This is a genomic window from Maridesulfovibrio salinus, assembly GCF_055394525.1.
This window is the reverse complement of the sequence record NZ_AP042461.1, coordinates 4,191,543-4,306,885: the sequence shown is the minus strand read 5'-3', so window position 1 is coordinate 4,306,885 and position 115,343 is coordinate 4,191,543. Positions and strand designations below refer to the sequence as shown.

At 49.1% G+C, this 115,343-nt stretch carries 95 protein-coding genes and 2 tRNA genes (2 of these 97 cut by a window edge); 31 read left to right on the top strand and 66 right to left on the bottom strand.

From position 1 onward, the window contains the following. From leuS to ACZ5PW_RS19610, 15 genes are all read right to left on the bottom strand, one after another. Positions 1-747, bottom strand: partial view of a leucine--tRNA ligase gene (leuS, locus tag ACZ5PW_RS19680; RefSeq protein ID WP_464556717.1) — the 5' portion only. It extends 1,749 nt beyond the left edge of the window; 747 of the gene's 2,496 nt are visible here — the first part of the coding sequence; the start codon lies at positions 745-747; the stop codon falls past the left edge of the window. Positions 748-1,105: 358 nt separating this feature from the next. Next, positions 1,106-1,567, bottom strand: a complete 462-nt coding sequence (nusB, locus tag ACZ5PW_RS19675; protein ID WP_464556716.1) for a transcription antitermination factor NusB — start codon at positions 1,565-1,567, stop codon at positions 1,106-1,108. Positions 1,568-1,750: 183 nt separating this feature from the next. Further along, positions 1,751-2,221: a 6,7-dimethyl-8-ribityllumazine synthase gene (ribH, locus tag ACZ5PW_RS19670; protein ID WP_464556715.1), complete on the bottom strand. Its 471-nt coding sequence runs from the start codon at positions 2,219-2,221 to the stop codon at positions 1,751-1,753. 15 nt (positions 2,222-2,236) lie between these two features. Then, on the bottom strand, positions 2,237-3,454 hold the full coding sequence (locus tag ACZ5PW_RS19665) for a bifunctional 3,4-dihydroxy-2-butanone-4-phosphate synthase/GTP cyclohydrolase II (RefSeq protein WP_464556714.1): 1,218 nt from the start codon (positions 3,452-3,454) through the stop codon (positions 2,237-2,239). 280 nt (positions 3,455-3,734) lie between these two features. Beyond that, positions 3,735-4,391 carry a riboflavin synthase gene (locus ACZ5PW_RS19660; RefSeq protein WP_464556713.1) on the bottom strand — a complete coding sequence of 219 codons (657 nt, stop codon included), beginning with the start codon at positions 4,389-4,391 and terminating at the stop codon, positions 3,735-3,737. Positions 4,392-4,394: 3 nt separating this feature from the next. Beyond that, positions 4,395-5,537, bottom strand: a complete 1,143-nt coding sequence (ribD, locus tag ACZ5PW_RS19655; RefSeq protein WP_464556712.1) for a bifunctional diaminohydroxyphosphoribosylaminopyrimidine deaminase/5-amino-6-(5-phosphoribosylamino)uracil reductase RibD — start codon at positions 5,535-5,537, stop codon at positions 4,395-4,397. Beyond that, entirely contained in the window at positions 5,512-5,967 is a 456-nt protein-coding gene (locus ACZ5PW_RS19650) for a deoxycytidylate deaminase (protein WP_464556711.1), read from the bottom strand. Before ACZ5PW_RS19650 ends, ribD begins: the two co-directional genes overlap by 26 nt. A 267-nt stretch (positions 5,968-6,234) precedes the next feature. Then, on the bottom strand, positions 6,235-7,473 hold the full coding sequence (glyA, locus tag ACZ5PW_RS19645; protein ID WP_464556710.1) for a serine hydroxymethyltransferase: 1,239 nt from the start codon (positions 7,471-7,473) through the stop codon (positions 6,235-6,237). 416 nt (positions 7,474-7,889) lie between these two features. Then, positions 7,890-9,128 (bottom strand): beta-ketoacyl-ACP synthase II, encoded by a 1,239-nt coding sequence (fabF, locus tag ACZ5PW_RS19640; RefSeq protein ID WP_464556709.1) that lies wholly within the window; start codon positions 9,126-9,128, stop codon positions 7,890-7,892. 122 nt (positions 9,129-9,250) lie between these two features. Continuing rightward, positions 9,251-9,481 (bottom strand): acyl carrier protein, encoded by a 231-nt coding sequence (locus tag ACZ5PW_RS19635; RefSeq protein WP_464556708.1) that lies wholly within the window; start codon positions 9,479-9,481, stop codon positions 9,251-9,253. A gap of 37 nt (positions 9,482-9,518) precedes the next feature. Beyond that, positions 9,519-10,262, bottom strand: a complete 744-nt coding sequence (fabG, locus tag ACZ5PW_RS19630; protein ID WP_464556707.1) for a 3-oxoacyl-[acyl-carrier-protein] reductase — start codon at positions 10,260-10,262, stop codon at positions 9,519-9,521. Positions 10,263-10,451: 189 nt separating this feature from the next. Further along, positions 10,452-11,438 carry a beta-ketoacyl-ACP synthase III gene (locus tag ACZ5PW_RS19625; RefSeq protein ID WP_464556706.1) on the bottom strand — a complete coding sequence of 329 codons (987 nt, stop codon included), beginning with the start codon at positions 11,436-11,438 and terminating at the stop codon, positions 10,452-10,454. Positions 11,439-11,530: 92 nt separating this feature from the next. Further along, positions 11,531-12,556 (bottom strand): phosphate acyltransferase PlsX, encoded by a 1,026-nt coding sequence (plsX, locus tag ACZ5PW_RS19620; RefSeq protein WP_464556705.1) that lies wholly within the window; start codon positions 12,554-12,556, stop codon positions 11,531-11,533. Then, positions 12,549-12,728 carry a 50S ribosomal protein L32 gene (gene rpmF, locus ACZ5PW_RS19615; RefSeq protein WP_464556704.1) on the bottom strand — a complete coding sequence of 60 codons (180 nt, stop codon included), beginning with the start codon at positions 12,726-12,728 and terminating at the stop codon, positions 12,549-12,551. Before rpmF ends, plsX begins: the two co-directional genes overlap by 8 nt. A 52-nt stretch (positions 12,729-12,780) precedes the next feature. Continuing rightward, positions 12,781-13,299, bottom strand: a complete 519-nt coding sequence (locus ACZ5PW_RS19610; RefSeq protein WP_464556703.1) for a YceD family protein — start codon at positions 13,297-13,299, stop codon at positions 12,781-12,783. A gap of 185 nt (positions 13,300-13,484) precedes the next feature. On the opposite strand from ACZ5PW_RS19610, the gene rpmB reads away from it, so the two are divergent. Next, entirely contained in the window at positions 13,485-13,697 is a 213-nt protein-coding gene (gene rpmB / locus ACZ5PW_RS19605; RefSeq protein WP_464556702.1) for a 50S ribosomal protein L28, read from the top strand. A gap of 82 nt (positions 13,698-13,779) precedes the next feature. Here rpmB and ACZ5PW_RS19600 read toward each other — a convergent pair whose 3' ends face one another. The 3 genes from ACZ5PW_RS19600 to ACZ5PW_RS19590 all read right to left on the bottom strand — a co-directional run bounded on the left by ACZ5PW_RS19600 (position 13,780) and on the right by ACZ5PW_RS19590 (position 17,033). Next, entirely contained in the window at positions 13,780-14,142 is a 363-nt protein-coding gene (locus ACZ5PW_RS19600) for a SpoIIAA family protein (RefSeq protein WP_464556701.1), read from the bottom strand. A gap of 130 nt (positions 14,143-14,272) precedes the next feature. Next, positions 14,273-15,262: a TAXI family TRAP transporter solute-binding subunit gene (locus ACZ5PW_RS19595; RefSeq protein ID WP_464556700.1), complete on the bottom strand. Its 990-nt coding sequence runs from the start codon at positions 15,260-15,262 to the stop codon at positions 14,273-14,275. Positions 15,263-15,362: 100 nt separating this feature from the next. After that, a complete protein-coding gene (locus ACZ5PW_RS19590; RefSeq protein WP_464556699.1) occupies positions 15,363-17,033 on the bottom strand; it encodes a gamma-glutamyltransferase family protein in 1,671 nt (556 codons plus the stop codon). A gap of 193 nt (positions 17,034-17,226) precedes the next feature. Here ACZ5PW_RS19590 and ACZ5PW_RS19585 point away from each other — a divergent pair, with 193 nt between their 5' ends. After that, positions 17,227-17,979, top strand: coding sequence for a substrate-binding periplasmic protein (locus ACZ5PW_RS19585; protein ID WP_464556698.1), 753 nt, complete (start codon positions 17,227-17,229; stop codon positions 17,977-17,979). A gap of 155 nt (positions 17,980-18,134) precedes the next feature. Here the strand turns inward: ACZ5PW_RS19585 and gltX are convergent, their stop codons facing one another. From gltX to mraZ, 31 genes are all read right to left on the bottom strand, one after another. Continuing rightward, complete coding sequence (gene gltX / locus ACZ5PW_RS19580) at positions 18,135-19,529, bottom strand: glutamate--tRNA ligase (protein ID WP_464556697.1); 1,395 nt, start codon at positions 19,527-19,529, stop codon at positions 18,135-18,137. A gap of 145 nt (positions 19,530-19,674) precedes the next feature. Next, on the bottom strand, positions 19,675-19,899 hold the full coding sequence (locus ACZ5PW_RS19575) for a NifU family protein (RefSeq protein ID WP_432737977.1): 225 nt from the start codon (positions 19,897-19,899) through the stop codon (positions 19,675-19,677). A gap of 78 nt (positions 19,900-19,977) precedes the next feature. Beyond that, positions 19,978-21,033 carry an HDOD domain-containing protein gene (locus tag ACZ5PW_RS19570; RefSeq protein WP_464556696.1) on the bottom strand — a complete coding sequence of 352 codons (1,056 nt, stop codon included), beginning with the start codon at positions 21,031-21,033 and terminating at the stop codon, positions 19,978-19,980. A 141-nt stretch (positions 21,034-21,174) separates the two neighbouring features. Next, positions 21,175-22,029 carry a glycine betaine ABC transporter substrate-binding protein gene (locus tag ACZ5PW_RS19565; RefSeq protein ID WP_464556695.1) on the bottom strand — a complete coding sequence of 285 codons (855 nt, stop codon included), beginning with the start codon at positions 22,027-22,029 and terminating at the stop codon, positions 21,175-21,177. Positions 22,030-22,124: 95 nt separating this feature from the next. Next, a complete protein-coding gene (locus ACZ5PW_RS19560; protein ID WP_464556694.1) occupies positions 22,125-22,976 on the bottom strand; it encodes a glycine betaine ABC transporter substrate-binding protein in 852 nt (283 codons plus the stop codon). Positions 22,977-23,007: 31 nt separating this feature from the next. Then, positions 23,008-23,841 (bottom strand): ABC transporter permease, encoded by an 834-nt coding sequence (locus ACZ5PW_RS19555; RefSeq protein ID WP_464556693.1) that lies wholly within the window; start codon positions 23,839-23,841, stop codon positions 23,008-23,010. Positions 23,842-23,843: 2 nt separating this feature from the next. Next, entirely contained in the window at positions 23,844-25,034 is a 1,191-nt protein-coding gene (locus tag ACZ5PW_RS19550; RefSeq protein WP_464556692.1) for a quaternary amine ABC transporter ATP-binding protein, read from the bottom strand. A gap of 690 nt (positions 25,035-25,724) precedes the next feature. Continuing rightward, positions 25,725-27,143: a sigma-54-dependent transcriptional regulator gene (locus ACZ5PW_RS19545; protein WP_464556691.1), complete on the bottom strand. Its 1,419-nt coding sequence runs from the start codon at positions 27,141-27,143 to the stop codon at positions 25,725-25,727. Between the two features lie 4 nt (positions 27,144-27,147). Next, entirely contained in the window at positions 27,148-28,884 is a 1,737-nt protein-coding gene (locus ACZ5PW_RS19540) for a two-component system sensor histidine kinase NtrB (protein WP_464556690.1), read from the bottom strand. A 21-nt stretch (positions 28,885-28,905) separates the two neighbouring features. Further along, positions 28,906-29,757, bottom strand: a complete 852-nt coding sequence (locus ACZ5PW_RS19535) for a DUF4405 domain-containing protein (RefSeq protein WP_464556689.1) — start codon at positions 29,755-29,757, stop codon at positions 28,906-28,908. Positions 29,758-29,909: 152 nt separating this feature from the next. Continuing rightward, the gene (locus tag ACZ5PW_RS19530; RefSeq protein WP_464556688.1) at positions 29,910-30,383 is read right to left on the bottom strand and encodes a Spy/CpxP family protein refolding chaperone; all 474 of its coding nucleotides are present in this window, start codon (positions 30,381-30,383) and stop codon (positions 29,910-29,912) included. A gap of 389 nt (positions 30,384-30,772) precedes the next feature. Beyond that, a complete protein-coding gene (locus ACZ5PW_RS19525) occupies positions 30,773-31,258 on the bottom strand; it encodes a Spy/CpxP family protein refolding chaperone (protein ID WP_464556687.1) in 486 nt (161 codons plus the stop codon). Positions 31,259-31,462: 204 nt separating this feature from the next. Next, the gene (locus ACZ5PW_RS19520) at positions 31,463-32,125 is read right to left on the bottom strand and encodes an ABC transporter ATP-binding protein (protein WP_464556686.1); all 663 of its coding nucleotides are present in this window, start codon (positions 32,123-32,125) and stop codon (positions 31,463-31,465) included. Positions 32,126-32,133: 8 nt separating this feature from the next. After that, positions 32,134-33,294 (bottom strand): ABC transporter permease, encoded by a 1,161-nt coding sequence (locus ACZ5PW_RS19515; RefSeq protein WP_464556685.1) that lies wholly within the window; start codon positions 33,292-33,294, stop codon positions 32,134-32,136. A 12-nt stretch (positions 33,295-33,306) separates the two neighbouring features. Further along, complete coding sequence (locus ACZ5PW_RS19510; protein ID WP_464556684.1) at positions 33,307-33,720, bottom strand: DUF2318 domain-containing protein; 414 nt, start codon at positions 33,718-33,720, stop codon at positions 33,307-33,309. 285 nt (positions 33,721-34,005) lie between these two features. Continuing rightward, positions 34,006-35,694 (bottom strand): radical SAM protein, encoded by a 1,689-nt coding sequence (locus ACZ5PW_RS19505; protein ID WP_464556683.1) that lies wholly within the window; start codon positions 35,692-35,694, stop codon positions 34,006-34,008. Between the two features lie 63 nt (positions 35,695-35,757). After that, a complete protein-coding gene (gene ftsZ / locus ACZ5PW_RS19500) occupies positions 35,758-37,068 on the bottom strand; it encodes a cell division protein FtsZ (protein ID WP_464560461.1) in 1,311 nt (436 codons plus the stop codon). Positions 37,069-37,233: 165 nt separating this feature from the next. Beyond that, positions 37,234-38,463 (bottom strand): cell division protein FtsA, encoded by a 1,230-nt coding sequence (ftsA, locus tag ACZ5PW_RS19495; protein ID WP_464556682.1) that lies wholly within the window; start codon positions 38,461-38,463, stop codon positions 37,234-37,236. Between the two features lie 43 nt (positions 38,464-38,506). Continuing rightward, a complete protein-coding gene (locus ACZ5PW_RS19490) occupies positions 38,507-39,376 on the bottom strand; it encodes a cell division protein FtsQ/DivIB (RefSeq protein WP_464556681.1) in 870 nt (289 codons plus the stop codon). Further along, positions 39,367-40,245, bottom strand: a complete 879-nt coding sequence (murB, locus tag ACZ5PW_RS19485; protein ID WP_464556680.1) for a UDP-N-acetylmuramate dehydrogenase — start codon at positions 40,243-40,245, stop codon at positions 39,367-39,369. Before murB ends, ACZ5PW_RS19490 begins: the two co-directional genes overlap by 10 nt. Before the next feature lie 5 nt (positions 40,246-40,250). Continuing rightward, positions 40,251-41,669, bottom strand: coding sequence for a UDP-N-acetylmuramate--L-alanine ligase (murC, locus tag ACZ5PW_RS19480; RefSeq protein WP_464560459.1), 1,419 nt, complete (start codon positions 41,667-41,669; stop codon positions 40,251-40,253). 53 nt (positions 41,670-41,722) lie between these two features. Then, positions 41,723-42,805, bottom strand: a complete 1,083-nt coding sequence (gene murG / locus ACZ5PW_RS19475; RefSeq protein WP_464560457.1) for an undecaprenyldiphospho-muramoylpentapeptide beta-N-acetylglucosaminyltransferase — start codon at positions 42,803-42,805, stop codon at positions 41,723-41,725. Further along, entirely contained in the window at positions 42,805-43,920 is a 1,116-nt protein-coding gene (ftsW, locus tag ACZ5PW_RS19470; protein ID WP_464556679.1) for a putative lipid II flippase FtsW, read from the bottom strand. The genes murG and ftsW overlap by 1 nt, the downstream gene beginning before the upstream one ends. Continuing rightward, the gene (gene murD, locus ACZ5PW_RS19465) at positions 43,917-45,221 is read right to left on the bottom strand and encodes a UDP-N-acetylmuramoyl-L-alanine--D-glutamate ligase (protein ID WP_464556678.1); all 1,305 of its coding nucleotides are present in this window, start codon (positions 45,219-45,221) and stop codon (positions 43,917-43,919) included. Before murD ends, ftsW begins: the two co-directional genes overlap by 4 nt. Positions 45,222-45,226: 5 nt before the next feature. Then, a complete protein-coding gene (gene mraY / locus ACZ5PW_RS19460) occupies positions 45,227-46,306 on the bottom strand; it encodes a phospho-N-acetylmuramoyl-pentapeptide-transferase (protein ID WP_464556677.1) in 1,080 nt (359 codons plus the stop codon). Continuing rightward, complete coding sequence (locus tag ACZ5PW_RS19455; protein WP_464556676.1) at positions 46,303-47,694, bottom strand: UDP-N-acetylmuramoyl-tripeptide--D-alanyl-D-alanine ligase; 1,392 nt, start codon at positions 47,692-47,694, stop codon at positions 46,303-46,305. Before ACZ5PW_RS19455 ends, mraY begins: the two co-directional genes overlap by 4 nt. Then, entirely contained in the window at positions 47,691-49,151 is a 1,461-nt protein-coding gene (locus tag ACZ5PW_RS19450; protein ID WP_464556675.1) for a UDP-N-acetylmuramoyl-L-alanyl-D-glutamate--2,6-diaminopimelate ligase, read from the bottom strand. Before ACZ5PW_RS19450 ends, ACZ5PW_RS19455 begins: the two co-directional genes overlap by 4 nt. 13 nt (positions 49,152-49,164) lie before the next feature. After that, the gene (locus ACZ5PW_RS19445) at positions 49,165-51,114 is read right to left on the bottom strand and encodes a penicillin-binding transpeptidase domain-containing protein (RefSeq protein WP_464556674.1); all 1,950 of its coding nucleotides are present in this window, start codon (positions 51,112-51,114) and stop codon (positions 49,165-49,167) included. A gap of 24 nt (positions 51,115-51,138) precedes the next feature. After that, positions 51,139-51,429 carry a hypothetical protein gene (locus tag ACZ5PW_RS19440; RefSeq protein ID WP_464556673.1) on the bottom strand — a complete coding sequence of 97 codons (291 nt, stop codon included), beginning with the start codon at positions 51,427-51,429 and terminating at the stop codon, positions 51,139-51,141. Positions 51,430-51,436: 7 nt separating this feature from the next. Beyond that, entirely contained in the window at positions 51,437-52,411 is a 975-nt protein-coding gene (gene rsmH, locus ACZ5PW_RS19435) for a 16S rRNA (cytosine(1402)-N(4))-methyltransferase RsmH (RefSeq protein WP_464556672.1), read from the bottom strand. Positions 52,412-52,549: 138 nt separating this feature from the next. After that, complete coding sequence (mraZ, locus tag ACZ5PW_RS19430) at positions 52,550-52,999, bottom strand: division/cell wall cluster transcriptional repressor MraZ (RefSeq protein WP_464556671.1); 450 nt, start codon at positions 52,997-52,999, stop codon at positions 52,550-52,552. 427 nt (positions 53,000-53,426) lie between these two features. On the opposite strand from mraZ, the gene ACZ5PW_RS19425 reads away from it, so the two are divergent. Continuing rightward, positions 53,427-54,437, top strand: a complete 1,011-nt coding sequence (locus ACZ5PW_RS19425) for an HD-GYP domain-containing protein (protein ID WP_464556670.1) — start codon at positions 53,427-53,429, stop codon at positions 54,435-54,437. A 2-nt stretch (positions 54,438-54,439) separates the two neighbouring features. On the opposite strand, the gene ACZ5PW_RS19420 is transcribed toward ACZ5PW_RS19425, so the two are convergent. Next, positions 54,440-56,014 (bottom strand): SidJ-related pseudokinase, encoded by a 1,575-nt coding sequence (locus tag ACZ5PW_RS19420; RefSeq protein WP_464556669.1) that lies wholly within the window; start codon positions 56,012-56,014, stop codon positions 54,440-54,442. A 219-nt stretch (positions 56,015-56,233) separates the two neighbouring features. Between ACZ5PW_RS19420 and ACZ5PW_RS19415 the strand changes: the two genes are divergently transcribed. The 6 genes from ACZ5PW_RS19415 (at position 56,234) to ACZ5PW_RS19390 (ending at position 61,692) form a co-directional block, all read left to right on the top strand. Next, positions 56,234-57,511 (top strand): double-cubane-cluster-containing anaerobic reductase, encoded by a 1,278-nt coding sequence (locus tag ACZ5PW_RS19415; RefSeq protein WP_464556668.1) that lies wholly within the window; start codon positions 56,234-56,236, stop codon positions 57,509-57,511. 218 nt (positions 57,512-57,729) lie between these two features. Then, positions 57,730-58,482 carry an acyl-CoA dehydratase activase gene (locus tag ACZ5PW_RS19410; protein WP_464556667.1) on the top strand — a complete coding sequence of 251 codons (753 nt, stop codon included), beginning with the start codon at positions 57,730-57,732 and terminating at the stop codon, positions 58,480-58,482. Between the two features lie 120 nt (positions 58,483-58,602). Beyond that, complete coding sequence (locus tag ACZ5PW_RS19405; RefSeq protein WP_464556666.1) at positions 58,603-60,111, top strand: 30S ribosomal protein S1; 1,509 nt, start codon at positions 58,603-58,605, stop codon at positions 60,109-60,111. A gap of 149 nt (positions 60,112-60,260) precedes the next feature. After that, positions 60,261-60,386, top strand: a complete 126-nt coding sequence (locus tag ACZ5PW_RS19400) for a hypothetical protein (RefSeq protein ID WP_464556665.1) — start codon at positions 60,261-60,263, stop codon at positions 60,384-60,386. A 58-nt stretch (positions 60,387-60,444) separates the two neighbouring features. Continuing rightward, complete coding sequence (locus ACZ5PW_RS19395) at positions 60,445-61,167, top strand: sulfite exporter TauE/SafE family protein (RefSeq protein WP_464556664.1); 723 nt, start codon at positions 60,445-60,447, stop codon at positions 61,165-61,167. Between the two features lie 30 nt (positions 61,168-61,197). Continuing rightward, complete coding sequence (locus ACZ5PW_RS19390) at positions 61,198-61,692, top strand: FxsA family protein (protein WP_464556663.1); 495 nt, start codon at positions 61,198-61,200, stop codon at positions 61,690-61,692. Between the two features lie 231 nt (positions 61,693-61,923). Here the strand turns inward: ACZ5PW_RS19390 and ACZ5PW_RS19385 are convergent, their stop codons facing one another. The 4 genes from ACZ5PW_RS19385 to rlmD form a co-directional block, all read right to left on the bottom strand. Next, positions 61,924-62,409 (bottom strand): CBS domain-containing protein, encoded by a 486-nt coding sequence (locus tag ACZ5PW_RS19385; RefSeq protein ID WP_464556662.1) that lies wholly within the window; start codon positions 62,407-62,409, stop codon positions 61,924-61,926. 103 nt (positions 62,410-62,512) lie between these two features. Further along, entirely contained in the window at positions 62,513-63,757 is a 1,245-nt protein-coding gene (locus ACZ5PW_RS19380; protein WP_464556661.1) for an HD domain-containing protein, read from the bottom strand. A gap of 22 nt (positions 63,758-63,779) precedes the next feature. After that, positions 63,780-67,697: a class I adenylate cyclase gene (locus ACZ5PW_RS19375; RefSeq protein WP_464556660.1), complete on the bottom strand. Its 3,918-nt coding sequence runs from the start codon at positions 67,695-67,697 to the stop codon at positions 63,780-63,782. A 112-nt stretch (positions 67,698-67,809) separates the two neighbouring features. Further along, a complete protein-coding gene (gene rlmD / locus ACZ5PW_RS19370; protein ID WP_464556659.1) occupies positions 67,810-69,204 on the bottom strand; it encodes a 23S rRNA (uracil(1939)-C(5))-methyltransferase RlmD in 1,395 nt (464 codons plus the stop codon). Between the two features lie 38 nt (positions 69,205-69,242). Between rlmD and ACZ5PW_RS19365 the strand changes: the two genes are divergently transcribed. Both ACZ5PW_RS19365 and ACZ5PW_RS19360 read left to right on the top strand, forming a co-directional pair. Then, a complete protein-coding gene (locus ACZ5PW_RS19365; RefSeq protein WP_464556658.1) occupies positions 69,243-69,551 on the top strand; it encodes a hypothetical protein in 309 nt (102 codons plus the stop codon). A gap of 78 nt (positions 69,552-69,629) precedes the next feature. Then, positions 69,630-70,355 carry a septal ring lytic transglycosylase RlpA family protein gene (locus tag ACZ5PW_RS19360; protein ID WP_464556657.1) on the top strand — a complete coding sequence of 242 codons (726 nt, stop codon included), beginning with the start codon at positions 69,630-69,632 and terminating at the stop codon, positions 70,353-70,355. A 179-nt stretch (positions 70,356-70,534) separates the two neighbouring features. Here the strand turns inward: ACZ5PW_RS19360 and pbpC are convergent, their stop codons facing one another. Together pbpC and ACZ5PW_RS19350 are read right to left on the bottom strand one after the other, a co-directional pair. Then, a complete protein-coding gene (pbpC, locus tag ACZ5PW_RS19355; RefSeq protein WP_464556656.1) occupies positions 70,535-72,742 on the bottom strand; it encodes a penicillin-binding protein 1C in 2,208 nt (735 codons plus the stop codon). Between the two features lie 252 nt (positions 72,743-72,994). Next, positions 72,995-78,391, bottom strand: coding sequence for an alpha-2-macroglobulin family protein (locus ACZ5PW_RS19350; RefSeq protein WP_464556655.1), 5,397 nt, complete (start codon positions 78,389-78,391; stop codon positions 72,995-72,997). Between the two features lie 213 nt (positions 78,392-78,604). On the opposite strand from ACZ5PW_RS19350, the gene ACZ5PW_RS19345 reads away from it, so the two are divergent. Beyond that, positions 78,605-79,015, top strand: a complete 411-nt coding sequence (locus ACZ5PW_RS19345) for a hypothetical protein (protein WP_464556654.1) — start codon at positions 78,605-78,607, stop codon at positions 79,013-79,015. Between the two features lie 9 nt (positions 79,016-79,024). Here the strand turns inward: ACZ5PW_RS19345 and ACZ5PW_RS19340 are convergent, their stop codons facing one another. The 6 genes from ACZ5PW_RS19340 to ACZ5PW_RS19315 form a co-directional block, all read right to left on the bottom strand. After that, positions 79,025-81,442 (bottom strand): cache domain-containing protein, encoded by a 2,418-nt coding sequence (locus tag ACZ5PW_RS19340; RefSeq protein WP_464556653.1) that lies wholly within the window; start codon positions 81,440-81,442, stop codon positions 79,025-79,027. A 219-nt stretch (positions 81,443-81,661) separates the two neighbouring features. Then, positions 81,662-81,738 (bottom strand) — tRNA-Arg (locus tag ACZ5PW_RS19335). 183 nt (positions 81,739-81,921) lie between these two features. Next, a tRNA-Arg gene (locus tag ACZ5PW_RS19330) sits at positions 81,922-81,998 on the bottom strand. A gap of 129 nt (positions 81,999-82,127) precedes the next feature. After that, positions 82,128-82,538, bottom strand: coding sequence for a hypothetical protein (locus ACZ5PW_RS19325; protein WP_464556652.1), 411 nt, complete (start codon positions 82,536-82,538; stop codon positions 82,128-82,130). After that, a complete protein-coding gene (locus ACZ5PW_RS19320; RefSeq protein WP_464556651.1) occupies positions 82,538-84,685 on the bottom strand; it encodes an MFS transporter in 2,148 nt (715 codons plus the stop codon). Before ACZ5PW_RS19320 ends, ACZ5PW_RS19325 begins: the two co-directional genes overlap by 1 nt. A gap of 14 nt (positions 84,686-84,699) precedes the next feature. Continuing rightward, entirely contained in the window at positions 84,700-85,281 is a 582-nt protein-coding gene (locus ACZ5PW_RS19315) for a TetR/AcrR family transcriptional regulator (RefSeq protein WP_464556650.1), read from the bottom strand. A gap of 559 nt (positions 85,282-85,840) precedes the next feature. Here ACZ5PW_RS19315 and ACZ5PW_RS19310 point away from each other — a divergent pair. From ACZ5PW_RS19310 to nifJ, 10 genes are all read left to right on the top strand, one after another. Further along, positions 85,841-86,194: a hypothetical protein gene (locus tag ACZ5PW_RS19310; protein WP_464556649.1), complete on the top strand. Its 354-nt coding sequence runs from the start codon at positions 85,841-85,843 to the stop codon at positions 86,192-86,194. Positions 86,195-86,351: 157 nt separating this feature from the next. Next, the gene (locus tag ACZ5PW_RS19305) at positions 86,352-86,999 is read left to right on the top strand and encodes a succinate dehydrogenase/fumarate reductase transmembrane subunit (RefSeq protein WP_464556648.1); all 648 of its coding nucleotides are present in this window, start codon (positions 86,352-86,354) and stop codon (positions 86,997-86,999) included. Between the two features lie 13 nt (positions 87,000-87,012). Then, positions 87,013-88,866, top strand: a complete 1,854-nt coding sequence (locus tag ACZ5PW_RS19300) for a fumarate reductase flavoprotein subunit (protein WP_464556647.1) — start codon at positions 87,013-87,015, stop codon at positions 88,864-88,866. A gap of 20 nt (positions 88,867-88,886) precedes the next feature. Next, positions 88,887-89,624 carry a fumarate reductase iron-sulfur subunit gene (locus ACZ5PW_RS19295; protein ID WP_464556646.1) on the top strand — a complete coding sequence of 246 codons (738 nt, stop codon included), beginning with the start codon at positions 88,887-88,889 and terminating at the stop codon, positions 89,622-89,624. A gap of 3 nt (positions 89,625-89,627) precedes the next feature. Beyond that, positions 89,628-90,467, top strand: coding sequence for a fumarate hydratase (locus tag ACZ5PW_RS19290; protein WP_464556645.1), 840 nt, complete (start codon positions 89,628-89,630; stop codon positions 90,465-90,467). Further along, a complete protein-coding gene (locus ACZ5PW_RS19285) occupies positions 90,467-91,024 on the top strand; it encodes a Fe-S-containing hydro-lyase (protein ID WP_464556644.1) in 558 nt (185 codons plus the stop codon). Before ACZ5PW_RS19290 ends, ACZ5PW_RS19285 begins: the two co-directional genes overlap by 1 nt. Before the next feature lie 39 nt (positions 91,025-91,063). Further along, positions 91,064-92,383 (top strand): malic enzyme-like NAD(P)-binding protein, encoded by a 1,320-nt coding sequence (locus tag ACZ5PW_RS19280; RefSeq protein WP_464556643.1) that lies wholly within the window; start codon positions 91,064-91,066, stop codon positions 92,381-92,383. A 209-nt stretch (positions 92,384-92,592) separates the two neighbouring features. Then, on the top strand, positions 92,593-94,131 hold the full coding sequence (locus tag ACZ5PW_RS19275; protein ID WP_464556642.1) for an SLC13 family permease: 1,539 nt from the start codon (positions 92,593-92,595) through the stop codon (positions 94,129-94,131). 602 nt (positions 94,132-94,733) lie between these two features. After that, a complete protein-coding gene (gene pta / locus ACZ5PW_RS19270; protein ID WP_464556641.1) occupies positions 94,734-96,857 on the top strand; it encodes a phosphate acetyltransferase in 2,124 nt (707 codons plus the stop codon). Between the two features lie 229 nt (positions 96,858-97,086). Further along, a complete protein-coding gene (nifJ, locus tag ACZ5PW_RS19265) occupies positions 97,087-100,608 on the top strand; it encodes a pyruvate:ferredoxin (flavodoxin) oxidoreductase (protein WP_464556640.1) in 3,522 nt (1,173 codons plus the stop codon). A gap of 85 nt (positions 100,609-100,693) precedes the next feature. On the opposite strand, the gene rimK is transcribed toward nifJ, so the two are convergent. Next, positions 100,694-101,599, bottom strand: a complete 906-nt coding sequence (gene rimK, locus ACZ5PW_RS19260) for a 30S ribosomal protein S6--L-glutamate ligase (protein ID WP_464556639.1) — start codon at positions 101,597-101,599, stop codon at positions 100,694-100,696. 22 nt (positions 101,600-101,621) lie between these two features. Then, entirely contained in the window at positions 101,622-102,092 is a 471-nt protein-coding gene (locus ACZ5PW_RS19255; protein ID WP_464556638.1) for an ATP-dependent zinc protease family protein, read from the bottom strand. 273 nt (positions 102,093-102,365) lie between these two features. Between ACZ5PW_RS19255 and ACZ5PW_RS19250 the strand changes: the two genes are divergently transcribed. The 9 genes from ACZ5PW_RS19250 to dxs all read left to right on the top strand — a co-directional run bounded on the left by ACZ5PW_RS19250 (position 102,366) and on the right by dxs (position 112,786). Then, entirely contained in the window at positions 102,366-103,058 is a 693-nt protein-coding gene (locus ACZ5PW_RS19250) for a phosphoadenosine phosphosulfate reductase family protein (RefSeq protein ID WP_464556637.1), read from the top strand. Positions 103,059-103,080: 22 nt separating this feature from the next. Then, positions 103,081-103,791, top strand: a complete 711-nt coding sequence (locus tag ACZ5PW_RS19245; RefSeq protein WP_464556636.1) for a uracil-DNA glycosylase — start codon at positions 103,081-103,083, stop codon at positions 103,789-103,791. A 262-nt stretch (positions 103,792-104,053) separates the two neighbouring features. Then, positions 104,054-105,130 (top strand): flavodoxin-dependent (E)-4-hydroxy-3-methylbut-2-enyl-diphosphate synthase, encoded by a 1,077-nt coding sequence (gene ispG / locus ACZ5PW_RS19240; RefSeq protein ID WP_464556635.1) that lies wholly within the window; start codon positions 104,054-104,056, stop codon positions 105,128-105,130. Further along, positions 105,131-106,873, top strand: a complete 1,743-nt coding sequence (locus tag ACZ5PW_RS19235) for a proline--tRNA ligase (RefSeq protein WP_464556634.1) — start codon at positions 105,131-105,133, stop codon at positions 106,871-106,873. A gap of 202 nt (positions 106,874-107,075) precedes the next feature. Beyond that, the gene (gene xseA / locus ACZ5PW_RS19230) at positions 107,076-108,455 is read left to right on the top strand and encodes an exodeoxyribonuclease VII large subunit (RefSeq protein WP_464556633.1); all 1,380 of its coding nucleotides are present in this window, start codon (positions 107,076-107,078) and stop codon (positions 108,453-108,455) included. A 16-nt stretch (positions 108,456-108,471) separates the two neighbouring features. Further along, positions 108,472-109,371 carry a M23 family metallopeptidase gene (locus tag ACZ5PW_RS19225; RefSeq protein WP_464556632.1) on the top strand — a complete coding sequence of 300 codons (900 nt, stop codon included), beginning with the start codon at positions 108,472-108,474 and terminating at the stop codon, positions 109,369-109,371. Positions 109,372-109,575: 204 nt separating this feature from the next. Continuing rightward, complete coding sequence (locus ACZ5PW_RS19220) at positions 109,576-109,827, top strand: exodeoxyribonuclease VII small subunit (RefSeq protein ID WP_464556631.1); 252 nt, start codon at positions 109,576-109,578, stop codon at positions 109,825-109,827. Next, positions 109,817-110,707: a polyprenyl synthetase family protein gene (locus tag ACZ5PW_RS19215; protein WP_464556630.1), complete on the top strand. Its 891-nt coding sequence runs from the start codon at positions 109,817-109,819 to the stop codon at positions 110,705-110,707. The genes ACZ5PW_RS19220 and ACZ5PW_RS19215 overlap by 11 nt, the downstream gene beginning before the upstream one ends. Positions 110,708-110,869: 162 nt before the next feature. Continuing rightward, positions 110,870-112,786, top strand: coding sequence for a 1-deoxy-D-xylulose-5-phosphate synthase (gene dxs / locus ACZ5PW_RS19210; protein WP_464556629.1), 1,917 nt, complete (start codon positions 110,870-110,872; stop codon positions 112,784-112,786). 178 nt (positions 112,787-112,964) lie between these two features. Here dxs and ACZ5PW_RS19205 read toward each other — a convergent pair whose 3' ends face one another. Together ACZ5PW_RS19205 and ACZ5PW_RS19200 are read right to left on the bottom strand one after the other, a co-directional pair. Then, entirely contained in the window at positions 112,965-113,477 is a 513-nt protein-coding gene (locus ACZ5PW_RS19205) for a hypothetical protein (RefSeq protein WP_464556628.1), read from the bottom strand. 231 nt (positions 113,478-113,708) lie between these two features. Further along, positions 113,709-115,343, bottom strand: the 3' portion of a protein-coding gene (locus tag ACZ5PW_RS19200) for a long-chain-fatty-acid--CoA ligase (RefSeq protein ID WP_464556627.1). 45 nt of this gene lie beyond the right edge of the window; the window shows 1,635 of its 1,680 coding nt (coding positions 46-1,680); its start codon lies off the right edge, out of view; its stop codon occupies positions 113,709-113,711.

Genomic DNA, 115,343 nt, shown 5'->3' with positions numbered 1-115,343 from the left:
AGTGAACACGCTGATGTTCTCATCGTATCCGTCAATTTCGAAATCCAGTTCCGCACCGATGGATTTTCCGATCCAGTTGCGCTGCATGGTGATAACGCGCTCAGGCCAGCCGCCTTCAAGCTCGTTCAGGCTGTCCAGCAGTTCTTCCGCGTAATCGGTGATGCGCAGGAACCACTGGGCCAGTTCTTTCTGCTCAACCTGAGTGTCACAGCGCCAGCAAAGGCCGTCTTCAACCTGTTCGTTAGCCAGAACAGTGTGACAGGTTTCACACCAGTTAACCGGAGATTTTTTACGGTAAAGAAGTCCTTTCTCAAGAAACTTCAGGAAAAATTTCTGTTCCCATTTGTAATAGCCGGGGTGACAGGTAGCCAGTTCACGGCGCCAGTCGTAGGAGTAGCCGAGACGTTTGAGCTGGGTGCGCATGTCGTCGATGTTGGCGTAAGTCCATTCGGCGGGATGGGTGTTGTTTTTGATAGCTGCGTTTTCAGCGGGAAGGCCGAAAGCGTCCCATCCCATGGGGTGCAGGACGTTGAAGCCCTTCATGCGTTTGTAGCGCGCTACAACATCACCGATGGAGTAGTTGCGGACATGGCCCATGTGAATTTTGCCGGAAGGGTAGGGAAACATTTCCAGCACGTAGTATTTGGGACGGGACTCGTCAGCTTCCACATGGAAAGCGCCCTTGTCGGTCCATTCCTTCTGCCACTTGTTTTCAATCAATTCCGGTTCGTATTTCCCAAAACCCATTTAGAAATCCTTATCTGATGCGCTGTGCGCTTTTGATAGGTGATGCCTCCGGCGGCCCTGCGGGGCTTTGATCAGATGCGTTTTCGCGCTTTTTATTATCTGATTTCGCCTCCGGCGGCCAAAGGGGATAATCCCCTTTGGAAACCCTAATTGTTGTATTTGAGGAACAAGGATTTTAGTAGCTTAAAACAGTCCTTGCATTAAAAATGCGGCCTAGCCTGCATATTTTACTATTTGCCTTACTCTGTGGCGAAGCCCCGATAAAAGTTTTTGGGATTCTTAAACCCTTTTTCCCAAAAGGGTTTAAGCCCCCGCAGGGACCGTCGGTAAGACTCCCCGAAGGGTCGCCGAAGGCATCTTAGAAATTCTTTGTAACCTTGAACTTGCCGGTGTCGATGTCGCGGGCTACCGCGTCCAGAATTCCGTTGATGAAATTGCGTGAATTTCCGTCACCGAATTTTTTAGCCAGCTCGATACCTTCGTTGATACCAACCTTGAGGGGGATATCGGGCTTGTGCATCAGTTCGTAAACAGCAAGTCTGAGGATTGCCAGCTCCACTTTCGCGATTCTCTCGATTTTCCAGTGTTTGGAGTAGTTTTTGATAACTTCATCAAGTTCTTCAAGAGACCTCCAGATTCCGAGCAGCATGTCGCGTGCGTATAGGATCAGTTCCTCGTCCGTTTCGCGCATAACCGCCGGGCTCTGATTGTAAATGCGGTCGCAGGTCCATCCACCGTGTGGAGGAACAAAACTCAAGCCGTAAAGTACCTGGAATGCAAGCACCCGGCCTTTTCTACGTAAACCTTTTGTCTGGGACATTTTTATTCACACCCTTGCGTTTGCAAAGAACGTTTTGATTTTGAAACGCAAGATACATCTAAATTGTTATTTAAACAACACAACAGGCATACGGTCTCTGATTAAGCTATCAGAGGCCGTATGCCCTTTATTAATTGCTCTGAAATGCAGCCGGCCCAATAGAACCGGTAGTGGGGCTTCTGCCTAAATCTGTTCCATTACGCGAACTGTTTCCAGCATGGCGGAGGCGGCTTCAACACCTTTGTTGCCTGCTTTGGATCCGGCGCGTTCAATAGCCTGATCAATGGTGTCGCAGGTCAGCAGGCCGAAACCGATGGGCAGGTTGTTGTCCATGCTCACCTGGGCCACGCCTTTAGCGCACTCATTGCAGACGTAATCAAAGTGGGGAGTTGCTCCACGGATAACGGTACCGAGAACCACGATTCCGTCATACTTGCCGGATTCAGCCAGCTTTTTGGTCACAACGGGAATTTCAAAGGCACCGGGAACCTTGATGAGTTCCATGTTTTCCTTTTCGCAGCCGTGACGTACTAGATAGTCAACTGCACCGCCGATAAGTCTTTCCACGATAAAATCGTTGAAACGGCCGGCTATGAGAGCGATCTTGAGGCCTTTGCAGTCGAGCTGACCTTCGATGGTTTTGATATGGTACATGTTAGCGTCTCCCTTTTATTTTTCTTCACCAAGGTGGTCCAGCATGTGTCCCATCTTGTCTTTTTTGGTCTTCAGGTAGTCGAAGTTCATTTCGCAGGCATCCATTTCGATGGGTACGCGCTGGGTCACTTCAAGACCATAACCTTCCAGACCTACAATCTTTTTCGGGTTGTTGGTCATCAGCTTCATTTTGGTGATGCCGAGCTGAACCAGAATCTGTGCGCCTGTTCCGTATTCACGAAGATCGGGCTGGAAACCGAGTTTCTCGTTGGCTTCAACTGTGTCGCATCCGAGGTCCTGCAGGTGGTAGGCTTTGATCTTATTGCCAAGACCGATGCCACGGCCTTCCTGACGCATGTATAGCAGTACGCCTTTGCCTTCGTTGCGGATCATGCACATGGCGGAAGCGAGCTGGTCGCCGCAGTCACAGCGCTGGGAGCCGAAAACGTCACCGGTCAGGCATTCGGAATGAACACGGACAAGGACAGGCTCTCCGGGAGTGATATCGCCCATGATCAAGGCGATGTGAGTACGGTTGTCTTCACTGGAATGGAAAGCGGATGCTTTAAACTGACCCCAGCGGGTGGGCAGTTCAGCGTCTGCTTCACGGGTCACAGTATGGCTGCCGAACTTCATGCGGTATTTGATCAGATCCTCGGTGGAGCAGATCTTGAGATTGTGTTCCTTGGCGTATTCCTTGAGGTCGGGAAGGCGGGCCATGGTGCCATCGTCCTTCATGATCTCGCAGATTACACCGGCGGGTTTCAGACCTGCAAGGCGGGCGAGGTCAACGCTGCCTTCTGTCTGTCCTGCACGGACCAGAACACCGCCGTCTTTGGCGCGGAGCGGAAAAATGTGGCCGGGGGAAACAATGTCCTCGGGCTGGGCTCCGTCTTTCACGGCTGCAAGGATTGTGGTGGCGCGGTCAGCGGCGGAAATACCGGTTGTGACTCCGTCACGGGCCTCGATGGAAACTGTGAAGTTGGTTCCAAACTGGGATGCGTTGGTCTGGGCCATGAGCGGCAGTTGCAGGTGGTCAACCATTTCGCCGGACATGGCGAGGCAGATCAGTCCACGTCCGTGGGTGGCCATGAAGTTGATGATCTCGGGAGTTACTTTTTCAGCGGCACAAACCAGATCACCCTCGTTTTCACGATCTTCATCGTCGACCATGATGACCATACGGCCTTCGCGGAGGTCCTCAATAGCTTCTTCAATAGTGCAGAAAGGCATATTTGTATCCTCATGCTCCGCAGAGCGGAGAGCTTTGTATATTTCGCTGTCCGGCATTGCGGGCAGGTCTGTCTTCTTACCCTAAAAACGCAAAAGGGTGAAATATGTTTTTTTCTTGGAAATATATTTATATATTCCAAGTGTTTAAATGCGAACAGCCTGTTTGTAGATGCAGCTTGGCAATGTTCCAATGAAGATTTAAGGGATTCTTAACCCCTTTTTAAAAAGGGTAAGCCCCGAAAGGATCATCGGTAGACACCTCGAAAGGCCGTTAAAGGCTTTAAAATCCGTGTTCACGCAGAAAGTTCATGGTAATCCTGCTCTGCGGCTTGTCTTCAGACTTTTGGCTGGTCCACGGGGCTACCATTCTTTCAACATATTTCCCGATGATGTCAGTCTCTATGTTCACTTCATAACCGGGGGTCCACATGGAAATTGTGGTTTCTTCCTGAGTCTCGGGAATGATGTTGACTTCAAGGTAATCGTGACCGCAGTCGTTCACAGTCAGACTGATGCCGTCCAGTGCAACAGAGCCCTTTGGGACAACATATTTACCATGTTCGACAGGAAATTTGATGCGGTAGATTTTCGATTCCCCCTCAGGACGGACGGAATCAACAGTGCCGAGACAATCCACATGCCCGGAAACAATGTGTCCTCCCAGACGGTCGCCCATGGCGAGCGCACGCTCATAGTTTATCATGGAACCTTTTTTGAGATTGCCGAGATTGGTCACCGACATGGTTTCCTTGCTGGCGTAACAGGTGAACCATGTATCGCTGTAGGTCTCCACCGTAAGGCATACTCCGTTAATGGCTATGGATTCACCTTTAACGTAATCTTTGATGCCGGAGGCTCTGACAGTGAAGCGCGTTTCTTTTCCACGGTTTTCCGCTTTGGAAATGCTACCTTTTCCCTGAACAAGTCCGGTGAACATATTTTATTGTCCTTCGGGTTTGAAAACTATTTTTAAATCTCGTCCGCTCTGCTGTACACGGCTGATTCGCATATTCATGGCTTCACTGATCATTTCCCGGTCTGATCCGGCGAAATTTGACCTGCCCTGAACGTTACCCAGAATACGGGGAGCCTGATACATGACGAATTCGTCAACAAGACCCTGTTCAGCTATGGACAAGGCGAGTTGGCCTCCGCCTTCGCAGAGGGTGCGCAGAATACCGTGTTGCTCACGCAGGGTTCTGAATCCAGATTCCATTATAAGTCCTTTTTCGCCACTGGGAAGGGGGTGGACTTCAATTCCCCTTTTTTTAAGCTCGAGGGCAGTCTTAGTAGCGGCCTGCTGCTCATTGGTCCAGAAAATTGTGTCGGATGCTCTGGTCGTGGTCAGGGTGTAGTTGTCCGGATCTTTAGGCAGAGAGTTGGTGACCACCACCGCCTTCGGCTGTGTAAAGCCTTCGGGAAGCGGGTCAAGCCGGCAATTGAGGCTTGGATTGTCCTCACGCATGGTATTGCCGCCGACAATCACTGCTCCGACCATGGATCGCAGATACTGCACATCCTGAAAAGATTCAGGACATGATACGGCTTCCTGAGCTCCCGCAGTCCCGGCAATTTTACCGTCGATGGTGCAGGCCAGCTTCAGGATGGAATAGGCCCGGTCCGAAAACTGCCAGCAGAGAAAGTCCGAGATAAGATCAAGGCACTGCTCTTCAAGTATGCCGTGCTCGACTTTTACCCCTTTGGACTCCAGATATTCAAGTCCGCCTGCTGCCTTGGGGTTAGGGTCCCGGGTTCCAACCACAATATGTCTGATCCCGGCCTGAAGAATACCTTCTGTGCAGGGCGGCGTCTTGCCGTAGTGATTGCATGGCTCAAGGGTTACGAACATGGTGCACTGTGACATATCCACGCCTTTGGAGCGGGCATCAGCGATGCATTCGCGTTCGGCGTGCAGGCCGCCACAGAACTGGTGGTAGCCTTCCGCGACAATATGTCCGTCCTGAACCATCACCGCCCCGACACATGGATTGGGCGCGGTGCGGTTGCGACCGCGCAGAGCAAGTTCCACCGCGCGGGTCATGAATGTTTCGTAGAAACTAAGCGTCGAGTGAAAGAAGTGCAAACTTAACTCCGGCTTCAGCAAGCATCTTTTCTGAGAGTTCGTCCGGGTAGCTTTCGGAATAATATATAGCCGTCACTCCGGTATTGATTAGCATTTTAGTGCATATCAGGCAGGGCTGGGTGGTGCAGTATATTTCAGCGCCATGCAGGGAAATACCGTGCAGAGCGCCTTGAATGATGACATTCTGCTCTGCGTGCAGGCCACGGCACAGTTCGTGCCTTTCTCCGGAGGGGATTCCCATTTTTTCACGGATGCAACCCACTTCGGCGCAGTGGGCAGTGTTGGTGGGCGGTCCGTTATAGCCGGTGGCCAGAATTCGTTTGTCCTTAACCGCGACGGCGCCGACTTTACGTCTGGTGCAGGTGGCTCTTTCTGCCACAAGGTGCGCTATGCGCATGAAATATTCAGGCCACGGAAGTCTGTTGTCCATGGAGTGATCTCCTGCTTTAAGATGCTGAAACGGACCCGGACTTTAATCCGGGTCCGTTTTATAATGCCTTCGGCGACCCTGCCGGGGCCTTAAACCCTTTTCCAAAAGGGTTTAAGAATCCCAAAACGTTTCAGTTGGGTTTCGCCTTTGGATAATCTAGTCCGTGGGGAATCAGAAAGTTTAATTCCTGACTCCCGCCTAGAGAGTAAGACTGATTTTATATAGAGCAATTATTCTTAATTACTTCTGAACTTAGAACCAGATTTCCTAGTATGCGAACAGGGGGTAATCTTTTGCGAATACTGCTACTTCTTTGCTGATTTCTGCGAGTCTGGTTTCGTTGCCAACGGAGTCGAGAGCTGCGGTGATCCAGCCTGCTACTTTTTCCATTTCGCCTTCTTTCATTCCGCGGGTGGTCAGAGCCGGAGTACCGATACGCACACCGGAGGTAACGAAGGGGGAACGGGTTTCGAAAGGAATGGTGTTTTTGTTGACGGTGATGCCTGCCTCGTCGAGAGCGTGCTCAGCGTCTTTTCCTGTGATGTCCTTGTTGGTCAGGTCCACCATCATCAGGTGGTTATCGGTACCGCCGGATACGAGTTCGAAACCTGCATCCATGAGGTGTCCTGCCAGAGCCTGTGCGTTTGCCACAACCTGCTTCTGGTATTCAACGTAGGACGGGCTCAGAGCTTCACCGAATGCGACCGCTTTGGCTGCGATAACATGCATGAGCGGGCCGCCCTGAATTCCGGGGAAAATATTGGAGTTGAGTGCTTTTCCGTTTTCCTCGGTTGAGAGGATCATACCGCCGCGGGGACCGCGCAGGGTCTTGTGGGTGGTAGTGGTGGTGTAGTGTGCGTGCTCAATGCAGGAGGGGTGAACACCTGCTGCGATGAGACCTGCGATGTGAGCCATGTCGACCATAAGCACTGCGCCCACTTCGTCAGCAATCTGGCGGAAGCGTGCGAAGTCGATGACACGGGGGTAGGCGGAAGCACCGGCAATGATCATCTTGGGTTTGCATTCTTTGGCAATCTCAAGAACGTTGTCGTAGTTGATCGTCTTGGTCTCAGGGTCAACACCGTAAAATTTGATGTCAAAGAGCTTACCGGAAAAGTTGACCGGAGAACCGTGGGTCAGGTGGCCGCCGTGGGAGAGGTCCATACCGAGAACGGTGTCGCCGGGCTTCAATGCCGCAAAGTAGACAGCCATGTTTGCCTGTGAACCGGAGTGGGGCTGAACGTTTACGTATTCGCAGCCGAAGATTTCTTTCGCGCGGTCACGTGCAAGATCTTCCGCGAGGTCAACGAATTCACAACCGCCGTAGTAGCGCTTTCCGGGATAGCCTTCAGCGTACTTGTGAGTCATAACACTGCCCATAGCCTGACGGACCGCGGTGGAGGTGAAGTTCTCCGAAGCGATGAGTTCCAGCTTGGTCATCTGGCGGGTTACTTCCTGTCCAATGGCAGCCGCTACTGCCGGATCTTTCATCATCAGTTCTTCCATGACAAGCTCCAGTATTTTTAAGATTTAGAAATATTTGTGTCTCCGGCGGGCCTACCGGCGGTCCCTCCGGGGCCAAAGAAAGTTTTTTAAAAAAAGTTTCCCTGGACTCTTCAAAAACTTTTAGTCGGGCTTAGCCTCTTCGAAACTAAGTTCTTAGAAAAAAGAAAAATTCTAGGAGATGTGCTTTAGATTTTGAACAATATAAAAATTGATCAAAGTAGTAAGTGCATCTTCCTCGCACAATTTCTCATACAAGGACGCGAAAGCCTACTAAAAAGTTTTGGGATTCTCAAACCCTTTTCTAAAAGGGTGTGAGGCCCCCAGCGGGGCCGCCGGAGGCATACATGGAGCACAGGAATGCTCCATAGAAATTATAAAGCCCCCGGTGTTTACACCGAGGGCCTTTGAATGCGGAATTAAGCTTCGTATCTCTTAAACAGCATACAGGCGTTGGTACCGCCGAAGCCGAAAGAGTTACTGAGAGCGTAGTTGGCCTGTTTCTCGCGTGTGCCGCCTTTACCGTAATCAAGGTCACAATCGGGATCTGGGTCGATCTGGTTGATTGTTCCGGGAATGATTCCGGTTTCAAGGGTTTTAACAGCAAAAACAGCTTCCATGCCGCCTGCGCCGCCGAGGAGGTGCCCGGTCTGGCCTTTGTTCGCAGCTATGGCGATATTGTAGGCGTGGTCGCCGAAGACCTTCTTGATTGCTCTGGTTTCACAGAGGTCATTAAGCTTGGTGGAAGTCCCGTGCGCGTTGATATGATCAATCTCGGAAGGATCGATCTTAGCTTCACGGATGGCAGCTTCCATGGCAAGGGCCATGCCTTCGCCGTCTTCCATGGGTGCGGTCATGTGGTAGGCATCGCCGGATGCACCGAAACCAACGACCTCGGCGAGAATTTTCGCACCGCGTGCTTTTGCATGGTCGAGGGATTCGAGCTGCATTAGGCCGCAGCCTTCACCCATGACAAAACCGTCACGACCTGAGTCGAAAGGACGGGATGCAGTCTGGGGATCTTCATTGCGGGTGGACAGGGCTTTCATGGAAGTGAAGCCTGCAAAACCCAGCGGAGTGATGGTGGATTCAGCTCCTCCGCAGATCATTACATCGGCGCGTCCGAGCATGATGTCGGTGTATGCGGAGCCGATAGCATGGGTTCCGGATGCACAAGCGGTACACAGGCACATGTTGGGGCCCTGGGCTTCTGCAAAGATGGATACCTGACCGGATGCCATGTTGCCGATGATAATCGGGATAAAGAAAGGAGTTATTTTCTTCGGACCGGACTTCATCAGTTTGGCGTGCTGTTTCTCGATGGTTTCAAGTCCACCAAGACCGACGCCGATGACAACCCCGGCACGTTTTCTGGCTTCGCCCTCAAGTTTGAGCCCCGTGGACTCCATGAGCATCTTGTTAGCAGCCACAGCGAACTGGGTGAATCTTTCCATACGCTTGGCCTGCTTAGCGGGGATGTAGGCTTTGGGGTCGAAGTCCTTGACTTCACCGGCGATGCGGGCGGAAAACTCGCTGGCGTCAAAAGCGGTTATTTCAGCAATTCCGCATTTGCCTTCAAGGAGGTTGTTCCAGCTGGTATCTACGTCGTTACCGATGGGGGTGATGGCGGATACGCCTGTTACTACTACCCTGTTCATGTATTTGAACCTGTAAATAAGTTTGGGTTGTTTAGCGGGGGGCATAAGAAAAGAAGCGCCTTACGCCCGTAAGGGACTGATAAGGCGCTTTTCTTAAAAACCCTGAAGTCAGAGAGTCTTCTCTACTGCTTGCTTTCAACGAAAGCTACAGCGTCTTTAACCTTGAGGATCTTCTGGGCTTCTTCATCTTCGATTTCAACGTCGAACTCTTCTTCCATAGCCATGATGAGTTCGGTGAGGTCAAGAGAGTCGGCACCGAGATCTTCAACGAAGGAAGCTTCGTCTTTTACTTCGTCTTCGGAAACACCAAGCTGGTCTACGATAATTTCTTTTACTTTTTCAGCTGCGGACATAGTCCCCTCCAAGTCATTATTTTTTAATGTTTTTTGTCTACATGTACATCCCGCCGTTAACAGCGAGAGTCTGTCCAGTGATATAACCGGAGTCTTCCGACGCAAGGAAGGAAACCGCGTTTGCTATATCTTCGGATTTGCCGAGTTTCTTCAGCGGAATTGTTTCCATCATCTGTGCCACGACTTTTTCAGGAAGTTCTGCGGTCATGTCAGTCTCGATGAATCCCGGTGCTACGGCATTCACGGTGACTCCGCGCGGAGCAAGCTCTATGGCACTGGCCTTGGTCAGTCCGATAAGACCGGCCTTGGCGGATACGTAGTTAGCCTGTCCGGCGTTGCCGGCCTGAGCTACTACAGAGGAAATGTTGATGATTCTGCCGTAGCGCTGCTTCATCATGATTTTGCCCGCTTCACGCAGACAGGTGAAGGCACCGGTCAGATTAATATCCAGAACCTTATCCCAGTCATTGTCTTTCATGCGGACCAGCAGGCCGTCTCTGGTGATACCGGCATTATTGACCAGAACATCCAGTTTGACCTTGCCTTTGATTTCCTCTTTGAAAAAAGCTGTAACGGCTTCACGGTCAGAAGAATCAAGCTTTAATGAGCGGGCCTTTCCGCCTGCAGCTTCAATTTCAGCGCAGACTTTTTCGGCTCCGTCGGGGCGGCTTACGTAAGTTATGATAACTTCAAAGCCGTCTTTGGCAAGCCTTTTGGCACAGGCCGCGCCGATTCCTCTGGAACCGCCCGTCACAAGGGCGGTGCTTGGCTGTTCACTCATTTACTTTCCTCTATGTTAAATTGATGCGGTCATGCGTCTCATAGCCTAAAGCGGCTTTGACTGCAAATCTAATCTAAAATTATTCTGTTTAAACATACATGTGCGTTTGGTGAATGCACTTTTCCTTTTTCATACAACGCATTTGTGTCTGTTGTGTGAAAAGTAACAGCGCAACCGGAAACATCACAGCTAGAATTGAATCAGGGAAGATCCCCAGGTCAGTCCTCCACCGAAGGTTGCCAGCAGCACCAGATCTCCGTCCTTTATGAATCCGGATTCTCTCGCGTCCGCAAGACCTATGGGGATTGAGGCGGCGGAGGTATTTCCGAACCTGTCCACGTTGGCGAAAACCTTTTCGCGGGACACACCCAGTTTTTTACCTACTGCCTCAATGATTCGCATGTTTGCCTGATGAGGCAGGAGCACGTCAACGTCATCTGTTGTAAATCCATTGCGTTCCAGAATCTCGTTGGAGATGGAGGTCATGGATCTTACTGCATGCTTGTAGATCTCACGTCCCTGCATCTGGACAAAGTTTTCTTCGCCCACTTTATCCCCGAGTCTGTAAGGATAGGCGGAACCGGCTCCCTTGATGGTTAGGTTCATTGCAGGACCGCCGTTAGCGGAAATAAGTGTGTCGATGACCTTTCCGGGATCATTATCATTTCCGGCAGTGAGAACAGCCGCCCCGGCTCCGTCTCCGAAGAGAACGCAGGTTGAGCGGTCTTCCCAGTTTACTCGGCTGGTAAGAACTTCGGAACCGCAGATAAGTATTTTAGCCTGTGGGTGGAGATTGATCAATGCACGGGCCACTTCAATTGCGTAAACAAAACCGGAGCAGGCCGCGGACAGATCCATGGCAGCCCTGTTTTTGATTCCCATACGCTCCATGAGCAGGCAGGCGGTGGCAGGGACGGGCATGTCTCCGGTGAAGGTGGCTACAATTACGTGAGTGAGTTCTTCTGCATCCATGCCGGAGGCTTTGAGAGCCTTGACAGAAGCATGGTAAGCAAGATCAAGGCAGGTTTCGTCTTCAACAACGTGACGCTGCTTGATTCCTGTGCGGGTAGAGATCCATTCATCGTTGGTATCAACGAATTCTTCAAGATCTTTGTTGGTGTAAATCCGTTCAGGGACATGGAAACCCAGGCCCCTGATATGTGAGAAAGTACTCATTATGCCATTCCTGTTTTAGGATGGAAAATGTAACAGGCGGTCTGGGTGATTGCGAAAAACGGTGCTGCCCTGACAGCGCGGTGGAAAAAGCACTACAGTTCAGGTGCGATGATTTCCTTGTGGGCGGCCAGACCTTCTCTGAGGTGGGCTACTGCATCGTTTTTCACAAAAGTTGCGGCCATTTCGATGGCACGCTCAACCGCCCTGGAATCGGCTTTACCGTGGCAGACAAGGACAATTCCCTTAAGTCCGAGAACTGGAGCTCCTCCGTATTCGGATTTATCTACCAGTCTACCGAATCTTTTAAAAGCCTTCATGGCGAGCATGGCCCCGATTTTGGAAACGATGTCGCGCTTGAGTTCGCCTTTTAAAAGGTTGCCCAGACTGCTCGCCAGTCCCTCGGACAGCTTGAGTGCCACATTGCCTACAAATCCGTCGCAGACGGCAACGTCAACATCTCCGGTGAAAATATCACGCCCCTCTATGTTGCCTACAAAATTCAGTGATGAATTTTTCAGCATTTCATAGGAAGTCTTTACCAGAGTGTTTCCTTTGCCTTCTTCTTCTCCGATGGTCAGCAGCCCAATGCGCGGCTTATCGTATCCGAGAACATCCCTTGCAAGTACATCAGCCATAAGCCCGTACTGGAATAGGTGTTCGGGTTTGCAGTCCACGTTGGCTCCCACGTCCAGCAGGACCATGGGATTCTTTTCGGTGGGCAGAATGCCCGCCATGCCCGGGCGCAGCACGCCTTTTATCCTGCCGATGGTGAACATGCCGCAGGCTACAGTCGCACCGGAGTTCCCGGCACTGACAACGCCGTCGGCTTTGCCTTCCTTGACCAGTCTGCATGCAACCTGGATTGAAGAATCTTTCTTGCGGCGCATTGCATCAGCGGGTTTGTCTTCCATTGTGACAACCTGTGAGGCGTGGACGACATCAATAGTACATGATCCGGTATCGAGCTTTTCAAGCTCGGACCGGATCATGTACTCATCACCAACCAGAGTAATCGGAAGTCCCGATCTTGCGGCGGAAACCGCTGCCGGAACTATAACCGAAAGGCCGTAGTCGCCACCCATGGCGTCAACGGCTATGCGGGGTATTATGCTAGGCATCTTCGGAATTGATTACCTGACGACCTTTGTATGTTCCGCAGGAAGAGCAAGCTCTGTGAGGTACGGTGGGTTCACCGCATTCGCAGTATACTACGTTAGGGGTTGCTACGTGGTCGTGTGAACGACGCATGTTTCTGCGGGATTTTGAAGTTTTCTTTTTCGGCTGTGCCATGACTATTCTCCTAAAGAGTGATTTTTTTGACCGGTACTTTGCGAACCGGAATTTAGTTCTTTATCTTAAGATTGCGGAAAACCGCAAGCCTTGGGTCGCCCGCATCTTTTTCGCATTCGCAGCCGCCCTTATTCAGGTCGATGCCGCATTTTCCGCAGAGCCCTTTGCATTTTTCATCGCAAAGAGGTTTTACGGGCAGGGCCATAACGAAATGCTCCCAGAGGAGGGCTCCGATGTCGAGTTTCAAGCCTTCTTTGGTCCGAATCACAGGAGATTCTTCGTCCTCCCCCGATTCCGCCACTTGCTCGAATTCTTCGAACTCGGTGGAAATTTTATGCTTGTAGTCTGCCGTGCATCTGTCACAGGCAATGGTTACTGAGCCATTGGTTCTGCCCCGGATCAGACATCCGTCTCCCTGAGGGAGAATAAACACTTCAGAAACAAGAGGATCTCCTTCACGGACTTCCACCTTGTACTTTTTCCATGCGTTTGACCAGAAAATCTGGTCCTCGAAAACGAAATCCTGTCCCTCTTCAGGGATGTCATTTAATGTAATCCAGAGTTCAGACATATTTTTCCTCGCGGAGGGTTTTCCTATATGAGTTTTTTTTCTTATGTCAAGGAAAAAGAGCTTGCATTTTCCAGAGCGAGCGTTTAAATGATACCTCTTTTGTTCGGAAGGAGCAATTTCCCTTGCGGGGAATTCCGGTTTCCGGCAACCTAGAAAAGTTAACTATACCATCAAGGAGGTTCAACATGTCCCAGGTATGCGATATATGCGGTAAAGGCCCTCAGACCGGCAATAACGTTTCTCATGCTCACAATAAGACCAAGAGACGCTTCATGCCCAACCTGCAGAAGGTCCGCACCCAGCTTCCCAGCGGTGAAGTGAAAAGCATCAAAGCTTGCACCCGCTGCATCCGCTCCGGCGCTGTTGTAAAGCCCGTAGCCAGAAAAAAAGTAAGCTAGGTCAGATTTATTTTTCGCACGGCCAGTTCGTGTAAAAAGCCCCGGTCATATTAAATATGGCTGGGGCTTTTTTCATAAACTGTTATTCTGCTGCCCATTTCAATGCTTTGGAAAGTTCCTGCTCATTATAGGTTTTAACCTCGCCGCTGATGAGAGCCGATGCGACTTTTGTTCCCCACTCAACCCATGACGGGCCGCCGACAACGGCCAGTTTTTCAAAATCATTACGATGGGCGAATCCGAATTTTGCGTCTTCCCACATTGCTTTGAGTTCCCACCCTTCGAAATTGTCATCCATATAGAGCAGGCATCTGCCTTTGCCGTTTTCTCTGATCACTTTCTGCAGGGCGGGAATCCAGACTTCCGTATAATCCTCGGCCGTGACCATCCCTGTGGCTCTTACCGCGAGCATGGTTGCGTTGCTTTCAGGCATTACTTCAATCATCTTCATCTCCTTGCAAGACTGTTATCGATTAAAATAGTCTGTCCATAAATAACATGCTCTACAAGAAAAGAAAAAGTATCAATTGGGAAACTTTTTTCAACTGGACCTAATCCGTATAAATAAGACTTGTTTATTCTAGTATGCCGACTTCACGGTAGTATCGTTCAGCTCCGGGGTGTAAAGGGGCAGGAAGGTTTGATGTCGCTCGTTTAAGGGACATGGCCTTCGTCGCTTTATGAATGCTGTTGAAAAAAGGTAGGTTGTCGTAAATGGTTTTAGTTATTCTGTAGACTAATTCATCCGGGAGATCAGCCCGGCAGGCGAGGAAATTCGGCTGGGCAATAGTTCTGATCTCCTTTTCCTGTGAAGGGTATGTCCCGGCAGGAATTATATATCGGTTCCATATCGGATGGGATTTCTGAATTTTGGCAAGCTGTGCATCAGTGAATTCAAGTATTGTAACCCTGTCTGCTCCCAACTGTTCAAAAAGATGGGTGACTGCCGATGCCGGAGGTCCAGCGGGTAGGTTGGCCCCGGCTATCTTATCGTTTATCATAGCCTGCGCAGAGGGATTATAAGCCAGAAATTCGGGAGTAATGTCCTTTTCCATATCTATCCCCATAATCTTGAACAGAGTGTTGCCTGAGCCTTCAGCTCCGCTGTGTCTCTTACCCATGGAGAATCTTCTCCCCAGGTCTTTAAGGTCATCTATATTTCCATTTTTGACATATTTATTTAGCAGTGAAAAATGCTCCACGTTCTCCCATAGCATTGAGATTGAACGCAATTCTCTGAATTCAGATCCTTTATAGGGGCCTTCTCCTTTGTAGGCATCCTGACCGAAAATCGCCTGAATTATAATTAGATCGGCATCCCTGTTTCTGAGGAATTGAATGTTTTCACCTGACCCGGCGGAGTGGATTGCAGTAGCGGTTGTATTGCCGTCACTTGATAGATTGATTGTCAGTAGAGTCCCGATGGCAACACCTACGGGGTAATATGTTCCCCCGGTTGTGGCTGTAGATATTATCAGGTTTCTGCCGTCGGCATATGAAGGCAAGGGCGTCAGGGCCAGAGAGAGCATGCAGGTAAAGATCAGGCATGATATTTTTCCGAGCATGTTCCCTCCGGGCGAATGTTCTCTGTTGTGGATGTTAGGAATTGCTAGTGTATAAAGGGCACTTTAGTATAGCGTATCATGTTTAACGTGGTATTAACAACTAACATAATCCTGACGCGTATCCATCAGAACGCGGGTCACATCCTGCGCAGAGGGTTCCAGACTCCTGATCACGGACAATTATCTGGCCGCGGCCGAAAAGGGCCCGGTTGTATCCGCCTCTGACTTCAAGATCGTGCCCCATTTTGAAAAGCTCTTCTACTGTCTTTTGGGGCATACCTTCTTCCATGCAGACTTTTCCCCCTGCCTCTCCCGGTTCAATGCAGAAGCGAAGACGGTCCAATGCTTCCTGCGGCCCCGCGCCATCATCAAGCATTGCGGAAATGATCTGTAAATGTCCCTGTGGCTGCATGAATCCTCCCATGACGCCGAATACAGAATGAAGGGACTTATCTTTGCGCAGGCAAATGCCGGGGATAATTGTGTGGTAGCTGCGTTTGCCGCCTGACAGGGCATTGGGGTGTGTTGGATCAAGAGAGAAGTTGTGTCCCCTGTTCTGCAGGGGAAATCCCAGTCCGTCAGGAACGATTCCGGTTCCGAAGCCCATGTAGTTTGAGTTGACCATGGAACAACCGTTGCCGTCTTTGTCCACAACGCAGAAATAAACTGTATCCGATGAGTTTACAGGAACGCCCGACTCACTATCCAGCTTTGCACGGTCGGGAAAAATCTGAGCTGCACGCCTGGCTCCGTAGGATGGAGAAAGGAGCTTTTCAAGCGGAGGTGTATAGTGCTGCGGATCAGCGACATGCAGTCGGGCATCGGCAAAGCCAAGCCTCATCGCCTCGATCAGATGGTGCATTCTTTGAGTTGAATATGGAGGGCTGAGGCTTTCCATATCGATTTCATTCAAGGTGTTTAAAGCAAGCAGTGCCGCAAGCCCCTGACCATTTGGAGGGCATTCATGAATTTCATATCCCCTGTAATTGATACTGATTGAATCCTGAAATAAAGTTGCATGCCCGGCCATATCTTCAGCAGTCAGAAACCCTCCGTTCTCAAGCACACTTTCAGTTATCTTTTTAGCTACATAGCCATTGTAAAAAAGGTCTTTCGCAGATTCAGGAGAGCATTCGGCGATATGCTTAAGAGTCTGGCCCAAATCTCGGTTTATCATTATTTCCCCACAGCGTGGAGCGCGGCCGTTCAATAGTAAATTATGTCCGCCGGGACTGGTGTTCAATATTTCTTCAGCCCCCTCCTCCCATAGATGAGCTGTAACAGGACTGACCGGGAAACCCTGCATGGCGTAGCGTATTGCCGGGGAAAAAATATCTGAAAGCTGCATGGAGCCGTGTCTTTCCACCAGATCAGCCCAAAGCCCGAATGCTCCGGGAACGTTGACAGTCATGGCATGGCGGGGTGGGAGCTGATCAGTGATTCCCATGGAAGCCACTTTCTCAAGTGAAATACTGCTGGCGGATTTTCCTGAACCGTTGAGTGCCGATACTTTTCTTTTTTCCGAATCATAAAACAAGGCAAAGGCATCACCACCCAGCCCGGTGCTGCATGGTTCAATCACAGCCAAGGTTGAGGCTGTTGCAATTGCCGCATCAGCGGCATTCCCGCCAGCTCGTAATATTTCCAGGCCGGCTTCGGTCGCAAGGGGTTGACTTGAAGCGACCATGCCCTGGGTAGAAAAAACAGGTGATCGGCGTGAACTAAAGGTAAATTGAGGCTTTGAATAATTGCAAATTTCGTAGGATGGCATTCTTATCTCCGTTGATTAGCCTTTGTTATATTTAGAATTTTAGATTCAATTCCATTCGCAATGCAAGCGTTCTTTTTAGAACTTCGTTCTCTGTAGATTATGTGTGATCTCAATTGATTCAGAGTGGTTGCGCTTCGAGTAATTAATAATTTGCAGGGTTGTGTTTTAGTTGCTCAGAGGATATTGTTACAATATGGTTACTTTAATCAGTTCAGTTGTGCTGATCCTCTCTCTTCACTTTTCTTCCATAGCTCTACACGCATCAGATCTCAGGATTATGGCTGAAGAATATCCGCCTTACAGTTTCAGGGTTGATGGCAAGGCTGAAGGACTAATCGTTGATCTTGTTGAGTTGATTTATGAAGACTTGCATGGAGAGATGCCTCAGATAAGGTTCTACCCGTGGGCCAGAGGATACAGGAAGCTTCAGCATGGAACAGGAGATGTCCTGTTTCCTATGGCGATGACTCCAGAAAGGTCAACAGAGTTTAAATTTGTTGGTCCCTTATTGTGGGATGATGTATATTTTTATCGCAGAAAGAATTCAGATATCAGGCTTGATTGCGTTGATGATGCCCGTAAAGTGGGCAAAATAGCAGTGACCCGGGATGATATTTTTCATCAGAATCTTATAAAACTAGGCTATTCAAATCTTGATATAAGCCCGACTCAAAAATGTGATTTTTTGAAACTGCTAAAGGGGAGAGTTGATCTGGTTCCCATGGGAAGTAAGGCCTACAGGTATTTCATGGAAAAATTTCCGGAACTCAATACTGATGATTATGAGCGTACAGGCCCTCCGGTTTTCTTTACCGCAACATACATTGCTTTTTCTAAGGCTACTCCTGATGAAATAATAGTGAGTTGGCAGGGTGCATTGAATAGATTAAAAGCCGAAGGTAGATGGCTTGAACTTGTGGATAAATATTTTTCTCCTGAAAGATAGGGTTGGCTCAGTATGAACCGTTGAAGTCTGAAAAAGTTCCACTTGCAAAATATTAAGCCCCGTATACGCATGCGTATACGGGGCTTTTAAGTCTGAGGCAGAATCAATGGGCTAACTGAATACAGAATCAACGCCTCAATGCTTCTGAGAGGTGTTTAGACAAGTTCTACAGCGCGTTTCATGCGGGCTGAGGTTTCATCTTTACCGAGCACGAGCATGAGGTCATAGAGCCCGCCCGGAGACTGTGTGCGACCACAGAGAGCCAGACGTACGGGCTGTCCAATTGCTTTGAACTTGAGTTCTTTTTCCTCGAGAAAACCCTTGCATACAGCTTCGAGGGAGTCGTGAGTGAATTCTTCATCGGCTTCAATCCGAGCAGTGAGTTCCTTGAGAATTTCAACTGCCTCGGGTTTGAAAACCTTTTCAACGGCCTTGCTGTCGTATTCCAGTTCGTTTGCGCTCACGAGAAAGAAATCGCACATATCCGCCATTTCTTTGTAGTTGGTAGAGCGAGGCTGAAGCAGCGGAATGATCTTTTCAAGATAGGCATCACTTGCCTCAATCCCTTCGGGAAGGAAGAGGCGCATCCCTGCAATCAGATCTGCCGGGGCTTTGGCTTTGATATATTCACTGTTAACCCAGTCCAGTTTTTTGGTATCGAAAACTGATGGTGAGTTACCGAGGTTGTCAGTATTGAAAAGCTCAATGAGTTCTTCGCGGGAGAAAAGTTCCTGATCTCCGTGGGACCAGCCGAGGCGAACAAGGTAGTTTACAACCGCTTCCGGCAGGTAGCCCATTTTTTCGTATTCCATCACTGAAAGCGCGCCGTGGCGTTTGGACAGTTTTTTCTTGTCCGGGCCGAGGATCATGGGAACATGACCGAAGTTCGGTACTTCCCAGCCGAGAGCCTTGTAAAGCAGGATCTGGCGGGGGGTGTTGTTCACGTGGTCATCACCGCGCAGGACTTCTGTCACTCCCATTGTGTGGTCATCCACAACAACAGCAAGGTTGTAGGTGGGGGATCCGTCACTTCTGCGCAGGATCATGTCGTCCATTTCCGCGTTTTCAACGCTGATAGGGCCTTTGATCATATCCGTGAACGAAGTGCGTCCGTCCAGCGGCGCTTTAAAGCGCACAACCCTGTTCTCACCGGGCCCGAGATTTTTTTCACGGCAGGAACCGTCATATTTGGGCTTGCGCTTCTCTTTCATGGCTTTTTCGCGCATGGCGTCAACCTGTTCAGGGGTGCAGTCACACCAGTACGCTTTTCCTTCATCCAGCAGTTTGTCGATGTAGCTGTTATAAAGGTCAAAGCGTTCACTCTGGTATACAGGCTCCCCGGTCCAGTCCATACCCAGCCATTTCATGGAATCAAGAATGGCATCAGTATATTCCTGTCTGGAGCGTTCTCGGTCAGTGTCTTCGATGCGCAGCACGAAGTCACCGCCGTTATGTTTGGCCAGCAGCCATGCGAAAAGTGCGGTGCGCGCGCCACCGATATGCAGATGTCCGGTGGGGCTGGGTGCGAAACGGGTTACGGTTTTAGCCATGGTAGGTTCTCCTGAAATATTATTTACAGGTCCATAAGCAAAAAAATCCGCCGGAATTGGCGGTATTTGATACTGAACCTGTTCGTTCTTTCTCTGGGCGGATTCTGCCACCGGCTGAGGATTTCAGGCCCCAGCCGGCAAAATCTTATTCGGCAGGCTCAACGCCTTTAAGTTCTGGAATCTCTTTGAGCAGGGTGCGCTCGATGGCGTTTCTCAAAGTGATCTGGGACATAGGACAGCCCTTGCATGCGCCCTGCATGCGAACTTTGGCAATGCCTTTGTCTGTTACCTCAACGAGTTCAACGTTGCCGCCGTCAGCCTGAAGAAGGGGTCTGACTTTATCGAGTGCGGCTTCGACTTTATCGTGCATGGTAAATCCTCCATTTGGTATGCAGGCTCAAGTACGATCTTTAGGCTGTGATGTCAAATCTGCAGGGAGGCTCTCATATTACCTTTTTATGTGCGGCAGTATCGAGAAAGCGTCTTTCAGAAGGGGGGTGAGCCGCTTGTCCAGCTTGCGGAGTCTTTCGGGATCAAGGCCGTGTTCTTTCCACCGTTCGCTTTTAATATTGCGGATGAAAAAATCTCCTCCTCCACCGATGCCCATTGTCTTGGCAATCACATTGGCAAAAAATACATGCATGGATTCCGGTTTCTTAGAAGCCTTGACCGGATTATGGTGATAAAGAACTGCAGTTACAAGTGAGAATGGAAGGTTCCATTTCCGCAGCAGCATTCCCCCCAGTTCAGCATGGTCAAATCCTGTGACCACTCTTTCTGCCTTGAACATGAGGGCTTTTTTGTTTCTGGAAATGGCTGTCGCCGCAACGGCCTGCTCCGGCAGGGCCATCATCAGGACAGGGCGCCCTATGTCGTGCAGCAGTCCGGCTACAAAAGCTTTTTCAGGTGATCCCTGTTTGAGCATGCGGCAGAGTTCACTTGCGATAATGCCGCAGGCAAAACTGTGTCTCCAGAAAAGTTCGAGGTCTATTATGTCAGCGGGAAGGTCCTTGAACATGTCCATTACTGAGGTTCCGAGGGCAAGTGTTGAAAGCTGCTTGGTTCCTATGACAGCTACAGCTCTTGAAATGGTATCTATCTGGGATGGAAAGCTGTAAAATGCGCTGTTGACCATACGCAAAAGAAATGCGGACAGAGCAGTGTCCTGCGATATTACTTTGGCCACGTCAGCTGCAGAGCTGCCGGGATCGTTGATGACCTGCCGCAACTCTATGAAAACCTGCGGAAGTGAAGGAAGTTTTATATCCGAGCCAAGGAGCGAAAGAGGGTCGACCTGAGAGAATTTTTTTGTCGGCATGGGCAGTTCTGAAACTTTTTTGTATAGTTCCGGGTGCTCCATAAGATCCTGAGCCACGTGTTTAACGCCAAGTTCAAAGAGGGTGTTCAGGACCGGTTTTTCCCTGTCAGCATGCGTAAAGCGTTCCTCCATAAGTTCAACTGCTCTCAGAAGGGTTTCTTCGGGGACCATGTTCTTCTCTGTCATGATAAAAAAGCCTTTTTTCTGAATGGTTGCTTAGTGTTGATCGTACATCAAAAGGCCATTTCGTCAAAGTCGTCTTTATAAAATATAACAGCCCCGCAGAAATCAATTCTGCGGGGCTGTTATATTCAGAAAATGTTTTGCTTATTTAAACCAGGAATCGACCAGAGCCTTGTTTTCCTTCATGAATTTCTTTGCGTTTTCATAAGGATCGGAACCGTCTTCCTGGTTCCAGGCCATGAGTGTCTGCAACTGGCCGGGATTCTGGTACCTGAAGTTGTCCAGAAATTCGTATACTTCGGGCTTATCTTTTTTGAGGTCTTTACGGACTATGGTATGGATCGTTTCCTCGCCGCCCAGCACGCCTTTGGGGTCGTCAAGATATTTAAGGTCCCAGCGGCCGAACATCCAGTGGGGGGACCATCCTGTTACGACAATCCATTCCTTGTTTTTGATCGCATTGTCGAGTGCTGCTGTCATGGTTGCGCCGGAGCCTTCCATAAGTTCAAATTTATCGAGCTTGTACTCTTTCATCGCATCTTCAGAGAGTCTCATAAGGCCCGCTCCGGGGTCAATTCCGGTAATTTTACCGTCAAATTTGTCCGCGTTTTTATTGAGCTCATCGATTGAACTGATTTCAACGTAAGACGGGACTACCCAGCCAAGCTTTGCACCACCGACTATCATGCCGAGGTTTTCCACTTTGTTCTTTACTTTGTCGTAGTAGTCTTTGTGAGTGACGGGCAGCCATGCTGTTGCCATGCCGTCCACATCTCCAGTCCCTACGGCCTGCCACATTGCGGCTGCTGTAACAGGAAGTATCTCGCATTCATAACCCATACGTTCCTGAAGGACTGCTTTAAGCAGGTTGGTTGTTGCAGTGGCACAGTCCCACTCAACATAAGCCAGTGTTACCTTTTTGGAGTCGTCAGCAAAAGCACTTGATGCAAATGCACAAATCAACAGGGCCGTTATGAAGATAGAAAGAATCTTTTTCATTTTTTAGTCCTTGGTTGAGGGTTATGAGTATTGAGTTCATAATATTAAAAAAGTCCCCCGCAGCAAAGGCGGGGGACTTTTGGGGGTGAGCGGAATTATTTAAGCCAGGAATCAACCTGTTCTTTGTTTTCCTTGATGAAACGCTTCGCGTTTTCGTAGGGGTCAGCGCCTTTTTCCTGGTTCCAGGCCATGACCATCTGGAGCTGGTTAGCGTCTTTCCATGCGAACTTGTCGAGGAAAGCGTAAACCTCAGGCATATCTTCTTTAAGATCCTTACGGACAACGGTGTTGATTGTTTCTTCATCACCGAGAGCCTTTTTGGGGTCTTCAAGGTATTTGAGGTCCCAGCGTCCGAACATCCAGTGAGGAGACCATGCGGTCACGATGATCCACTTGTTGTCTTTGACTGCACCTGCGAGAGCTGCGGTCATGGTTGCACCGGAACCTTCCATGAGTTCGAATTTATCGAGGTCGTATTCTTCGATTGCTTCTTCGGAACGCATCATGAGTCCCGCACCGGGGTCAATACCGATGATTCTGTCGTCGAATTTGTCAGCGTACTTGTTGAGATCTTCGATCTTGTCAACGGTAACATAAGAGGGAACAGCCCAGCCGAGCTTGGCACCGGTTACGTTGGGCCCGAGGTCTACTACGCTGTTTTTGAGTCTCTTGAGGTAGTTGGCGTGGGTTACGGGCAGCCATGCTGCGGCCATACCGTCTACATCGCCTGATGCTACACCCTGCCACATTACAGCTGCTGCAACCGGAATGATTTCGCATTCATAACCCATGCGTTCTTCAAGCACGGCTTTGATAACGTTTGTGGTGGCTGTGGCGCAGTCCCACTCAACATATGCGAGTTTGACTTCCTTGTCCCCTGCGAATGCGGTTGCACTGAAAGCGGTAAGCATCAGTGCTGCGAGAGCCAGTGTTAAAAGCTTTTTCATTTTTATCTCCCTGAAACAGGTTACGGTCCGGTTATTTTTTGCCGGAGCCTATTTTTTGAAGTACGCGGTCCATGACCATGGCCACGATTACGATACCGATTCCGGCCTCGAAGCCTTTACCCATCTGCAGGCGCTGAATGGCTTTCCACACTTCACCACCAAGGCCCTTCGCGCCGATCATTGCTGCGATAACAACCATTGACAGCGCAAGCATAACTGTCTGGTTGACACCTGCCATAATCGTCGGGGTGGCGATGGGAAGTTCGAGTTTAAAGAGTCTTTGCCAGCGAGTGGACCCGAATGCCTCGGCACACTCGACCAGTTCGGAGGGTACCTGTTTAATCCCAAGGCAGGTCAGTCTGATGGACGGCGGCATGGCAAAGATGATTGTTGAAAAGATAGCCGCAACCTTACCCAGTCCGAAAAACGGAATAGCCGGGATGAGGTATACAAAGGCGGGCATTGTCTGCATGACGTCAAGCACCGGCATGACCACTTTGTGTACATAACGGTTCATGGCAGCCAGAATACCGAGCGGAACACCGATCAGCAGAGCAAGCATTGTTGCGACAATGACCAGTGCAATGGTGCTGACGGTTGCTTTCCAAAGCCCCATATTCCAGATCAGCAGCAGCCCGAGCACTGCAAAAATGGTAGTGCGTTTGCTTTTGGCCAGACGCCAGGTGATCAGTCCGACAATGATAATGAACAACCATGGCGGACAGGCTTTCATAGCGGTCTCGACCACGTCCAGACCGGATTCCATTACTGCTGAGAATGCTTTGGTGGCAAAGGAGAAATGCGCGACCAGAAAGTCGATAAAGGATTCAATGGCGTCGCCGACGGGTATGCGTGGAAAATCCATGTCTAGTTACCTCCTCGTTCCGCCAGTGCCCCGATGAGTGTGCCTCTGACGATAACGCCTTTGAGCTTGTTGTTTTCATCAATTACCGGCAGGGGCAGGGTTCTGTCCTGCATGATATTGAAAAGTTCCTGTGCCGGTGCGTCCAATTCCACCGCCTGTAAATCTGTATGCATTATTGTCCTGATGTCTTTTCCGCCTTCCTCGACAAGTCTGGCGCAGTCTCCGGCGTTTAACATTCCCATGAGTTTGTGCTGTTCATCGAGCACAAAAAGGTTTGAGATGCTGTTCTTGCGCATTTTACGCAGTGATGATCTTGGACCGTCATTCTTGATATAAGCCACTGCGTCGATTTTTTTCATAACCGATTCAGCAGTGAGAACCTTGGTTATATCAACGTCCTCAACAAAGCGGCGGACATAATCCGTAGCCGGTTCGGTAAGGATTTCTTCAGGGGTTCCAATCTGAACGATTTCGCCGTCTTTCATGAGAACGATGCGGTCGCCGAGCTTGAGGGCTTCATCAAGGTCGTGACTGATGAATACGATAGTCTTGTGCATGCGTTCCTGCAGGTTGATGAGCTCGTCCTGCATATCGCGGCGGATGAGCGGGTCAAGCGCACTGAATGCCTCGTCCATGAGCAGGATGTCCGGGTCAAGGGCAAGGGCGCGGGCGAGTCCGACTCGCTGCTGCATACCGCCGGAAAGCTGTGAGGGGTATGAGTCTTCCCAGCCTGCGAGACCGACCAGTTCAAGGGCCTCCATGGCTTTCTGCTTTCTCTCTTCTGGGTCCACATTGCCGATTTCAAGTCCGTATTCGGTGTTCTTGAGCACTGTGCGGTGTGGATAGAGTGCGAAGTTCTGAAACACCATCCCCAGTTTGGTTAGTCTGACCTGTCGAAGCTGTTCTCTGTTGAGGCTGGTAATGTCTTCACCGTCGATGAAGACTTTTCCGCCAGTGGGTTCGATAAGTCTGTTGATGCAGCGCACCAGGGTGGATTTACCACTTCCTGAAAGACCCATGACAACTACGATTTCACCCTGCTCAACGGAAAAGGAGGCGTTGTTGACGCCGACACCATGTCTGGTCTTTTCCATGACCTCATCCTTATTGGCTCCTTTTTCGAGCATCGGGATGATTTTCTTGGGGTTGGAACCGAAGATTTTGTAGAGATTCTCAACTCGTATTTTTTCCATGATTTCTCCGTTTAGAAAATCTAAACTATAATTCTGTGTTTGTATGGAATGGTCTAAATTAATTGGAAATATATTGGGGGAGGGAGAGGGTGTTCGGAACAGGTATTTTTTCCGGAGCCGAACTGGGGGTGAGAGGAGGTACCGAGAGTCCTGCCGTTTCTTTGTAGAATTTGTTTCTTAGGTGCATTTTTTTTATGCAATTTTGCAGTTTTGCAGTTGTGTTTAATGTTGTTTTAGAAAAATACTGTTTTTGCATTGAGGTAATACAGAATTTACAGTGCTTCTGTATACAAAGCAAAAAAGAATTACCTCTAGTTGTTACTTCTGTGTTAAGAACCTTTTTCAAGCTCCCGATCGGGATGCTAGAACTGCAGGTCAAGAGATTTAAGAGTAAATAAAATATACGCCTATGTCAAATTAGAGAGAATGCTAGCATATTCAAAAGGGTTTAGCCCGTTTTCAGCAGTGTAATTTTACACCGATCAAAACGAAATGCATTGAATGAATACAAAGCCGGAAAAGCTGATGGGCTATAGATCCTTCAAGTGCTTTTGAAACTGATTATTTGAGCTGAGTTTATATTATTATAATTCAATTATAGTGAAAAAGGAAAGCCCCGAATAAATTTTTATTCGGGGCTTCGGATTGGTGGTAAAAATGGTGTGTATGGAGACAAGACGCTAAAAAAGACTATCTCCTGGTCAGGCCATACTTTTTAAGTTTGTATTGTAATGTCCTGCGGCTGATCCCAAGCGATTCAGCGGTGCGCTCACGGTGGTGCTGGTTTGCCTCCAAGGCAGCTATCAGGGCCTGTCTTTCGGCATCATCTAGTGATGCGGGGCCTGCTTTGGGGGGAGGGGGCGTTTGATATTCACCTCCTGCCGGGGTAGTCTGATCCACTGTCTGATCGGTTGGGGCAACTGCCGATGCCGGTGCCGGGTTTTGTACCTGAGGTGGTAGCAGTTCCGGGCCGAGAACCTCACTTCTGCCTAGGATTATTGCTCTTTCAAGTACATTTTCAAGTTCTCTCACGTTTCCGGGCCAGTTGTATCTGCTAAGGACGTCCAGAAATGAAGGACTTACCGAGCGGACTTTTTTGTTGTTCTTACGGCCCAGTTTCTCCAGCAGGTGGGCTACCAGCGCCGGGAGGTCTCCAACCCTTTCCCGAAGAGGGGGGATGCGTATTTCAAGCACACTCAACCGGTAGTAGAGGTCTTCCCGGAAGTTTCCTTTTTCCACTTCTTTTTTTAGATCTCGGTTTGTTGCGGCGATTATCCGCACGTCTGTTTCAACAGGTGAAACGCTTCCAAGCGGTTCGACGATTTTTTCCTGCAGGGCTCGCAGGATCTTCGCCTGAAGCACAGGGTCCATTTCTCCTATCTCGTCCAGAAAAAGAGTTCCGCCTGAGGCCAGTTGAAAACGTCCGGGCTTGTTGGCGTTAGCCCCGGTAAAAGCTCCTTTCACATAGCCGAAAAGTTCGCTTTCCAGAAGATTCGCCGGCAGTGCTGCGCAGTTTACTTTAATCAGCGGCTTGTCTGCCCGCAGGCTTGCTCTGTGCAGCCCTTCCGCCACAAGTTCCTTACCGGTTCCTGATTCACCCAGTACAAGAATGGTCGCCTCTGATGGCCCCGCCTGTTCAATGAGATCTTTTACATTGAGCATAGCCCGACTGTTGCCGATCATTTCTTCTGAGTTTCCGGCTGCTGACTTGAGGCGTTCATTCTCATCCACCAGCCGGGAGTAATCCAGAGCCTTGTTAAGGACAGCCTTGAGCTCTTCATTGTCAGCCGGTTTTGTAAGGTAGTCGAATGCACCGTGTTTCATCGCTACAACAGCGGAGTTAACATTGCCGTAAGCAGTAAGCATGATGACCGGAAGACCGGGAATAATGGCATTCAATTCTTTTAGAAGGGCCATGCCGTCCATGCCTTGCATACGCATGTCGATCAGTGCCGCATTCAGTTCAAGACCGGGAATGAGTTCCAGAGCCCGTTCTCCGGAATCGGCTTCATGGACAGTCCACCCGTCTCCTTCCAGGACTGCCCTGATGAGCATCCTGAGGGAAGGTTCGTCATCAACGATTAATACGGTTTTGCTGTTGTCGTTCATATATTTATTCCTCGTTGCGGGGATTGGGAAAGTAGATCTTTACACAGGTTCCGCCCAGTGGGTCGCCTTCTTCCTGACTTGATATATTAACCCGTCCGTTATGTCCGCGCATGATTGTGTTGACAATTGCCAGTCCCAGTCCGGTCCCTTTGGGTTTGTCGGTAAAGAAAGGCTCAAGCGCATGTTCACGGATATCGTCCGGCATACCGGGCCCGTTGTCACACACACTGATCCATACTCCATGTCCGGATTCCTCGGCGGAAATGGATATTTTTCCATCACTTTCCGGAACCGCGTCAAGACTGTTGACCAGCAGATTCAGAAGCACCTGTCTGATGCCGTCCGGGTCCGCATAAACCTGGTCAGTCTGGAGGTCGGTAGATATCCAGGTCCCTTTGTGTTCCAGGTCGAATCCCATCAGGGTATGCATTGATCTACATATTTCGCTCAGGCTCAATATTTCCGGTTCCAGTTCGTGAGGTCTGGAAAGGTAAAGCAGGTCGGTAACAACCCGGTTCAAACGGTCGGCTTCTTCAAGCATGGTACCGGCGTATGTACCGTATGGAGCTTCATCCTTGAATTTTTCAGCAAAAAGCTGGGCAAAACCGCGCAGTGAGCTTAAAGGGTTGCGGATTTCATGAGCAACCCCGGCTGCAAGTGAACCTATGGAAGCCAGTCTGCGGGCCTCGTAAAGGTCTTCCTCCAATCCCGCAATATCCGTACGGTCACGGATAATGATCATGGTCCGTTTTTCCTCGGGACTTTCAAAATAGGGAAAAAAGATGAATTCGAGGTTCTTGCCGTTCAAAAGGGCATGTTCCCAGGTTACATTGTTCCTGCGGAACTCCTGCAGGGATTCATAGGAAAAGTCGTTCCAGTTCATGCCGACCAGAGCTTTTTCCGGCGGACTGCCAAGGAGGTTATGTGCCGAACCGTTGGCTGCGAGGATGTTGCCTTCCGTAGTAAGGGTCAGAAGTCCGTCCGGCATGTTATCAAGCAGATTCGCCTGAAAGCTTTCAAGGCGGGTCAGTTTTTTACCCTGTTCCCTGCGCTGGAAGTAGGCAACGGCCAGAAGCCATAGGACGAGACCCGCCAGAAAAATATATCCGGTTTGTAATAAGGCAGCCCTGCGGTATTGTTTAAACTGGTGGAGGTGCTTTTCCGCATTCAGTCCTAAAAGGAGATAGGTGCTGCGATCATGGGGCGGTAAAAAGCGGAACTTCGGATTCCCATACAACCTCAACAGGGCGGGCTGCCCTATAGTTCCGTACAGCAGAGCAGCTTTGCCTCCGATCATGACCGGCGTACTGGATTCCCGGACAGTCTCGATCATTCTGAACATCTCATTGGGCGGCGTATACTTCTGGCCGTCCTGATTCACCACCAGAAGCGGTTCCCGGTCTGGACCATAAAGGGCGATATACAAAAGGTCGCCCTGTGAAACCATTTCTCTGAAAAGTTCCCGGGCTTCTGGGGCAAGTCCTTCAGGCATGCGGCGGTTGTGCATGTCGTGCCCGTTGTTGCCTCCGGGCCTGCGCATGCGCCGCGCTCCTTCCACAAGCTGAATATCAAGACCTCTGGCAATTGAGCGGGCTGAAAGCAGCATATGCTCAAACACTGTCTGGTGCATCTGGCGAAGGTTGTGCCAGGTAAGGTAAAGACTTCCGGCCCCGAGTAATATCAGGGCCAGAAGTGCAAGAGCAAGAGGCAGTTTATGTGATTTCTGTGAACTTAGTTCCATTTATGCGTAAGGTAGAGTTTATTATGGATTGAGCAGGGCGCCCACTTCACGGGGGGAGCTTAATCCAAGAGTTGCCGCAATTTCACGGATGGTCGTGGACTTGTCAACCACGGCTCCTTTTTTCCGGAGTATGCCCAGCGCGGTATTAACGTCCAGATTATTGTTCAGGCAATATTTTTCAAGTGACATTCTGCCGATTCCGGCTCCGTTACTTATCCCGGATTGATGGTCGTTTTCTGCCGATTCTGCTTTGGTTGGTCTGCTGCCGATTGTCTGCGGTTGATCCTTGAGAATTATTTCATGCAGTTCCTTAGGTGTGATTCCTGCTTTGGCCGCAATTGATTTTATGGACTGCTTTCCCGATTCGATTTCCAGTCCGGCTTTTTTAATCGAAGCAACTGCCTTGTCCACGTCAAGCCCGGTCCGTTTACAAAAAATATCAAGCGGGCTCAGTTCAGCATGTCCATAAGGGGGGACACCGTATTTCTGTTCACCTTTGTCTTTGAGATAAGTGGCGAAATCCAGAACCTGCTGCATGGGAGGAAGTCCGGCAATGGTTCCGAAGGCGACAAACAGGGTTATGATAAGGCTTATGAAAAATGCGGGAGATGTGAAATTAGCAGCACCGGATTTCTTTTTGAGATACGCAAGTATCGGCTTCCAGTTCAGCCAGATGTGAAGAATTGAAAAGGTTATAAATAATACACCTGTACAGATGTGTATGTCTCCCCACTGTTCTTTGCTTAACCCCATAAAGGTCCAGTCTGCCCAGTAGGCAACCCTTCCCTGAGGTACGAAGTAGAGAACAATACTGGTCAGGGTCAGCATTATTATGGAAAAAAAACTGGTTAGGGAAGTGATTTTTCTGAACATGGTCAACTCCTTGGGGTATGATGGTAATGCGTTTTATATACCCTGAATTGTGCTCGCTGGGAAAGGGTTATTAATAAAAAAGGGGGACCGGTTAAGCCCCCCTTTTTCCCGTTTTCTGTAATTAGGTGTAGATGAACGTTATTTGTTAAGGCTCAGGATCCAAGGCCCGGGCAGTTGCTTCCGCCACCGGGACATTCTCCCTGACGGTAATTACCGCAACCTCTGTTGCCCTTACCAAATCCCTGTCCCATGGATGGAAAGGTGATTCCGGTTTCCTTTTCTATTTCGTCAGCCATTTTTTTGTGCTCTGTGAAAACCTTGTCCCTGATTTGGGAGAGTTCCTGAACCAGAGCGTGGATGGTATCCTTGTCGGCCTTGCCGGATTCTACCAGAGCATTGAGTTCTGTCCTTTTGGCCCATTGCTGACTTTTGAGAGACTGAAAAACGTCTTCATATTTTTTTAGAATTGTCTGCACCTGTTGTTGTTTTTCAGGTGTCAGTTGATTGTAGGCTTCCCAGTTACCGCCATGATAGCCGGATTGTTGGTAGCCGTTTCGTGCTATGGCAACGGAAGCCACTGCCAGAATCAGCACGATAATCATCGGGACCAGAGCTTTTTTATTCATATGATCTCCTGATGCTGTTAAAAGTTGTTGCCCTCTCGATTTCTTACATAGCATCTGGCGTGCCATATTTTTAAGTTCATCTATTTCAGTGTGTTGTGTCGCTGAATCTGGCAGCCCTAAAGACTCTTGTGCAATATGTTGCGCATGTTTTTGCACATAGAGGGACTGCTCACTCTGGAGTGTGCAAAGAAGCTGCACAGGCTCTTTTGGGGAGGGGGAATGAGAGGTAAACAATAAATAGGGAAAGTTGTTCACTCATAGTCAATGTATGCCAATGCATGCCAATGTTGGTAGAACGTGAAAAAGCCGGGAGGTCTCCGAGACCTTCCGGCTTTTTCCAGGGTATTTTCTGTTACGCAGGGAGAATGATGCTATATATGTGAAGAAGGTTAGGAGTTAAAGCCCCAGCAGCCGCCGCGACGATCATCGCGATGGTGTCTGCCGAAACCCATTCTGCCATTATCCATATCGAATCCGCCGCAGCCGAACACGGGCATGGCAATACCTGTGGCCTGCTCAATCTCGTCGGATACCTGATTGCGAAGGGTGAATTGTTTATCCTTAAGCTCTGTCATCTCATTTACAAGTGAGGTGATGTCCTTTTTTTCAGCTTTGCCGGATTCAACAAGTGCCTGAAGCTCTGTCCGTTTAGCCCACATCTGATTCTGGATAGACCTGATCTGCTTGTCGTGTTTCTGGAAGATGGCTATTACTTCCTGCTGTTTCTCAGGAGTAAGCTGTCCGAAGAGGCCTGCCTGTCCATTGTTGTGATATTCTCTATGAGAACCGCCATGATACCCGCCTCGGGCCATAGCCGTTCCTGCAAGTGAGACAACCATAATGACCATTACCGGAATCAGTATTTTCTTTTTCATTTGCATCTCCTTATGGGGGTTTGCTCTATCGCTCTGTTACCTCTCACATAAGCATCAGCTGTGCCATTTTCATTAATCGATAGATATCAATGGTTTTGCAAAACATCCTGAAATGGTTGGTTAAAAAAGAAATGCAACATACTGCGCCAGCATGCACAAGTTGTGCATGTATGGTCTTTATAATGCACTTACGTAACTTTATATTCAGATTATCCGGCCATCTTCCAGACTGATAGTGCAGCTGGCCATTTTTGCATGCAATGGGTCGTGAGTTACCATGACAATGGTGAGCCCATCGTCATTCAATCCTTTGAGAATCTGCATGACTTCATTCCCGGTCGCTTTGTCCAGACTGCCGCAGGGTTCATCAGCAAACAGGACCGATGGAGACTTGACCAGTGCCCGTGCAATCGCAACCCGCTGCTGTTCTCCGCCGGATAATTGTCCGGGCAGCCGGTTTGCAAGATCTCCTATCCCTACCCTTTCAAGGCATTTCAGACCGTGTTCTTTCATCTTCTCACTTACCGGTCTGACTTTATTGAGGAAAGGCAGTAATACGTTCTCATGGGCATTCAGATAGGGGAGAAGGTGGTGTGACTGAAAGATTATGGAGAATTCATTACTGCGCAGGCTGTCGGTTTTTGTGTTGTTTAATTCGGTAATGTCTTCGTCTTTGAAGAAAACCTTCCCTTTCTTGGGTTTTAAGAGGCTGGACAGGACGCTGAGGAGTGTTGATTTTCCGGAACCGGATCTCCCGACAACAGCAGTAAAGCTGTTTTCGGGAATATCGATGGAAACATCTTCAAGTACTGTGACTGTATTTTCTTCGTTACCGTAATAATGAGTGATTGATTGTGTCTGGAGCATAACGGACCTCACAATGAAACCAGGGTTCTTGAAGGGTCAACGCGGGTGGCCCGCAGGGATGGGACAATTGCGGAAAGAACAGACAGTCCAGCAACAGCGATAAAGGTGACACCGAATGCAGCCGGGTCGAAGTTGATATTGGCTTCCCCGAGATCAAGTGCCTTGAGTATTTCACCACTGGCGAGGAACCCGCCCGTGTAACCGGCAATTCCCGCCATGGTGCCTATGAATAGAGCTTCAAGGCAGAATATTGAAAAGACAGATCCGGTGGAAAAGCCCAGCGATCGCATCAATCCTATCTCGGTTCTGCGTTCGTTTACTGCCGAAAAGATGGACAGACTGATCATGAAACAGGCTGTCAGCAGGATTACACCACTGACCGACCATGCCATACGGTTCACAAAGCCGATTGCTGACATTCGTTGTTTAACTACATGCTGCAAGGCCTTGACTTCAGTGTCCGGCACGGCCTTTACAATCTGCTGGACAATTTCATCAATGGGGCATCCGGCGCAAAGTGCGGCAACTTCAATGAAGTGGACCGCACCGGGTCTTCCCACGCTGTTACGCAGGACATCAATGTCCATGAAAACGACATTGTCGTCTTCAGTCCCCGTGGCATCCAGAATCCCGGCTACTTTCAAAGTGTTCCCCTCGATTTCAATCATGTCTCCGGGGACCATGCCAAGCTCGGCTGCCGCTCTGCGCCCGATCAAAACTTCTTGGCTGTTCTGGGGAAATTGTCCCTCAGGATACCAGTGGGTCTTGATATTGAGTTCATCTGCCATACTGACCCCCACGATTGCTACAGGGGTTCCTTTAATTTTGCTTATTGCAGCGAATTTGGGTGCAACAGCACTGAGTCGTTCTTTCAACTCGATATTCTTTATCGCTTCTAGAACCGGCTCTCCTTTCAGTTCGTGAGCTCCGTAAGCAACATTTCCAAGGTCCAGCCCCCCGTAGCTGACAGATAGTGACTCAGTCTTTGGGGTGACAAGAATATTTGCACCGAATTTGCTCATTTTTTCTTCAAGGTTGTTTCCGACAACCTCGGAGAGCTGCTGTATTGAGACCACGGACATCACTCCTATTGTAAAGACCGTAGTAAGAAGTATTGTCCGCAGCGGACGTCTTCCTAAATTGCGTAAAGGAATGGTAAATAGATTCATTTGCACACCATACTAGAAATATTTTTTTCCGGCTCTTACAGCATCTTGGGAAATAATCAGACTGTCGCCATCTATCGCTCTTTCCAGTGGTGACGGGTTGCAGCCGCCGCTTAGAACATTAATTCTCGTGGAGTGAAAGCGCATGCCACAGTTGTTGCAGATCATAAAATCTCCATTTTGCGAGTATCCTTTTTTGGACCGGTAGCAGACATCACAAGCATCAAATGCGGCCCTGATCACACCATCTTTACTTTTCAGTACAAAGAAACGAACTTCGGTACCGTCTACGTCAATTGAATAATAGTGGGCTTTGCCGTCATTAACTTCGGCGAGGGGGATGAGCAGATTGTCATTTTGAGTTTTCATTACCGATAAGGCTGCTGTAGGGATAAGTATAAAGGCCAGTATAAGAATCACTTTTTTCATAAAACACTCCTTGAAAAATTGTATACCAAAACAGTATGCAAATGACGTACAATGAGTGTTATTTCAACCTTTAAGCTATGCAGATCGGAATTGAATAAGGGGATTTATCTTAGTTTGTGCAATCTTTTTGCACATGAGATTGCACATCTTGGCGCCAAAATCTGAAATGGAAGCCACTGATTCTGGCAGATCTGAGTACAGACGGCCCGAATTCTGTGCCGTAAATAAAAATCGCAAACGGAACACATTCTGTCGCGGGTGGGGGGAAGTGCTGACGAAAAAAAACTATCTGTCTTCAAGCCACTGGTGCATGCCGCAGACTTTGCAGTCAGCGCATCCTGCAGGAGGGCATACAGGACTTTTCACACCGTCCTGAAATCGTTGCCATTCGCGCCAGAGGTAGCTTTTCTTGACTCCGGTATCAATGAAATCCCAAGGGAGAGGGGAGTTTTTATCAAGAGTCTGTTCGATGAACTCTTCAGGCTTGCCTTTATAGAATTTGAATGCTTTTTTCCATCCGCCCTGTTCTGCCGCTATGCTGATGAACTCGGCAAGTGATTCATCTCCTCGGGCGAGAATACCCTGAAGACGGGCCTGGAATGCTGAGTCTCCAGAAAAGGTGATGCCTTTGTATCTTTTTGTCAGGTTCTTAACAGTAGAAAGGACCTGCTTGAGCTCATTTTCAGATGGCATAGAGGACCATTGCAGGGGAGTCCATGGTTTGGGAACCAGACAGCTCGCACCTAAAGTTATGCGCATGAACTGCTTTTTCTTCTTACCCTGACCTCTTGTCCGGGCTTCGTTCATCTTGTGCAGCATCTCTCCAAGTTCTGCGTAATCATCAGCAGTCTCTCCGGGCCAGCCCACAATTACATATACCCTTAAATGGTTGACGCCCTTGGCGGCACATAGTTCTACCGCTCGCAGGAAGTCCTCCTCTTCAAGATTCTTGCTGGCGGAATCGCGAAGTCTTTTACTTGCTCCTTCAAGGGCAAGTGTGACTGTTCGCACTCCTGAGGCGCGGAGAATATCGAGAAGTTCTTCTGTTAATCCGTCCGCCCTCACTGATGAGAGAGAAAATTTGGTTTTACGTTTTTTCAGCCATTCTATGTAGGGGATTAGGTCCGGCCAGTCAGTAAGAGCTGTACCCACTAAACCCACTTTCGGAGGATCCGCAAGTTCCACTATTTCCTTAAGCTGGTCGACAGACGCATGGCGTGGCGGTCTGTATATGTAGCCCGCGGCACAGAAGCGGCATCCGTACGGACAGCCACGGTTAACCTCCACGAGGAACATATCCTTAAATACCGCGTCCGGGCTTATGAAGCATGAGTAGGCCGGAGTCGTCAGCAGGGGGACTCCATGACCATCGTCAACAGTTCCGGGAGGCAGGACAGCCCTGCGGACTTTGCCTTTGGTCATTCCGGGGACGTAAACACCTTCCCGTTCTTTTATAAGATCGAGAAATTCCTTTTTGGTCCCGCCTTTGTAGATATGCCGTTTAAGCTCGACGCAGAGTTCCTTCAACCCTGCTTCTGCTTCGCCGACCCAGAACAGATCGAAGAAAGGGGCGATTGGAGCAGGGTTCAGAAAAGCCACCGGGCCTCCGGCCATAACCAGCGGGAAGTCCGGGCGTTCCGCCGCCAGTGGCGGAACGCCCGAATCTTTCAGCATTCTTACGGGGTGGAGATATTCCTCCTCGAAATTAATGCTGAAGCCGATCAGGGGAAACTCGGACAGCTGTTTATCACTGTCCATAGAAACAGCCGGTTTTCCGGGTTCGCCAAGGAAGAATCTTTCAACCGCAAGTTCCGTATCCGGAGCGAGCAGCCTGTATACAGCCTGCCAACCTAGAGTTGACAGCCCTGCACCGAGCCTTCCGGGGAAAACCAGAGCCGTGGGCAGACGGCCTCCGGTTTCTTCCGGTTCGGGTTCTTCCTGTCCGTAGTAGAAGAATTCTTCTTTTACAGACATTATGCTTTGCCGGACCTGATATTCCGAATTGTTTCCATGTTATATCTCATACGCAGTCAGGACTTAGTCAGCCTGCTTGCGGATGAAAGTCGGAACTTCAAAATCATCGTCATCATGGAAGATGAACTCTTCACCTGAGTTTGCTGCACTCTGCTTCGGCTGGCGCTGAGCAGGCTCAGGATTTCCAGCTGTTTCTGCAGGCTTGCTTGCTCCATGGCGCAGGTACGCGGGAATGGAGCGGTCTTCTTCTGCGTGTGCGCTTCCCATCTGATGAACATTAGTCATATTTTCTTTCTGCTTGGGAGCCATGCCTCTGGGAGTAATGTTTGTTCTCTGCGGCTGGGGCTGTGACTGCGGTTGAGTTTGTACCTGCGGCTGAGACTGTGTATCAAGCCCGGGAGTAACAGACTGGTCGCATTCAGTATCAATACCGGTGGCGATAACGGTGATGCGCATTTCATCGCCTACTTCGGCGTCGAAAACAGTTCCGAAGAAAATCTGTGCATCTTCGTGCGCTTCTTCATGAACGATGTTGGCAGCTTCACTGACTTCGTCAATAGTCATATCGGGAGAGCAGGTGATGTTGATAAGAACACCTTTAGCCCCTTCAATGGAGACATCTTCGAGCAGGGGGCTGGTGATAGCTTTCATTGCTGCTTCCCGCGCCCTGTTTTCGCCCCGTGCTATACCGGTACCCATCAATGCGAGACCGGAGTTGGACATGACAGCCTGAACATCGGCAAAGTCAAGGTTGATCAGGCCGTGCACGGTAATGAGGTCTGCGATGCCTTTGACGCCGTAGTAAAGAACTTCGTCCGCTTTTTTGAGCATCTCGGAGAAAGCTGCTTTTTTGGCGGCAAGCTGCAGAAGTCTGTCGTTGGGAATGGTGATAATAGCGTCAACGACCTTTTTGAGGTCTTCGATTCCTTTTTCAGCCTGAAGCAGTCTGCGTTTGCCTTCGAAATAGAAAGGTTTGGTAACAACTGCAACGGTCAGAGCACCGGCTTCCTTGGCGATCTCGGCAATAACCGGAGCAGCGCCTGTACCGGTTCCTCCGCCCATACCTGCGGTGACGAAGACCATGTCGCAGTCACCGACCAGTTCTCGGATCTGCTCCTGAGATTCCACAGCGGCATTCTTACCAACTTCAGGATTGGCGCCTGCACCGAGTCCCTTGGTCAGTTTGTCGCCGAGTTGGATTTTGTATTCGGCAAGTGATTTGTTGATATCCTGAGCATCAGTGTTGGCTGCAATGAAGCGTACTCCTGAAAGAGCGGACTGAATCATGTTGTTGATAGCGTTACCGCCACCACCACCGCAACCGATAACCTTGATCTTGGCCTGACCGTCGCCTTCGATTTCCATGTAATCCATCATCATTTTCGTTTCCCCTGTTTTTACTTCCATTTTAGAAACTTTCCCGGCTGATCGGCCCGGGAAAGACCTTCACTTAGATAGCTGAGCTGATTTAAGGATCGCTTACAGCGAGTCCGGGCGGTATCAGAGAAGCATGTCCTGATTGCCGCCGGCATATTTAGCCTATGCTATGTCCGTGAACCATTTACGCATCCTGCCCAGAATGCGATTGAAAACATTTTCATCTCGAATCCGGAAAACCTGCTCGGAGCAGCCTTCCTTTTCCGCGCCATACATCAGCAGTCCGACTGCCGTGGCATATTTGGGACTGTTGACTACATCCTTTAGCCCGCCGATACCGGAAGGGTATCCAATGCGTACCGGCAGGTCGAAAATCTGTTCCGCAAGTTCCTGCATTCCATCAACGAGGGAAGTTCCCCCTGTAAGCACAACGCCTGCAGCAATCATATTCTTGTAGCCGCTGCGGACCAGTTCCTGATCCACTAGCGCCAGAATCTCTTCACAGCGTGGTTCGCAGATTTCAGCAAGAACCCTTTTGGACATTTTACGGTGATCCCGTCCGCCCACGGATGGCACTTCAATGCTCTCATCAGTGGTAACGAGATCGGTAAGAGCTGTTCCGTACTTCACTTTGATCTGTTCCGCGGAACCCATAGGTGTTCTGAGACCGAACGCGATATCATTAGTGAGGTTGTTGCCGCCGAGGGCGATAACGGAAGTATGCTTTATTGAATCATTGGCGAATATGGCCAGATCGGTGGTTCCGCCTCCGATATCCACAATGGCTACGCCGATCTCTCTTTCCTCTTCGGAAAGGACTGCCTTACTGGAAGCCAGTGACTCAAGAACGATATCCGACACATCCAATCCTGAGCGGTGGCAGGAGCGGATGATGTTTTGTGCCGAAGTGACAGCTCCGGTGACAATGTGCACTTTCACCTCAAGACGGACACCGGCCATGCCCAGCGGATCGGCAATGCCGCGCTGATCATCGACTATGTACTCCTGGGGAAGTGTATGGATAACCTCCCTGTCGAGTGGAATGGCCACGGCTTTTGCCGCGTCAATTACACGGTCCACATCTTTCTGTGTTACTTCACCGCCTTTCACGGCAATAACTCCATGGCTGTTGAAGCCCTTGATGTGGCTGCCGGCAATCCCGGCATAAACGGAGCGGATCTCGCAACCGGCCATCAGTTCAGCCTCTTCAAGAGCTTTCTTGATGGACTGTACCGTTTGTTCGATGTTGACCACCACGCCCTTGCGCAGACCTGTTGAAGGAGCAGTGCCGATACCGACAATATCTACTCCGTCAGCAGTGGCTTCCCCGACCACTGCACAGATCTTGGTGGTGCCTACATCGAGGCCGACGATCAGATCAGACTTGGACATAATTTTTTCTCCTCATCACCTTGAATAGAATTGGGGATATTGCCTATTTAGGCGAACCATTTCCATGGGTGTGTTTTTCAACCCAGACCCTGCCGTCTCCGGTGGTTATGGCCGCCACGTCCCTGAACTCTCCCCTGTTTTTGAGGTCATTCCAGACTGTGTTCAGGTGTGAAAGCTGTTCTTGCCAGTTGTTCAGCCCCAGCAGAAGTTTAAGATTGAGGCTGTCCATAAAAATTTCCATCCTGTTTCCGCCTTTGATATCAATCCAGGCTATCTGCCCGGCGTCAAAGGGGAGTTCCCTTCTGCTGAGCCGGTCCATGAAATCGGGCAGGATGGCCGCCTTGTCCATGGCATCGGAATCTATGTTCAAAAACGGCAGAGAGGTGAATTTAGCCGGATTTACCGGAGCAATCAGTCCGCCTCTGCTGTCACAGTAGTAAAGTTTGTCTCCCTGCCGGACCATGAAGCGGGGAGTTTTTTCCCGGACCAGAATATGCATTTTTCCGGGAAGCTGCCGTTTTACGGTGGCGGAGTTGATCCAGAGATTGTCGCTCAACCGGCTTTCAACTTCGCCGATATTAACGGAAAGACTGTTCTGGTTCAGACTTATACCTGCAAGTGAAAGAACTTCTCCGTAGGTCAGTCTCTGGTTTCCGCTTACTTTGATATCCTGCAGCGCAAAGTATGGATGTGAAGTCATCCAGCGGTAACCAGCCAGACAACCGATACCCAGAACTGCCAGCAACAGCAGGCAGGCACCGGAAATGCAGATTTTACGCATCAGAGTCAGTAACAAATCCGCGGCGGAAAAAGATGAAGTTTTACGCTTTGCTTTGGTTTTATTACGGCCTGTGCGTTTTTGACCCGGCTTGACCAGAGTCAGTCTCGGTTTTTTGGTACTGGCTACACCCATGGCAGAATTATAACCTCCGGCTTGAGGGTTACACCGAACTTCTCAGCAACGGAAACCTGTGCCTGTGTCATCAGTTCAAGAGCCTGCGAGGCATTGCCTGCACCTTTGTTCACCAGAAAGTTGGCATGGGTTTCGGAAAATGCCATGCCGCCCAGTTGCCTGCCCTTGAAGCCTGCCTCGTCGAGCAGTCTGCCCGCACTGTGCCCTTCAGGATTCTTGAAAACACACCCGGCGGTCTTTTCAAGTACCGGCTGGGTCGCTTTTTTTCTGGCAAAAGTATCTTTAACTGCGGCTCTTACTTTTCCCTGATCGCAGTGAGACAGTTTCAATTCCACTTCCCAGATCAGAGTAAACTGGCCGGTTCCAGCGGAAAAGTGTCTGTATCCCCACTCCAGTTCATGTGCGTCTTTCCAGATAAGCCCGGTTTCGGGAGTCCAGAGACGTACTCTTTGTACGGACTTCGACATATCAGTGCCGTATGATCCTGCGTTCATGGCTACAGAACCGCCGACCGAACCGGGAATTCCGGCAAGTCCTTCCATTCCGGAAAGATCGTTTTTAATGAGTACGGAAAGCAGTCCCGGAAGTCTCATATCAGCTGGGACACGCACTGTGCTGCCAGTTATTGACGCTTCCGGTTTCTCAGTCTTTTCAATCTGGATCAGAGCGATATTAATGTCTCCATCCGCAGCCAGCATATTGCTTCCTTCACCGATCGCCATGAGCTCCGGGCCTTCGTTTTCAACAAAGCGGGCCAGCTCATCGAGTCCGTTCTCATCACGCACCTTGGCGAGCACGCGTGCATTCCCCCCTATACCCAGGGAGGTCAGCGCGGACATGTCCGGTTTATGAAGCAGTTCAAGAGTCATTTTTATTATCCGTTAAAAGGTGAGCTGCCATCGCTTATCTGGCAGTTTCCGCCTTGTTCATCCAGATACTGGAGATAGTTTTCACCTATTTTGTATATCGACCCCGCACCCTGAGTTATAAACAGATCACCGGGTTTCAGGACATTGGGCAATTCATTTTCAAGCATTTCAAAATCAGGATAGAACCTTACCTGCGTAGAGCTCACCTGCCTGATTCCCTGTGCCAGAGACATTCCGTTCACACCGGGAATCGGGGATTCCGAAGCGGGGTAGATTTCAGTGAGCAGAAGCTCATCGCAGTTCTCAAATGTTTTGCAGAACTCGCCGAACAGGGCCTGAGTTCTGGTGAACCTGTGCGGCTGGAAAGCCACTACCAGTCTGCGGTTCGGAAAACATGACTTTGCTGTGTCAATAGTCGCCTTGATTTCAGCGGGATGGTGGCCGTAGTCATCAACAACCATCACACCTTTGCATTCCCCTTTCTTTTCGAACCTGCGGCCCACACCCATGAAATTGGACAGGCCGGACAGGACGGTTTCAGGGTCAATACCTGCTTCAAGGGAAACCCCGATAGCGCCGAGGGCATTCAGGACATTATGTTTTCCCGGCTGGGCGAGAGAAACTTCTCCCAGCTGCTCTTCATCAAGATAGACTTTGAAAAGGGAGCGTACTTCACAGGATATGATTTCTGCACGCAGCCTGTTTCCTTTTTCCAGCCCGTAGGTCATGCAGGGGCGCTTGATACTTGGAAGCAGTCTTTTCACGCCCGGATCATCGCCGCAGACCACATTCATCCCGTAAAAGGGAATTGAGTTCATGAACTTACGGAATGATTCATCAATAGCTTCCTGATCCGCGTAAAAGTCCATGTGATCTTTATCTACGTTGGTGACAACAGTTATGATCGGCGCGAGGCAAAGGAATGAACCATCGGATTCATCCGCTTCGGCGATCAGGAACTGCCCGTCACCGAGACGAGCGTTGCTGCCGAAGGTATTGAGCCTACCGCCGATGATAACAGTCGGGTCAAGATGTGCTTCGGTGAAAATTGTCGCCAGCAGAGAAGTAGTCGTTGTTTTACCGTGTGTTCCGGCAACGGCGATTCCGGTGCGCAGTCTCATCAGCTCGGCAAGCATCTCCGCTCTCGGAATTACCGGAATGCCCAGTTCGCGGGCTTTTAAAAGTTCCGGGTTGTCATCCGAAATGGCGGTTGACTTGACTACCACATCAGCTTCATTGACGTTGTCCGCCCCGTGTCCGATGAAGACCTGGGCTCCCATTTTGAGCAGTCGTTTAACCGGAGCTCCGGCAGCCAGATCGGAACCGGTTACGGTAAACCCCATGTTGATCAGGACTTCGGCAATGCCGCTCATTCCCGAGCCGCCTATTCCGATCATGTGAATGTTGCCCACCCTGCTGCGCATTATGGGACAGGCCGCGTCTGTAACCAATGGTACGCTTGGACCTTCTGCTGCGATCATGCCACACCTCTCACTGTTCTCATTCGGATAATATTGTCTATGCCGTCCACAATTGCGGCGGCTGCGTCAGGTCGTGAAAATGAAAGAGCCTTTCTTCCCATCTCTTTCAAACCGTCCTGATCGGAAATCAGTTTCAAAATTTTATCAGCCAGCACATCCCCGCTCAGTTCATTTTGGGGGATGACAACAGCCGCTCCCAGATCTTCCAGACTTTTTGCGTTTCCGGTCTGATGATCATGGGTGGCCTGCGGAAACGGGATGAACAATGCCGGCTTGCCCGCCGCCGCAACTTCGAAAACAGTGGATGCTCCGGCCCTGCAGACTACAAGCTGTGCCTGCGAATAAGCAGTGGCCATGTCGTGTATGAACGGGTGTACGTTATCCGCATTCATTTCCATATCTTCGTATGCTTTACGGACTTTTTCAAAATCCGCCTTTCCGCTCTGGTGAATCAAAGTGATTCCTGCCTTTTTCAATCGGGCCAGGGCGTCGCAGACAGCTTCATTGATAGGCCTTGCCCCTTGACTGCCTCCAAAAACCAGAACGCATTTTTCATTTCCGGATGATCCGGTTGATATTATTTCCCTGCGGACCGGATTTCCCATAACCTCAACTTTCTCGGCGGGGAATGATTTCCTGATATCCTCAAAGGAAGTAAAAACTCTTCTAACAAATTTTCCCAGAATTCTGTTGGTAACCCCGGGTACGCTGTTCTGTTCGTGGATGGCAGTAGGAATACCCAGCATCCATCCGGCCAGAACAGGGCAGAACCCTGCATATCCACCGAAGCCGATTACGGCATCGGGTTTGAACCCGATAATCGCTTTAGCTGCCAGCAGCAGAGCATGGATAATCCAGAATGCTCCGAATATCTTTTTAAGCCCGCCGCCTATAACTCCTTTGGCAGGGAGTCCTTTAAATCTGATGCCGGCACGCTCTACCATTTCCTTTTCCGCGCCCTGTCCGCCGAGGAACATTATTTCGCAATCCGGAAAACGGTTTTTAATTTCCTGAGCGACAGCCAAAGCGGGGAAAACATGGCCCCCGGTACCGCCTGTTGTTAGAACTATGCGCTTCATCACACTTTACCCCTCGAAAGGTTAAGGAGAATTCCTATACAAACGAAGGAAATAAGCAGTGATGATCCCCCATAACTTACAAACGGCATGGGAACACCCTTGGGCGGTACTGTTCCCATAACCACAGCAAGATTGAGCACAAAGCCCAATGCCAGCATGATAGTCAGGCCGTATGCGGTGAAACGGTCCTGCAGGTCATCTTGTGCAAGGGCAATTTTGAAGCCCCGGTACATAAGAAATCCTACAACAAAGAACACTGCCAGTACGCCCAGAAATCCGAGCTCTTCACCCACGACAGCCATGATGAAGTCGTTGTGGGCTTCGGGCAGGAAGAACAGTTTCTGTTTGCCTGCTCCAAGTCCCTGTCCGAAAAGGTTGCCTGAGCCGAAGGCGTAAAGTGACTGCACAAGCTGGTATCCTTCTTCGTGTGCAGATTTGAAAGGATCTATAAAAGCAGTCATGCGCTTGAGCCGGTATGGTGAACTGGTGATCAGCATGTAGCCTGCCCCGCCTGCGAAAATAAGGGAGGTGAGCAGGTAGCTGATGCGGGTCCCACCCACAAGGCTCATGAAAAAAAGAATCATGCACAGAAATACAGAGCCACCGAAGTCCGGTTGCAGCATAAGGAGCAGGCAAAGTGCCCCGGTGATGGCAAATGGCGGCAGAAATCCGACACTGAAAGTCTTTATCATTTCCTGCTTGCGCGCGAAAAAGTAAGCCAGATACAGCACAAGTGCGGGCTTACAGAACTCAAGCGGCTGAATGCGGACTGGGCCTATGGCTATCCAGCGTGTAGCACCGCCAGCTGAAACCGCGAGCGGAGTAAAGTCGCAGAGCATGAGCAGCAGAAAAGCACCCATCAGCCAGACGTAGACCATGTTATAAAATAGGGCTTTTGGCAGTCTGGAGCATAAGTACATCATGAAGGTTCCGGCAACGAGGAACATCCCCTGTTTCTTGAAGAAAAGGTATTTGTCATCGAAAAAGCGTTCAGCCATGATGCCACTGGCGGAAAGCACCATCATCAGGCCGAAACAGGCCAGAAGCAGTGCAGCTGCGAGCAGCCAGTAATCAAGGCGTTCAGGTTTTCCGGAGAGGTTCTTCTTCTTGTTCAAGACAGTTCCTCCATGATTCTTTTAAAATCTTCGCCTCTAGCCTCATAGCCGTTGTAGGCATCGAAACTTGCTGTACCCGGAGAGAGCAGTATCGTGTCTCCTTTTGCGGCATTATTGAAAAGTTTATGCACAGCTTTTTCCAGATTTTCGTGCCATGAAATTTCAAAATCGTGTTTGAGTACAGGTTCGAAATACTCACGCCCGGCACCGAAAAGGGCGACTTCAGCCACCCGGCCTTTCATGACGGGAGTCAGTTCACTTACATTTCCGCCTTTAAAGACTCCGCCAAGCAGAAGCCTGACAGGTCCCTCAAAGCTCTGCAGGGCAGCTTTGACCGCATCAAGGTTGGTTCCTTTGGAATCATCAACGAAGCTAATGCCTTTAACTGTCCCGATTTTTTCAATCCGATGCGGCTTTCCTTTGAAAGTCTTCAGACCGGCCTCAAATTCTTCACGGGTAATCCCTATTTTTTCAAGGGCCAGCCACGCTGCTTCGATGTTAAGGCGGTTGTGCGCCCCCGGAAGGTTGGGCTGCTCTGGAAATTCATTGCCGTCAAACCATTTGACTTCGGCACGTGTAAATTCACCGGGCTCAAGTTCATCTCGCATATCAGCAGGCAGAATAGCCAGTTCGTCAGATGACTGCCGTTCGAATATTTTGAGCTTGGCGGACAGATATTCCTCCATGCTCTCGTGGTAGTCGAGGTGGTTTGCCGAAACATTGAGTAATATGGCTGCCTGTGGGCGGAACAGTCTGCAGTTCTGCAGTTGAAAACTGGAGACTTCAAGTACCAGCACATCGGCCTGTCCACGGTTGACGATGTATTCTGAAAGAGGAGTGCCGTAGTTGGCTCCGGCGAATACAGTTCTGCCGGATTCTTTTAGAATATGTTCGATAAGTGCCGTTGTAGTTGTTTTGCCATTAGTCCCGGTTATTGCAATCTTAGGTTCGTCCGCGAACCATACAGCCAGTTCAAGCTCGGAAATTATACGTCTTTCCGGCAGGCTCCCGATGAAAGGCTTGATTCTTCCGATGGGAATACCGGGACTGATAACGATAACATCCGCATCCTTGAACTGTTCTTCGCAGAAAGGTCCGGTCATGAGCTGGGCTTTGGGGCCGAGGCCTTCGAGCACATCATCTGTAAGGTTCGTGTTCGCATCCACAATGCGCACGGTCGCACCGAGCCTGTGCAGCAGCTGTGCGGCTGCACGTCCGGAACGGCCTGCCCCGGCGACAATTGCCAGCCGGTCGGTGAACATGCGGGTCGAAGTGACCTTTTCTACGAATGCGCTATCCATTTTCCTTACCTGATCTTGAGTGTACTCAGAGCCATCAAGGCCATAAGAATTGAGATTACCCAGAATCTTATGACGATCTTGGATTCCGGAATTCCTTTGTGTTCAAAATGATGGTGCAGCGGTGCCATGCGGAAAATGCGTTTTCCTCCGCTGACCTTGAAATAACTTACCTGCATGATCACGGAGATTGTTTCGAAAACAAATACACCGCCTACGATTATGAGCAGCAGTTCCTGTTTACAGAGCACGGCTACAAAGCCGAGAACTCCGCCGATGCTCAAGGAGCCTACATCACCCATGAAAATCTGTGCCGGATAGGCGTTGTACCAGAGAAAACCTAGCCCAGCTCCGACAAGGGCCCCGCAGAAAATTGTAACTTCACCCACGCCAGCCACATGCGGTACGCTTAAATAGTTTGCCATCCCGACATGCCCGGCGATGTAGATAAAGAAAGCGTAACAGGTCGCACTTGTTATCGTCGGCCCTATCGCCAGCCCGTCCAGTCCGTCAGTAAGGTTTACACCGTTGGATGCCCCGATCATGACCAGAAGGGCGAAGGGCAGGTAAAGCCAGCCCAGATCCGGAGTGAAATTCTTGAAAAAGGGGACAGCCAGTTCGGTTGAGTATGCGGGCTGCATTATGAGCAGTCCTACTGCGGTTCCTGCAACAAGGAGCTGGCCGAAGAGTTTGGCTTTCGGTGAAATTCCTTTATTTTGCTTGCCGCGAAGCTTGGTGTAGTCATCCACAAAACCGACCAGCCCGAAACCTGCGAAAACCAGCATGGTCAGCCAGACATAGATATTTGTAAGGTCTGCCCAGAGCAGGGTGGAGGCCAGCACGCCGAATCCCAGAAGCAGACCTCCCATTGTAGGGGTTCCGGCCTTGCACTTGTGGAGTTCTCCCACTTCATCCTGAATATACTGTCCGCACTTTATTTTCTGCAGCCAGCGCATCATGACAGGACCCAGCACAATAGTGATAACCAGTGCTGTGAGCAGAGCGTAGATTGAGCGGAACGTAATGTAGCGGAATACGTTCAGTACGCCCAGTTGCGCGCTCAGGGGGACTAGAAAATGATAGATCATGCTTTGTTTCCTCCGGTCTCCCCGCCGACCTCGTTATTCAGTGCCTGAAAGTAGTCTTCCATGCGGCATGATCTTGACCCTTTGAAAAGAACCACCGCGTTATTTAAACCAAGTTCGTGAATTCCGTTGATAAATTCCGAAGGGCTATTAACCGGAACCAGTGTGGAACCATTGGTTTTGGAAGCCACTTCGCTGTAATGTCTTCCGTGGTAGAAAGTCGCGTCCGGCTTGATCTCGGCAATTTTGTTTCCCAGATCACAGTGGGCACAACCCGCCTCGCTGCCCAGTTCAAGCATGTCACCCAGAACGAGTACCAGCGGCCGATCACCTGCTATTTCTCTGGCCGTTTCAATTGCCCGGTTCATGGACAGGGGATTGGCGTTGTATGAGTCGTCAATCAGTGTCCATTCTCCATACGTGTGGCAGTGAAATCTCTGTCTGGGCAGCTCAATGGTTGCGAGTCTCTCGGCTATCTCATCGAGCTCCATGCCCAGTTGGTGGGCGGCGCATGTTACTGCCGCTGCATTTTCAGCAAAATGGGAACCGCAGGTGGGAAGTACCACTCTGGTCTGTTCTTCACCTGCCTTGATAACGAACTCTCCTGATCCGTTAGGAAGTGTACGCACCAGCGAGCTGAAATATTCTGTCTCAGGATCAGTTGATGAAAACGCAATCGGATCACAGATCTCTGAAGCTTTATTCCACAGCAGTTCATGATCACAGCAGCAGACAGCTTTGCCGTCCGGGCGCAGGTATTCAAAAATTGAAGCCTTGAACCTTGCGACATTTTCCAGCGACCCCAGTCCTTCGAGATGGGCGGGGCCAATGTTGTGAACAATTGCCATATCCGGCAGGGCGATGGGGCCCAGTTCAGCCATGTCACCGGGAAGGCTGATGCCAAGTTCCATGACCCAGTAAGTCTCCTCACCGGAAGCCTCCAGCATGGACATGGGAAGGCCTATCTGGTTGTTCAGGTTCATGAAATTTTTATGAACCTTATGGGAACCGGCAAGCACATGGGCCAGCATTTCCTTGACCGTAGTTTTCCCGGCAGAACCGGTTACGGCAATCATTCGGGCCTTGGATTTGAGACGCCAGTATGCTGCTATCCGTCCAAGTGCCTTAATCGTATCAGGCACAAAAATTACGGGCCTGCCGTCAAGGTCGGGCCGGAACTGAGAAACGATGACAGCAGCCGCTCCGGCATCAAGTGCCGCTTCGGCGAAATTATGGCCGTCGAAATTATCCCCTTCAATGCAGAAAAACACGTCGTTTCTGTTCACCAGTCTGCTGTCTATGCGCACATTGGCAATTTCCAGTTCTTCCGCACCAGGAATATCACTGCCCCCAAGGAGCTGTTCTTCGAGTTCAGACAAGGTCAGCTTCACCCGTAAATCTCCTTGATTGCCTTGGTAACTTCTTCGGCATCCGAAAAGTTACGTTTCTCCGTTCCAATTATCTGATAAGTCTCATGGCCTTTTCCGGCGATCAGCAAAACGTCGGAAGGGGTCATTTCGGCAACTGCTTTGCGTATTGCCGCAGCCCGGTCCGCGTCTTCAATAACCACATCACAACCTGCGAATCCCGCGCGCACATCATCCATTATCTTCAAAGGATTTTCTGTGCGGGGGTTGTCTGAAGTCAGCACGGCAACGTCAGAATAACGGCAGGCTGCCTGAGCCATAAGTGGTCTTTTGGTTTTGTCGCGGTCTCCACCGCAGCCGAATACTGTGATGATTCTGCTGAAGTCGAGTTCCTTGAGTGTCCGCAGAACATTCTCAAGTGCGTCGGGAGTGTGCGCATAATCTACAAAAATATTCAGCCCCATATCGTTGCGGACCCTTTCGAGTCTTCCGGGAACGCCGTCAAACTCTGCGAAAATATCCATTTGCTCCGGAGTAAGTCCCATGTGCAGACCGACTGCCTGTGCTGCAAGCAGGTTGGATCCGTTATGGCGACCGATCAGGTCGGATTCGATTTCCCAGCTCTTGTCACCCTGAGTCATACGCAGTTTCATGCCATCGCCGGTACAGGAGATCATTTCACCGCACAAAGACTCGCTTCCGGACCTGCCGTCTTTCTCAAGCCCGAAACCGATGGATGGGCTGTAGCATTCAAGAAGTCGTCTGCCGTATGGATCATCAAAGTTGATTATTCCGCGTTTGAGAGCTCCGGGATATTGGGTGAACAACAGACATTTGGCTTTGAAATAGCTTTCCATATCCCCATGATAATCCAGGTGGTCCTGAGTCACGTTAGTGATAACTGCAGCGTCAAATTCAAGTCCGGCGACCCGTTTCTGATCCAGTGCGTGTGATGAAACTTCCATAACTGCCACATCGACACCTGCGTCATTCATGCGGCTAAGCAGTTCGTGAAGCTGCCAGCATCCCGGAGTGGTCAGTGGAGCTTCCTGTTCGAATCCGGGCCAGCGATAGCTGACGGTTCCGAGCACTCCTACTTTCATACCGGCAGAAGCCAGAAGCTTTTCAATCAGATAGGATACAGTTGTTTTACCGTTGGTTCCCGTAATACCGATAAGCCTGACTCTGTTCTCCTCAGTTTTAAAATATGCGGATGCCAGTTCTCCCAGTGCTTCACGCGGATCAGGGTGAACGATAAGTGACGCGGAACCTGTGTCTGTTTCAGTTGCGCTGACCACATAGGCTGCTCCGTTCTCAAGGGCCTGGGGCACGAAGTCGGAACCGTCACGGATCGGGCCGGAAATGGCTACAAAAATATCGCCTTCCCGTACTTCACGCGAATCAGTGCGGACCATCAGACCTTCTCCCGCCTTGGCAAGGAGTATGTCCCATTTTGTTTTGTCGAATTTATCAGAAGTCATAATTTGCCCTTGTTCAGGATACCCAGAGAACCATTTCCGCGTTTTCTTCTTCGGGCCATTTATCACCGGCCTCGGGAAGTTGTTTTGTTACTTTCATTCCCTGACCTTTGAGTCTGGGAACAAAACCTTTTTGAACCAGTATTTCTATTGCTCTGCGGATCGGCATTCCTGTAAGGTCCGGAACCACTTTTTTATTGGCTTCGGCATGGGCCGGATTCGCACGCAGTGCCCGTCTTGGCATTTCGGAAAAGGGGTGGGGACCTGCCGCTATAAGCGGAGTGGGGTCCCTGTGTTCCGGAAGTTTTCCGTAATATGCCAGCGTTTCAGTCATTATCTTTTTAACAGCAGGTGCCGCTACCGTTCCGCCGTAGTGGTTCGGCTTGGGGTCGTCCACCATCATAAAAACTATATATTCCGGGTTGTACCCCGGAACCAGAGCCACAAAAGAAGCCAGATATTCAGTCCCGTAGCCACCCTGTTTGTGGGCTTTCTGTGCTGTTCCCGTTTTTCCGGCAACCGTAGTGCCGCTTATGCGGGCTTTTCTGCCGGTTCCGTCTTCCTGTACTACTTCGCGCATCATGGAGAGGACTTTTTCTGCCACATCAGGGCTGAAAACACGTTTTGGTGTTTCACTCTCTTCATCATGCGGAAACTGCACCAGTCGAAGGGGCTTGCTCACGCCTTTATTGGCTATTGCAAGAAACCCCTTGGCCATCTGCATGGCAGTAACACCTATACCCTGACCGAATGATCCCGCAGCGAGATCAATTTCATTCCACTGTGCGGCAGGGCGGATCATTCCCCTACGGTCGCCGGGGATTGGCAGTCCTGTCTTGCTTCCGAAGCCTAGGTCGGTGATGAACTTATGGTAGTTCTGAACACCGAGTTCAAGGCCGATTTTCGCGCTGCCGATATTACTGGAATAGCGCAGTACCTTATGTACCGGCAGCCAGCCCTCACTGTGAGTATCCTTGATGTACTTGCCGTTAAGTTTCCAACGCCCGTTTTCGCAGTCAAACAGTTTTTCGGGAGTAACAACTCCGTACTGCAGAGCAGCGGCTATCAGAAACGGTTTGAAGGTTGATCCCGGCTCTACAACATCAAGCGCCGCACGGTTTCTCCATATTGCCGGAGAACTGGTGCGGAAAATATTGGGGTTGAACCTCGGGCAGTTGGCCATAGCCAGGACATCTCCGGATGCAACCTCGACAACAACGGCAGCCCCCCACTTGCCATTATATTTTCGCACTGCATTGGCCAGAGCATTCTCTGTGGCTGACTGCAGATTTGAATCAATGGTCAGGTGGATGTCTTTACCCCTGATGTCCATTTCGCGGCCCATGGCATCCAGATACAATCTGCGTCCAGATGCGTCCCGCTGAACAACGAACTGGGCCTTGCGTCCTGCAAGCCGGTCGTTGAATTCTTTTTCAAGGCCTTCAAGGCCGTCCCCGTCTATGCCAACAAAACCGAGCAACTGCCCTGCAAGATGGTTGTTGGGGTATAGCCGGATGTATTCCGTTGTAAGGTAGACACCGGGCAATTCGGCCGCTTTGATTTTTGCGGCCATACGGTCATTGATCTGGCGCTTGATCCAGATGAAATTTGATTTTCTGGACAGCTTCTTTCGCAGTTTGCTCTGGGATATTCCCAGTATTTTGGAAAGTTTTATCGCTGTACCGCCCACATCTTTAACTTTCACCGGACGAATATAGACCGATGATGCTTCTACACTTGTGGCAAGCAGGTTGCCGTTGCGGTCGTAGATCGAACCGCGTTCTCCCCGCTCCAGTTCTGCAGCCAGATGCTGGCGTAAAGCCAGACGTGAGAGATCGGCACCTTTGAACAGCTGCAGCCATGCTGCCCTGCCCAGAAGTCCCGTCCACATCAGGGCGAAAAGGACCATGACGAAGAGCAGTTTATTCCTGCTCTGCTTCAGGCTTTCCTTTTTCCTTTTTGCCACATCCAGCTCCTGTTGCCTTTTACTTTAATTATCAGCCGCTTCCCTTGGCCTCCTTATCTGGCCTTGTGAAGCCGGCCCGAAACCGTATTGTTTTGCGAGCTCCCTCAAACGCAGGGGGGAAAGCAGGTTGTTTCTTTCAACTTCCAGTTTTGCAACCAGTGCTTCCTGTTGGTCCAGGCGTTTTTCCATCCGCCTCAGGTCGTATGCCTTATCCACTCTTTCAATATTGAACCAGACCGAAACAAGCCCTAAAATCAATGCCGAACCCATCGTCAGAGCCAGCGCTATGGCTATACCTTTGGAGTCGTCTTTCATTTCCGTTTCATCCGTTTTCAGGGACTTTTTCAGCTACCCTGAGTTTTGCGCTGCGGCTTCGCGGGTTGAGCTTCATCTCTTCTTCGGTCGGAAGGATGGGCTTTCGGGTCAGCACATTCAGCCTTTTTACTTTTCCGCAGGTACATACCGGCTGCATAGGCGGGCAGTCACATTGCTGCGATTCGGCTTTAAAAGCTTTCTTGACTATCCTGTCTTCCAGAGAATGAAACGAAATTATCGCGACTCTCCCGCCAGGACTTAAGCGTTTAGGAATCTGTCGAAGGAAGTTCTGCAGTTCTTCCAGCTCCGAGTTCACCGCAATCCGCAGTCCCTGAAAGGTCTTGGTTGCGGGGTGAGTTCTCGACAGAGCTTTTCGTTTGGCCGGATAGGCCTTTTCGACAATTGCTGCCAGTTGCAGGGTGGTGGTTATTTTGTCCTGTTCTCTGGCTGCTATTATGGCCTTGGTTATTCTGGAAGCTAACGGCTCTTCTCCGTAAAGCTTCAGGATCCTGTTGAGATCGGAGTATGAACCCTTATTTACTATTGATGACGCCGGCGGCATTCCGCCCGCCGGGTCCATGCGCATATCAAGCGGACCATCCTTGATGAAGCTGAACCCGCGTTCGGCTCGGTCAAGATGTAGAGAGGAAACCCCCAGATCAAGAACCACGCCGTCCACAGTATCCCAGCCTAGCTCGTCAAGAGCGGCTTCAAATCTGCTGAAAGCAAGATGAAACCTGTGCGCCCGGTCTTCGAACGGCTCAAGCCTTGTTCCGGCAAGCTCAAGGGCCTGTTCATCACGGTCCAGTCCTGCCAGTTCCGCGTTTTCTCCTGCGGCTTCCAGAATGGCGCTTGAATGTCCGGCCATGCCGAGTGTGCCGTCGAGGTAGCGGCCCCCCGGTTTGGGTGCCAGCCATTCAATGACTTCATTCAGCAGAACCGATGTGTGAACCTTTTCAGGTCGGTTTTCTTTGCTTTCCATGGTTTCCTGATTTCAAGCCGGTTCAGTGTTAAAGTTTCGCTCTGGGGGGAGCGGTAGTAAACTGCGACGGCTTGAAACATCAAGCTTAAATTTTGTAAAAACGATTGAATCAACGGTGCGGGATCAGCGATACTGTGCTTAGAAGGGGAGCTCTACTCCGCAATCAGCCAGTTCTTCAGAGACATCATCGAAATCCTGTTCAAGCAGTGCTTCGTATTCCCGCTTGTCCCAGACTTCAAATCTGTCGCCGACACCGGCAAGGACAACGTCCTTATCCAGTTTGCCGCTTTTCCGCAGATGGGAAGGGATGGTGATGCGTCCTTGTTTATCAAGGAGGACTTCTTCGGAACCTGAAATTATGATGCGAATGAAATTCCTGAGTTTTCGGCTGGGACTCTTGATGCTGGTTAGTTTTTGTTCAAGAATATCCCAGTCCGGGGGAGTGAAACCTACAATGTTTCCCTCGAAAATGGTTAAGGTCACACTACCCTTGGGAGAATCGGCATACACTTGGTCGCGATACTCCGGTGTAAGCATCAGTCTGCCTTTGGCATCCATGCTTCTATGTGCGTGACCTCTGAATTTCATCTCTTTACCACCTAATCACACAGTTCTACCACCAATTCCCCCCGTCTCCCCACCTGTGTGTGAAAATGGGGAAAAAGTCAAGGCCCCTTTTTTAAATAAGAGGGTCGCATTTGGCTGATTCAAAGGCTTTTTAAGGAGGTTCAGGAGGCTAAAAGCTTAAATATGTGGAGCTTAGAAAAAATGGCTCAGTTAAGAAATAAATTAGAAAATTTTTAAAAAAATAATTAAAAAAAATATCGAGGTCGGGATAGTCTTCACGAAAGAGCATATGAGTGCTATAGGGGATTTAAAGACAGGGGTTGTTTTTTGATTCTTGGACTCTTCCTGTTCGGAGAATTTTCAAGAGTTGGTACGTTTTCGGTTACAAATTGCTGTACGTGCTGAATGTCGTGATATCGCAGCTATTTATTTGGGGTGAGAACAGATTATGAATGCAAAAGGCAGAATGGATGTTCCTGATGGTCTAAACGAGGAATATTATCAGATCAGTCCTGATATTTTACAAAGTTTCAACAAGTTCAGGCCTCCATTAAACATTTTTGTTTTCAAGGAAGATATCGGACGTGTCGCTTCTTATTATAAGGTAGGGGAGCGGCTAACTAAAGAGCGTATAGAACAACTTGCCGAAATGGTTAAGGAAGGGCTTATCTTTGTGTCCCGCAGAGACCATCCTGTCTATGTAAAACATATCGCCTACCAGCTTGACCTTGTCCTCATCGACCGCAATCTTAAAGAGAGCGAGATTGCTGATATTTTTGTTGAAGCCTTAACCATGAGGATCAACGAGTTTTTTGATCAGCCTGTGGCTGCGGTCATGGAAAGGCTGTGGACAGACCTTATGGTGCTGACTGAATATCTCTGGAATGACCCTTACAGAATCAAAGCACTGGCAAGGCGTCTGCATCATGAGCATACTCTGGCAAAGCACAGCGTGAACTGCGGTATTCTGGCTCTTGCCATGTTTATCCACCAGAAGTCGGAGTCCTTTTCCAAAGGAGATATAACCCGCAATCATTTCAACCGGCTTACAGCGGGATTCTTCCTTCACGATCTTGGAATGACTAAAATTCCTCTTTTCATCAGGGAAAAACCGAAGCCGTTAACTACTGACGAACGTACTAAAATTGATAAGCACCCTATGCTTGGTTATGAAATGCTCGGAAAGCTTGATCTTAAGTATAAGGAAGTAGAAGCCTGTGTGATGGAGCATCACGAGAGAATTAACGGAAAGGGCTATCCCCAGAAAAAATCCGGCAGGGATTTCACTCCTACCGGAAGGCTCATTGCCGCTGTTGATTCCTATTGTGCCATGATTACCAAAAGACCTTATGCTGAGGCAGTGGACCCCAAGAAAGCTGCTGCTGTGCTCGCGCAGGACAAAGGTTATGACCCCGAGGTTACCAGGAACATTCAGTCCTGGGCCATGACTTTGAAGTAGGTCTATGGGCTCCAGCGGTCACCGAGTGATTTACTGGCAATACAGCATCCGGCGGCCATAGCCGACCATTCGATAATTTCAGGCAGGGATATGGTGCTGTTGAAGTCCCCCAGATGGGGGCCTGTGGTGAGCGGGATATCCTCTGTCCCTTTTTCTATACTCAATGCTTTTTCTCTGTCCATTCCGCATTTGATCAGATAATTGCGGAATTCCGCGTCTTCCAGAATGTCCTGATCCACAACACGCATGAATTCAAACATATGGCGGTCGATCCCCATTTCGTTGATCATGGTTTTGACTAGTTCGGGGACATGCAGGTCCACTTCGTTCTTAAATTTAATTCCGGTGAATCCTTTGTAGTAGCTGCAGAAACAGTTGAAGACAGCCTTTATAAACAACTCTTCATCAAAAAGTTCACGGGCGTCAACGGGATTCCCATCCTCATCAAGGCCGCAAAGCTCGGGGTTACCGGACCTGAACCAGCTCCCCAGAACAAGCAGGATCGATATGAAGTGGGAACCGATCGCCCAGTAGAATGAATCACGTCCCGGTTTAATGACCTGCAGATGTTCGAAGTCACGCAACCCGGAAAGACCGAAGTTCGGGTAGCGGCATGAGTCCAGCCAGCGGTCAAGCCTGCCGAACCTTCTCCATTCATAAACTCCCTCATCATTGCGCCTTGTCGCCTGTACCCGGTTATGAAAGAGCGGGATGGGGGCATCATGAACAATTCCGCGGCCTGCCAACCATCCGAGAAGAAAAGAGTTGCGGCCCATAATCTCCAGCATCTCTTTAGCTCCACAGCGTTTGTCCTCCCGGTCATCATTTGGGTAGACAAAGTAGTCGCTGTGGGCGTGGTAGGCCATGGCAAAGCGTTCCTGGTGCAGATTCTCCGGGTGCTGGGCGGGCAGGTCTTCCAGACGGAAGACAACGTGTCCGGCAATAGTATATGGTTTGGGGCAATCGAAGCGGCATCCACACTGGGCGGCCTCATTCTGTAGCCTTTCCATCCAGCGCCCTTCAAGGTGAAGGCCTTCAGGGACTTCACCTTTGCGCAGGATTTTAACCGCAAAAATAAGATTTTCGCCTTCAGTCTTCATGATCGCTGTGCGGCCTGAAAATGATGGTTCTTCAGTGACTCCAGCCCTTTTTATCAGGTTTTCCCATTTGATTGAGGGGGCAAAGCCGGAGAAGGGTTCAGGCTCTTCAGGCAGTTTTACGTCAAACGGAAGAACTCCGAGTCCGCCGGATGATTCTATTGATGAATATTTTTTGCAGGTGGAGGCTGCCTGTATCTGCAGGTTGAGTGCCTTTTTTGAAAGACTGTAATCAGAACTCCCGTGGGCCACTGCTGCCAGAGCTTTCGAGCATTCCCGGTAAAGCAACTGTGACATGCGCTGGTCGCTGTATCGCCCTTCCATGAGTATGTCCCAGATCGCATGAATTATCTTTTCATCCGCACAGTCCGGTGATTTTTGGATTAGTGAGCGAAGGTTGCGCAGGTCCATGTATGCAGCACTGAATTCCCGGTCGGGTTTCAGTCCGCTGGCGTAGAAAGTGGCTTCAGATTTGTTCAAGTTACTCCCCGTTTAGTCCGTTTCATCATCAGGATGAAGATGAGTTATACCAAAGTATGATTTTAAGCCAGCCCATTGCAGGGGGGAGGTATCAGGTCTGTGCATGAGTTGTCAGTGCAAAGATAGCTTATATCGATTTGTGCTAAGCACTGTGGTGATTTATTTCAAAAAAGGGCTCGTTAACAACTTTTAACGCACGCAATACGGGAGATAAGAAGTATGTCTGACGCAGGTTACAAAGAAATGTGGGAGAATCTCAATCTCGATATAGAGGCCCATGACGGCTTACTTGAGGTTCTTGGTAAGTTTTACGGTGATATTTATATGAGCCAGCAGGGACGCCTGCAGGGAATGGAATATCTGGATTTCGTTCTTTCTGAAGTTCATGGTCTGAGAATAAAGGAACTTGTTGAAGCCAAGGCCGAAGGGCGCAAAATTATCGGAACTTTCTGTGTATTCGTGCCTGAGGAGCTTAGTCTTGCCGTGGACGCGGTACAGGTGGGGCTCTGTTCCGGAGCGGATGCGGGAACCGAAGCTGCGGAAACTGTTGTGCCCAGAAATACCTGCGCCCTGATCAAATCTTTCATCGGTTTCAAGATGGCTAAAATCTGTCCCTACACCGAATCCTGTGACCTGATAATCGGTGAAACCACTTGTGACGGAAAGAAAAAAGCTTATGAAGCTTTTTCCGAGATGGCGCCCATGTACGTTATGGAAGTTCCCCAGCGTAAAGACGCGTCCGACCGTGCCCTCTGGAAATCTGAAGTCATGCGGTTTAAGGATGAGCTTGAGAAATTGACCGGGAAACAAGTTACCGCGGAATCTCTGAAAAAGGGTATCAAAATTGTTAACGATAAACGCCGGGCCCTGCAGCGGTTGAATACCCTTCGTGCTGCGGTTCCTACTCCGATTTCCGGGAGGGATGTTCTGCTGATCAACCAGGTCAGCTTTTATGATGACCCGGTTCGGTTTACCCAGTCCATCAACACTCTCTGTGACCAGATTGAGGAACGTATTTCTTCAAAAGAGGGCATTGTTCCGGAGAAAACGCCAAGGCTGATGCTCTCCGGTTGTCCCATGGCTGTTCCGAACTGGAAGCTTCCTTATATTGTCGAAAGCTCCGGAGCGGTGGTAGTCTCAGAGGAATCCTGTATTGGAACACGAAATTCGCGGGATCTCGTTGATGAGTCAGGGGAGACCGTTGAGGAAATGATTGATGCAATCTGTGACCGCTATATGAAGATAGATTGTGCCTGTTTCACTCCCAATAGCGAGCGTCTGGAAAATATAAAGAAGCTTGCAGAAGAAACCAAGGTGGACGGTGTGCTTCACTATTCACTTATGTTCTGCCAGCCTTATACTCACGAAGCGTTCAAGGTTGAAAAAATGCTTTCCGATGCGGGCGTTCCCATGCTGGCAATCGAGACTGATTACAGCATGGAGGATGTTGAGCAGCTTAAGACTAGAGTTGAAGCTTTTGTAGAGATGATTTCCTGATCCACTCAGGATATATGTAAAACCTCCGGCGACTCTGTAGGAGCATTGCCGGAGGTTTTACCCGCTGCTCCGGGGTGATGTTGAAAGGGGACTGATGTTGTTTTGCCGAAAACCTTCCGCTTGACTTGCTGCGGGATGTGGACACTCAAAAAGGCGTGAATCCTTTAATTTTAATTAAGGTTAGCCGTTCAGTATGGCCAGCCTTGGGGTGACTGAAATTGATTGCTGGAATTGACATAGGATCAAGGTCCATGGAGTTGGTGGTTCTGGAAGGGAAGGAGGCTGTTCTGAAGCGAAAGCTGCCGACAACTTTTGATCCGGCCTCACAGATCAGGACAATCCTTGAAGAAGTAGAAGTTGAACGGATTTCAGCCACTGGGTATGGCCGCAAACTCGTGACAGAAGAGCTAACGGGGGTTGAGTGTGTTTCCCTTACAGAAATCAAGGCTTACGCTCTGGGGGTTGCACACCTGTTTCCCGATGCGCGTACTGTTCTGGATATCGGCGGTCAGGATACCAAAGCCATATCCCTGCTTGGAAATGGGAAAGTGGCTAAATTTGAAATGAATGACCGTTGCGCTGCAGGTACAGGTAAATTTCTGGAACATCTGGCGAATGTTTTCCAGATTCCTATTGAGGAGTTTGGTAACTATGCTCTCGAAGGAACAGAGCCGCTGATGATCAACAGCATGTGTACCGTTTTTGCCGAAACCGAGGCAACTTCACTTATGGCTCAGGGTAAAAATCCCCGAGACATCGCTTTGGGACTGCATAGTTCAATTGTAAGGCGTACAGTGAATATGCTGGGGCGTGTGGGATTGGAAGAACCATTGGTTTTTGCCGGGGGGGTCGCGAATAATGCCTGTGTTGTCAGTATGTTGAAAGATAGCGTCAAGCTCGATCCTTACATTCCCGAAGACCCGGATTTTACCGGAGCACTCGGCGCGGCGCTTCACGGATTGTCTGCATAAAAAAAATCTTGAATAAATCGTTTGAAAATTGCTCCTTTTATCGTTAGGTTCCCATTGTCCATGGCAATATAAAAAATCCAACCTGCCGTGACCAATTTGCCCTCCAGGAGAAACAAGAGCATGTCCGAGAAAAACTTGGAAACGAATGGCGAAGAGAGCTTCGCCGAAATGTTTGAAGCCTTCCAGTCTGAATCCAACGACAATCTTCAGGTCGGAGACCAGATCAAGGGAACCGTAATTTCCATAACCAAGGATTCCGTGTTTGTAGACACCGGGTCCAAAGTAGATGGAGTTGTGGACCGTGATGAACTGACTGATGAGGAAGGTGAACTGACCGTAAAAGATGGTGATACCGTAGAGCTTTACGTTATCTCCATTAATAACAATGAAATCGTTCTGTCCAAAGCCATGTCCGGCGCAGGCGGTTTGAATATGCTGCGTGAAGCATATGAAAACAAGGTTCCTGTAGAAGGAAAAGTAGCCGAAACATGCAAAGGCGGTTTCAGGGTAAAGATGATGCATCGTAAGGTGTTCTGCCCTGTCAGCCAGATCGACACTTCTTTTGTTGAAGACGCTGAGAGTTTTGTAGGCAGCACTCACAATTTTCAGATCATCAAATTCGAAGAAAACGGTCGCAACATTGTAGTTTCCCGCAGAGTTCTTCTGGAACAGGAGCAGGAAAAGGTCCGCGAGCAGTTTGTAAAGGATGTTCAGCCTGACTCAGTGCTCGAAGGTAAAGTTACCAAGCTGATGCCTTTCGGGGCGTTTGTAGAATTGGCTCCCGGTGTGGAAGGCATGGTTCACGTTTCCGAACTGAGCTGGTCCCGTACTGTGAAGCCCGAGGACGTTGTTCAGCCCGGAGATGAGGTTTCCGTTCGAATACTTTCCATGGAGCCCCGCAAGGACGGTAAAGGGCTTAAGATCGGCCTTTCCCTGAAACAGCTTCAGGCTGATCCCTGGGATGAAGTGGATGGCAAGTTCAAGGCCGGAGACAAGATTACCGGTAAAGTTGTCCGTTGTGCTGAATTCGGTGCCTTTGTTGAAATCGCACCGGGAATTGAAGGTCTGGTTCATATCTCCGAAATGAGCTACACCAAGCGGGTCCACAAAGCCGAAGACGAAGTTACTCCCGGCCAGGAAGTTTCTGTCATGATCAAAGATATTGATCCGGTAAAACGCCGCATAGGCCTGTCCATGAAAGACGCAGCCGGCGATCCCTGGCTTGATGTTGCTGACACTTTCAAAGTTGGTCAGGAAGTCGAAGGAACTGTTGAAAACCGAGCCGAGTTCGGCATTTTCATCAACCTTGCGCCCGGAATCACAGGATTGCTGCCCATGTCACGTATCAGCCGCTCCGGCAAGCAGGCTGAACTAGAAGCTCTCAAGCCCGGTGACAAAGTTACCATCTCCATTGAAGAGATCAACACTGTTGACCGTAAGCTTACCCTCACCGCCGGTGAGGCTGCCAAAGGTGACGAGGAAGTGGATTGGAAGAAATATTCCAAACCTGCTCCCAAGAAGTCCGCTCCCCGTAAGTCCGCATCCAAAAATGCTTCCTCCGGTGACTCCGGTGGATTTGGCGGACTCCTCGGTGCCAAGCTTCAGGAAGCCCTTAAAAATAAGAAATAAAGTTAAAGGCCGGGCTTTCTTTGGAATCCCGGCCTTTATTTGATTGTGTCATGAATAATAACGACACTGTACTTTGTTGGAAAGACTGCTGATCGGGCTACAAGAAGACGAGTTCGCGTCTTCAGTCTTTGAAGCCCGGAAGTATAACCATGGTGGAAATAAATCCTGATCAACTGGCAACCATTGAAAATATAGCCAGAATCAGGAGATCTGTAATTATTGCCAAAGAAGACCTTCCTGAAAACAGAATTCTGCTTACCATCAGTAAAAACTGAATCTCTTTTTATTGTGAAATAAAGCATCCTGTGGCGCGAAGCCTTATAAGGATACAAAATGTCCGCATTCGTACTTGTCCCGATTATTTTTTTGTCTGCAGGATTTTTGCAGGGTGTAACCGGTTTTGGCTCAGCTTTGATCGCGATGCCATTGCTATCCTATGTCATTGATATCAAGGCCGCAGTTCCCGTATGCACACTTTGCGGGGTTTTGATAAACGTCATTATGACTCACAAGCTGCGTGCCAGCTTTGACCGTGCCAAGATTATTCCTCTTGTTATCGGTAGTGTGCCCGGGGCCATCTTCGGCACTCTCTTGCTCAAAGAAGTCAACGGAGATTATATAAGAATATTTCTGGGGCTTCTGGTTACTCTCTTTGCCGGATATTCGCTTATTGCAAAGCCGGTTCGGGTGGCTATCAGCGATAAATGGGCCTACCTTTCAGGATTTCTCACCGGCGCAATATCCGCTTCTGTAAGTGCTGGGGGCCCGCCCACGATAATATACTCTTCACTGAAAGGATGGGACAAAGATACATTTAAATCAACTCTGGTCAGTTTTTTTCTGGTAGCCGCTGGCATGTCCGCGGCCGGGCATCTGTTGAGCGGTCTGACTACCTTTTATGTCATGAAGCTGTTTCTGGTTTCGCTGTTGCCCGTTATTGCAGGGACTTATCTGGGTAACGCCGTTTCCCGGTATATTTCGGAGCAATTCTACAGAAGAATCGTCATGCTTCTGCTTGTCTTCATGGGATTGATGCTTATATTCCAGAATGTCTAACTATGAAATCAAGCACGGAGTTAATTGTTAATGTTTGCTAAAATTTTTCTGGGTTTTGTTCTTATACCCCTGATTGATCTGTATATTCTTGTGCAGATAGGTTCTGAAATCGGTACACTGAATGCTATCGCGCTATGTCTGCTCACCGCTTTTGTGGGGGCTGCTCTGGCCAAGTCGCAGGGTGTGGCAACTATGCAGAAGGTTCAGGAGAACCTTAACCGAGGTATAGTCCCTGCTGAGGATATTCTTGACGCGGTCATAATCTTTCTTTCCGGGCTGGTGTTGCTTACTCCCGGATTCATGACTGATATTTTCGGTCTGCTTATGCTTTTTCCGCTTACCCGGGGGTATTTCAAGCGCTGGCTGAGAGGTCAGCTTGAAAATATGAAAAACAATCCTAATATCCATGTGGTACACCACAATACGGAATTTACTGCCTGGACTAATCAGGACCAGCCCAAGCAACGTATTGACAGCATTATTGATGTTGAAGCTGAAGACAAAAACGACAAGCCTCTGCAGTAATATTTTCCTGCACTCTGATAAAAAAAGTGGAATTGAATCAGGGTAGTGGGGCCCCGGACTGTTTATAATCCGTCTCCGAGATTTAAAGAAAAATAGATAAGGCCTTAATATACTTGGATATTAAGGCCTTATCTATAGCTATGCTGCGTGGATTAGAATATAAAATCTGCTGTAGTATCTTCGAAGTATCCCCCCTGGGAGGTTATATCTCAAGGCGCTCTTTTTTGTGCTCTAAAACTGGGAAACTAAGTCACGGGTCATTTCACGGTAGACATCGCTTAGCAGCACTACACCGATTATTTTTCCGCCTTCCTGTACCAGCGCCCATGAGCGTTTCTTTTTACGGAAAATTTCCAGTACCACGAGCATGGGGTCGGTGGGTTTGAGAATTGCGACATCTTCTTCAATATGATCATCAAGCGAGGACGCGCTGCAGGCGGTTCCGGCTCTTTTGAAAGCCCTGTCCCAGTCTGTCTCTTCAGTCAGGCTCAAGTCTTCATCCCGCATGACTTTATCTTCAACTGCTTTAAGCATGGTCCAGATTGAGATGACCCCGCGAAGTGCTCCGTTCTTTTTCAGAACAACAACGACATTGTTGTCCGGAGTCTCCTTCATGCTGTCCCGCAGCACCCTGATGCCTTCAGCAAGGCTTGCTGAATCATCAATCTTAGTGAAGTCTTCGCGCATCATGTCCCAGGCTCTTTTTCTCAACAGCATCAATATCTCCTTTGAAAGAATTATCTTGGCAAACTTAAACCGGCTTAAGTTAACAGTCTTTCGAAGTAGTTAAACCATATTAATCGTTTTTCCGCAAAGCTATTTACTCAAAGTCGGCAAGCAGGGGGCCGACATGGATGCCGGCAATCACAGGGGTTTCCATATAGCTCTGGCTTATTCGCCAGTAGGCCTGATGAAGGTGGGATGATGTAATACCGTTTCGCATGGCATTGTACGCTTCCAGAAAGGCGGCCAGATGGTCACAGAGCTTTAGCAGTTCTCCATCCTTTGGGTCGTAGATATCGTCATTATACCGTGAATCCAGTTCTTCGGTGCTGATTTTTTTTGAATACCCGCCTACCATGGCCTGAGCGTGAAACTCCGACCCTGATTCAAGCCCCAGAAAATAGGCCAGCCTGGATGCGATATTATCATAACCGTTTTCCATGAGCGGAGCCATGATGCGTACTTCCATTTCTTCATCTTCATATTCTTTGATCAACTCACCAATGGTCGGGTCGGATTTTTTTACAGGTGAGATAATATCCCGGGTCAGCAGTTCCGGCATATCGTGGAAGAGTCCGGTGAAAAAATTGTTTTGTTTACGTGCCGGGCAGGCTCCTTTCTCAAGGCTGAAAAACCAGGCGAATGTGGCAACAATGAATACATGACCGAGTACAGAGGTCTCAGGTATGCGTGGAGTCTGAGACCATCTGGTCTGAAAACGCAGCCGACCGCAGAGGTCGGCAAAGCGGCCTATGGGAGTTGATTCGGAGTGGAGAAGCTGTGTTACCCCGGCAATATCGGAGTAGCTCTCCAGTCTGTCTATAAAATTCTGTTCGATCCCGGACAGTTCTTCATCAGGCTGATTAAGATGCTTGAGCAGTTTGAATTCCGAATAACTGGCGTACATGTGCGAAGCGTCCAGAATTTTTCTTGAGAGGGACTCGTATTCAGGGTTGAGGTGGTAATCGCTGATGCGCTCCCAGAACTCACCGCCAAGGGGCATAAGACGGGGACGCAATTGCCGGAGCACCCATTCCGAGAGTTTGCGGTAGTGCTCCGGGTTCTTTTTTATGCGGTAAAAAACCGGCGGCTTGATGTCTGTAATTACCATGCGGAACAGGTATTCAAAGATGCCCCCTTCAACAATGGCGTCACCGAGTTCAATTCTATCCCGTTGCCCCATTTGCTCGCTGTTGAGGGTGAAGAGTATCCAGGCCGCGATCATCTTGTGGGCCTGTTTATCAACCTCGACCAGCTCCATAGGTCTCAGCTTGTCGTTCCAGCGTTTCATGAATGAGCCGGAGAAAATCAGCTGTAACAAACTCTTACGGATTATAGGCATTGCAACCTCTTGCAGTTAATGATCATTCAACAGGTATTTTAAGAAACGGGCAGACTGAGCCCTGAGGAACAAACTGATTCATTTTAATCGGCCCTGAACACAGTTCGGGCATTTCATTGCGAAGGTATGTTTCAGGCGCTTCCACAAGCACCGGAGTAGCGGGAATCTGTTTGCAGAAAACTTCACCCCAATTTGTGCTGTATACCAGGTGAACTTCCCGTACTTTTGGATTTTCCCTCGGAACACAAAAGTTTATTATGAAGAAGGCCCGGGTAACCTGCTCCGGGTTTAAAGCTTCATCAACAGGAGTGTTGAAAACCTCCTTCCCGGGGAAAAAACTGACCAGACTTTCAAACAGCCCCGAAACCTCTTTATCTCTCACCGGAGTGGAAGTCATATCTGTCTTTATCTTCATCTCAGGAGTATAAAGACCATTCAACGCAGCCCATACGAGCATGCAGGTCAGATTTTTACCAGATTCAACGTCCGTCTGAACAAGTCTTGCTCCTGATTCATCATGGTATTCCCCTTGAATGAACCATGTCTTTTTCTTGTCGCGGGTTATAATGAGCGAGTCAAAGAAATGAGTCTGGGAACCGGGCAGCGTTATGCGTTCAATTTTATTCTGCCGTTTGGCAAAGTTTGAGAATATGACCCTGCCGAGTCTGGTGAGGTCTTCAGGAGTAATATTGGAGGCGGAGGTCTTGTCCTGTTCCCCTCTGACTTTCATGTAGGTTTTAATCATGAACTGATTTATCTTGTCTCCAAGGGCAATCACTGACCTGAAATCACTTAAATTTATGAATCCCTTTACTGCACCGGGACTGTCTTTTCCCGCCAGTCCGGTCGCGAATTCTATAATTTCCCTGTCTTCAGGACGTTTTGGTGTCTCGGTAAGTCCTTTTTCACCGACAAGGCCGCATTTGAGCCTGAGGGCCATTGCGGTCAGCCATGTGTATTCAGGATTTCCCTGTGCTGTGTAAAAGTCAGCAAGGTCCTTGTACAGCAGCATGTAGGGGTCAACCCTTCTCAATCGGCGCATGCCGTCAAGTATGTTGCGTTTTATAACTTCACAGAGAAGAGAACTCTTGTGTCCTGAGGTATACATTTCAAGAAGCCCGAATTTCATGATGGACTTGAATGGGCTTTTGACACCTTTTACTATCTGCCAGAGTGATGCTCCGAAAAACTCTTCGATTGGTATATGCGGTACATTCCCGAGATCAACGGCAAACTCCCTGCCTTTGAGCAGGTTTAGTTTTCTCAGGGTATCAGCATAATCCTTGTCGGATGCGTCCGGCCTGCTGAACCACCAGACCGGGGGCTTGCCAGCGATCAGCAGAGCTGTTCTGTAGAATTCCTCCTTGAGGATGGCACTCTGGGCTGAACCGGAGCTTTCTTCATCACTGAGTCCGAATCTGTTGTTACGGATTTCTCTGACATCCATAACGAAAAAATGTACTTCAAGATTGAAGTCTGATTCTGCCCATTCTTCAATCGCCTTAAGTTTGAACTGCAAACGCTCTCTGCTGTCTCCCCGGGTTTTGGAAAAATCACAGCATACCCAGCAGTCGAGATCGGAAGAGGTGGACTGAGCTATGGTTCCTGTGCTTCCGATGGACATCAGAGCTTCAATGGGAACATAAGAATCTTCATCGCTGTCAATTTCTACTTCATTGAAAAAAGCTTTCAGCAGATTTTTTTCTCTGTGGGAAACATGGTAATTCTTAATCCGTGAAGGAACTGATAAATCGGTAATGGAAGTAGCGCGCTCAAAAACAGTTGTGTGGAGAAGTGCCGGCAGCAGTGCCAGAAAGCGACTGCCCTTCGGGCTCATTCTGGAACCGGCCCACTTCAGTCTTCTGGTATTGTTTTCGGCAAAAGCAGCATGCGCACGCTGAATATCCTTGAAGGCAAACCAGAGTTTTACCACCTTGTTTTGTATCTGCAATTCATAACGGTTGATATCAGGAAAAGCTTTGCTTTTCTTCTTCAATCTTTCGCGAACCCCAAGCCTGCGGGAGAGAGTCCTGTACATGGCTTTGAGGATTGCAGGACTCTCGGTTTTCATGTTCAGGGCTTTGCACCCAAAAATGGAACTTCCCGTGAAGTCTACTCCCACTGCTTCCCCGGAGCTGAATAATGTCCCTTTAAAATCGCAATGACTGAATGAAACCCCTTTTAGGCCCGTTTTATAAAAATACACTTCACGCAGGTCGGTGACGTGAAGGCCGCAGCATTTCAACCCGGAGCGGTGAAAAAGGGCTCCGGGAGCGGAGACATAATTGAAGTCGCAATTTGAAAAACTGCATGTATAAAATGTCGCTGAATCCAGATTGGATGAGTTGAAGAAACATCTGTCTATACGGCAGTTCTGGAAGTATGAATTGTTCAGGGTGCTGCTTTTGAAAGTGCACTCGGTGAAACTACACCCGGAAAATATACCATCTGCAAAGGTGCAGGACTCAAAGGTGCATTTCTTGAATATGCACTTTTCCATGAAAATTTCTTTGAAATCACTGGCGGAAAAAGTGCAGTTCTGAAAAGTTATTTCTTTTGCTCTGCTTTTCCAGCGATTCAACTTGTGAACGTGCTGATTTGATATCTGCCCGTCTGTATAGATGTCCGGCAGACCGTCTGAAGTTTCTTCTTCCTTTCCGAAAATTCGGGTGAAACCGGTATTGTTCTTTTTCTTCATCACATTAAGAACAATAGGGGCTCCCAGTTTGATGAAGTCCACTCCCGGCATGGTGCGCCCGTCATCCATTGCCGGTTGCTCCGGTGGAAAAATGGTGTCATTCAGAAAAATATCTTTAAGTGCCTCTTCTAAGCGTCCTTTGTTAGAGCTTTTGGATTTTCTGAGCACAGAAGAAACTATTGCCCCGAAACAGTGTGAGTCTTCATCGGAGAGGGTGGAGAAAAGGGTGGATATGACAGGTCCCTGAAATTCTTTAGGGATGCTGTTCATGAACTGGTTGAAATTATCACTGCTTAAGAGTGGGAGCCTGTTTATTAGTTCAGCTCTGGTCTGGATGGATTCATTGAAAACTCTTGCGAAAATGCGTCCTCTTCTGGAACCGCCGAATTTTGCAATGACATCCATTGCCGCTTTGGCAAGGAAAATGGAAGGCGACATTGCCAATGGAGCGATATCTTTGAGAGTCCTGTCGTCAACCTCGTCAGCGAGCCTTTTCACAGCCGAGAGAACTTTCTTCATGATAATGGGGTCCATAGTGCGCAGATGGAACGCCACATCAAGCACCAGCTCTTTCTCGGGATAAGAAGGCATACTTTCAGCGCATGCACTTATCTCCTCAAGCGATTCCGGTTCGTTCAGGCTCTTGCGGCACTGGTTCCCATATGTTCCGCTCATGAAACATTCCAGAGTGGAAAAAGTCATTTCCCCACTTCGGGTTCCGTTTATTCTGAAAAATGCAGTGGCTTCATCCCGGCTCATACCGGAAGCTTTCTCTATAACAGATCTTGCTACTTTGATTCTTTCATCCACATCGTCAGGTGACAGCGCGAGCATCCTGTCAGCAACTGATATTGCGATATCCGGTGACCGTCCTTCAAACCAGTTGCGCACATGATAAAGAGGCAGCAGCCTGTTACAAAGTATTGCTGCTGCCATTGTCCGTCCGCAGACTCCCATTCGGCAGAGGGCATCGATGCACATATACGGGGTAGAATCTTCCTGTGCTGAAGGGGAGTAGTCCTGCCGGCTTTCAGAAGCTTCCTGCTCGATGGATTTTACTGCGATGCCATACAGGAGAACCCCGTACTTGGTGATATCAAAATCATCCTGAGGTGCAGTGGATTCATTTACACGGCTTTCAATCTTGGCGCGCAGGTCACCCAGCTGCCGCACCTCAGGAGGGTAGAGATTCAGTCTGCGCAGTTCTCTAAGCAGGGTATCTTTGGTAACTTGTTCATCCATATGTTGCTGTACTCCGGATCCAAAGTAGTGTTCCGGGTAATAAGTGAGCTGTTTTAAGGGATGGTGATCTCAGGGAGTCCTTCTCTTTTTATATATTTTAATTGTGTCAGTTTTAACGGGCTCTAGTCAACAAAGCGATACATTCTACATGGGACGTATGCGGAAACATATCTACTGCTGAAAAGGATTCCATTTTATATTTTTTGTTTAGATTTTCCGTGTCCCGGGCAAGGGTTCCCGGGTTACAGGAGATATAAAGTATCCGGTCCGGGGCAAGATCCATGAGTCTGTCAAGCGCATGGGCCGGGACTCCGCTTCTGGGCGGGTCTACAATGACCATATCCGGTTTCGGAAGATCATTAGGGAAATCCTCTGGTCTTGTCAGATTACCGACCATGTAGCGCGCGTTGCCGATTCTGTTCAAGGCGGCATTATCCTTTGCGGATTGGACAGTCTCTTTTGATATTTCGATACCTATGACTTCATGGACATCCTTTGCCATGAACATTCCGATTCCGCCCGATCCGCAGAATAAATCATAAACAACATCACCCTGTTGAGGAGACGCTATTTCAACACTGCGGCGGTAAAGCTGTTCCGCTCCAGAGGAGTTGGTCTGAAAAAACGAGTTGGGGCTGATCCGGTAATTAATCTCAGTTCCGTCAGTTCTTGTAAGTGTTTCAGTGATGAATGATTCCCCGCTGATGGAGACGATTTCTCCCGTGGCCAGATCCGCGCGTCCTTTGCGGGTTGAGTGTATAAAACTCTTCAGGTTTTTGATTTTAGAGTAGAGCATTTTACCAAGCTGATCTATTTTGTCATGCTTTTTACCGGGAGATGTTATGATGTTTACCATTATATCTCCGGTGGCCCGGGAAACCCGGACAACCAGCTTGCGCCAGTATCCGCCTTTTCCGTGAACGTACGCTCCGATACCTGAGGCTGAGCAGTATTCACGTACCATGGCTGGTATTGATGAGCATTCATCCGGGAGCAGGGGGCACGATGAAATGTCGAGAACTTCTGTCTCGGAACCGCGTTTTTTGAAGCCGACTCTCAATGTTTCGCCTGTTCCGGAAAATGAGAATTCCATCTTGTTGCGGTAGCTGACTTCTTCCGGAGAGCCTATGGCCGGTTCTCCCATTCCAGTGGTTTCAGTGGACACTTTGCCTATTCTCTGCAGAGTTTCACTTACCTGCCTGCCCTTCCAGTAAAGCTGGTTTTCGTATCTGATATCCTGATGGACACATCCTCCGCATGTTCCGAAGTACTGGCAGAAAGGAACTTGCTCCTGCTCAGATTTTTCCAGAACTTCCAGTCTGGTAGCCTCAGCAAATCTTTTTTTTAGTTTGGTTATCTTACACAGGATTAGCTGTCCCGGGACCGCGTGGTCGATGAAAACGGTCATGCCGTCGTGACGGGCGATTCCTTTACCACCGAAGGCCAGAACCTCAACCGTGCATTCAATTTTACTCCCCTTGCAGAGGGGACCGTTTTCATTACTCATATTTGACAGTTCTCCTTTTGAAACGATATCTACAATTTATGATTGATAAAGCTACAGCTCTTGAATCGGTTTTGCGGAAACTTAAAAAACTACCCGCGGGTCATTGCATAGACCTGCGTACCTACAAACGCAACCGTTCTTTACTTATATTACATGTCAGGGACGGAAATTTCATTGTCTATGAAGACGGTTATGAAGTCGCAGCCCACGAAACCAACCTTAAGTCTATGCGTAAACTTTTGAAAACGTTATTCAAAAGAGAGTTTCCCCGCAGTAATAAAATACGTTTGTATGAGCTTGGCGAATTCAATGACTCATTGCGCGAAAGGAATATGAAAAAGTTATAATCGGAACCGCTTGCAAGCGCATGAAAATCTGCATAAGGATACCATACTTGATTCCGAGAATATTTGCAGGAGATTCAGATGATAAGACATTTGTTTATTACGCAGTGCATTTTGATGTTGCTGCTTAGCGTTTTGCCGGTTTCAGCACAGGAAAGTAGCACCACAAACAGTTCAGATAAAGATACCGGAGAAATTGCTGCAATAGTGATTCCGGCTGATTACAGGGAAGAAGGTATGGCTTCCTGGTATGGTGAAAAATTTCAGGGTAAAGTTACAGCTTCGGGTGAGCCCTTTGATATGGATAAAATGACCGCGGCGCATAATTATCTGCCGCTAGGTGTTAAGGTTACGGTAACCAACCTTTCAAATAAGAAAAGTGCGGCTGTTGTTATTAACGACCGCGGGCCGTTTGTTCCGGACCGTATAATTGACCTTTCCCGTGCAGCTGCACAGAAGTTAGGGTTTATTGATTCGGGAAAAGCTAAAGTCCTCATTGAACCGTACCGTCCTGAAGTTAAGTCTGTTGCGGCAGCTAAAAAAACTGTTCAGAAGAATCTTTACGGGGCTTTTTATATTCAGGCCGGAGCCTACAAGGTCAAGGCAAATGCCGAAAGACTGATTGAGAGGTTGCACAAATCCGGCTTTACCAACACCAGAATAGTTCGCGTTGTTACTGACAGCGCCCAGATTTTTAAAGTCCAGATAGGTATGTACAAAACTCTTGGGGCAGTTCGTAAAGCCCACGGCAGATTAGGGCCCGGGTTCCCCGGAACTTTTGTTCTTGCTGATGTCATTCAGGATTAATATTTTATATATGTAAACGGGGTAGTATAGAAGAGTCTTAACTTCAGCGGATCTTTCTCTGAACAAGTGTATAAGGCCTTAATACCAACAAAAGGGATTAAGGCCTTTTTGTTTGCTTTGGCTGGATTGCGGTAAGAGTTATAAGGCAAAATTCATATATTGAATCTTACAGTCAGTATTTAACGGACTTCAAATATCAGGCTGTCGGTTCGCCCAAGATCGTCTGAAAGAGAGATTCTGTGCTTTCCTTTACTGACAACGGCAAATTGTTTTTCATTAAATCTGCCTTTACTGACCAGTCTTCCATCAATGAACCAGTGCAGCGTTCCTGAGTCAGGGCCGGCGTCCGCTTTGAGGGCCATCTTCTGATATTCAAGAGGAGCGTCATTCCTTAAAATATAAGGAGTCCCTGCTGCCGGGGAAACTATTCTCGGGGCTTTGCCGGATGGTAGCAGATCGCAGCCCGGGGCAAGTGGAGGCATCTGTGGAATCTCGAGGTTGTTTTCAGCTCTCCACCTTGCGAGTTTAGGCGGAATGACTCTGATCGTCTTTCTCCGGATTCCTTTACGGTCCAGACACTCGCCTGAAAGGCGGTAACCGGATTTGGAATCCACAAGAATCTGACGGCATTGTTCGCATGGCTGAAGTCTTGTTTTGCCGGAAAGAAAGCGGATTGTTGTCCGTTCCGTACAGAACGGTCCGGGCAGCAGCCTGCTGTGTGCGCAAACTTCGACTTGAGATAGATTCGGCCCTTCAGGGGGAGCTGGCAGTTTTCCGCCCGGGGCGGCAAGGCGCAGCAGGTCAAAAAGCAGTGGTCCGGCGTGGACCGCACCGGAAATACCTTTGCGCGGCCTTCCATCGGGATTACCTACCCAGACCCCAACTGCGTATTCACCGGAAAGACCTATGGCCCAGGCATCCCGGTGGCCGAAGGAAGTCCCTGTTTTCCAAGCTGCTTCGGGCATGTCACTGGTCAGCATCCAGGTCTCGTTCATTTCCGGGCGGTGTACGCCGGAAAGCATGTCTGTCACCAACCATGATGTCTCGGGGGACAGCAGTTGAGTGCCCACGGATGTGCTTCCGGGCAGAAAGGTGGTCGGCTTGAATCTGCCTTTGTCCCCTAGGCAGGCGTATAGATTGGTTAATTCAGTAAGTTTTATTTCACACCCTCCCAGAGCAAGAGGGAGTCCGTATTTGGCGGCACTTTTGTCAAGTGTGCTTATCCCTCCTTTTTTCAGCAGATTCATGAACTCTTCCACTCCGGTAGCTGCTAACGTGTTGACTGCCGGCACATTGAGGGATTTTTCAAGGGCCTGTCTTACTGTTACCTGCCCGCTCCATGTCCGGTCATAATTTTCAGGTGAGTAACCGGAATAATCCACCGGGATATCATAAATGAATGTTCCGGGAACGAGTTTACCCTGTTCAAATGCAAGGGCGTAAAGGAAAGGTTTGAGTGTGGAGCCGGGTGACCGTCTGGTTTCAGCCAGGTTTATTGCGCCACCGTATCCTTTTTCAAAGAAATCGGCGGAACCTGCGAGAGCTCTGATTTGGCGGCTGGGAATGTGGATGATGACACAGGCCGCGTTGTCTATGTCCTGTGATCTTAAACGGGCAACGTGGTTCCTTGTTTTATCCTTTGCTGCCAGCTGCAGTGATAGGTCAAGGGTTGTATTGATGACGGGAACGGGGCCGACCTGTTCAAATACCATGCGTGAAAAATGCGGGGCCTCCAGAGGAACCGGGATGATACTTTCGGGGAGAGGCAGTTTTATGTTGCGCTGAACTTCATCGGCTGGAAATTCTCCTTTCTTCATTAGTTGGAGCATGACCCGGTTGCGGCCTTTCAGCGCATTCTGCGGATTCCTCAGGGGATCGTAATAGACAGGCCCTCGTGGTAGAGTTGTCAGAAGTGCTGATTCCCCAAGTGACAGTGTAGAGGCATCATGGCCGAAATAAAAATGTGAGGCCGCGGCAACCCCCTGAATGTTTCCGCCATAGGGCAGCAGGCTCAGATAAATCTCAAGCAGTTCATCATTGCTGTGATGAAATTTCAGCTGCAATGCTCGGAATGATTCGACGATTTTAGCCGAGATTGTACGCGGTCTGGGTACGGCCATACGGGCTATCTGCATGGGGATGGTCGAGGCCCCGGAAATAACCCGCCCGGCAATAAGGTTAGAGATTGCCGCCCGGATAACTGAGACAGGATTTACCCCGGGATGATATCTGAACCAGCTGTCCTCAGATGCTATTAAGGCCTTTATCAGAACCGGTGAAACGTCTTCGAGTCTTGTCCGCATTCTACGTGCTCCATCAGGAGGCAGGAAAATACGCAAGGGAGTTCCATCGCGATCTGTGACCACACTTGCTGTGGCCGGATGCAATTTATGCTCAGGAAACGGGAATGATAAATCCAGTGCAAAAAATAAGATTACAGGAAGTGTTACTGCTGCAAGGATGAGTTTTTTTTTACTGAAAATGTTGGTTCTAAATTTGAAGAGATTCATAAAGAGGGCGGTTCTGTAATAAATTATGCCGTGTAATCCATTGCAGACGATGCATATTGGATAATATCGGAAGGAGCGGCCATAGAGATTATGGGAACATATTTATCTCCATGGCCGCTGTAATTATGATTATTGTATTTTCATCTTACCGAGGTCGGTAGCTGCGGCAATTGAAGGATCATACATCGCTTCAACCTGTGCAGGCGGGATTTTGAATTCACCCCGTGTAACAGCCCGAAGAAGTGTGATCTGTTCTATTTTGCCTTTGGCCGGGATGTCGGAAAAGACCAGAACCCGGTCATCACGTATATCAACGTGATCCGGCTGCACGTTGCCCTTATCAATCCATGGCAGATCAGATCGGGTGGACAGTCTGCTGTTTTCGGGCTCAAGGCCGGAGGGGAGCAGGCAGCTTATGACTGCGTTGGAGACAGGTTTGCCTTCTGAGGTGACTGTCGTGCGCATGGCAACCAGTTGACCTTGTTTTATGGCCGTCACATCAAGCGGTTCACCGTCACGGGTCAGAAATTCCCGTTTAACATGCAGTCCGTTTGAGTATGCTTGCCAGCGCTCGATTTCAGGAACGGCTCTGGTGTTTACTGTCCATACAAAACTGCCTTCTTCCGGTTTTGAATCAAGTTCAATGGATAAAGGTTTGTTTCCGGTAACAGTGACGTGGGCGGTTCCGTTTCTATCGAAGGAAGCTAGTTCCTTATCGCCGCTCATGATACGTCCTGCCGGAAGAGGGACGGTTTTGGTCTGGGAGAAATAGGTTCCCAGAGCAAGGAATCCCAGCGCGTTATCCTGAGTCACGTTTCTGCTGTCATCAGCCATAAGGTTCCCGAGTTTGTCGGCAAGCCCCGGTATAGCGTCATCCTTACTGTCGGATTCCATCCTCACCAGTAGTTCCAGCGCCAGGTCACGCACAGGGCTGCTGAAATCTTCATCCTTAAAACTGCCGTTCAAAGGAGCAGGCTTGGCAGAAATAAGTTCCCTGTAAGCCGCCATATCGCCTGAAGCCGCAAATGCTCCGGCCAGCATAGTAAGTGACAGTTTATCCATTTTTGCGGTTTTCTGCTCCCGCAGATAGTTCATGGGGCCGTGTGCGGTTTTACCGCTGCGGGCCAGAACATACATGGCATAACAGGGCAGGCGGAATGTGCTCTGTTCATTTATAGTTGTTGCTTTATCATAAACATATTTCAGTGCCCCGTTGAGAAGCAGGGAGTCAACCTGATATCCCGAAATTGAGGCCTGATGCAGGAAGTGCAGAGCGTATACCGAAACCCATGGTTCTGCCCTGCGGCCACCCGCCCACATGGAGAATCCTCCGTCAGGAGTCTGCATCATGGACAGGCGGACCAGAGCCGACTGAACCATGTATTGCGGGGATTTTTCTTGAAAGTTCTCAGGAGCAAGCTCACGGGCGAGTTCGGGAAACTTAAGCAGCGGGAAAGCTTGCGAGACAGTCTGCTCAGCGCAGCCGTAAGGATAGCGCAGCAGAAAATCGAGCTTCCCTGCCAGCCGCAGCATAGGCTGGCCGCCGAGTATCAGGGTTCGTTCAACTGTCGAAGGCCTAAGTCCTTCGGATACCGGCTTTATTAATGTTAACTTTTCTTTGATGAATCCGGAGGAGCTTTCCCTTTGAACCGGGAGTGCTGCACGAATATTCAGGTCCACATCTGCAGATGCTTTCTCGCCGTTGCCCTCGGCTGAGAACTTAAAGGTTGACGGCCCCAGCTCATTTCCGGTCGAACTTTCGAAGACAGCTGTTTCCTGCCTGCCTGTTGGAACTTCAAAGCCTTTCAGGGACATTTCACTGTTAAGCGTTCCATCGGCTGTTACCGTAAGATTGAACTTTCCGTCTTCCGGGGTGTCATTGCGGACACTCACTGGAATCCCGAATGTTTCACCGGGGGCAAGGAATCTCGGAAGTGTGGGGGTCAGCATCAGGGGGGAGCGAACAGTCATGATCTTGGAGGAAGCCCCGAACTGTTTCCCATGGGAGGCAACAGCCATGATGCGTAATGCTCCGCTGAAATCGGGAATATCAGCTTCAAAGATGGCGTTACCCTGCTTGTCAGCTGTGATTATGCCTGACCAGAAAGTAACAGGCTTCACGCGTTTTATAGCACTTGACCCTGCAAATTGCTTCATCATGGCAAGAGCCATGCCGCCACCTGCGGGGGCGTTGTTCACCGGACCAGCGTCAGGCATCAGCAGCCCGTAGGTGTCAGACCAATGGACTCCCAGAGCCCGTTTGGCATAGAAGTAATCAAAGGGGTTCGGGGTTTTCTGGTTGTTGAGTCTTAATATTCCCTCGTCAACGGCTGCAATGGTCAGTTCTGCTCCCGGTCTGGTCTTGACACTGAAAGCCACTTTCCGGTTGGGGCGAGTGGTTTCAGGGGCGGATATTTCAACTCCAAGGCGGTTGGACTCCCGGTCCACAAAAATAGGGGCTGCACCGACGGCACGGGCCGAGGAGCCCGGCTGCAGTGTGTTTACAGAGCGGATCAGTGTAGCTGTGACGTAAGCGTTGGGACTGATTTCCTTTTGCACCGGTACTTCAATCGCGGCGGTGTTACCGTCAACATCCACAGTTTTCATCCAGCGGACTGAATTATCTTCAACAGTGATCAGCATCTTTCCTGAAAAGGGGGTTCTGATCTGGAATTTAGCCATTTCTCCGGGTTTGTAGTCTCCCTTTCGTGCAGGGACAATATCAAGGCGGGCCGGATTTTCCAGAGCCCACGGGGAGTACCCCCAACCGCCGCAGAAAAAGTCCGCCTGTGCGGAAACACCGGAAGCCGGATCGCTGAGGATTACCCTGTAGGACCCGAATTCAGGAGGAGACACCTTAAAAGAGCCTTCCGGGCCTGCCGGGGTGATCTTTCTGGTTTCAATCAGTTGCGGATCACGTTCCGTCTCATAGCGGTATGATCCTGATGGAGTGGCCCGGACAATAGTCTGCCAGCGGTCGCGGTAGAGCTTCATTACCAGTCCGGAAGCTTTGATCTTGGCTGCTTCCGGGGTGAGAGTCACATATTCAAGCTTAACCGATTCTCCTTTTTCGTAGCCCTGTTTCTGAAGTTTTTTCAGGCCGGGGTAGAAGTCGGAGATAAGGACGGGATCTGTTTTTGTCGCGGTTACTCCACGCCCCCCGGTCTCGGTTACGCGGGCGGTTATCCTGGCCTGTATGGCGGAGTCCGACTTCAGGGCTTCAGGAATTTCCGCACTGAAGTGAAATGTCCCGTTAGCGTCCAATCTGTTTTCGGTTACCAGAATTTCACGGTGTTTGAAGCTGTTCCCGTCAGTGCTGAAGCGGTAGTTTCCGTATCCTTCGGGATTGAATTCCGCAGCTTCAAGGGTTACACGGGCGTTTACCGGAAGTCCATCGGCGGGAGGCCCGAAAAGGTAGCGTCCCTCTACGATAAAATCCAATTTTTGCCCGGGGCTGGCTGTCGCTGTGGGAATTATCTCCGCACTGATTCGATCCGGCATGAAGTCTTCAACAGAATAGCGGTAATTACCTATAGTCTCTTTCCCGGCCATGAATTTTACATTGAATTGGCCGGTGGGGGAGTAATCAGGGATTTGGCGCGCAAATTCAAGCAGTCCCTGAGAGTTGGTTTTTAGGGTTTTACGGTAGAGTTCCCGCCCGCGCTGGTCGCTGTAAACAGCTACTACCGGAAGCCCTTTCGGGGGATTGAGTTTCTCGTTGCGGACCACGGCAACGCCTTTGAGAGTTTCACCTGGACGGTATAGGGTACGCTCTCCATAGGTGAAGGCAGTCAGTCCTTCAGGAGACAGGCGTTTGCCCGCGATATCCAGTCCGGAGCGATCCGTGGCGAATCGGTCCAGCAGCAGGAAGGTCATGTCATTTTTATAAGTAACCAGCGCCATGAAAGGTTTTCCCATGTTCATGTCGATATCTTTTTTCTTGAATACCAGAATCCCTCGGGAATTGGTTGTTCCGCTGGCCATGACCTGATTACTGTTACTTATGAGTTGAACCCGGGCATCAATAACCGGCTTGAGGTCCGAAAGTGATGATATCCAGAAAAGAGTTTCCTCTTTTCCCTGTTTGGAAACCACGCCAAGGTCGGTCAGCATCACCCAGCGCTGCACGCCACGTCTTTTACCTTCAACAACCGCTCCCACGCGGTACAGGCCTTTGCCTCCCTCGGCAATGAAGCTCTGCATGGAAAGGGGAGTGCTTGTTTCCTTGTTGCGCGGGTTCTGAACTTTGATCTTTCCGGTAAAAATACGGCTGCCCAATGCTGGGGATATTCCGCCGCCGTAGGTGTTTGGATCAAAAGCCATATATCCGTAGTGTGTGAACAGAGAAAAAAGGTTATTCGGATAAACCCGGTCCACAGTGACATTTACCGCCTGGGTGTTCACGGTTTTGAGGCCGAGAGTCTTATATCCGGATTCGGAGAGGAACATTCCTGTTGATGAGAAATCAACTGCTGGCTCAATGTCCGGGATGATCAGTTTTTGAGTGATCTTTTTTTCAAGGATAGCTCCATCTGCCGAGGATAGTCCTTTTTCGAGAGTGAGTGTGTACTCTTTTCCCGGTTTGAAAGGTCCGGTAAGGATCAGGCTTTTGCCTGAGGTTGCGGCTGAGACCCTGACCTTGGGATTTATTTTGATCATCTCAAGTGACTGGGCCGGGATCAGCGGGGTTGAAAATCCAAGCTCCACCCGTGAACCTTCAATAGAGCTGGCAGCTTTGAATCCGGAATAGCGGAGTACCGGATCAAAGACGATATCAATTTTCTTTTCATAATCTTTCCCCAGAAGCATGGAGCCGCGTCCATCCGGGAGATCTTTTGCTATCTTGAAAGTGTATTGTTTCGGGTCAACCGTCTTTTCAACCGGGGCACTGGTAAAGCTCTGGTAATAATCATCATATCTGCTGGTTATCGATATTTCCACCTGCTTTCCGTCTGGGTCGGTGAGGGAAATATTTTTGAGCAGTTTCTCCGGTGAAACATAACTGCTGAAATTGATATTACCCTCAATTCGGACTTTACGTCCCTGCCCGGAAACCGGTTCAGTCCTCAGGTTCATTTCCTTGATTATGAAACTGCCCGTCTGTACGTTGAATTTTTTCTCGCCGGACAGTTGTTGTCCTTTAAGCAGGAAGTTTTCAGGCTTGAGTTCAATTTCAAAACGGGTGTCGGGTTTGAAGGATGGTTCTGCGGTGAATTCAAGTCCATAAGGGTTGATCCAACGCCATGTCCCCTTTACTTCAGGGTTGATCACGGCAGGTGCCTTTTCCAAGGCAGGGGTTGGATTTTCAGGGCCTATGGGCATATCAAATGCGATGAGGAGCTGAGAATATCCCTGACTGTCGAGGCTTACGTCAGTAACCTTCACTCCTTCACCCGAATCCATGCGGGCTTCTACAGAATCGTATTTATTTTTGAGCAGTCCTGCGGCCTGGATGATACAGAGCATTAACAGCAGGGCGATAACAATATTTTTTTTATCTCTGAAAGGGGATGGTCCTCTATCCATTGAAACAGTCCTCTTGATTATATGGGAAAGTGTTAAATCCGTTTGAAATATTCGATTCATATTGCCACTTTTTCTTCGGTAGTTAAAGTGAAATGGAGTTATAAAACAGAGCAGGGTATTCCGGTCCATTCACTTGCAGACATCTGGGAATAAATGGTAAGATTCTTATTAAAGTTTTAGTTGGCAACTAGTTGAAAATACAGGAGCGTATATATGGGAATTCATAATGTGGCCATTGTAGGGCTTGGCCGGGTCGGATCGGCTTTTCTGGAGAAAGTGGTCAGCCGCAAAGATGTCATTTCGGTAAAATGTGTCTGTGAACTCTATGACACTCCGGGGCGCAGGCTGGCAGAGAAGGAGAATATTTCTGTTGCAGGGTTGGATGAACTTATCGGTTTCGGTGTGGGACTGGATATCATATTTGACCTGACCGGTGATGAGAATGTGACACTTTCTTTGCGCCGCAAACTTGAAAAGGCAGGCAATACCTATACGAAAGTGGCTCAGAACCGTCTTGCCCGTCTGGTCTGGGATTTGTTGGGTGAAGACGAACAGCAGGCAATGCCTGACGTTGGCATCAGGAAATCTCAGGCTTATGCGGATATGATATTTAAAGATAAATAATGAGTATCCCTAAAGCATGGGCAGGACTATGGTGAATCTTGTCCCTTCGCCGGGAGTTGATTCCGCATTTATGGATCCACCATGATTCTGAGTGATTATAAAATAGGATACAGACAGCCCCAGTCCGGTCCCCAGCCCCGGGGTTCTGGTGGAGTAGAAGGGTTCAAATACTCTTTTGATGTCTTCTTGGGGTATTCCCGGGCCGTTGTCTTCAATCTCTACTTTTACGGAGTGCTTTTCAGTTGAAGTTCTGATCGTAATAGTCGGGACTTTGTGCTGGTTCCGTTCGGATGATAAAGCCTGAGCAGCATTTTTGATCAGATTAAGTATTACCTGACTTATTTCTATCTCAGTGAAATTGAACATGGGCGGTGAGCTGTAGTCCCGTATGATCTTTATTTTTTTGAAGTCGTACTGCTTTTTCAGGTTGTAATCGTTTGATGCCAGTGAGATAGCGGTTTCAATAACCGATTCGATATCGCAGGATGATTTGGATGAATTGCTCTTGCGGCTGAAATCAAGCATGGACCTGACTATGACGGCAGCTCTCTGTCCTGCATCCTGAATGTTATGCAGATAGTTGGTTATGCCGCGTTTATCCATGTAGTTTCTAAGGTTGTCCAAATCTATACCGCATTGCTGGGCGACCGGGATGTTGCTTTTGAGGTTGGGCGAGGTACGCCTCAGAATATTCTGGGTAACCTGCATAATTACGCCTAAAGGGTTGTTTATTTCATGTGCCATTCCTGCGGCAAGCCCACCCACTGACATCATTTTCTCGGTTTGCACCATGATCTTCTGCATTTTTTTGCGCTCGGTAACGTCTCGCATAACTATGAGCAGTTTCTTCTTTCCTCCGATAGTGGCGATGCGGGCCAGATTGTCTGTCCAGAATGGTTCTCCGTTAGATTTTTTTACCATCCATTCGAAGTGGACGGTTTCACCTGTGCTCGCCTTTTTGAAAAGTCTGGATGTGTAGCTTTTGTCATAGGGAGGAGTGTTGAAGCTTATTTTTTCAGGCTCCATACCTATTGCCTCAGCTCTACTCATACCGAAAAAGTCGAGGAAAGCCTGATTAACATCGCTAAATATTCTTTTCTCCGTGTCCATTACAGCGATTGCATCTTTAGTTGAATTGAATATTTCACGATAGGTAATTTCAGATTTCAGCAGGTCTTTACGGGCTGCTTCCCGGCTTTCAATCATGGAGTTGGCAAGCTCAGCCATCTGATCAAATTCGCTGAAAGCAACCTGTGAGCGGTCGATGCACGCTGTGGAGCCCATGCACTTGCGAAAGAAACTGTCGAAGGAATTGAAATTGTCAGCCAGAATTCTCTTGAACCTTCCTGAAAGGACAAGGATTGCTATGGAAAAAACAAAAAGCAGTGCGCACACCGATGAAATATTGATCATCAGGGCTTCCCATAAATCATCTTTTTCGTCATTCAGTTGATTTTCTAGGGCATCGATATTGGTTCCTGCGCCTATATACCACTGCCATTCGGGGGCAGCTGTGCAATAGCTCAGGTTCTTGCTTTTCATGTTGCTAAGGGGCTTTAATGGATTGGTATAAGTAAGGAATCCACCTCCTTTTTTGGAAAGAGCTATTAGCTTACGAATAATGGTCATTTCTTCAGGACTGCCAGGATGATTGGAATTCCTGCCATGCAGAGGACCTAACAATGTTTTTCCGGTATACGTTCCGATAAACAGGAAGATGTTCTTGCCTACATTTACTGAGCTTAGCCGGTTCAGAACTTCCGCCTTGGCCAGTTTTTTTATGGTGTCCTGGTAAGATCCGGTACCTATGATCCATTGGTAGGGCTTGAAAAATTTAATATAGGATTTTTTTTCGTATGTATTGCCTTCTACTCCGGGCTTGGTCCATAAGTAGTCTATGAATCCTTCATTGTTCTCTTTAACCAGAGCAATCAATTCCCTGACAATAAATCTTCCATCATGGGTTTTCATGTTTAAAATATTTCTTTGTTCCATTTCCGGGCGGTCGGAATTGAGCTGTTCAATTCCGTCCATACCTAAAATGAACAGGTAGGAGTCCTCGTAATGATGTACCATACCCCTGAGCGTTTCCTTAATCAGGGTTTTGAGCTCTCCTTCAGGCATTGTTTTTCTGTATTTTTCATAGAGAGTTACGGACAGGCTGTGTGCCTCTTCAATGAAGCTTTTGATGTTTTTGACAGCCTGCGACTGGGCGTTGCTGCGAGTGAAGTCGATTAAGTTCTGTATTCTGGAGACTTCACTTACCAGAGAGCTCTCCACACTTCCGATGATTTCATCTTCCGCTTCAAGCATGTCATTCTGGTAGTCGGTAATCATGAAATAGACGGTAATTCCACCGAAAATCAGCACCGAAGAGAAACAGAGTGCAAGTATGTAGCGCGAAAGTATGGAGACAATACTCTTCATCAGAAATCCTTGGAGTATAAAGTGCTGAGTCTTTGAAAAAAACAACCCAGATAAATTCACATGTAAATCAGCATATCATTTAATATATCATCTGGTAAATATTGGTACAAGAATGAATATGAAAGATGGATTTGTGGTCTGGCGGAGGGAGGCTTGGTTTCCAAAAATGAAAAGAAAAAGGGTTACGATTTTTAATCGTAACCCTTTGATTTAACTTAGTGGCGCGCCTGAGAGGATTCGAACCTCTGACCTACGGATTCGTAGTCCGGCACTCTATCCAGCTGAGCTACAGGCGCGCGTTGAAGAAGAGTGTTTATTTGGATTCTTCCAAATCGTCAACCCTTTTTTATAAAAAAATTAAAAAAATAAAAATTAAAAAAATTGATAATGGGTGTCATTTAAGAGTGTTGACACAAAGCCAGACTGCTGAAAGTAAAAAGGGTTACGATTTTCAATCGTAACCCTTTGATTTAACTTAGTGGCGCGCCTGAGAGGATTCGAACCTCTGACCTACGGATTCGTAGTCCGGCACTCTATCCAGCTGAGCTACAGGCGCGCGTTGAAAAGGGTTCTATGGATAAACCCTTCTTAGGTCAAGTGTTATTTTAACAAAAATACGATCTTATGTGAATTCAATCTTGGTCGAAAAGAGTTTTTTGTTTTTATGTCCCTTTAATAATTGATGTTAGTTGTTGAGGCGGGTTGAAAAGAAAATTATGGCCGGAGCCAGAAAAATAGAAATCAGAACCAGACTCCAGACTCTGCCTTTCAAAATATTGTAGTCGGATAAAAGTCTCTGCCAGGAGTGGCCGGCCACATAATGACCGAAAATAAATTCAAACGATACGGTGAGAATCAGCCAGACAGCTCCAACTATTACCGCATTTTCTAAAGATGGAATGGGAAAGTATTCATTGAGAAGAAAAGTGTAGGCCATAAATGCGGCAACACCCAAAATGGATGACAGCTGGTGTGAGTGCAGTTCCGACATTAAACGGCCATAGCCCAACTCGCGCAGAACTCCGTTTGCGATTGCTATTATCACCATAGGTAACCAGCCGAGAGTATAAGTAAGAATAATTCCGGAATCGATCATCAGGGTGTGTTCTTGTCAGTTTTTACTTCTGTTATTTCTGGAAAATTAGAGGTCGTTTTGATGCTCATGTCTGGCAATATCCACATAGCCGAGCTTTCTGGGTAGTGCTTTTCCATGAACTGCATTCCTTTTTCCGGCCCCATGATGAATATTGCAGTAGCAAGGGCATCAGCGGTTTCAGCATTCGGGGCTACTGTGGTCGTGGCGATACAGGCCGAGGAAGACTCAAGCAGGGCCGGGTCGAAAATATGATGTTTCCGCCTATGGTCATCTTCAGATACTGCGGATATAAACTGGTAGTAGTCCCCTGATCCGCAGACAGCACTGTCTTTCACTCTGATATATCCGATAATTCCAGACCCTCTGGGGTTGCGTATTCCTATGGACCATACCCGTTCACCGAAGACCATGAAATCGCCACCGGCTTCGACCATAGCTGTTTTGATGCCCGCATCTTTAAGATAGTCTGCGGCCGCATCAATAATGGTTCCCTTGGCGAGCCCCCCAAGATCAATGGCCATACCTTTCTTCGGCAAACTGGCCATGCTGCTGGTTTTGTCTGTCTGTACCAGCCGGTAGTCAATGAGTCGTCTGTGGCCGTCAAAACGGCTTTTATCAAGGGCATAGTAAAAGGGGGTGGTAGTTATAGCTCCGATGGTAATATCAAAGCTGCCCTTGGATTTTGCACTGAAATCCAGTCCGCTCTCAATAGTTTTGAGTGCTTTTTCAGAAACTTTTACGCTCCTTATACCCGCATTGTGATTAAGTCTGCCGATGGATCCGCGTTTATTACGGTGGTCAAGATCCTTCTGGATCCTATGCATCAGCGAGACTGCTTCCCGGGCCTTATCCTCTGTGTGACCGTTTTTCGTTGACACTATGGTAAGGTTCACGACTGTTCCCATCGCAACGTCACTGTAACGGATAACATCAGGAGAACCGCCAGAATCATGGCTGGACATGTGAAGCGGGATAAGGATGACCAGCACAAATGCTGCTAAGGTGATAGTCGTCACCGCAGTTTTGACGGTTCTTAATTCACGCAATCCTTCATATAATATGGGGAGGATTCCAATTGCCCCTACGATGGCTGTAAGTCTGAAAGGTGTGGAAATATTGCCGCTCAAAGTGACAATGAATCCGTAAAGCAGGGGGCCGGCCATGAATCCGATGTTGGTAGCCATGTTGGCTAATCCAAGAATCCGCCCCTTTCTGTGTCCAAGTTTTGCACATATTGCCATGGATGGCGGCATTGATATTGCCGCGCCTGTTCCGGAAAGAATTCCTGAAAAAATAAAACCGGAAATTGTGCTGCAACCGGCTATGATGTAAAGAGCCAGCGCACTTACTGCCATGCCCGCAAAGGTTGTTATATGTTTATTGAAGCCTGCTAAAAGTCTTCCAGATAGAGGCAGCAGCAGAACAGTAAAAAGGCTGGGGACCGAAAACAGGGCCGCAGTCATTCCAGGGCTGATTTGAAGTGTGGACTTGAGCAGTACGGGATAAAATGCAATCAGGGCTCCTATGCCCATTCCCCTGCCGAAGAGTGCCAGCATGATTGAAAAATACAAACGGGTCTCTGATACCTTCTCAGGGGGGGCAGCCGTATCTGCTGGCAGCCTGCATGACTGATTCCCGGCAGAGAATAGAAAAAGAAGCAGGGCGCCGACCATAAAAACTGCCATAGTTCCGAGTATTGGCATATAGCTCTTATCTATATATAGAAGGCCACCCAGCAGAGGGCCGAGCAGGAAAGAGCTGTTCATCGCCGCAGACAGATGAGCAAAACGGGGCGCGAGATCATTCCCCTGCATGGATGAGCCTATAGCAGCCATGCTGACAGTTCTTATGGTCCCTGCACACAGTCCCAGCATGAACTGGATGGCATAAAGGGTTTGAATGGACGGAAATATAATATAAGGCAGCGGCAGTATTGCCGCAAAAATGCAGGACAATGCCAGTGGCTTGAGGATCCCATGGCGGTCCGCGTAGTTCCCTGAAAGAGGGGCGATAAGCAGTTTGGCCAGAAAGTATCCCGCGAATCCGCTTCCAAGCCACATCCCTCCCGCTTTTTCGTCAAGGTTCATCAAAGGCAGGGTGAATGTAAATACCCCCGTTCCCATGGATGCCGCGAAAACGGCAGCCATAAGGAATGGAATTCTTATTCCGGTAGATTCTTGGCTAAGCTTCGAACTATGAATTGACATGCTTCTTCAAAAAGACCTTCTACAACGAATGGGGTGAGAAATTCCGTGCGTACCGCACCGACAATATGTCCATAAACAAGATAGGACGTCTGGGGCAGTTCTACTTTGCGGACTGACCCGTCCTGCATACCCTGTCTAATATAATCTTCGATGCGGTCAATCAGCTTTTTGAATTTAGCCGCGATTTCTGAGCGGTCAAGGTGAGGATATTCATCGCTGAAGGGGGAGCTCCTAAGCAAAGTAGGAAAAGTCGTTCTGTTTGAGGCTGTAAAATCAAAATAACCTTTTACAAACAGCCTTAAAGCTTCAAGCCCATTGTATCCTTTCTTTGCCTTGTCAGTCAAAACTGCCAACATCTGGTCGATCAGTTCTCCTCCTGCTTCTAGAAAGAGATTATCCTTGTTTCCGTAGTAGTGTGAAACAAGCCCGGAAGCAACCCCCGCACGATCGGCAACCATTTTGAGAGTGGTAGCTGTGTAGCCGTGTTCACTGAATTGTTCTTGTGCTGCAAGCAGGATTTTTTCTTTTTTGGTCATGAGAAACTCCGTAATAGTACTGTTGAAACGTGGAGATGGGGAAAAATACCTGCTGAGTTCCAGTTTGTTCGTAAGGATACCCAAAAAATATATTAAAGTAACTAAATTTTAACATGTCGTTGGGGCTATTAATATCTGATTCCTGGTTTCTGGATCGGCAGTGAGTTCCTTCTGCATTGTTTTTTTGTTTTTTTACTGCTTCACAGTCTCTTGGGATTAGTTGTTACTTGTCAATTGATAAGTGAATTCATTGTTACAATGTCGTTAAAAGTTTGGATTCGATAACAAAAAAATAGTGCCATCTTTTATGTGTTTGGTGTTACAATTGGTGGGGCGCAAAAATAGAGGGAGATGTCAATAATTTTTTCAAAATTGATTGACCGACCAATTAAGGGGTGTTAGAACAGATACAACTAAATGGGGAAAGCGTTGTTTCGCTTGCTATGACAGTTTGTGGTTTCGGTTTTTGCGAGTCTGGTTCAATAAAATCTCCCCGAAGAAAGGTAGGAATAATGTTTGGCATATTCCTTGGGAATTTTCTTCGGGTGCCGGGGGATGAATGCCAGTTATGAGACCAAATTTTGCAACAGACAGAGGGGATGATTTCCTCATGTCTGTTCAGCATGGGAAAGGTGGGCTGCTATATGCGGTTTTATTTTTCCTGGCAGCTGCGTTTCAACCGTTCTCTCCATTTGTTCCTTTCAGAATAAATCAATCAGCAGCGTCCGGCTTACCTTCTAAAGGGCCTGTCTACGATGTTGCTTTCATACCTTCCATATCATTTCAGTTTATAAAAAGATCACTCCATATAAAAGTCCCGGGTAGGTTTCCGGGGGTTTTGTACACACTCCATTATCCATTTACAAAAATAATTCCCCTGAGGGGGGTTATGCCTTTTAAGCCGGGTATTTAGCTGGCAGCCGGAGATATTTGTTCTCCGGGGGTTAACGGGATTGGAATGTCTCAGACGTGAAAGGTCTGTGACGGTCTTCTGACCACTGTTCTCATGCTGATGAGGTCATGTTGGTAATCCATTAATGCGGGAGAAATCCCGTCGAAGGAGGATGATTATGGCTGTAAATGTAGGTATGCACGTAGCCCGTCCGGGCAAGCGGGACGCCGTACTTGACTGGCTGCAGATGCTCACCGGAGCCGGGCTGGTGGTTTTTATGTGGTGTCACATGCTGCTGGTTTCCTCTGTTGTAATCTCGCCTAAAGCCATGAATGCCATTGCCGGTTTTTTCGAACACACTTATATGGCGCAGGTTGGCGGGCCTTTGATTTTCTTGACTTTTTTGCTACATTTCGCATTGGCGGCCAGAAAGATACCTTTCCGCGCGGAAGGACAGGCCACCATTTGGCAGCATGCTCAGATGCTCAAGCATCGTGATACCTGGCTCTGGGTTGTGCAGGCCGTGACCGCAATGATCATCCTTGTACTGGGTGCCATCCACATGTGGGTTGTGCTCAATGACCTTCCAATCACCGCTGCCAAATCAGCAGCTCGTGTCTCCGAGGGCGGGTGGATGCTCTTCTACCTGGTTCTTCTTCCTTGTGTTGAACTTCATGTAAGTGTCGGTTTCTACCGCATTGGCGTTAAGTGGGGAGTCATCAAGACCGAGAACAGGGCAAAAGCTAAAAAGTTTGAGTCCATTCTCTTTGCGACATTCATGGTCATCGGCATCATCACCCTGATCAGGTTCATAACTTTAAGTTAAACGGGGTTCATAAATGCAAACATATTACTCTGATCTCCTTGTTATCGGCGCAGGCCTGGCGGGCGAGCGCGTGGCTGTGGAGGCGGCCCAGGAAGGTTTTGACGTAATCTGTCTCTCAATTGTCCCGGCACGCCGATCCCATTCATCGGCAGCACAGGGCGGAATGCAGGCCGCTCTGGGAAACTGTGCCAAAGGCGAAGGGGACAATGTGGACGTTCATTTCGGCGACACCGTACGCGGCTCCGACTGGGGTTGCGACCAGGAAGTGGCCCGTCTCTTTGCAGACGCCGCTCCCATCGAAATGCGCCGGCTGGCACACTGGGGTGTGCCCTGGAACCGTGTTGTTCCCGGAAAGTCCTTCTATTTCAAAGGTGGCGAGAAATTTGAAAAAGAAGAGAAAGAAGAAAAGCGCGGTCTGATAACCGCCCGTTCATTCGGCGGAACCGCAAAATGGAGAACCTGCTATACTTCTGATGGTACCGGCCATGCGGTTATGTGTACCATGGACAACCGCTGTGCCGAGCTCGGGATCAATGTTTTCGACCGCAAGGAAGCAATTTCTCTTATCCATGACGGCGACACCTGTATAGGTGCTGTGGTCCGCTGTCTGCGAACCGGGGAACTTGAGGTGTTCCTTGCCAAGGCAACTTCAATCTGCACCGGTGGTTTCGGGCGAATCTACAAGGCAACCACCAACGCGGTAATCTGTGACGGCGGAGGACATATCATCGCCCACGACACAGGAGTTGTGCCGATCGGTAACCCTGAAGCAATCCAGTTCCACCCCACCGGTATCGTTCCCACGGACATTCTGGTGACAGAAGGCTGCCGAGGTGACGGCGGAACCCTGCTTGATGTAAATGAAGAACGTTTCATGCATATTTACGAGCCGGAAAAGGCGGAACTTGCTTCCCGTGACGTTGTTTCAAGATGGATGACCCACCACATGCGTCAGGGCAAGGGTGTCAAGTCGTCATACGGCGAGCATCTCTGGCTTGACATCCGTCATCTCGGCGACAAGCACATTTCAACCAAGCTGCGTGAAGTTGATGAGATCTGCCACCATTTCCTCGGTGTTGATCCCAGAACCCAGCTCATTCCCGTACGCCCAACACAGCATTACACCATGGCCGGTGTGCGTACCGACAAGGACGGTGCGGTTTACGGACTCAAGGGTCTGTTCTCCGCAGGCGAGGCCGCCTGTTGGGATATGCACGGTTTCAATAGACTCGGTGGTAATTCACTGGCTGAGACCGTTGTTGCAGGTGGTATTATCGGTGCCAAAATCGTTGAGTTCCTCAAAGGTTATGAGACCGATTTTAAAACTGCACTGGTGGCTGATGCAGTCCGCAAACAGCAGGACCGTATTGAGAAGCTGCGCAGCGGTGCTAACGGTAAGGAAAATGTTTACAGGGTTCGTGAAGAACTGCAGCAGGCTCTCATGGATGGCTGTTTTGTCTTCAGAAACGATGAAGGCCTTACCAAGTGCATTGAAACCCTGAAGGGAACTCTTGATAAAGCCCGCAAGGTCAGTCTGGTCTCAGACGGACTGGGGGCCAACCACGAGCTGGCTGCGGCCCTCAAGATTGAAGGACAGGTCAAGCTCGGTATGTGCATCGCCAAGGCTGCCCTTGAACGCACTGAAAGCCGTGGTTCCCATAACCGCGAGGACTACCCGGCACGTAATGACCGTGACTGGCTGAACAGAACTCTTGCCTACTGGCGGGAAGGCGCAGACATGCCTGAACTTAAGTACGAAGAGTGCACTGATGTCTATGAGATTCCTCCGGGAGACCGTGGTTACGGTGGTGGGCAGATCATTGAAGCCGACAAGGCCGAGATTGAAGCCAAGACGATCAAGAAATAACCCCTGATAAGGATATAAAAATGAGCAGACAACTCGAATTTGATATATTCCGTTATAATCCGCAGGATAAGGGGTCGGTTCCGCACATGCAGACCTTTGTGCTGGATGAAACCGAGAACATGACTCTTTTCATTGCCCTTAACAGGCTTCGTGAAGAGCAGGACCCCGGCCTTATTTTTGACTTCTGCTGCCGCGCCGGTATCTGCGGTGCATGCGCAATGGTCGTCAATGGTAAGCCTCGTTTGGCCTGTCAGACCAAGACCAAGGATCTTCCGGAGCAGATAACCCTGCTGCCTCTTCCTGTTTTCAAGCTGATCGGTGACCTTTCTGTCGATACCGGCATCTGGTTCCGTGAAATGTATGAAGCAACTGAATCTTGGATTCATACCAATAAAAGCTTCGATCCCAACGCTCTTGAAGAGCGCATGGAGAACGAGGTTGCTGAGCAGATTTACGAGCTTGAACGCTGTATTGAGTGCGGCTGCTGCGTATCCGCATGCGGAACAGCTCGCCTGCGCGATGACTTCCTTGGTGCTGCCGCGCTTAACCGCGTAGCCCGTTTTGTCGTTGATCCCCGTGACCAGCGTACCGACCGCGATTACTTTGAAATCATCGGTAATGACGAGGGTATCTTCGGCTGTATGGGGCTTCTTGGATGTGAAGATGTATGTCCCAAGGGCCTGCCCCTGCAGAATCAGCTCGGATTTCTGCGCCGCAAGATGGGTATCACCGCAATCAAGGAAATATTCAGGAAGTAAGCTATGCGTACCATTAAAGCCGAACAGATTATCGATGCAGTGGCGAAAATGTGCGTAAGCGCAAACCGTTATCTGCCTGAAGATGTGAAAAAAAGGTTTGAAGAATGTGCTGCCGGTGAAGATTCCGCGGCGGCAAAAGAAGTCTTCAGACAGATCAAGGAGAACTGGGAGCTGGCTGCGGATTCCGGGTTGCCTCTTTGTCAGGATACCGGATTGGCTGTGTACATTGTTGAGATGGGCGAGGATGTCCGGGTTGAAGGCATGAATATCCGTGATGCCATCAATGAAGGAACCCGTAAGGGATATGAGGAGGGCTTTCTTAGAAAGTCCGCCTGTGATCCTCTGACCCGTGCCAATACTAAGGACAATACTCCTGCGGTGATCCATTTCGATATCGTGCCCGGTGACAAGATTAAGATCTTCTTTATGGCTAAAGGCGGCGGTTCCGAAAACATGAGCCGTGTGACCATGCTTGCGCCCGCGCAAGGATGGGAAGGTATCAAGAAGTTTGTCATCGAGCGTGTTGCTGAGGCCGGCCCCAATCCCTGTCCTCCGACAATGGTTGGCATCGGCATCGGTGGAACATTTGAATACTCCGCGTTGCTGGCTAAAAAATCCCTCATGAGAAAGGTGGGCGAACATTCTCCTGATCCGGAAATCGCCAAAATGGAAGCCGAACTCATGGAAGAGATCAACAAGCTCGGCATCGGGCCCATGGGGCTTGGCGGTAAGACCACTGTCTTTGACGTGAAAATCGAAATGCGTCCGTGCCATATAGCGAGCCTGCCGCTGGCTGTTAACATCCAGTGCCACTCCGCAAGGCATGAGGAGGTGGAACTCTAATGGCTGAATATAAACTTAACACTCCTTTGACTGATGAAGATATGGATCAGCTCAGGGCCGGTGACGTGGTCAAGTTGACCGGTACTATCTACACCGCCCGTGATGCTGCCCATAAAAGGCTTTGTGATCTTCTGGATAAAGGTGAGGAACTGCCTTTCGAACTTAAGGGTTCGGTTGTCTATTACGTAGGCCCCAGTCCGGCTCCTCCGGGCAGGCCCATCGGGTCGGCAGGGCCCACCACCAGTTATAGGATGGACACTTACGCTCCCCGGCTGCACAGTCTCGGCCAGAAGGCCAGCATAGGGAAGGGGAAGCGAAGTGATGCCGTCAAGCAGGCTCTGAAAGATCATAAGGCTGTATATTTCGGAGCTACCGGAGGTGCTGGTGCTCTGCTCTCCATGTGTATCAAGGACGCGAAAGTAATCGCCTTTGATGAACTTGGCCCCGAAGCAATCCGTGAACTTACCGTTGAAGAGTTTCCACTCTTGGTCATCAACGATTGTCACGGCGGAGAACTCTACGCTGTTCCTGACAGGAAAGCAGCGGGCGTTGAATAACAGTCGGAAAGTTGCATCCGACAATTAAGGAGAAAATTTATGGCTCTTTTTACTAAACAGGAAGCCCTTGACTATCATTCCAAAGGTAGAAAAGGAAAAATCGAAGTTGTTCCCGTAAAACCCTGTGAAACTCAGAAACATCTTTCCATGGCCTACAGCCCCGGTGTTGCTGAATCCTGCAAGGAAATCGCGGAAGATAAGGAAAAATCCTTTCTTTACACCGCCCGCGGCAACCTTGTCGCTGTAGTTTCCAACGGAACAGCTGTTCTCGGGCTCGGCAATATCGGTCCTGAAGCAGGTAAGCCGGTTATGGAAGGTAAGGGTGTTCTGTTTAAAGTCTTCGCCGATATTGATGTTTTCGATATCAACCTTGACGTTACCGACCCCGATGAGCTTTGCAATATAGTAAAAGCCATGGAACCGACCTTCGGTGGTATCAACCTCGAAGATATCAAGGCTCCCGAGTGCTTCTACATTGAAGAGAAGCTCAAGAAGGAAATGGATATCCCCGTATTCCATGATGACCAGCACGGTACCGCAATTATTTCCGGTGCCGGACTGATCAACGCTGTTGAGATCACTGGTAAGAAAATCGAGGACATGCGCCTGGTTGTATCCGGTGCCGGTGCCTCCGCTGTAGCATGTACCAATTTCTATAAATCTCTGGGTATCAAACCCGAGAACATAGCTATGTTCGACTCTCGCGGTCACATCAACAACAGCCGCGAAGGCCTGAACGAGCAGAAGAAATCCTTTGCCACTGACAAAGAGTACAAGGATCTTGCTGAAGCAATGGTCGGCGCTGATGTTTTCCTCGGCCTGTCCGTCAAGGGAATGGTCACTAAAGATATGGTCAAGTCCATGGCTGACTCCCCCATTATTTTTGCAATGGCCAACCCTGATCCTGAAATCTCCTACACCGATGCCAAGGAAGCACGTCCCGATGCCATCATGGGAACAGGACGTTCCGACTACCCCAACCAGATCAACAACGTTCTGGGTTTTCCCTTCATTTTCCGCGGAGCACTGGATGTGAATGCTACTTCCATCAACGAGGAAATGAAGATTGCAGCAGCCAAGTCTCTGGCAGCTCTGGCAAAAGAGCCGGCTCCTGACTATGTCTGCGAAGCCTATGGTGTGGATAAGCTTGAGTTCGGTATTGATTACATCATTCCCAAGCCGCTTGACCTGCGCCTGATTGAATTCGAATCAGCCGCAGTTGCACAGGCTGCTATGGAAACAGGTGTAGCCCGCAAGAAGATCGACATTGAGGAATACAAGAAGGAACTGCGTGAGCGTCTGGCTGCTTCCAGAGAGCGCGTAGGTGATCTCGTAAAGTCCTATAATCTCGATTTCTAATCTGATTTACAAAGTAATCTGTTAACTATCTTTTCCCGGCTCGGCGAGGTGGGTCGGGAAAAGAAAAATATGTGATGAGGTCCAGTATGTAAGTATCGGTGTACCGCCGGATAAGGCAGGATGCTTCAATCCGCGCTGACAACCCGCGAAAGCGGGGCGGTGAGAGGCATTATATCCGGGAGGCATGCCACAAGCTCGAGTGAGGGACTATGAGCGATCAACAAGACTCTGGTAACGGACGTAGAATCGGCTTTTTTCTGGGGCCGGTCGTTTTCCTGATCATGCTTTTTCTTCCGGCTCCTTCCGGAATGGAACCGGCTGCGTGGAAGGTTGCGGCAGTAACGGCCCTGATGGCTATCTGGTGGATAACTGAAGCCATTCCCATTCCGGCGACATCTCTAATGCCTATCGCACTTTTCCCGCTGCTGGGTGTAATGAAATCAGCTGCGGCCTGTGCTCCTTATGCTAACCATCTTATCTATCTTTTTATGGGTGGCTTCTTTCTGGCCGTTACCATGGAAAGGTGGAACCTTCACAGACGTATTGCTCTGCACACAATCAAGACAGTCGGTACGAGTCCCGGGCGAATGATTCTGGGATTCATGATTGCCACCGGCTTCCTTTCCATGTGGGTTTCCAACACCGCAACAACCATGATGATGGTTCCCATCGGGCTTGCTGTTATCCAGCAGGCTACCGGATTTGATTCCAAAGACCTGAGGGCATGCCCCACCGCGGGGCCCGAATCCAACTTCGGTAAATGTCTCATGCTTGGTATCGCCTACGCAGCATCCATGGGTGGTGTCGGTACCATCATCGGTACCCCCCCGAACACTGTAATGGTCGGCATGGTCGACAAAATGTACGGCGTGCAGATCGGTTTCGGTCAGTGGATGCTTTATGGTGTGCCTCTGGCAACTATCATGATCGCTGTCTCCTGGTGGATTCTGACCAAGGTTCTGTTCCCGGCCAAAGGTCTGGAACTTGCCGGTGGTGAAGCAATCATCGATAGCGAAATCTCTAAACTTGGACCCATGTCCAAAGAAGAGAAATACATTGTTACCGTAGGCTGTTTTGTAGCTGCTTTCTGGTTGTCCCGAGGTTTCCTGAAAAAGGCTGCTTTCATGGCAGACCTGTGGCCCAACTTCGGTTACGTCCATGATGCAACTATTGGTATTCTCGGTTCACTGATCCTCTTCGCCATTCCTACTAATTTCAAGAAGGGCGAATTTCTGCTGGATTGGAAGACTGCTGTTAAGATTCCCTGGGATGTAATCCTGCTCTTCGGTGGTGGGCTGGCTATCGCAAACGGTTTCTCAAAAACCGGGCTTGCAACATTCATCGCCTCAAGGCTGACCATGCTTGAGGGCATGACTATCCTGATGTTCGTTGCAGTGGTTGTCATTATCACCATCTTCCTTACTGAAATCACTTCCAACACCGCAACCGCTACCCTGCTTGTCCCGATTATGGGCAGTGCCGCAATCGCAATGGGTGTCCATCCATTTGCAACGATTATCGGCGCTTGTGTGGCAGCTTCTTTTGCATTCATGCTCCCTGTTGCAACTCCGCCCAACGCGGTTGTTTTCGGCTCGGGATGCGTAACGATCAAACAAATGGCCTCGGCCGGTTTCTGGTTGAATATGATCGGTGCCGTGCTGATTACCATTTCAGTTGTCTACCTGCTCCCTGTTCTCTGGGGCATAGACCTTACCGTTCTTCCTGATTGGGCAGTAATGCCTAAGTAACACCTCCCTTGTCTCCGGGCGGTAACGATTCCGCCCGGAGACATACTGATCTGATTAAATAGTTCTTTGAATTTTCTTGTGGCCGCATAGTCATGAGTTCCATGCTTGCGTCCAAAAAATATTTTGACCGGACAACTGCCGGGAAATCAAACACCAGCCCCTTCCGTTTCCCGGCTTGCCTGGTGAACTGGATTGACCAGTGGCCAAACCGGTCAGAATTAATGGTTCCGCTTGTCTTTGAAATGCCCTTACCTTTGACTAACATCTGCGGGCAGGTCGGCAATGTGGAAACCAGGGAGCAACCCCGGAAGCTGTGCCCTCGTTTGCCTGCGTCATCGCAACATGTTGTAAGTTTCAACAGGACTGCAGTGCGGACCTCATCAGCACCTCCAGAGCGCGTTTACGGGGTTGCTCCTGCTAATCAGGATGTTTGTTAAGTGATACTGGTAAGGAAATATACTGACCGGGATTTATGTCCTAAATTAATTTTTCTGATTTGGTTGTTACTCAAATATAATTCAGCAGGCACTATTGATTCGTGATTAATGAAAAGACTTCTGATATGAAGAATTGTCCGCACATTAATTTTATCAGGAGAAAGGATGTCCAAAAGTCTTTACATAGCGGCAACTGAGGCCCGCAGCGGTAAATCCGCGATTGTTTTGGGAGTCATGCAGTTGCTTTTGACTCATCTGCGTAAGGTGGCGATTTTCCGCCCCATAATTCACGACAACCCTCAGGGAAGGGATCATGACATTGATCTGATTCTAAGACATTTCAAGCTTAACCAAGAGTACGAAACAACTTACGCCTATACACAGAGTCAAGCCACACGGATGCTTAACGATGGCAAGCATTCACTGCTGATGGAAAAGATTCTTGACAAATTCAAGGCTCTTGAAAACAGCTATGATTTTGTCCTCTGTGAGGGGACTGATTATCTGGGCGGAGAAGCAGCAGTGGAGTTCGATATCAATCTGGATGTTGTTGCAAACCTTGGCTGCCCTGTTCTTGCTGTTTTGAATGCGAAAAACAGTGACGAGGATGAAGTCTGCGACCTTGCCATACGCACCGTTGATATATTTGAAGAAAAAGGGCTGGATGTGATTTCGGTCATGGTGAACCGGGCTTCAAGAAAGTTTTCACCTGATCTTGCCGAGAAGATCAAAGCCGGATTTAAGGGTGACAAAAAGCCGCTTACCTATGTGATTCCGGATGATAAGCGGCTTGGCAACCCTACCATGAAAGACGTTGTGAACTGGCTGGATTGTCAGGTACTTTACGGAAAGGAACGGCTGGAGACTCCTATTGACAACTATGTGGTAGCGGCCATGCAGATTGAAAATTTTCTGAAGTATGTAAATGAAGGATCTTTAATTATCACTCCCGGAGACCGATCCGATATTATACTGGGTAGCCTTTCGTCCCGTCTTTCCGATGCCTATCCCAATGTCGCCGGGATTCTTCTCACCGGAGGAATCCGACCGGCAATGACCATCCACCATTTGATTGAAGGGTGGAAAGGAGTTCCTCTGCCCATTCTTGTTGCGCCGGGGCACACCCATAAGACAGCCCAGATACTCAGAGGTCTGCACGGGACTATTGATCCTGAGAATCAGGTGAAAGTTCTTTCAGCCATGGGGCTTTTCGAAACCTGCGTAGATTCGCATGAACTGCAGGATAAGCTTGTTTCAACAAAGTCGAGACGTATCACTCCGTTCATGTTTGAGCACACCCTCCTGCATAAAGCCCGCGAAAGAAAGCAACGCATCGTCCTGCCCGAAGGGGCCGAAGAGCGTATCCTGCGGGCGGCTGATATTCTTCGCCGCAGGGATGTTGTTGAGCTGATACTTCTCGGCAACGAAGATGAAATTAGGCAGGTCGCTTCAAACATTGATATACAGCTTGACGGTATTGAAATTATAGATCCCGTCAAATCTAAGCATTTCGACAGGTTCGTTGATGAGTACTATGAACTTCGCAAACACAAATGTATAGTAAAGGATGATGCCCGTGACCGGATGAGCGATCTCACTTACTTCGGAACCATGATGGTTTATACCGGGGTTGCCGACGGTATGGTTTCCGGCTCCATAACTACAACGGCCCAGACTATACGCCCTGCTTTTGAGTTTGTGAAAACCAAGCCGGGATTCTCCATTGTTTCAAGTGTGTTTCTCATGTGCATAAATGATCAGGTAATGGTTTATGGTGATTGTGCCGTCAATCCGAACCCGAATGCCCAGCAACTGGCCGAGATCGCCATCAGTTCTGCTCACACCGCCGCTATTTTCGGTATTGAGCCTCGTGTGGCCATGCTCTCGTACTCTACGGGTGAATCAGGAAAGGGCGCGTCTGTTGATAAGGTCAAGGAGGCAACAGAGCTGGTCCGTAAGATGGCTCCTGAGATTGCCGTTGAAGGGCCGCTGCAGTTCGATGCCGCCGTTGACCCTGAAGTGGCTGAAGAATTGATGCCCGACAGCGTAGTGGCAGGAAAGGCTACAGTCCTTATTTTTCCGGATCTGAATACTGGCAACAACACATATAAGGCGGTCCAGCGTTCACAGCCGGATTCTGTGGCGATCGGTCCCGTGCTTCAGGGACTGAAAAAGCCCGTAAATGATCTCAGCCGGGGATGTACTGTCCGTGATGTTGTGAACACTGTTGCCATAACCGCAATTCAGGCCATTGCTGAAAAGGATCTGGCTGCCATGAATGAGCAATAAAGTGGAAAAAGTTTTTCTGTGATTGAATGCACTTCCAAGTGTTAAATCTATTAGTACATTAGGAAACAACACTTGGAAGTGATGGTGTTTCAGGTATTTTGAACGGCTGATCAACTTTTTTGCAGGTCTCAGCCTCAAAGCTGTGAAATACGGGTAGGCAATGCGTGGGGTAGTATGCTACAGTCTTCGCTGCACGCCTTCCTAACCATCAAAGACACGGAGTTTAATAATGGCAAAAAAAATGAAAACTATGGATGGCAACCAAGCCGCTTCATACGTAGCTTACGCTATGTGCGAAACTTCAGCCATCTATCCTATCACTCCTTCATCTCCCATGGCAGAACTCGCCGACGAGTGGGCTGTAGCGGGGCTGAAGAATATCTTCGGCACTACCATGGAAGTGCGCGAGCTTCAGTCTGAAGCGGGTGCCGCTGGTGCCCTGCACGGTGCTCTGGCTGCAGGTAACCTTTCCTGCACCTTCACCGCTTCTCAGGGCCTGCTGCTGATGATTCCCAACATGTATAAAATTGCCGGTGAGCTGCTGCCCACCGTTTTTCATGTTTCCGCACGTGCCGTTGCAGGACACGCTCTTTCCATTTTCGGAGACCATCAGGATGTAATGGCCACCCGTCAGACCGGTTTTGCCATGCTTGCCTCCAACTCCGTACAGGAGGCTCTTGACCTCGCACTGGTATCCCATCTGGCTACCGTTGAATCCAGCATTCCTTTTGTTCATTTCTTTGACGGCTTCAGAACTTCACACGAAGTGCAGAAAATCGAACTCATCGATTATGAAGAAATGGCTGCGGCCCTCAACTGGGACAAGGTAAGGGATTTCCGTGACCGCTCTCTTAATCCTGAGCATCCCCACACAAGGGGAACCGCCCAGAACCCTGATATATATTTCCAGGGCATTGAGGCCATCAACCCTTATCGTGACGCTGTACCCGGCTATGTTGAAGACGCAATGAAGAAAGTCTACGACATCACCGGACGTGAATATAAACTTTTCGACTATGTGGGCCACCCTGAGGCTGAAAATATCATTGTAGCCATGGGCTCAGGCTGTGAAACCATCGAAGAAACCATTGAAAAGCTCGTAGCTGACGGCGAAAAAATCGGTCTTGTCAAAGTAAGACTTTACCGTCCTTTCTCTCTTGAGCATCTCGGTCAGGCCATCCCTGCCAGCTGCCAGCAGATTACTGTTCTGGACCGCACTAAGGAAGGCGGAGCCATCGGTGATCCCCTCTATCTTGATGTCTGCACTGCACTGAAGGAAATGAATATTGAACTTCCCGTCTACGCAGGTCGTTACGGCCTCGGTTCCAAGGAATTCACTCCTTCAATGGTTAAGGCTGTTTATGACAATATGAAGTGTCTGTCTCCCAGACATCATTTCACTGTCGGCATTGAAGATGACGTTACCCGTCTTTCACTTAAGGTGGGCGAAGATCTCGATACCACCCCTGAAGGTACTGTACAGTGTAAATTCTGGGGTCTCGGTTCTGACGGTACTGTCGGCGCGAACAAACAGGCAATCAAGATTATCGGTGATAAAACCGACATGTACGCGCAGGGCTATTTTGCGTACGATTCCAAAAAGTCCGGCGGTATCACTGTTTCTCACCTGCGCTTCGGTAAGAAACCAATCAAGTCCACATATCTCGTAGAGATTGCGGACTTCATTGCCTGTCATAACCCCAGCTATGTAAAACTGTACGATCTTCTTGACGGTATCCGTGAAGGCGGAACTTTCCTGCTGAATACCAGCATGGGACTTGAAGAGCTGGAAGCGGAACTGCCCGCAAAGCTGCGCCGCAAGATTGCTCAGAACAACCTTAAGTTCTACGCCATTGATGCGGTGAAGATCGCAGGCGAAGTAGGGCTCGGCGGACGTATCAACATGGTTATGCAGACTGCTTTCTTCAAACTGGCGAATGTCATTCCCTTTGAAGAAGCTGTTGCTTACCTTAAAGAATCCATCAAGGAAGCTTACGGCAAGAAAGGCGACAAGATCGTCAACATGAACGTTGCCGCGGTCGAGCAGGCTGAAGCCAACCTTAATGAAATTAAATATCCCGAATCCTGGGCTACTGCTGAAGACGAAGAAGCTGTCGAAAACTTTGAGCCTGAATTCATCACTGATGTGGTCAAGCCCATCCTTGCCCAGAAAGGTGACGATCTTCCCGTTAGTGCTTTCTCCCCAGACGGACGTTTCCCCATGGGAACCTCCCGTTTTGAAAAGCGCGGTGTGGCGATCATGGTTCCCGAGTGGATCAAAGACAACTGCATTCAGTGCAACCAGTGCTCATTCGTCTGCCCGCACAGCGCTCTTCGCGGAGTCCTCGCCAATGACGAAGAGCTGAAGATAGCTCCTGAAACCTTTGAAACCATTCCTGCCAAAGGTAAGGGTCTTGAAGACCTGCACTATCGTATGCAGGTGAATACCCTTGACTGTCAGGGCTGCGGTAACTGCGCCGATATCTGCCCGGCCAAGGAAAAAGCTCTGGTAATGAAGCCCATCGTTTCCCAGACTGAAAAAGAAGTCCCCAATTATGATTTCTCCGAAATCGTATCATTCAAGGACAATCTGCTGCCCAGAACTAGCGTTAAAGGCAGCCAGTTCCAGCAGTCTCTGATGGAATTCTCCGGGGCCTGTGCCGGTTGTGGTGAAACTCCTTATGTAAAGGTTCTCACCCAGCTCTTCGGTGAACGTATGATCATCGCCAACGCAACCGGTTGTTCCTCCATCTGGGGTGCATCCGCTCCATCTACCCCGTACTGCGAAAATATCGAGGGACACGGTCCCGCCTGGGGTAACTCCCTTTTTGAAGATGCCGCCGAGTACGGATTCGGTATGGAAATGGCAATCTCCAACCGCCGTGACCGTCTGAAGATGCTCATGGAACAGGCTCTTGAACTGGATATCAGTGATGAACTGGCCGAGGCCATGAAAAACTGGATTGAGTTCAAAGATGATGCTGACAAGTCCGTTGAATACGGCAATCAGCTGCGTGAACTTCTCGCAGTAGAAGCAGACACTTATGAGCTGCTTCTTGAAATCGAGGAGCAGGAAGACATCTTCGGCAAAAAGTCCATCTGGTGCTTCGGTGGTGACGGCTGGGCTTATGACATCGGCTTCGGCGGTCTGGACCATGTTCTGGCTTCCGGAAAAGATATCAACGTTCTGGTGATGGATACCGAAGTTTATTCCAACACCGGCGGTCAGGCTTCCAAGGCCACTCCGCTTGGCTCTGTAGCGAAATTTGCTGCGGGCGGTAAGCACACTTCCAAGAAAGACCTTGGCCGCATGATGATGAGCTACGGCTACGTTTACGTCGCCTCCATCTCCATGGGAGCCAACAAGAATCAGGTCATGAAGGCTTTCCTTGAAGCTGAAAGCTATCCCGGACCTTCACTCATTATTGCTTACGCTCCCTGCATCAACCAGGGACTCAGAAAGGGTATGGGCAAGACCCAGCTTGAAAGTAAGCTTGCAGTTGAGTCCGGTTACTGGCCGCTCTACCGTTTTGACCCGCGCCGCGAAGAAAACGGCGAGAACCCTCTTGTTGTTGAATACAAAGAGCCTGATGGAACTCTGCAGGAATTCCTTTCCGGCGAAAACCGTTACGCCATGCTTGAGCGTATGATGCCTGAGGTGTCCAAGGAAATGCGTTCCCGCATTGAAAAGGATTGTCTCCAGAGATATAAGCTTCTCAAGCAGATGGCTGAAATGGACTACACTGTTTAGCAGTCTGTAGCCCGAGCATGATGAAAAAAGAAGCCCCCGCATCAAGTCTGATGCGGGGGCGTTTTTTGGAGAGATAAATTTAATCCTAACCCTTACCTTTGGTTTTGGTCTTTCCGGGCTTTGCGTTTTTCTCTATATATTCGATCACAGTTCCGGCTACATCAACCCCCGTTGTTTTCTCAATGCCTTCAAGTCCGGGAGAGGAATTAACTTCCATGACCACCGGTCCATGATTGGAACGAAGGATATCAACTCCGCAACAGCCGAGCCCCATGATCTTGGCACTTCTAACCGCTGTGGAGCGTTCTTCGGGAGTGATTTTTATCTTGGAGGCATGTCCGCCCTGATGCAGGTTGGAGCGGAAGTCGCCTTCCCGGCCCTGTCTTTTCATAGAGGCTACGACTTTATCTCCGACTACAAAGCATCTGATGTCTGATCCGGAGGCTTCAGATATAAATTCCTGTACAAGTATGTTGGCATTAAGACCTTTGAATGCTTCGATAATACTTGCGGCTGTGGCGCGGGTTTCAGCCAGAACCACACCTTTTCCCTGAGTTCCTTCAAGGAGTTTGATTACCAGAGGAGCCCCGCCGACGATGTCGATCAGATCCTCAGTATACTGGGTGGAGTGGGCGAAAGCCGTAACCGGTAACCCTATTCCTTTGCGTGCGAGCAGTTGCAGACTGCGCAGCTTATCACGGGAACGGGTTATAGCTACCGATTCATTGACGCAGTATACGCCCATCATTTCAAACTGCCGGACAACAGCACAGCCGTAAAAGGTAATGGAAGCCCCTATGCGGGGAATGATTGCATCAAAGCCTTCCAGTTTTTCCCCTTTATATAGGATACATGGATTATGGGAAGTAATATTCATGTAACAGCGCAATGGATTGATTACCCTGACTTCATGTCCGCGTGCTTTGCAGGCTTCAGCAAGAGAGTTAGTAGAGTAGAGTTCCGATTTGCGGGAAAGAATTCCTATTTTCATGTTAATCTCCGGTTGGGGATATCTATTTATAAAAAGAAGCTGAATGCATTCTTCCAGTAGTATATGAAAGTGCAGGATCAATAATCAGCCTGTCCTCCATGGCCTTCCTTCCGAGAAGCATTCTGAACTTCATTGAGTCGCGGTTGGTCAATGTCAGTTCTATTCTCCAGCTCATGTTACCAAGGGATAGAACTGATTCTATGACCGGTCTTTCCTCGGCCTGGCCGCCTGAATTGGTTACCATCCGGTAATCAACGATCGGCGCATCACAAAATACTTCCACGTCAGTGCGTTTTTGTACAGGGTGAATCCCGAATCTGATCCACTCTCTGCCTTCTTTCTCATAAATTTCCTGTTGGAAAGAATGCAGACAGGATGTTTTGGCTCCGGTGTCTGTTTTGAATTTTATTGCCGGAATATTGAGCTCTGGAAAAGAGGCCCATTCCCGCCAGCCAATGACAGTTTTACCGTTAATTATTTCGGACTTGTTCATAAACTGCTCCGTGGAATAGCTGCATGCAGTATATTCGAGTATTGTGAGGCATAACCAAGCAAATTAAAGTATGTTAAAGATAAAGTCTTTAAGCAACTATTGATTATAGCGAAGTTGGGCTTATAGCTGTAGGTTGGTAAATGCAAGTGAAAAAGTTGTATCCGGTAAAGAAATAATTACCAATGCTGTAAAAAGATTTGGGAGGAGCTGTCCAGCTTGCAAAAAAGCGCGATTCAGGCAAGAACTGGAGCACCTGATTCAAGGAGGCTGTTTTTGAGTGAAATAAATGCGGATTCACCGCTTGATGTCAAGGTGGATCACTCGATAGGACTTATGTCGGGCATGCTTGAAATGTATGATCCGGAACATATCGCGGTTGCCTGGACCGGAGGCAAGGACTCCACTGTGGTGCTTGCCCTGTGGCGTGAAGTCTTGAAGTCGAAGGAAATTACTGGCGCATTCGCCCTGTCAATTGATACCGGGGTCAAGTTTCCGGAGGTGATGTCTTTCAGGGATTCTCTCGCCGCAGAGTGGGGTGTGGATGTCAAGGTTATAAGTCCAGACTTAGAGATTAAGGACTATCCCGTTGCCCTAGACCCGGTTAAGTGCTGTGCAGATTTTAAGATCCGGCCACTGCACAACGCGATTGATGAATTTGAAATAGATCTGTTGATCAGCGGCATCAGGCGGGATGAGCATCCAAGCCGGGAGGGGCGAAAATACATAGAAATCCGCAGTGCCCCCGACCATACCATGTTGAATCCCATTCTTGAATGGACGGAGATGGATATCTGGTCTTTCATAACTATGCACCAGATTCCATACTGTGAATTATATGATCAGGGATACCGATCACTCGGTTGCAGACCGTGCACAGTAGAAGGCGATGGTCAGGGAGAGCGTGAAGGGCGCAATGCCGATAAGGAAAAGAATCTCGAATTACTGACATCATTGGGATATTTTTAGAAGAATTTATATAGAAGGTGTTATGAGAGTTAATTTTTGTTTTTCAAGTTATGAAGTCCATGATTCATGGAAAGCTTTTTTCACTCTGCCGAAGCTGGTCGAACTGGATAAAATAAGCTCGTCCATTGGCCATGACTTTACTCCCCCGGCAAAAAGGGTCCTGCGTTTCTGCGAAACCGACCTGTCTGAAATGAAGGTCATTATCCTTGGTCAGGACCCTTATCCCCAGCAGGGAGTTGCCACAGGCAGGGCATTCGAAGTCGGAGATATCAAAAGCTGGGCTGATCTCAAGCGCAATGCCTCACTGGTCAATATTCTAAAACTGCTCCACAGGAATTATCTTGGGGCGGAAGAATCTGTGGGCATAGCTGAGATCAGAAAGGACATTGAATCAGGTAAGTTTCCTGTTCTGCCTCCCCAGAAGCTTTTCGGTCATCTTGAAGAGCAGGGCGTTCTTTTTCTGAATACCGCCCTGACCTGCCAGGTGAATAATTCCGGCAGTCATTCCGATATATGGAGACCATTCACAACAGACCTGCTCAAATTTATAGCATCCAGAAATCCTGAGGCAAAGTGGCTGCTCTGGGGCAAAGATGCTCAGGAATTCTGTTCTTTTGTGTCTGAATCCCGGAAGTTGACCAGCTACCATCCAAGGCTTTTTGATAAAAAGCCGGGTTCTTTTTTAGGAGAGAACCATTTCGCCAGATGTCCTGAAATAAACTGGGTTGAGTAATAATTCTTAACCTGAAAAGAGTTCTTTTCATTGTTGAGAGTGATACGGGATATTTGATTAAAGTGTGTGCGGAATTATCACTTAAGGTCGACTGAATTATATTACCCCGTATATGGGTTGCCAACGCGGCCCCCGAGGGAAAGCCGATATAAACCTGTCGCCGGAGGCTTATTCTCTCGCCTTGGCTCCTGTACTGATATGTATTATGCTACCGCGCACGTTAATTCCAATCAGAATTGAAACCGGATAAATCAGGTGAAAAATGCTTAATAGAAAAAAGACCCGTGAACTGTTCATCGGAGATGTGGGCATCGGCGGGGATAACCCGGTCAGGGTCCAGTCCATGTGTAATACCGACACCCGGGACGCAGTTTCCACAAGAGCACAGATTGATGCTCTGGCAGAAGCCGGCTGTGAGATTGTGCGTGTAGCCGTGCCGGATGAGGAAGCGGCAAAAGCCCTGCCTCAAATCCGTAAGGGGTCACCGGTTCCGCTGGTTGCGGATATCCATTTTGACTACCGACTGGCTCTGGCCGCAATGGAAGCGGGAATTGACGGACTGCGCATAAACCCCGGAAACATCGGTAATGAAAGCCGTGTTGATTCTGTTGTCTCTGCTGCCAAGGAACGCGGAGTGCCTATCCGGATCGGCGTGAACGGAGGTTCTCTGGACAAGTCTCTGCTTGCTAAGTATGGCGGGCCGACCCCGGAAGCAATGGTGGAAAGTGCATTGCATCACGTTGCTCTGCTTGAGAAGAGAAATTTTTTCGATACTAAGATATCCCTGAAATCCTCATCGGTACTTAATACCATTGCGGCATACAAGCTCCTTTCCGAAAAAGTTGATTACCCTCAGCATGTCGGCATCACCGAAGCAGGGACCCTTGTCCGTGGCGCTGTGAAATCCGCTGTGGGACTGGGGATACTTTTCTGGGAAGGACTGGGAGATACCATGCGTGTTTCTCTCACTCATGACCCTGTTGCGGAAGTGGGAGTTGCATGGGAGATTCTTCGCTCTCTGGGACTTCGTGAAAGGGGACCTGAAATTGTTTCCTGCCCGACCTGCGGCCGTACCGAAATTGATCTCATCGGACTTGCAGAAAAGGTGGAAGAGAATCTCCGGGGTGTAGAAGATATTTTTACTGTGGCTGTTATGGGCTGTGTAGTTAACGGTCCCGGCGAAGCCCGTGAAGCTGACATAGGTATTGCCGGTGGCCGGGGACTGGGGATCATCTTCCGCAAAGGGGAAGTCATTCGCAAAGTCAAAGGCGATGAAAATCTGCTGCCTGAATTTATGAAAGAAATTGAAATATTCCTGAAAGAAAAGAGAGGACAATAAATGCGTTTAAGCCGTTACTATATTCCCACATTGAAAGAAGATCCTTCCGAAGCGGAAGTTGTATCCCACAAACTGCTGATGCGTGCGGGCATGATCCGCAAGCTGACCAGCGGTATTTACAACTACCTGCCTCTGGGCCTTAAGTCCCTGAACAAGGTCGCCACCATCGTGCGTGAAGAAATGAACCGCGCTGGAGCCATGGAAGTGCTTATGCCTATGGTTCAGCCCGGTGATCTCTGGCAGGAAACCGGACGCTGGGATTACTACGGCAAGGAACTTCTGCGTATCAAAGACCGTCACGGACGTGACTACTGCCTCGGCCCCACCCATGAAGAGGTAATCACCGACCTCGTGCGTGGTGAAGTGAAGTCCTACAAACAGCTGCCTTTGAATCTTTACCAGATTCAGACCAAGTTCCGTGACGAAATCCGCCCCCGTTTCGGCCTGATGCGTGGCCGTGAGTTTGTCATGAAGGACGCATATTCTTTCGATAAGGACGAGGCCGGAGCAGAAGAGTCATACAGGAACATGTTTGAAGCCTATAAAAAAGCTTTCTCCCGTATTGGACTAAACTTTCGTCCCGTACAGGCGGATTCCGGTGCTATCGGCGGAGATTTCTCCCATGAGTTTCATGTTCTGGCCGAAACCGGAGAAGACACCATAGCCGTATGCAAGGATGATAAGTGCGGATATGCAGCCAACCTGGAAAAGGCTAAAGTAGCGGCTCCGGCGGGAGACTGTGCATGCAATGCTGAATGCCCTGCCATTGAAGAAGTTGCCACCCCCGGCAAGCATACTGTCGAAGAAGTATGTGAATTTCTCGGCGTAGCTCAGGACAAGCTGGTTAAAACCCTGCTCTTTACTGTTGACGGCGAGCCTGTAGCCGCGCTTGTGCGTGGTGACCGTGAGCTCAATGATGTGAAGCTGCGCAACCTTATCGGCGGCAATGAAATCGAGATGGCAACCGAGGAACAGGTCAAGGAATGGACCGGTGCTCCTGTCGGTTTCGCCGGACCTGTCGGCCTCAAGGTGGAACGCATTTTTGCTGACCATGAACTTTGTGTCGGTACCGATTGGATTGCCGGAGCCAACAAAGGTGATACTCACATCAAGCATCTTTCCCTTGGACGAGACTGCAAGATTGAAAAGTTTGCCGACCTTCGTGTGATAACAGAAACCGACCCCTGTCCCGAATGCGGTGCAGCCATCGAATTCACCAAGGGTATTGAAGTTGGCCACGTTTTCAAGCTTGGCGAAAAATATTCCAAGGCAATGGAAGCTACTTTTCTTGATGAAAACGGTAAAAGCCAGCCCATGATCATGGGATGTTACGGTATCGGTGTATCCCGTATCGTTGCTTCCGCCATTGAGCAGAACAATGACGACAGCGGTGCTATTTTCCCTCCGACTATCGCGCCTTTTGAACTCTGTGTTATTTCTCTTGGTGGCAAGGACGAGGCCGTTAACGAGAAAGCGGAAGAGCTTTATAACGAACTGATGGGAATGGGTATTGATGCCGCATACGATGACAGAAAGGAACGTCCCGGCGTAAAATTCGCTGATGCTGACCTGATCGGTTATCCCATGCAGTTGGTGATCGGTGGAAAGGGGCTCAAGAACGGTATTGTGGAAGCCAAGAACCGTAAGACCGGTGAAAAGATTGAGCTGCCCCTTGAAGGTTTTACCGAAGCCTTTAAAGCATGGCGTGCTGAAATCTGGCAGTCCTGGGGCCTGGAAGCTTAGTTTTTTAATGATCAGATAGGGGAATTCTTTCAAGAGTTTCCCTATCTGAGTTCTCTCTTTAAGTTTTTTAGCGGGCTTTGCGTTAACGCCCGATAAAATAATAATCAATATATTAATGCGGCGAGCCCCTATCAAAAAGTTTGGGATTATTAAGCCCTATTCAAGGGGTTAAGGATTTTGGCAGGGTCGCCGAAGGCTCTTAATGAGAATATTTTCAGTAACTGACATTACCCGTGCTGTTAAGGATGTTCTGGAAACGGAATTTCCGTTTATCTGGGTGCGGGGTCAGGTTACCAACTTGGCCCGGCCTGCGTCCGGGCATATTTATTTTACGCTCACAGATGGTGATGCGGGGCTTTCTGTGGTCTGGTTCAAGGGAAACCAGCGGCAGAGCGGCGGTGATGGCGAAGAGTCGGTCAATCCGCTCACCGGAGAGATTGAAACTGGTGGACTTCTGGAGCTTGAGGACGGCATGGAGATCCTTTGTGCCGGGCATATGAACGTGTACCCGCCCCGGGGTGTGTATCAGCTTGTTGCGGAGCTGGTGCAGGAGCAGGGGATAGGTGACCTTAGGCTTGCCTTTGAGGCCATGAAGCGTAAGCTTGCTGAAAAAGGTTATTTTGGGGATGACCGGAAAATGGCTATCCCGCGTTCACCTGAGCGGGTCGCCGTGGTCACAGCTCCATCCGGGGCTGCAATACGGGATTTTCTGAAGATTGCTGAAGTTCGTGGAACCGGAGCGGAAATAAGGATTTACCCCACACTGGTTCAGGGGGACCGTGCTCCGGAGCAGATAGCCAAAGCTCTGGATAAGGCTGGAGAAGACGGCTGGGCCGAAGTTGTTGTGCTCATCCGTGGTGGAGGTTCTCTGGAGGATCTGTGGGCTTTCAACACCGAGCAGGTGGCTGATGCTGTTTTCAATTCCACTGTTCCGGTTTTGTGCGGCGTGGGTCATGAGGTGGATGTTTCCATCGCCGACTATGTAGCGGATAAAAGAGTGGCTACACCAAGTCACGCCGCTCAGGAACTATGGCCCCGGCGGGAAGTCCTCATGCAGGCAGTAGATGAGCTCGATACCGGGCTGAAACGAAGTTTTGACAATTTTCTGTATGTACGGGAGTCTCGGTTGACTACTTTGCAAAAAGGTCTGCACTGGCTTTCTCCGTCACATCGCATTGACCGGTTGCTGGAATCTTTTGAGGATGAAGGTCGCCGTTTGAGTTCTGCTGTTGCAAGGTTCTTTTCGGGCAGGTCTGTGGAAATCGGTGAATTGACCCGCAGGCTCGATTATTCTTTCGGGGTAGATAAAATTGTGCAGCGTGAGCAGTCTGTGTCAGCCTTGTCTGAGCGTCTGAATCGTTCAGCAAATATTTTTATGAATGGGAAAAAATTCGAATTAGAAAATGCCGTCAACTCGCTCAGGATACTTGACCCGGAAGGTCCTCTGGAGCGGGGTTATTCTCTGGTGACGGTGGAGAAGAGCGGAACATTCCTGCGCGACCCAAAAGAGGTCGTTCATGGTGATGGAATCCGGGTGCGGGTAAAGTCCGGTGAGGTCCGGGCCAAGGTTACAACCGAATAAACTTCTCATAGGTAAAATGACTGATATTAAAAAATACAGAATTCCGTTTTTTGCTCTTCTGTTGGTTCTTTTCCTCTCATCAGCAGCTTTTGCTAAAATCAATTTAGCTTATCCATCCAGAGTCGGTTTGGGAGAGCCCTTTCTAGTCCGGGTTACTTCTGACAAAGATCTCCAGTCGGTTTCCATCAAATGGAAAGGGGCCGAGGTAAAACCTGAAATCAAGAACTGGAAAGGCCGTTCGGTCGCTCTTGCCATGTTCGGTACTGATGTACTGCTTGATAAAACCGGTAAATCGAGGCTTGTTATTTCCGCAGTTGAGAATGGAAAGGAACGCAAGTTCGGGCGGACGGTTCGTGTTCATAAAAAGAAATACAAGATCCAAAGACTGACTCTGCCCAAGAAAATGGTGACGCCGCCTAAAGAAATCTACGACAAGATAGCTCAGGACCGTAAGGAAGTTGCTGCGGCCAAGAAGGTAATGTCAGCCGAAAGAAACTGGTTCGTTCCGTTTCAGCGTCCCACCGCGGGGAGCCAGTCAAGCCCTTACGGCGCGCAGAGAATTCTTAACGGCAAGCCCAAGAATCCTCATAGGGGACTTGATTTCCGGGGAGCCAAAGGAACTGCCATCAAGGCTATGGCTGATGGTAGAGTTGTCCTTGTCGGTGATCACTACTACGCCGGAAATTCAGTGTATTTAGATCACGGTAACGGAGTCGTAACTATGTATTTCCATCTTTCACGAATAGATGTTAAGGAAGGCGAAATTGTGGAGAGAGGGCAGGTAATAGGCGGCATCGGTTCAACCGGACGCGTTACCGGGCCTCATCTGCACATGAGTGTGAGCGTTCAGGGAAGGCTTGTGGATCCGGCTTACGTACTTTATAAGAGCACGGATCAATTGCTTGGAATTAAATAATTTCAACCTTAGAGCTCAACAATTATAAGTTGATAACAGGCCGTAACGGTCTTGTTCATATAAATATTATGGGATTCTCTGTTTTCTTCCATGCTTTCTTCTATGTCATGGGAGTGGGAGATTTATCCGGATAGAGCTCTAGTGAGTCACTATCCGCAGTGGATAAATTGATGGGGAAGTCCTCAAAGAGCCGCGGAGGCATCTTTGGCCAAAAAAGAAAAAGATAAAAGTTTTGAAGAACGGCTGGAAAGGTTGAAAGAGATTGTGAACGCTCTTGAAGAAGGGGATCTGTCCCTTGAAGAAGGCGTTGCTCTCTTCAAGGAAGGGCAGGATCTTTCCAAAAAATGTGCCGTCCAGCTTGAAAAGGCCCGTAATGAGGTCAGGATCGTTAATAACGGTCAGGTTGAAGATTTTGAAATAAATGATGAAAATAAGGATATAGCAGATGACAGTTAAAGAGAAGCTCGCGGTTCACGCTGCCGATGTTGAAAAATTTCTGAGTGAATGTCTTGATGATCGCGGGATTCCCGAAGGTCTGCTTGCTTCCATGAAGTACAGCCTGCTTGCCGGAGGTAAAAGACTGCGTCCGGTTCTGGTGCTGGTCTGGGCCAAAATGCTCGGAGCAAGAAAGGAGGCTGTAATGCCTTTCGCTGCCAGCCTGGAAATGATTCATACTTATTCACTCATTCATGACGATCTGCCTGCCATGGATGACGATGATCTGCGGCGCGGCAAGCCATCCAATCATAAACAGTTTGATGAAGCCACAGCAATACTTGCCGGTGACGGCCTTCTGACCGAGGCTTTCGGTTTTATGGCTGAAGCCGATGCTCCCGCTGAGTACAAAGTGGAGGCAATGGCACTCATGGCTAAATCTGCCGGGTCCGCCGGAATGGTTGGCGGGCAGGCTGTTGACATCAGCTATACCGGAAGGGAAGACGTGACTCTTGAAGAATTGAAAGTCATGCACTCCATGAAAACCGGTGCTCTTATTCTTTCTTCCTGTAAATCCGGTGCTATTCTGGCAAAGGGCAACGGAGCCACCCAAGACGATGTAAAGCGCGCTGAAGAGTATGGACGCCTTATCGGTGTTGCCTTTCAGATTGTTGATGATGTGCTGGATATTGTTGGTGACGAAGCCACACTTGGTAAGCCCGTTGGAAGCGATATTGAGCTGGGTAAATCGACTTATCCCAGTCTTGTCGGACTCGAAGAAAGCAAGCAGCTGGCAGCTAAATATATTGAACAGGCAGTTGAACAGCTTGCACCCTATGAGGGCGAAGAGGCTGATTTCCTGCGTGAACTGGCCCGTTACATTGTAGAGAGAGTCTATTAGTCGGCGGCATTGCTGTCCGGTTTAAAGTTTTATATATCGAAAAGTTAACAGTGTTAAGCTGCTGTTGCGAATGTCTTTGCCCCATTATCAATGCGCCGGGGCAAAAACATGGCAGCTTGGCCTAAATTTACTTTGCATAACCCGTTATGAGGTCCGGGGAATATGAGCAAAAATGAAAAAAAATGCGGATGCGGATATTTTCCGCTTCTGCAAAAAATACATAATCCCGCACAGGTTAAGGATCTTTCCGCCGATGAAAAGATCCAGCTTGCGGATGAGTTGCGCCAGTGCATAATCAATACTGTTTCACAGGGAGGAGGGCATCTGGCTCCTTCACTGGGAGTGGTTGAGCTGACCATTGCCCTGTTCAACTGTTTTGACTTTGATACCGACCGTCTGGTCTGGGATGTAGGTCATCAGGCTTATGCCCACAAGATTCTTACCGGACGGTATGATAATTTTCATACTCTGCGTCAGAAAGACGGCATCAGCGGATTTCCGAGGATGGCTGAAAGTCCCTATGACCACTTTGGAGTTGGGCATTCCAGTACTTCCATATCTGCAGCTCTCGGAATGGCAGTAGCCAGCGATCTGGATGCTGAAGGACGCAATTGTGTGGCCGTTATCGGTGACGGTTCAATGACTGCCGGTCAGGCTTTTGAGGGACTTAATCAGGCGGGTGGAATGAATCGGAAAATGGTCGTTATTCTTAATGATAACGAGATGTCCATTTCCAACAATGTCGGTGCACTTTCAGCTTTTCTCAGCCGTAAGCTTTCCCATCCGGTCATGAACCGTTTCAAAAAGGATTTCGAGTCAATCCTCAAACAGATTCCGAAGATCGGTGATGATCTGGCAATGTACGCCAAGCGCGGTGAGGATTCCTTCAAGAGTTTTTTCACTCCGGGAATGCTTTTCGAATCACTCGACTTCACATATCTCGGACCGATTGACGGTCATGATCTTGATGAGCTTGTAGATGTCTTTGAACAGGTTAAGAAAATTGATTCACCGGTGCTGGTTCATGTTTTGACCACTAAGGGTAAAGGTTACGCTCCAGCAGAGAATAATCCTACCTATTTTCATGGTGTCGGAAGCTTTGAGCCTGAGACCGGGCGAGCCAAGAAGTTCAAGGGTGGATTACCTTCATATACCGAGGTCTTCGGAAATACTCTGTGCAAACTTGCTGCTAAAGACGACAAAATCATGGCAATAACCGCCGCCATGCCTGAAGGGACCGGGACCAGCGGGTTCCGAGAACAGTTTCCTGAAAGGTTTGTGGATGTCGGTATTTGCGAACAGCATGCTGTGACCTTCGCTGCCGGACTTGCCACAATGGGATACAAACCGGCGGTGGCTATCTATTCCACTTTCCTGCAGCGTTCCTATGATCAGGTGGTACATGATGTCTGTCTTCAGAACCTGAATGTGAACTTTTTTCTCGATCGCGGCGGACTTGTCGGGGCTGATGGCGCAACCCACCACGGTGTGTTTGATATGTCTTACATGCGACATATTCCGAATCTTGTTTTTATGGCTCCCAAGGATGAAGCGGAACTTGCACGCATGACAGCTACCGCTATAGATTTTGATGGTCCAGCCGCTGTCCGTTACCCAAGAGGGGTTGGCATTGGAGCCATTCTGGAAGAAGATCCCCGGATACTGGAAATAGGTACCGGAGAGCTTCTCCGTGACGGTTTTGACGGTGTAGTAATCGTGATCGGCGCCCGAGTCTGGCCAGCAGTAGAAGCTGTCGAGGAAATTGATGAAGAAATGGGTAAGGCCGTAGCGGTATTCAACGCTCGTTTCATCAAACCTCTTCCTGAGAAACAGATTCTTGAGCTGGCAGCGAGGTTCAATAAAATTCTTATTGTTGAAGAAAATGCAAAGGCAGGTGGGTTCAGTTCTGCTGTCTTGGAAATTCTGGCCGACAACAATGCTCTTGACGGACATCAGGTAAAAAGACTCGGAATTCCCGATGAGTTCATCGAGCATGGCACTCAGCAGGAACTCCGGCGCGAGTTGGGAATTGACATCAATGGAATCAAAAAAGCTATGCTGGATCTTCTCGATTCATAATTGATTCGGATTTTCCTATACTTTTCTAAAGTCAAAAATGAAAATCTGGCCCTCAGTTAGTTATTACTGCGGGCCAGATTTTCATTTTAATCCTTAAAGTCTTAAGTACACCTTATTTGTGGGGTGCAATTCCTGAAGATATTTTCAAGGCATGCTTTGTGACACTTAAAGACCTTCGTCAGTTCTGAATCAGTACATGACCATCAGATGGATTAAGTCCTTCAGGGGAGTTTTGCCCCAAAGAGTTTATGACATCTTTCGCTTCGGCAATCACACCTTTCTGGAGCAGTACGGGTCCTGCTTCACTTGCCACAAGATTGAAAAGTTTTAGGTATATAAGGGCCTGTCCTTCACGTTTGGCATCGCTGGTCTTGGCACTTATCTCAGTCCTGAAGGGGCTGATGGGAGTGTCCCGCCCCATGGCGATCCCACAGACTCCCGGCAGAGCTCCGGATAAGGAAACAAAATCTCCATCCTTCACCTTTACACCGTCAATGTCGTCAACGGGAGAGGCATTGAGAAAAATGGTGCGCACTCTGTTCTCGGCATATTCAGAACTAAGGCCGAGGGTTTCTTCCATAAATTCACGGATACTCATTCCTGCTACAGCCCTTATGGTAACCCCTTTCTGAAGAAGGGTGATAGTTCCGGGAGTGCCTTTGCCGATCTTTACTGTCTTAAGGTGATCCATGTAAGCCCCTGCAATTATGTCTTTGGTGATATAAATATCCGGGTTTATTGATAATTAATAATGTGACCAAAACAATGCAATGTCAATGGACAAGATATAAAAGAAAACTCCTGCAGCTATATAAACTGCAGGAGTTTTAAGGTCTCGGAATATAAGGTTTAGATTGATTATTTTGAGGAAAGGTTCAAGACAAGGCTCACCTTTTCCGGTTACCTGCCTGCTTCTCGTCCCTTATTTATTTTTTTTCTTGGCTTCCTCTTCGCGAAGAGCTCGACGTAGAACTTTTCCGACCATGGTTTTGGGGAGTTCTTTACGAAACTCTACCTGGCGGGGAACTTTGTAGCCTGCAAGTTTTTCACGACAGTATGAAACAACCTCCCCTCGATCCATGGATTCGCCATCTTTCAATACGATGTAAACCTTGATTATTTCACCCCGTGTCTTGTGGGGCAGTCCTACAGTGACGGCCTCCTTGACTTTGGGATGTTTGTAAAGAACTTCGTCGACTTCGCGGGGATAGATATTGTAACCGCTGGAAATGATCATGTCTTTTTTACGGTCAACAATATAGAAGTATCCTTCTTCATCCATGTAAGCGATATCACCGGTGTAAAGCCATCCGTTACGGAGTGTTCCGGCGGTTTCGTCCGGCTTGTTGTAGTATCCTTTCATGACCTGCGGCCCGCGGACAATGAGTTCCCCCATTTTCCCAGGGGGGAGAGGGACGCTGCCTACTTCCATGTCGACGATTGCGGCGTCGGTGGAGGGAACCGGCATTCCTATGGAACCGGATTTCTTTTTACCGTTCAGGGGGTTGAGGTGGGTCAGAGGGGAGGCCTCAGTCAATCCGAACCCCTCGACTATTGTAGCCCCGAATACTTCCTTGAATTGTTTTATACCTTCAACAGGCATGGGAGATGACCCAGAAAGACAGTATTTGACTGAAGCAACATCATACTTATTCACTTCCTTCTGCTGCAGCAGGGAAATGTACAGGGCTGGAGCTCCGGGAAAAAGAGTCGGCTTCAGTTTGTGCATGGTTTTAAGGACGTCCAGCGGGACATAGCGTGGAAAGGGAACCATGGTTGCGCCGAGGAAAGTTGAAAAGTTCACACAGACAGTAAGTCCGTAAATGTGGAAATAGGGCAGAATACCGAGAACGATCTCTTGGTCCTGTCCCAGATTGCTGAGCATGGCGTGGCACTGCTGGATATTGGCTCCGAGGTTGGCGTGAGAAAGTACGCATCCCTTGGAAAGTCCTGTTGTCCCGCCAGTGTATTGCAGAAGAGCTGTGTCCTCTGGGCGTACGTTAGGGGCACTGTAGGTGTCCTTGCCTGAGCGGAGAGTGTTCCATTTAAGAATGGATGTGCCGTTGTACGGGACTTTGGGAGTGTTTTTGTCCCGCCAGCATTTAAGCATATAGAGCAGGTTGAGCGGTAATTTCAGGGTGTCAGATATTCTGGTGATGAAATATTTACGGACCGGCAGCTTGTCGCGGAGTTTTTCAAGTTTGGGCCAGAGCAGATCCACGGTGATCATCATCTTGGCCCCTGAATCGTTCAACTGGTGAACGATTTCAGTTTCCATATAAAGCGGGTTGGTCATGGTCACTACACCACCGGCCTTGAGTATAGCCCAGTAGGTGATAATCATCTGCGGGGTGTTCGGCAGCATCATCGCCACGCGCTCGCCCGGTTCAAGTCCCTGTTTCCGAAGGTTGGCAGCCATTATTTCGGCTTCCTGCTTCAATCTGGAATAGGTCATGGACCAGTTTTGAAACTCAATGGCTTTTCGTTTGGGCCATTTTTCAGCGGTCATGTCCAGATATTCAAATAGAGGACGATAAGTAAAATCTATACTCTGAGG

What these genes read in the sequence shown, in the direction of transcription:
- nusB (WP_464556716.1), bottom strand. Translation starts at nt 1,567, where the DNA reads ATGTCCCAGACAAAAGGTTTACGTAGAAAAGGCCGGGTGCTTGCATTC.
- ribH (WP_464556715.1), bottom strand. Translation starts at nt 2,221, where the DNA reads ATGTACCATATCAAAACCATCGAAGGTCAGCTCGACTGCAAAGGCCTC.
- ACZ5PW_RS19665 (WP_464556714.1), bottom strand. Translation starts at nt 3,454, where the DNA reads ATGCCTTTCTGCACTATTGAAGAAGCTATTGAGGACCTCCGCGAAGGC.
- ACZ5PW_RS19660 (WP_464556713.1), bottom strand. Translation starts at nt 4,391, where the DNA reads ATGTTCACCGGACTTGTTCAGGGAAAAGGTAGCATTTCCAAAGCGGAA.
- ACZ5PW_RS19650 (WP_464556711.1), bottom strand. Translation starts at nt 5,967, where the DNA reads ATGGACAACAGACTTCCGTGGCCTGAATATTTCATGCGCATAGCGCAC.
- glyA (WP_464556710.1), bottom strand. Translation starts at nt 7,473, where the DNA reads ATGGAAGAACTGATGATGAAAGATCCGGCAGTAGCGGCTGCCATTGGA.
- fabF (WP_464556709.1), bottom strand. Translation starts at nt 9,128, where the DNA reads ATGAACAGGGTAGTAGTAACAGGCGTATCCGCCATCACCCCCATCGGT.
- ACZ5PW_RS19635 (WP_464556708.1), bottom strand. Translation starts at nt 9,481, where the DNA reads ATGTCCGCAGCTGAAAAAGTAAAAGAAATTATCGTAGACCAGCTTGGT.
- fabG (WP_464556707.1), bottom strand. Translation starts at nt 10,262, where the DNA reads ATGAGTGAACAGCCAAGCACCGCCCTTGTGACGGGCGGTTCCAGAGGA.
- ACZ5PW_RS19625 (WP_464556706.1), bottom strand. Translation starts at nt 11,438, where the DNA reads ATGAGTACTTTCTCACATATCAGGGGCCTGGGTTTCCATGTCCCTGAA.
- plsX (WP_464556705.1), bottom strand. Translation starts at nt 12,556, where the DNA reads ATGCCTAGCATAATACCCCGCATAGCCGTTGACGCCATGGGTGGCGAC.
- rpmF (WP_464556704.1), bottom strand. Translation starts at nt 12,728, where the DNA reads ATGGCACAGCCGAAAAAGAAAACTTCAAAATCCCGCAGAAACATGCGT.
- ACZ5PW_RS19610 (WP_464556703.1), bottom strand. Translation starts at nt 13,299, where the DNA reads ATGTCTGAACTCTGGATTACATTAAATGACATCCCTGAAGAGGGACAG.
- rpmB (WP_464556702.1), top strand. Translation starts at nt 13,485, where the DNA reads ATGTCCCAGGTATGCGATATATGCGGTAAAGGCCCTCAGACCGGCAAT.
- ACZ5PW_RS19600 (WP_464556701.1), bottom strand. Translation starts at nt 14,142, where the DNA reads ATGATTGAAGTAATGCCTGAAAGCAACGCAACCATGCTCGCGGTAAGA.
- ACZ5PW_RS19595 (WP_464556700.1), bottom strand. Translation starts at nt 15,262, where the DNA reads ATGCTCGGAAAAATATCATGCCTGATCTTTACCTGCATGCTCTCTCTG.
- ACZ5PW_RS19590 (WP_464556699.1), bottom strand. Translation starts at nt 17,033, where the DNA reads ATGCCATCCTACGAAATTTGCAATTATTCAAAGCCTCAATTTACCTTT.
- ACZ5PW_RS19585 (WP_464556698.1), top strand. Translation starts at nt 17,227, where the DNA reads ATGGTTACTTTAATCAGTTCAGTTGTGCTGATCCTCTCTCTTCACTTT.
- gltX (WP_464556697.1), bottom strand. Translation starts at nt 19,529, where the DNA reads ATGGCTAAAACCGTAACCCGTTTCGCACCCAGCCCCACCGGACATCTG.
- ACZ5PW_RS19575 (WP_432737977.1), bottom strand. Translation starts at nt 19,899, where the DNA reads ATGCACGATAAAGTCGAAGCCGCACTCGATAAAGTCAGACCCCTTCTT.
- ACZ5PW_RS19570 (WP_464556696.1), bottom strand. Translation starts at nt 21,033, where the DNA reads ATGACAGAGAAGAACATGGTCCCCGAAGAAACCCTTCTGAGAGCAGTT.
- ACZ5PW_RS19565 (WP_464556695.1), bottom strand. Translation starts at nt 22,029, where the DNA reads ATGAAAAAGATTCTTTCTATCTTCATAACGGCCCTGTTGATTTGTGCA.
- ACZ5PW_RS19560 (WP_464556694.1), bottom strand. Translation starts at nt 22,976, where the DNA reads ATGAAAAAGCTTTTAACACTGGCTCTCGCAGCACTGATGCTTACCGCT.
- ACZ5PW_RS19555 (WP_464556693.1), bottom strand. Translation starts at nt 23,841, where the DNA reads ATGGATTTTCCACGCATACCCGTCGGCGACGCCATTGAATCCTTTATC.
- ACZ5PW_RS19550 (WP_464556692.1), bottom strand. Translation starts at nt 25,034, where the DNA reads ATGGAAAAAATACGAGTTGAGAATCTCTACAAAATCTTCGGTTCCAAC.
- ACZ5PW_RS19545 (WP_464556691.1), bottom strand. Translation starts at nt 27,143, where the DNA reads ATGAACGACAACAGCAAAACCGTATTAATCGTTGATGACGAACCTTCC.
- ACZ5PW_RS19540 (WP_464556690.1), bottom strand. Translation starts at nt 28,884, where the DNA reads ATGGAACTAAGTTCACAGAAATCACATAAACTGCCTCTTGCTCTTGCA.
- ACZ5PW_RS19535 (WP_464556689.1), bottom strand. Translation starts at nt 29,757, where the DNA reads ATGTTCAGAAAAATCACTTCCCTAACCAGTTTTTTTTCCATAATAATG.
- ACZ5PW_RS19530 (WP_464556688.1), bottom strand. Translation starts at nt 30,383, where the DNA reads ATGAATAAAAAAGCTCTGGTCCCGATGATTATCGTGCTGATTCTGGCA.
- ACZ5PW_RS19525 (WP_464556687.1), bottom strand. Translation starts at nt 31,258, where the DNA reads ATGAAAAAGAAAATACTGATTCCGGTAATGGTCATTATGGTTGTCTCA.
- ACZ5PW_RS19520 (WP_464556686.1), bottom strand. Translation starts at nt 32,125, where the DNA reads ATGCTCCAGACACAATCAATCACTCATTATTACGGTAACGAAGAAAAT.
- ACZ5PW_RS19515 (WP_464556685.1), bottom strand. Translation starts at nt 33,294, where the DNA reads ATGAATCTATTTACCATTCCTTTACGCAATTTAGGAAGACGTCCGCTG.
- ACZ5PW_RS19510 (WP_464556684.1), bottom strand. Translation starts at nt 33,720, where the DNA reads ATGAAAAAAGTGATTCTTATACTGGCCTTTATACTTATCCCTACAGCA.
- ACZ5PW_RS19505 (WP_464556683.1), bottom strand. Translation starts at nt 35,694, where the DNA reads ATGTCTGTAAAAGAAGAATTCTTCTACTACGGACAGGAAGAACCCGAA.
- ftsZ (WP_464560461.1), bottom strand. Translation starts at nt 37,068, where the DNA reads ATGGATTACATGGAAATCGAAGGCGACGGTCAGGCCAAGATCAAGGTT.
- ftsA (WP_464556682.1), bottom strand. Translation starts at nt 38,463, where the DNA reads ATGTCCAAGTCTGATCTGATCGTCGGCCTCGATGTAGGCACCACCAAG.
- ACZ5PW_RS19490 (WP_464556681.1), bottom strand. Translation starts at nt 39,376, where the DNA reads ATGGGTGTAGCCAGTACCAAAAAACCGAGACTGACTCTGGTCAAGCCG.
- murB (WP_464556680.1), bottom strand. Translation starts at nt 40,245, where the DNA reads ATGACTCTTGAACTGCTTCATAAACCGGACATGTCCGCGCTGACCTCC.
- murC (WP_464560459.1), bottom strand. Translation starts at nt 41,669, where the DNA reads ATGCGCAGCAGGGTGGGCAACATTCACATGATCGGAATAGGCGGCTCG.
- murG (WP_464560457.1), bottom strand. Translation starts at nt 42,805, where the DNA reads ATGAAGCGCATAGTTCTAACAACAGGCGGTACCGGGGGCCATGTTTTC.
- murD (WP_464556678.1), bottom strand. Translation starts at nt 45,221, where the DNA reads ATGGATAGCGCATTCGTAGAAAAGGTCACTTCGACCCGCATGTTCACC.
- mraY (WP_464556677.1), bottom strand. Translation starts at nt 46,306, where the DNA reads ATGATCTATCATTTTCTAGTCCCCCTGAGCGCGCAACTGGGCGTACTG.
- ACZ5PW_RS19450 (WP_464556675.1), bottom strand. Translation starts at nt 49,151, where the DNA reads ATGACTTCTGATAAATTCGACAAAACAAAATGGGACATACTCCTTGCC.
- ACZ5PW_RS19440 (WP_464556673.1), bottom strand. Translation starts at nt 51,429, where the DNA reads ATGAAAGACGACTCCAAAGGTATAGCCATAGCGCTGGCTCTGACGATG.
- rsmH (WP_464556672.1), bottom strand. Translation starts at nt 52,411, where the DNA reads ATGGAAAGCAAAGAAAACCGACCTGAAAAGGTTCACACATCGGTTCTG.
- mraZ (WP_464556671.1), bottom strand. Translation starts at nt 52,999, where the DNA reads ATGAAATTCAGAGGTCACGCACATAGAAGCATGGATGCCAAAGGCAGA.
- ACZ5PW_RS19425 (WP_464556670.1), top strand. Translation starts at nt 53,427, where the DNA reads ATGAATGCAAAAGGCAGAATGGATGTTCCTGATGGTCTAAACGAGGAA.
- ACZ5PW_RS19415 (WP_464556668.1), top strand. Translation starts at nt 56,234, where the DNA reads ATGTCTGACGCAGGTTACAAAGAAATGTGGGAGAATCTCAATCTCGAT.
- ACZ5PW_RS19405 (WP_464556666.1), top strand. Translation starts at nt 58,603, where the DNA reads ATGTCCGAGAAAAACTTGGAAACGAATGGCGAAGAGAGCTTCGCCGAA.
- ACZ5PW_RS19400 (WP_464556665.1), top strand. Translation starts at nt 60,261, where the DNA reads ATGGTGGAAATAAATCCTGATCAACTGGCAACCATTGAAAATATAGCC.
- ACZ5PW_RS19395 (WP_464556664.1), top strand. Translation starts at nt 60,445, where the DNA reads ATGTCCGCATTCGTACTTGTCCCGATTATTTTTTTGTCTGCAGGATTT.
- ACZ5PW_RS19390 (WP_464556663.1), top strand. Translation starts at nt 61,198, where the DNA reads ATGTTTGCTAAAATTTTTCTGGGTTTTGTTCTTATACCCCTGATTGAT.
- ACZ5PW_RS19385 (WP_464556662.1), bottom strand. Translation starts at nt 62,409, where the DNA reads ATGCTGTTGAGAAAAAGAGCCTGGGACATGATGCGCGAAGACTTCACT.
- ACZ5PW_RS19380 (WP_464556661.1), bottom strand. Translation starts at nt 63,757, where the DNA reads ATGCCTATAATCCGTAAGAGTTTGTTACAGCTGATTTTCTCCGGCTCA.
- ACZ5PW_RS19375 (WP_464556660.1), bottom strand. Translation starts at nt 67,697, where the DNA reads ATGGATGAACAAGTTACCAAAGATACCCTGCTTAGAGAACTGCGCAGA.
- rlmD (WP_464556659.1), bottom strand. Translation starts at nt 69,204, where the DNA reads ATGAGTAATGAAAACGGTCCCCTCTGCAAGGGGAGTAAAATTGAATGC.
- ACZ5PW_RS19365 (WP_464556658.1), top strand. Translation starts at nt 69,243, where the DNA reads ATGATTGATAAAGCTACAGCTCTTGAATCGGTTTTGCGGAAACTTAAA.
- ACZ5PW_RS19360 (WP_464556657.1), top strand. Translation starts at nt 69,630, where the DNA reads ATGATAAGACATTTGTTTATTACGCAGTGCATTTTGATGTTGCTGCTT.
- ACZ5PW_RS19350 (WP_464556655.1), bottom strand. Translation starts at nt 78,391, where the DNA reads ATGGATAGAGGACCATCCCCTTTCAGAGATAAAAAAAATATTGTTATC.
- ACZ5PW_RS19345 (WP_464556654.1), top strand. Translation starts at nt 78,605, where the DNA reads ATGGGAATTCATAATGTGGCCATTGTAGGGCTTGGCCGGGTCGGATCG.
- ACZ5PW_RS19340 (WP_464556653.1), bottom strand. Translation starts at nt 81,442, where the DNA reads ATGAAGAGTATTGTCTCCATACTTTCGCGCTACATACTTGCACTCTGT.
- ACZ5PW_RS19325 (WP_464556652.1), bottom strand. Translation starts at nt 82,538, where the DNA reads ATGATCGATTCCGGAATTATTCTTACTTATACTCTCGGCTGGTTACCT.
- ACZ5PW_RS19320 (WP_464556651.1), bottom strand. Translation starts at nt 84,685, where the DNA reads ATGGCTGCCGTTTTCGCGGCATCCATGGGAACGGGGGTATTTACATTC.
- ACZ5PW_RS19315 (WP_464556650.1), bottom strand. Translation starts at nt 85,281, where the DNA reads ATGACCAAAAAAGAAAAAATCCTGCTTGCAGCACAAGAACAATTCAGT.
- ACZ5PW_RS19310 (WP_464556649.1), top strand. Translation starts at nt 85,841, where the DNA reads ATGCCAGTTATGAGACCAAATTTTGCAACAGACAGAGGGGATGATTTC.
- ACZ5PW_RS19305 (WP_464556648.1), top strand. Translation starts at nt 86,352, where the DNA reads ATGGCTGTAAATGTAGGTATGCACGTAGCCCGTCCGGGCAAGCGGGAC.
- ACZ5PW_RS19300 (WP_464556647.1), top strand. Translation starts at nt 87,013, where the DNA reads ATGCAAACATATTACTCTGATCTCCTTGTTATCGGCGCAGGCCTGGCG.
- ACZ5PW_RS19295 (WP_464556646.1), top strand. Translation starts at nt 88,887, where the DNA reads ATGAGCAGACAACTCGAATTTGATATATTCCGTTATAATCCGCAGGAT.
- ACZ5PW_RS19290 (WP_464556645.1), top strand. Translation starts at nt 89,628, where the DNA reads ATGCGTACCATTAAAGCCGAACAGATTATCGATGCAGTGGCGAAAATG.
- ACZ5PW_RS19285 (WP_464556644.1), top strand. Translation starts at nt 90,467, where the DNA reads ATGGCTGAATATAAACTTAACACTCCTTTGACTGATGAAGATATGGAT.
- ACZ5PW_RS19280 (WP_464556643.1), top strand. Translation starts at nt 91,064, where the DNA reads ATGGCTCTTTTTACTAAACAGGAAGCCCTTGACTATCATTCCAAAGGT.
- ACZ5PW_RS19275 (WP_464556642.1), top strand. Translation starts at nt 92,593, where the DNA reads ATGAGCGATCAACAAGACTCTGGTAACGGACGTAGAATCGGCTTTTTT.
- pta (WP_464556641.1), top strand. Translation starts at nt 94,734, where the DNA reads ATGTCCAAAAGTCTTTACATAGCGGCAACTGAGGCCCGCAGCGGTAAA.
- nifJ (WP_464556640.1), top strand. Translation starts at nt 97,087, where the DNA reads ATGGCAAAAAAAATGAAAACTATGGATGGCAACCAAGCCGCTTCATAC.
- rimK (WP_464556639.1), bottom strand. Translation starts at nt 101,599, where the DNA reads ATGAAAATAGGAATTCTTTCCCGCAAATCGGAACTCTACTCTACTAAC.
- ACZ5PW_RS19255 (WP_464556638.1), bottom strand. Translation starts at nt 102,092, where the DNA reads ATGAACAAGTCCGAAATAATTAACGGTAAAACTGTCATTGGCTGGCGG.
- ACZ5PW_RS19245 (WP_464556636.1), top strand. Translation starts at nt 103,081, where the DNA reads ATGAGAGTTAATTTTTGTTTTTCAAGTTATGAAGTCCATGATTCATGG.
- ispG (WP_464556635.1), top strand. Translation starts at nt 104,054, where the DNA reads ATGCTTAATAGAAAAAAGACCCGTGAACTGTTCATCGGAGATGTGGGC.
- ACZ5PW_RS19235 (WP_464556634.1), top strand. Translation starts at nt 105,131, where the DNA reads ATGCGTTTAAGCCGTTACTATATTCCCACATTGAAAGAAGATCCTTCC.
- xseA (WP_464556633.1), top strand. Translation starts at nt 107,076, where the DNA reads ATGAGAATATTTTCAGTAACTGACATTACCCGTGCTGTTAAGGATGTT.
- ACZ5PW_RS19225 (WP_464556632.1), top strand. Translation starts at nt 108,472, where the DNA reads ATGACTGATATTAAAAAATACAGAATTCCGTTTTTTGCTCTTCTGTTG.
- ACZ5PW_RS19215 (WP_464556630.1), top strand. Translation starts at nt 109,817, where the DNA reads ATGACAGTTAAAGAGAAGCTCGCGGTTCACGCTGCCGATGTTGAAAAA.
- dxs (WP_464556629.1), top strand. Translation starts at nt 110,870, where the DNA reads ATGAGCAAAAATGAAAAAAAATGCGGATGCGGATATTTTCCGCTTCTG.
- ACZ5PW_RS19205 (WP_464556628.1), bottom strand. Translation starts at nt 113,477, where the DNA reads ATGGATCACCTTAAGACAGTAAAGATCGGCAAAGGCACTCCCGGAACT.